Here is a 114835-nt window from a genome sequence, read left to right on the forward strand (position 1 = left end):
CGGGGCCGCGGGGGCGGCGGGTTTGTCCCCCCCGCCCCCCGCCCCCCACGGTTCGCCCCGGCCACCCCACCTGAGGGGCGCGGGGAACTGCGCGAACAACCCCCACCGGCCGGCACATGACCCACCGCCCGAACGCCCCCCGGGCCACACGCCACGCTGGCGTAAGCCAACACATCACACACCTCCCACTATGTGGGTAAGTTCCGGACATGACCAAGGCCGGAACCACCCTCACGGCGTCCGCGGCCCCGGCCGCCTCCGTGCGTCTCCCCCGGCGCCGTGGCATCGAACTCGCCCTGCTCGTGCTGGCGGTGCTGCTCTCCGTGTACGGCTACTGCGCGGTCGGGCTGGCCCGCACCGGCACCGTCCCGCCCGGCGCCGCCGGTTACGGTGCCGGCCTCGGCGTCCTCGCGCTCGTCGCCCATCTCGCCGTCCGCTTTCGCGCGCCGTACGCCGACCCGCTGCCGCTGCCGATCGGCGTGCTGCTCAACGGACTCGGCCTGGTCCTGATCTACCGGCTGGACCTGGGGACCCCTGGCGACCGGGCGGCCCCCGCCCAACTCGTCTGGTCCACCCTGGGGGTCGGCCTGTTCATCATGGTCGTGCTGATGCTGCGCGACCACCGCCTCCTCCAGCGCTACTCCTACGTCTGCGTCGCCGCCGCGCTCGTCCTGCTGCTGCTCCCGATCTTCTTCCCGGCGGTCAACGGCGCCCGGATCTGGATCCGGATCGCCGGATTCTCCATCCAGCCCAGCGAGTTCGCGAAGGTGCTGCTCGCGGTGTTCTTCGCCGCGTATCTGGCCGCCAACCGCAACGCGCTCGCCTACGCCGGCCGCCGGCTGTGGTTCATGCAGTTCCCGACGGGGCGGGTGCTCGGCCCGATCGTCACCATCTGGCTGGTGAGCGTCGGCGTCCTGATCCTCGAACGCGACCTGGGCACGTCCCTGCTCTTCTTCGGCCTCTTCGTCGTCATGCTCTACGTCGCCACCGGGCGCACCGGCTGGATCGCCGTGGGCCTGCTGCTCGCGGTGCTCGGCGCGGTCGCCGTCGGCCATCTGGAACCGCATGTGCACGGCCGGATCGAGGACTGGCTGCACCCCTTCGCCTCGATCGACGCCGGGCAGGGGCCGAACCAACTCGCCCAGTCCCTCTTCGCGTTCGCCGCCGGCGGGGTGCTGGGGACCGGGCTCGGCCTCGGCCATTCGATCCTGATCGGCTTCGCCGCCAAGTCGGACTTCATCCTGGCCACCGCAGGCGAGGAGCTCGGCCTCACCGGACTGTCCGCGATCTTCCTCCTCTACGGCCTGCTCGTCGAGCGCGGCTACCGGGCCGGCCTCGCCCTGCGCGAGCCCTTCGGCCGGCTGCTCGCGGTCGGGCTGGCCTCGATCGTCGCGCTCCAGGTCTTCGTCATCGCGGGCGGGGTGACCGGGCTGATCCCGCTGACCGGCATGGCGATGCCGTTCCTCGCCCAGGGCGGCTCCTCGGTGGTCACCAACTGGGCGATCGTGGCGCTGCTGATCCGGGTGAGCGACTCGGCCCGCCGCCACTACGACGGACGGGTGGCCCCATGAGCCGCCGCGACCGGCAGGGCACCGGCATGGCCAGGTACATCCGGCGGGCCCGCGCCTTCTGTGCCCTGCTGCTCTTCGCCCTGCTCGTCAACGCGGCCCGCGTCCAGGTGGTCCGGGCCCACGCCTACGACGACAACCCCGCCAACCGCCGTGCCACCATCGCCCGTTACGGCCTGCCGCGCGGCGACATCCTGGTCGGCGGCGAGCCGGTCACCGGCTCCCGGGACAGCAGGGAGCAGCTCCGCTACGAACGCACCTACCCGCAGGGGCCGTTGTACGCCCCGGTGACCGGCTTCGCCTCGCAGCTGTACGGCACCACGTTCCTGGAGAACGCCGAGGACGGGCTGCTCTCCGGCACCGACCCGCTGCTGTCGCCGTTCCCACTGTGGAACGACACCAGCCGCTCGCAGAACCCGGGCGGGAACGTCGTCACGACCCTGAACCGGTACGCGCAGGAGGCCGCCTACCGGGGACTGGGCGCCCGCAAGGGCGCGGTGGCCGCGATCGAACCGTCGACCGGCCGGATCCTAGCCCTGGTCTCCACCCCGTCGTACGACCCCTCCGAACTGTCCGGCAACAGCGAGGCGGTGGCCTCGGCCTGGGCGCGCCTGAACGACGACCCGGAGAAGCCGATGCTCAACCGCGCGGTACGGCAGACCTATCCGCCGGGGTCGACCTTCAAGGTCGTCACCGCCGCGGCCGCGCTGGACGCGGGCGTGGTCACCGACCTGGACGCGCCGACCGACTCCCCCGACCCCTACCGGCTGCCGGGCACCACGACCCGGCTGACCAACGAGGGGGACGGCTGCGCGGACGCCTCGCTGCGGGCGGCCTTCGAGTGGTCCTGCAACACGGTCTTCGCGAAGCTGGGCGTGGACGTGGGGGTCGCGGACATGACGGCGACGGCCCAGGCGTTCGGCTTCAACGACAGGCACCTGCGCATCCCCTTCGCCACCGCGCCGAGCACCTTCGACACGAGCGTGGACAAGGCGCAGCTGGCGCTGTCGTCGATCGGGCAGTACAACACCCGCGCCACCCCGTTGCAGATGGCGATGGTCGCGGCGGCGGTGGCCAACGGCGGCATGGCACGGCCGCCGTATCTGGTGGAACGGATCGTGCGGCGGACCGGCGAGACCGTCGCCACGGGCGGGGCCGGGCCGGTCCGGCAGGTGATGAGCCCCTCGACGGCGGTCCGGATGAAGGAGCTCATGACGGACGTGGTGCAGGAGGGCACCGGGTCCAACGCGGCGATCCGCGGCGCCACGGTCGGCGGCAAGACCGGCACCGCGCAGCACGGTATCGGCAACTCCGGGGTGCCGTACGCCTGGTTCGTGTCCTGGGCGCAGGCGGACAACGACCTGGAGCCGAAGGTCGCGGTGGCCGTGGTGGTGGAGGACGCGGCGGCCGACCGGGGCGACATCAGCGGGGGCGGGGACGCCGCGCCGATCGCCAGGGCGGTGATGCGGGCGGCACTGGGGCTCTGATGCGGGCCGGGCCGACGGGGCCGGGTAGACGCGGAGTCAACAAGTCGTGCGCGGGGGATTGACCGCCTTGCTGACAAGCGGTCTCATAAGAGCGGACGACCACATACCCCCGGGTAACGAGGTGAGGGAGCCATGACGACCCTGACGGAAGCGGAAGCGGACGCGGTCGACGGACTGCGCGACGCGCTCGGCCTGCTCAAGGACCGCGAGCAGGTGGCCGAACGACTGCTCGTCTCCTCCGCGAAGCACTCCTTCGACCCGGACGAGGAGCTGGACTGGGACGCGCCCTTCGAGGAGGGCAAGTGGTTCTGGCCGCCGGAGCTGGTGTCGCTCTACGACACCCCGATGTGGAAGCGCATGTCCGAGGAACAGCGGATCCTGCTCTCCCAGCACGAGGCCACGGCCCTCGCCTCGCTCGGCATCTGGTTCGAGCTGATCCTGATGCAGCTGCTGGTGCGGCACATCTACGACAAGGCGGCGACGAGCGCGCACGTGCGCTACGCGCTGACCGAGATCGAGGACGAGTGCCGGCATTCGAAGATGTTCGCGCGCCTGATAGCCCGCGGTGACGCGCCCTGGTACCCGGTGAGCCGGGCCCACCTGAACCTGGGCCGCCTCTTCAAGACCATCTCGACCACGCCCGGCTCCTTCACGGCCACGCTGCTCGGCGAGGAGGTCCTGGACTGGATGCAGCGGCTGACCTTCCCCGACGAGCGGGTACAGACACTGGTCCGGGGGGTCACGCGGATCCACGTGGTCGAGGAGGCCCGGCACGTCCGGTACGCCCGCGAGGAGCTGCGCCGCCAGATGATGACGGCACCTCGCTGGTCGCAGGAGTTCACCCGGGTCACCTCCGGGGAGTTCGCACGGGTGTTCTCGGTGGCCTTCGTCAACCCCGAGGTCTACACCAACGTGGGCCTGGACCGGCGGGAGGCGGTGGCCCAGGTACGGGCGAGCGGGCACCGGCGGGAGGTCATGCAGAGCGGTGCGAAGAAGCTGACGGACTTCCTGGACGACATCGGGGTGCTCCGGGGGGCGGGACGGCGGTTGTGGCGCAGTTCGGGGCTGCTGGCCTGAGTCCCGGGTGCGGGGGCGGGGCGGATGCGGGGGGTGCCGATGCGGGGGGTGCCGATGCGGGGGGTGCCGATGCGGGGGGTGCCGATGCGGGGGGTGCCGATGCGGGGAGGGCGGATGCGGGGAGGGCGGATGCGGGGGGGTGCGGATGCGGGGGGATGCGGGGGGGCGATCGCGTCCACGCGGCGGACCCGCATGTCGCACACGGTCCCGCGTCCCTAGGTCCGCGTGGGTGCGGTCGGCCGCAAGGTCCCGAAGACCTCGTCCGGCCCGTCCGTCGCCGTCTTCGGCAGCGTGGGAGCCGTGTAGTGGGCCAGGGGCCGGGCCTTCGGGTCCGGACGTACCGCGCCCAGGATGGGGTTGGCCGCGATCGGGGAGACCTTGATCCTCGCGCCGGGGCGGGGGGCCTGGACCACCTTGCCGTCGCCCAGGTAGAGGGCCACGTGGGTGGCTTCGGGGAAGTAGACGACCAGGTCGCCCGGGCGCAGCCGGTTCAGCGGGACGTGGGGCAGGTCGGCCCACTGCTGCTGGCTGGTGCGCGGGATGGGGGTGCCGGCGTGGTCCCAGGCCTGTGAGGTCAGGCCCGAGCAGTCGTACGACGCCGGGCCCTGCGCGCCCCACTGGTACGGCTTGCCCAGCTGCCGCACCGCGTAGCGCACCGCGCGGTCGCCCTCCTCGGACGGGGGCGGTGTGGTGGCGCTCAGGGCGCCGGACGTGGTGAGTTTCCGCTGCGCGTCCGCCGTGTTGGTCCGCTCCAGGTCGGCCAGGGCGGTCAGCTGGGCTGGGGTGAGGGAGGCCAGCATGCGCTCCACCTCGGACAGCCGGCCCTGGACCTCGTCGCGCTGCTTCTTCTGCGCCTCGGCGAGGGCGAGTCGGGTGTCCAGCGCCTTGCGGGCCTTGCGGGCCAGGTCGGTCTGCCGCTCCTCGTCGTCCACGAGACGCCCCACCGTGCGGGCCCGTGCGCGTGCCAACTGCCCGATGACATGGCCCTCGTCGAGCGCGTGCTGGGGGTCGCGGGCGAGGAGCAGCCGTAGGTACGGGGAGAGCCCGGTGACGCTCTGGTACTGCTGGCGTGCCAGCCGGCCCGCCTCGGCCCTGCTGGCGTGCAGGGAGAGCCGGGACTTGGCCAGCTCGTCGTCCAGCCGGTCCACTTCGGCGCGCTGCCGCCTCAGCCGTTCCTCGGTCGCGTTGTAGGTCTCGGTGGCCTGCTCGGTCCCCCGGTACAGCCCCTGAAGGTCCGTCAGCAGCTCGGCCACCGGACGCTCGGGTTCGGGCGCGGCGAGTGCGGTCTCGGGCGCGAGGACGGCCTGGGCCGCCACGGCGGCCGTACAGGCCAGGCGCAGGAACCTTCCTGACACGTCATCACCTCCGATGCGGGACGGCCTCTCCGTACCGCATCGTGATAATCAGACATGTAGGCCTGGTTCGCGCAGCGATGGTGGGCTCATCGGCGCAGCCCTTTCACCCGTCCGTGTCGTCCGGCTTGCGGGACTGCGCGGGGTCCGGTGCGGGGGCGGGCTCCGGGTCCGGCTTCGACCACGGCCACTTCGGGCCTCCGCCGCCGCCCTTGCCCGTGGGGTCGTACACGTACTTCCAGCCCTGGGTCAGACCCAGGCGCTTGCCGTGTCCGCGGGGGACGCGCCGGTAGACCAGGACGGTGGGCTTGCCACCGGCCGGATCCGGGACCGGGATGCGGTACGTCTTCGGGGGGTGGCCGGTCATGCCCAGCAGTACGGGGAGCACACGCCCGTCCATGGGGCCGCCCTCGAAGGGGGTGTCCTGACTCTTCACGGCACCAGTTTCAGCCATCCGCCGCGAGGGCGTCGACGAGGGCGGCCGTCTGCGGGTCGCGGCGCGCGGTGACGCTCAGTACGGCGACGAACTGGTCCACCAGCCAGTCGCGCAGCTCGTCGGCGGGCGGCTGCTTGTCCTCGTCGAGCCAGATCAGGGAGGCCGCCTCGACGGCGGTGATCCACATACGGACGGTCATGCGCAGCCGGGGCCCGGGGTCGGCGATGCCGAGGTGGCTGAGGATGTGCCGCGCCGCGGCCCGTCGTACGCCGTCCACGGTCGCCGTCGTCCGTGAGGTCTCCACCACGCTGCCGCCCTGGAGCAGGGCGCTGAAGCCGGCGTCGTGCTGGTCGACGAAGGCGAGGTAGCGGTCGAGGGCGCGGGAGAGGCGGGGCAGCAGCGGGCCCTCGCGGGGTTCGTCGAAGCAGTGCTCCAGCTCCTCGGCGGCCGACCTGAGCGCGGCCTCGTAGAGCTGCTGCTTGCCGCCCGGGAAGTACCGGTACACCAGCGGGCGGGAGACCCCGGCCGCCTCCGCCACGTCATCGAGGGAGACGTCCTCGGGGACGCGGTGCGCGAAGAGGGAGAGGGCCGCTTCGAGGAGCTGGCTGCGCCGCTCCTCGACGGACAGCCTGCGGTAGGCGGGGGTGGCGGCCTGCGGGGTCATGAGTGCAGCGTATGCGCTCCGCTGGGGGCGCCGCGATGGGCCGTCGGTCGGGTGCGGCGCCGTTGTGGCTGGTCGCGCCCACGCGGCGGAGCCGCATATCGGCACAGCCCCGCGCCCCGTTAGGTGGGACCAGTGCGCCTACCTAACGGGCGCGGGGAACTGCGCGACCAGCCACCGCGCACCCGCGGCCGAAACCGCCCGGATCAGGCGGCGCCGGCCACCGACGCCAGGTAGGCCTCCGTCTTCGCCGGCTCGTAGAAGAAGTTCTCGAAGTCCGAGGGGTCGTTGAAGGCGTTGGCGAAGCGGTCGGCGGCCGGCTGGAGCTGGCCTGCGGCGCCGATCAGGTTGAGGATGTGCTCCGGCGGGGGCGCCAGCATGGCGTTCGTCCACTTGGTGACGTGCTGGGCGGTGTCCCAGTAGCGGTCGAAGGTCTGCCGCATCCAGGTCTCGTCGAACTCCTTCTCGCCGTGCTCGAGGATCGAGGCGAGATAGGCGGCGGCGCACTTGGCCGCCGAGTTGGAGCCCTGGCCGGTGATCGGGTCGTTCGCGACGACGACGTCCGCGACGCCCAGCACCAGGCCACCGCCGGGGAGGCGGCCGACGGGGTTGCGGACGGTGGGTGCGTAGCGGCCGGCCAGTGTGCCACCCGCGTCGGTCAGTTCGACCTTGGTGGCCCGCGCGTACTCCCAGGGCGTGTACCGCTCCATGAGTTCCAGGGTCAGGGAGAGGTGCTCCGCCGGGTCCTTGACGCCGTTGAAGACGTCCAGCGGGCCGCCGGGTATGCCCTCCCAGAAGAGGATGTCGGCCGGTCCGGAGGTGGTCAGGGTCGGCATGACGAAGAGTTCGCCGACACCGGGGACCAGGTTGCAGCGGACCGCGTAGAAGTCCGGATGCTCGGGGCGGGGGCCGAGGCCGTGGACGTAGGCGACGGCGAGGGCGCGCTGCGGCTCGGTGTAGGGGGACCGCTCCGGGTCCCGGCCGAACATCTGGACGAGCTCGCCCTTGCCCGCCGAGACCAGCACCAGGTCGTAGGCGCGGGCGAAGTAGTCGAGGTCGCCGACCGCCGCGCCGTGGATGACCAGCTGGCCGCCGCGCTGGGCGAAGGTCTCCATCCAGCCGGCCATCTTCACCCGCTGGTCGACCGACTGCGCGTACCCGTCGAGCTTGCCCACCCAGTCGATCGCGCGGGCCGCGGGGCCCTCGCCCCAGGATCCGGGGGCGGCGACCGAGACGCCGAGTCCTTCGATCTTCGGGGCCTGGGACTCCCAGAAGTTCAGCTGGAGATCGCGCTCGTGCTGCAGTGCCGTGTGGAACATGCACTGCGTCGACATGACCCGGCCGGAGCGGATCTCGTCCGCGGTCCGGTTCGACATCAGGGTGACCTCGTAGCCGTGCGACTGGAGGCCGAGGGCGAGCTGGAGGCCGGACTGGCCGGCCCCCACGACGAGTATCTTCCGCATGCGGGTGGTGGCTCCTAACGAAGATCTACTCGGGGGTTTCGTCCAGCGCGTGGGCGACCAGGGACAACAGCGTCTCGATCACCGGGACACGACGACGGGCGTCCATGATCATTACAGGTACGCGCGGGGGGATCGTCAATGCCTCCCGCACGTCCTCGGGTTCGAAGCGCTCACTGCCGTCGAAGTGGTTGACCGCGACGACGTACGGCAGCCCGCAGCTCTCGAAGTAGTCCAGTGCCGGGAAGCAGTCCTTCAGGCGCCGGGTGTCCGCGAGGACGACGGCCCCGATCGCGCCCCGCACCAGGTCGTCCCACATGAACCAGAACCGCTGCTGGCCCGGCGTGCCGAACAGGTAGAGCACCAGGTCGTCGTCGAGGGTGATGCGGCCGAAGTCCATGGCCACGGTGGTGGTGAGCTTGTCGGGCGTGGCGGTGAGGTCGTCGGTCTCCTCGCTCGCCTCGGTCATCAGCGCCTCGGTCTGCAGGGGCGTGATCTCCGAGACGGCGGTGACCAGCGTGGTCTTGCCGACGCCGAAACCGCCCGCCACGACTATCTTCGTCGCGATGGGGGCACGGGCGCGGTCCGTCTGCCAGGACCGCACATCCTCCTCCCCGTCGAGGAGCGGGGCGACGCCGGAGGCGTCAGAGACGGCGTAGTCCACTGAGCACCCTTTCGAGCAGAGCGCGGTCCGGGCGGCCCACGCCGTGACCGGTCCCGGTTCCGTACACACGGATCTTTCCCTGGTCCGCGAGGTCGCTGAGCAGGACCCGGACCACACCGAGCGGCATCTTCAGCAGCGCGGCGATCTCGGCCACCGTGCGCATACGGCGGCACAGTTCGACGATGGCCCGCATCTCCGGCATCACCCGGGTGTTGAGGGAACCATTCGTCAGTTCCTTGCGCTCCTCGGGGGCCTCCAGCGCGGCTGTGCTGCCGACGAACGTCTCCACGAGCAGGACGTGACCGAAGCGGGTACGGCCGCCGGTGAGCGAGTAGGGGCGGACGCGGGCGGGTTTGCGGTCGCCGCGTACCGGGAGGTTCTGCCTGCGGTTCTTCGGCGCGTTGCTCACTGGCCGCTCCTCGTCGCGTCTGCCTCCAGGGATTTCCTCAGCTCGGTGCGGAGTTCGGGGGTCAGGACGTGACCGGCGCGGCCGACGAACAGCGCCATGTGATACGCCACGACGCTCATGTCGCACTCCGCGGAGCCGTGTACGCCGAGCAGCGAGCCGTCGCTGATCGACATCACGAAGAGGCTGCCCTCGTCCATCGCGACCATCGTGTGCTTGACCCCGCCGAAGTCCATCAGCCGGGCGGCGCCGATGGTCAGGCTGCCGATGCCGGAGACGATGGTGGCGAGGTCGGCGGCGGAACCGCGCGGGCCGCGCCGCTTCTCGGTGCGGGCCTCCCGGGCCTCTTCGTTGCGTCCGGGGTCCGAGGAGAGCAGGAGCAGTCCGTCCGAGGAGACCACGGCGACGGACTGGATACCGGACACCTCCTCCACGAGGTTGCTCAGCAGCCAGTGCAGATTACGGGCCTCACTGCTCAGTCCGAAGGTACTGGGCGCGGTCAACTGCTTGCCTCCTCGACTGTGCCCCCCGTGGCTTCTTCGGACACGACTGGTCCGGGTACGGCTGGTGTGGTGCTCGGCACCTGGTTCTGGCCGGTCTGCTCGGCGATCTCCACCGCGACGTCACGGCGGCCGGCGTCGGCCCCGCTGCGGAACCCGCCGAGCCTGCGGCGCAGGGCGTCGGCGTCGACGCCGCTGCCGCGCTGGCGGGGGGCTGGGGCTTGGGTGGTGATCTTGGGGGTGCGCTTGGGGAGGCCCTTGCTGGTGACCGGGTCCTCGTCGTCGGCGCTGTCGTCCCCGACGGCACCGCCCGTGCGGGCGCCGCCGAAGCCGTCGTTCCCACCGGCACCACCTGTGCGGCTTTCGTGGTCGAGTGCGGGTGGCCCCAGTGGGGCCCGCTCGCCGTCGGCGACCGCGGACCGCGGCCGCGTGTGCCCCTCGGCGTCAGCGGGGTGCGCCTGCTCCCCGGCGCCGGCGGGCGGATGCGCCTGCTCCCCGACGGCAGCGGGGTGTGCCCGCTCCCCGGAGGCAGCGGGGTGCGCCCACTCCCCGGCGGCAGCAGAGTGCGCCCACTCCCCCGGGGCAGCAGAGTGTGCCCACTCCCCGGCGGCAGCGGGGTGTGTCTGCTCCCCGGTGGTGGTGGATCGTGTCGGCTGGTCTCCCGCGGCGGAGTCCGGTCCTGCCGGGTCCGGGACCAGGAGTTCCATCGTCGTCTCGGCGAGGGTCTCTGGTGGGACCTTCGGTGCGGCCGCCGGTTCGTGGGTGGGCTGTTCGTCGGCGTCCCGTACGGCCTTCTCCGCGAGCGTCACCAGGGGGTCGCCGGACTTCGCGCGGCCGTACAGGACGTTGGAGTTGACCTCCGCGTCCGCGCCGGGCAGGGAGAAGCCGTGGGTGCCGCCGGAAGCCGTCGCGGCCGAGGGGGCCGCCGTCGTGGGGGCCGCGGCCAGCAGGGGCTGGGGCAGGACCACGACCGCCGCCACCCCGCCCTGCTTCTGCTCGCGCAGCTGCACCCGGACGCCGTGCCGGTGGGCCAGGCGGGCCACCACGTAGAGGCCGAGGCCGAGACCGCCCTCGCCCTCCTGGTCGTACGGCGACTCGGGGTCGAAGTCGGCGAGGCGGCCGTTGAGACGGACCAGGCGGTCGGCGGTCATGCCGATGCCCTCGTCCTGCACGGAGAGCATGACCTCGCCGCTCTCCAGCAGCCAGCCGGAGATCTCCACGGGCACGTCGGGCGGCGAGGACGCGGTGGCGTTCTCCATCAGCTCGGCGAGCAGGTGGCTGAGGTCGTCGGCGGCGAAGCCGGCCACGTGCGCGTGCGGAGGCAGGGCCGAGATCCGGACCCGCTCGTAGCGCTCGATCTCGCTGACCGCCGCCCGGACGACGTCCACCAGCGGGATCGGGCCGGCGTGCTGCTGGACGTGCTCGGTGCCGGCGAGGACCAGGAGGTTCTCGCTGTGCCGGCGCATGACCGTGGCGAAGTGGTCGAGTTTGAAGAGGGTCGACAGGCGGTCGGGGTCCTGTTCCCGCTCCTCCAGGGTCTCGATGACCGCCAGCTGGCGTTCCACCAGGCCGAGGGTGCGCAGCGCGAGGTTGACGAAGGTGCCGCCGATGCTGGTGCGCAGCCGCTCCAGCTGGTCGCCGGCGTCGGCCAGTTCGGCGCGCAGTTCCTCGCGGGCGTCGGCCATCTTCTGGCGCTGGCCGACCAGGTGCTTGCGGTCGGTCTCCAGGGTGGCGATGCGGTCGTAGAGCTCCGCGGCGTGCGCGTGCAGGGCGTTGACGGAGCGGACCACCTGGGCGAACTCGTCGTTACGGCCCGTGAACGTGATCGGTTCCTCGGCGCGCGGGTCCTCGGCCTCGGCGAGCCGCGCCGAGCCCCGGCGGAGCACCGAGAGGGGGCGGGTGAGGGTGCGGGCCATGGCCGTGGCGATGCCCACCGCCACCAGCATCAGGGCACCCAGCACCGCGACCCGGATCTCCAGCGCGGTGACGTCGTCGTCGCGGAGCGCCGCGAGGTCCTTGGTGCGGTGGTCGTAGAGGGCGGACTCGGCGCCCCGCATCAGGTCGACCCGGGCGGACAGCGCCGTGTCCAGCTTCTTGGTGCCGGTGGCGAGGTCGTCGTCGGAGAGGGTCGGCTGGTCGGTGAGGGCGGCCAGGTACTTGTCGGCGTCGTTGACGTCGTTGCCGGTGACCGTGGAGTCGTACGACTCGACCGCCGCCTCGGGCGCGGTGTCGCGGAAGTCGGCGAGGGCCGCGTCGGCGCGCAGCCTGGCCTGCTGGGCGGCGGCGGTGAGCGCGTCGCGCTGCTTCCTGTCCGCGTCCGAGGTCGTCCTGCTCGTGGTGGGCAGGCCGGTGAGCGGGTCGATTGTGGTCTGGGTGGAGGTGGGGATGTTCAGGGCGGCGAGCAGGAGGCCCCGGGCCGCCGCGGACTGCTGGACGGCGGAGTCCAGCTGGGCGAGCGCGTAGGCGCCGGAGCCGGCCCTGGGGGGCGTCTGCTCGGCCAGTTCCTCGGCGAGCCGGTGGAGTTCGGTGATGGTCCGGGAGTACGCCTCGTGCGCCTGCAGGGCGGTGCTCTCGCCGGTGAGCGCGGAGCGCCGGACGGCCGCGATGCCGTCGAGGTCGGTGCGCAGCCAGCCCGGGATGTCGGTGTCCGCGCGCAGGTCCTCGACCTGGCGGTCGACCCGGGCGCCGCGGTCCTGCGAGGGCGCCTTGGACCTGGGGCGGCCCGCCGCGACGTAGGAGGTGACCTCGTCACGCTCGTCGGCGAGCGAGTTGGCCAGCGCCAGTGCGTCCTGGGTGCGCCCGGCGAGGGTCACCAGGTCCTGGGAGTCGCTCAGCTGCCCGGAGGCGGTCAGCAGAGCGGGCGCGCCGGCCCCCGCGATCGCCGCGGCCACCACCGCCACGGCCACGATCAGCCGCGTGCGGACATGCTTGCGGCGGCCGGTGCCGACGGGAGCGACGGCGCCCGTTTCGGAGGCCGTCTTCTTGCCTGTGCGCCGAGGCCGCGTCTTCTGCACCGGTGCTCGCATTCCTGAACTCGTGTACCCAAGGGGCCGGGTGGCACCCCGTCATAATCCCCGGCATTTCGGTGCCAAGTGGTGCGGGTACCCGATACGTGCACCCGTTATGCAGGTCCCCGACCCTCCCAGCGCCGGTGGGCGGCGGTCTCACATCGCCTGACCCGCCACCCGAAGGAGTGAACATCGGAGGGGAGTTGGCGGGCAAGTTCCGGCGGACCGTGCGGGGGCCTTTTCCGGCTGGCCGGTTGGACGCGGACGACAGGCTTTGACAGGATTCGCCACCACGCCTTCCCGGAGTGCGCTATTCCACCCCAAAACAGGCGGCTGACCTGCGGGACCGCGTAAATTCCCGGGGGGTTGCCAGCCTTTGGCGAAGATCGTGAAGGGGTCGTGCAGACTGACCGAATGCGTACTGAAGTCGTTTCGGAACCCGGCGCCCCCGACCGCCCCAACGAGGACTTCGCCGGTGTCGGACTTCCCGCCTCGGGGCAGGGGGGTTGTGTGATCGTCCTGGACGGGGTCACCCCGCCGAAGGACGGAACCGGGTGTCTGCATTCCGTTCCCTGGTTCACCGCGCGGCTCGGCGGCGCGCTGACCGAACTGACCGTTTCAGCACGAGATCTGACGCTGCGGGAGATCCTCGAACAGGCGATCCTCCGCACAGCCGACGCACACGGTGACACCTGTGACCTTTCTCACCCGCGCACACCCCAGGCGACGGTCGTTCTGGCCCGCTGGTCCGAGGACACCGTGGAGTACCTGGTCCTGTCCGACTCCGCCCTGCTCCTGCGCTCCCCCGACGGCACCGTCATCCCGGTCCTGGACGACCGGCTCGACCGCGTCCCCCGCTCCTCCCTGACCACGGACGCGATCGCCGACGCCACGGTCCGCAACAAGGAGGGCGGCTTCTTCACGGCCGCCGCCGACCCCTCGGTCGCGGCCCGCGCGGTCACCGGGAGCGTGCCCCGGCACCGCGTCGGCGCCCTCGCGGCCCTCACCGACGGGGCGACCCGCTGGACCGAGAAGTTCCACGAGGGCGACTGGACGGCCCTCTTCGACGTCGTACGCAAGGAGGGCGCGCGGGCGCTGGTGGACCGGGTACGGGAGCTGGAGGCGGCCGACCGGGAGAACCGGGCGTTCCTGCGGCGGAGCAAGACGCACGACGACGCGACGGTGGTGCACGTCGAGTTCTGAAAGCCCGGGTGAGTTCTCGACCCCCGCCGGCGGCTACTTCTCCATGACGCCGTTCAGCTGGTGCAGCAGCCGGGCCAGTTCGGCGACCTCCTGGCGTGGCCAGTGGGCGAGCTGGCTGACGTAGCGGCCGCGGCGGGCCTCGCGGACCGTACCGACCCGGCGCCGGCCCTCGTCGGTGAGGGCGACCAGCCAGGCCCGTCCGTCGGCCGGGTCGGGCTGGCGGGCGATCAGCCCGAGTTCCTCCAGGGCCCGCAGCTGGCGGGACATGGTGGCCTTGCCGACGCCGATGTAGGCGGCCAGTTCGGTGGCGCGCTGGCCGCCGCACTCGTCGAGCCGGACCAGCAGGCCGTACGCGGCGGACTCCAGGTCGGGGTGGACCTCGCGGGCCATCTCCCCCTGGTTGGCCCGGGCGCGCCGCAGCAGCACCGTCAACTCGCGTTCCAGGGTCAGGAATTCCTGGTCCGCACCACTTGGCGTCAACCCGGTGGCGGCGGCCTGTTCGTCGCCCTGTTCGTCCTCGTGCACGTCAGCACCCCTGATCGGTTTCGCAGTCCTGAAAGTTTCCGTCAAACCCCGTCATCACCGCAGCTCGCCAAGTATTTCGCAGGCGTAGACCAACGGCAGCGTCCGGACCCCCTTCCCCGGCTTCTTCTCCGTGCGTAGCGTCTCCACCAGGCAATCGATGGCATGCCCACGCCAGCGGTTGGCGTCGCGCCGTGTGACCTCGCGTCGTGTCGCGCCTCTCGCGCCGACCGTCTCTGGCATATCTGGGACCCCCACCTCACCCACGGAGGCACGTCATGCCCGTGCACAGAGCCGCCCCCACCCTCCTCACCGGACTGCTCGCGCCGCTGCTCGCGACGGTCCCCCTGACCCCGGCCCACGCCGACACGGGCACCCCCGCCCGCGGTTCGGCGTACATGGGCATGGGCGTCCTGGCCCACGACGGCCAGAGCGGTACGCCCAAGAGCGGCGACGCCACCCAGACCGAGGGTGTCGACGTCGCCGGGTACCAGGGCAACGTCGCCTGGTCGACCCTGCTGAGCAGCGGGGTCACATGGGCGTACACCAAGGCGACCGAAGGCACGTACTACAAGAACCCCTACTTCACCCAGCAGTACAACGGCTCCTACGACGTGGGCATGATCCGCGGCGCGTACCACTTCGCGACCCCGGACACCACGAGCGGCGCCACCCAGGCCAACTACTTCGTCGACCACGGCGGCGGCTGGTCGCGGGACGGCCGGACGCTGCCCGGCGTCCTCGACATCGAGTGGAACCCTTACGGCGCCGCGTGCTACGGCAAGTCCGCGAGCGCGATGGTCAGCTGGATCGCCGACTTCCTGAACACCTACAAGGCGCGGACCGGCCGGGACGCCGTGATCTACACAGCGACCAGCTGGTGGACCGACTGCACCGGCAACTACAGCGGCTTCGCCGCGAAGAACCCGCTGTGGATCGCCCGGTACGCCTCGGACGTGGGGACGCTGCCGGCCGGCTGGTCGTACTACACGGCGTGGCAGTACACGTCGTCCGGTCCGACCGTCGGGGACCACGACAAGTTCAACGGAGCCCTTGACCGGGTGATCGCACTCGCCAACGGCTGACACCGCGCAGGGCGAAGGCCCGGGACTCCTCGCGGGGACCCGGGCCTTCTTCATCCGGCAGCGTCCGTCACGCCGCTACCGGAACCTCCGGCGCCACGCCGTTCGTGGCGGGCGCGAGCGCCAGTTCCAGGACCTGGCGGACGTCGGTGACGGCGTGGACGTCCAGCTTGTCCAGCACCTCCGCCGGGACGTCGTCCAGGTCGGCCTCGTTGCGCTTGGGGATGATGACGGTCCTCACCCCGGCGCGCTGGGCGGCGAGCAGCTTCTGCTTCACGCCGCCGATGGGCAGCACCCGGCCGGTCAGCGAGACCTCACCGGTCATCGCCACGTCCGTGCGGACCAGCCGGCCCGACAGGAGGGACGCGAGGGCCGTCGTCATGGTGACGCCGGCGCTCGGGCCGTCCTTCGGGACCGCGCCCGCCGGGAAGTGGATGTGCACGCCCCGCTCCTTCAGGTCGCCGACCGGGAGTTCCAGTTCGGCGCCGTGCGAGCGGAGGAAGGACAGGGCGATCTGCGCGCTCTCCTTCATCACGTCACCCAGCTGACCGGTGAGGGTCAGTCCCGCCGCGCCCGTCTCCGGGTCGGCCAGCGATGCCTCCACGAAGAGGACGTCGCCGCCCGCTCCGGTGACCGCGAGCCCCGTCGCCACGCCCGGGACCGCCGTACGGCGCTCGGCCGGGTCCTGGGCGGACTCGGGCACGTGGTGCGGCCGGCCGATCAGGGCGCGCAGGTCCTCGTCCCTGACCGTGAACGGCAGTTCCCGCTGCCCCAGTTCGTGCTGGGCCGCGACCTTGCGCAGCAGCCGGGCGATCGACCGCTCCAGGGTGCGGACGCCCGCCTCCCGGGTGTACTCGCCGGCGAGCTTGCGCAGCGCGCTCTCCTCCAGGACGACCTCGTCCTTGTCGATGCCCGCCCGCTCCAGCTGGCGCGGGAGCAGGTGGTCACGGGCGATGACGACCTTCTCGTCCTCGGTGTAGCCGTCCAGGCGGACCAGCTCCATACGGTCGAGCAGGGCCTCCGGGATGGCCTCCAGGACGTTGGCGGTGGCGAGGAAGACGACGTCGGACAGGTCGAGTTCGACTTCCAGGTAGTGGTCGCGGAAGGTGTGGTTCTGCGCCGGGTCGAGGACTTCGAGCAGGGCGGCCGCCGGGTCGCCCCGGAAGTCGGACCCCACCTTGTCGATCTCGTCGAGGAGGACGACCGGGTTCATCGAACCGGCCTCCTTGATGGCGCGGACGATCCGGCCGGGCAGCGCGCCCACGTACGTACGCCGGTGACCACGGATCTCGGCCTCGTCACGGACACCGCCGAGGGCGACCCGGACGAACTTCCGCCCCATGGCATGGGCGACCGACTCACCGAGCGAGGTCTTGCCGACACCGGGCGGACCGACGAGGGCGAGGACGGCACCGCCACGGCGGCCGCCGATGACCCCGAGCCCCCGGTCGCTGCGGCGCTTGCGCACCGCCAGGTACTCGGTGATCCGCTCCTTCACGTCCTCCAGGCCGGCGTGCTCGGCGTCCAGGACCGCCTTGGCGCCCTGGATGTCGTACTGGTCCTCGGTCCGCTCGTTCCACGGGAGTTCCAGCACCGTGTCCAGCCAGGTGCGGATCCACGAACCCTCGGGCGACTGGTCGCTGGACCGCTCCAGCTTGTCGACCTCCTTGAGGGCGGCCTCGCGGACCTTCTCGGGCAGGTCGGCGGCCTCCACGCGGGTGCGGTAGTCGTCGGACTCCTCAGCCGAATCCTTGGAGTTCTCGCCGTTCAGCTCGCGCAGCTCCTTGCGGACGGCTTCGAGCTGGCGGCGGAGCAGGAACTCGCGCTGCTGCTTGTCGACGCCCTCCTGGACGTCCTTGGCGATGGCCTCGGCCACGTCCTGCTCGGCGAGGTGGTCGCGCAGCTGCTGGGTGGCCAGCTTGAGCCGGGCGACCGGGTCGGCGGTCTCGAGGACCTCGATCTTCTGCTCGGTGGTCAGGAACGGCGAGTAACCGGAGTTGTCGGCGAGCGCGGAGACGTCGTCGATGGCCTGCACCCGGTCCACGACCTGCCAGGCGGCGCGCTTGCGCAGCCATGCGGTGGCGAGGGCCTTGTACTCCTTGACCAGTTCGGTGACATGACCGGGCACCGGTTCCGGGACGTTCTCCTCGATGCGGGTGCCCTCCACCCACAGGGCGGCACCGGGGCCGGTGGTGCCGGCGCCGATGCGGACGCGGTAACGGCCGCGGATCAGCGCGCCGGGGTCACCGTCGGCCAGCCGTCCGACCTGCTCCACGGTGCCGAGCACACCGGTGCCCGGGTAGGTGCCGTCGATACGCGGGACCAGCAGCACCCTGGGCTTGCCGGACTCGGTACGGGCGGCGGCCTGGGCGGCCTCCACGGCGGCACGTACATCGGGGTCCTTGAGGTCCAGCGGGACCACCATCCCGGGCAGCACGACCTCGCCGTCGAGCGGCAGCACAGGGAGGGTGAGTGATGCGGACGTCGAAGCCATGATCTCCCCTTCGGCATTGAACTTGAGCTATGCCGACTCAATGCACGTGAGCCTCGGAATGTTCCCCGGGCCCCGTTCGCTCTGAGCGATCGCGTGGTGACCTGGCCGTGACGGGCGTCCGACCGGGAGAACAGCCGACGCCTCGACGGGAAAACAGTTGATCGGCACCGGCTCATTCCCCGTCGGTCGGCCGATGACCGACACCGACACCGGCGCGGCCCCGCTGGCCGCCTACGACGCCCGGATGCGCGCCGTCCAGCCCGTCCCCGCGCCCGGGATCACCTATCAGCACGACGGCCCCCCGTACGTGGCCGGCCGCCTCGGCCACGCCGATCCACGCCTCTACGACCTGGCCGCCGACCCGTACCGGCTCACCGAGCGCCCGCACGGCGCGACCCGGGAGCACCGGGCGCAGGAGCAGGCCCTCGGTGTCGGCACGGGGGCTGCTGCCGCTCCCGGCACCAGCGTCGTACCACCGGCCAGAGTGCCGTCCCGATGCCCAGCGAGATCAGGTGGCCCCAGTTGGTCATCGGATCCTCGAAGGCGACGAGGTCCGTGAGGAGGCTGTAGCCGACCAGACCGAGCAGCGGCCAGCGCAGCCAGGGGGTGAGCAGGCCGGAGAGGGCGCCGATGCTGGCGGCCACGCCGAAGCTGATGCCGTAGTCGAGGCGGTGCAGGGAGCTGTCGGGGAGGTGGCCGACCAGGACCGCGAGGCCGACCGGGACCTCGGTGGCGAGGGTGGCCAGCACATGGCCCGCCAGGAAGACGAGGATCGTGCGGGCGCCCCCTATCCGCCGTTCCAGCGCGGTCAGGACCAGCACGAAGGCGAGGGCGTACGGGGAGAGGAGACCGCCGGCCACCCACAGCGCGCTGGCCAGCAGGACGAAGACCGGTGTGCGCAGGAGGTGGGCGACGTCGGTGCTGGAGTCCTGGTACACCGTGTGCAGCAGGCCGGGGCTCACATAGGTCGCGAAGAGCGAGGTGAGGGCCAGGATCGCCGTGTAGGCGAAGGTGACCGGGGCACCGCCGGGGGTGGGCAGCAGCCGCCAGGGACGCACCCGCAGGACAGGGCGGCCGGGGGCCTCCGGCGCACGGACCGCACCGGAGCCACGCTGCCGAGGCACACCGTCCAGCAGAACGGCGACCTCCGCCACGGGGAGCGGCCCCGCCGACGCACCCGGAAGAGGCCCCGGCAAGGCACCCGGCATGACCTCGGACGCGGGAGCCGGCAGGCGTCCCGCCGAAGCGGACGCGTGCGCCCCCGCCGACGCGGCCGGAAGAGCCCCCGGCGAAGTCGCCGGAAAGGGCTCCGGCCTGGGCGTCGACGCGGCCCCAACGGTCCGTTCCACGGTGAGGCGCTCCTTCCGTTTCACCTCACCAGCCTTCGCCGTCCCTGGAGTCGCTGTCTATGACCGAAGCCACGCGGGGAGCGATTCACAGGATTTTCCGAAGAACTGTGGGGGTCGGGAGGAACCATATGAGCCACCCGAGGCCGGCGGTGGGCGCGAAGCGCCGGGCCGCCCCTCGAACGAGTGACACCCGTGCGACCGTCCGACGCCCGTAATTCGCGTGGCCGCAAAGCCCTGTTGGGGCAGGATGGGCGCCATGGCGGACATGACCGGCGCGACCTCCCTGGACGGCAGCCCTCCCGTGGTCCTGGACCGGCGCGAGGGGCCGTACGGCGAGGTGGTCCTGCGCCGGCACGGCGGCCTGCTGCAGATCATCGCCAACGGCTGCTTCCTGATGGACACCTCCGACGGCCGCTCGGAGCGGCTGCTCGTGGACGCCGCCCGGGACGCCCTGGACGGACGGGCCGAACCGGCGGTGCTGATCGGCGGCCTCGGCGTCGGGTTCTCGCTCGCGCACGCCGCGCGGGAGCCCCGCTGGGGTCGGATCACGGTCGTGGAGCGGGAGCCCGCGGTCGTCGACTGGCACCGCGACGGACCGCTGTCCGCCCTGTCCGCGCACGCGTTCGCCGACCCGCGCACGGCGATCGTCGAAGACGATCTCGTGACGTACGTCAATGAGACTTCCGACACATTCGACGCGCTGTGCCTGGACATCGACAACGGGCCCGGCTGGACCGTCGACGAGGACAACGCGAGCCTCTACTCACCGGCCGGACTCGCCAACTGCGCAAGGGTGTTGAGGCCGGGCGGGGTACTCGCCGTATGGTCCGCCCAGCCCTCTTCCGAATTCGAGGAATCCTTGCGGAATGCCGGGTTCAAACAGGTGCGTACCGAAGAGATCCCGGTTGCCCGGGGCGTTCCCGACGTCGTTCACCTTGCCGTCCGCCCTGGATAGCGAGTGCGCCGCCTGTCCCCGTAATGTGCATCCCTGACGCGGATCATTCAAGCGTCAATCGCAGTCATGGGATCACCCCACTGGTTCCGGAAAGCACACAGGGGCGGGCGATGGAGCAGACACACACCTCCCACAACGGCACGGCGACGGCCACTCCGGGCGCCCAGCGCCGGGTTCTGGTCGTCGAGGACGACCCCACGATCGTCGACGCCATCGCGGCCCGCCTGCGCGCCGAGGGGTTTCTCGTGCAAACGGCGGGCGACGGGCCGGCCGCCGTCGACACCGCCGAGGCCTGGCAGCCCGACCTGCTGATCCTCGACATCATGCTGCCCGGCTTCGACGGTCTGGAGGTCTGCCGTCGCGTGCAGGCCCAGCGGCCGGTGCCGGTGCTGATGCTCACCGCGCGCGACGACGAGACCGACATGCTGGTCGGCCTCGGGGTCGGCGCCGACGACTACATGACCAAGCCGTTCTCCATGCGGGAGCTGGCGGCCCGGGTGCACGTCCTGCTGCGCCGGGTGGAGCGGGCGGCCGTCGCGGCCTCCACGCCCCGGTCCGGCATCCTGCGCCTCGGCGAGCTGGAGATCGACCACGCGCAGCGCCGGGTGCGGGTGCGCAGCGAGGACGTGCACCTCACGCCGACCGAGTTCGACCTGCTGGTGTGCCTGGCCAACACCCCGCGCGCGGTGCTCTCCCGTGAGCAGCTGCTCGCCGAGGTGTGGGACTGGGCGGACGCCTCTGGCACCCGGACCGTCGACAGCCACATCAAGGCGCTGCGCCGGAAGATCGGCGCCGAGCGGATCCGCACCGTGCACGGTGTGGGCTACGCGCTGGAGACACCGACGCCATGAGCGCCGGGCCGGCCGGACCGAGAGGCCCCGGGGAGGAGCCCTGGGGCGCCGTACGCCCGTTCTCGATCAAGACCAAGCTCGGCGCGCTGGTCGTCGTCTCGGTCCTCATCACCACGGGCCTGTCGATGATCGCGGTGCACACCAAGACGGAGCTGCGCTTCATCACGGTCTTCTCGATGATCGCCACACTGTTGATAACGCAGTTCGTGGCCCATTCGCTCACCGCGCCGCTGGACGACATGAACGCGGTGGCCCGGTCCATCTCGCAGGGCGACTACACCCGCCGGGTGCGCGAGAACCGCCGGGACGAGCTGGGCGACCTCGCCGAGACGATCAACGTCATGGCCGACGAGCTGGAGGCCCAGGACCGCCAGCGCAAGGAGCTGGTGGCGAACGTCTCGCACGAGCTGCGTACGCCCATCGCGGGCCTGCGGGCCGTCCTGGAGAACGTCGTCGACGGCATCGCCGAGCCGGACACCGAGACCATGCGCACGGCCCTGAAGCAGACCGAGCGCCTCGGACGGCTCGTGGAGACCCTGCTGGACCTCTCCCGCCTGGACAACGGCGTCGTACCGCTGCGGCAGCGCCGCTTCGAGGTGTGGCCGTACCTCTCGGGCGTGCTCAAGGAGGCCAACATGGTCGCCGGGGCGCGCGGCCTCGCCTCGAACTCCGGCAGTCACACCCGTACGGACGTCCATCTGCACCTGGACGTCTCCCCGCCGGAGCTGACCGCGCACGCCGACCCGGAGCGCATCCACCAGGTCGTGGCGAACCTCATCGACAACGCGGTCAAGCACAGCCCACCGCACGGCCGGGTGACCCTGAAGGCGCGGCGCGGCCTGCAGCCGGAGTCGCTGGAGCTGGAGGTCCTGGACGAGGGCCCCGGCATTCCGCGCTCGGAGTGGCACCGCGTCTTCGAGCGCTTCAACCGGGGAGCCGTGCGACGTCCGCACGGGCCCGGCAGCGACGGCGGTACGGGGTTGGGGCTGGCGATCGCCCGGTGGGCGGTCGATCTGCACGGTGGCCGGATCGGCGTGGCCGAATCCGACCGGGGCTGCAGGATTATCGTCACCCTCCCGGGGCTTTGATCCGTGCCAAGTTGACGTAAAGTTCGATCCGGAGCCTCAAGATCCACCTGCGTTCCGCACGGGCGTCCGCGCAGCCGGACACGTGTGATCAGGTGCGGCCTCCGCGCAGAGCGCGACGGGGGCCGGGGAGAGGTGATCACCGGCGTGGCGGAGCCATGCCCGGTTGAGTCCTCGCGCGGTGGAACTACGCTTGTTTCCCGCCATTTCAAGCCCCGAAACACGGTTTCCGATGTGACTTACACGACGATGAACCGGCCCGAGCTGACCTTCACGGTCTTGGAGGCGTAGCCTTGATTCCCGCTGTCCATCACCTTGTGAAGCGGAAGAGGGCGGTTGCCGCCGTGTCGCCACAGTCCCCCAGTAACTCGAGCATCTCGACCGACGCAGACCAAGCGGGCAAGAATCCCGCAGCCGCGTTCGGACCGAACGAGTGGCTCGTCGACGAGATCTATCAGCAGTACCTCCAGGACCCGAATTCGGTAGACCGTGCCTGGTGGGACTTCTTCGCCGACTACAAGCCGGGAGCGCCCGCCGCCTCGGCTCCGGCGGGTACCGCGGCCGCGGGGGCCGCGGGTACCACGACGCCCGCGCAACCGCAGGCGCAGCAGGCCGCGGCTCCGGCCGCGCCGGCGCCCGCCACGCCCGCGCCCGCCGCTCAGGCGCCCGCGGCGCCCGCCCCGGCTGCTCCTGCCCCCCCGGCCGCTCCCCAGGCCGCAGCGCCCGCGAAGCCCGCCGCAGCTCCGGCCCCGGCCGCCGCGAAGCCGGCCGCCGCTGCCGCGAAGGCGGCGCCCGCCGCCGCGGCGCCCGAGGGTCCCGAGCTGGTCACCCTGCGTGGCCCCGCCGCGGCCGTGGCGAAGAACATGAACGCCTCGCTGGAGCTGCCGACGGCCACCTCGGTCCGCGCGGTCCCGGTGAAGCTGCTGTTCGACAACCGGATCGTCATCAACAACCACCTGAAGCGCGCCCGGGGCGGGAAGATCTCCTTCACGCACCTGATCGGCTTCGCGATGGTGCAGGCCATCAAGGCCATGCCGTCGATGAACTGGCACTACGCGGAGAAGGACGGGAAGCCCACCCTCGTCAAGCCCCCGCACGTCAACTTCGGCCTGGCCATCGACCTGGTGAAGCCCAACGGCGACCGCCAGCTCGTCGTGGCCGGCATCAAGAAGGCCGAGACGCTGAACTTCTTCGAGTTCTGGCAGGCCTACGAGGACATCGTCCGCCGCGCCCGCGACGGCAAGCTGACGATGGACGACTTCTCCGGTGTCACGGTCTCCCTGACCAACCCCGGCGGCCTCGGCACGGTCCACTCGGTGCCGCGTCTGATGCCCGGCCAGTCGGTCATCATGGGCGTCGGCTCCATGGACTACCCGGCGGAGTTCCAGGGCACCTCCCAGGACACCCTGAACAAGCTCGGCATCTCGAAGGTCATGACGCTCACGTCGACCTACGACCACCGGGTCATCCAGGGCGCCGCCTCCGGCGAGTTCCTGCGCGTCGTCGCCAACTACCTCCTCGGCGAGAACGGCTTCTACGACGACATCTTCGAGGCCCTGCGGATCCCCTACGAGCCGGTCCGCTGGCTGAGGGACATCGACGCCTCGCACGACGACGACGTCACCAAGGCCGCCCGGGTCTTCGAGCTGATCCACTCCTACCGGGTCCGCGGTCACGTCATGGCCGACACCGACCCGCTGGAGTACAAGCAGCGCAAGCACCCCGACCTGGACATCGTCGAGCACGGTCTCACCCTGTGGGACCTGGAGCGCGAGTTCGCCGTCGGCGGCTTCGCCGGCAAGTCGATGATGAAGCTGCGCGACATCCTCGGCGTGCTGCGCGACTCGTACTGCCGCACCACCGGCATCGAGTTCATGCACATCCAGGACCCCAAGCAGCGCAAGTGGATCCAGGACCGCGTGGAGCGCCCGCACTCCAAGATGGAGCGCGAGGAGCAGCTGCGGATCCTGCGCCGGCTGAACGCGGCGGAGGCCTTCGAGACCTTCCTGCAGACGAAGTACGTCGGTCAGAAGCGCTTCTCCCTGGAGGGCGGCGAGTCCGTCATCCCGCTGCTCGACGCGGTGCTGGACTCGGCCGCCGAGTCCCGCCTGGACGAGATCATCATCGGCATGGCCCACCGCGGCCGGCTGAACGTGCTCGCCAACATCGTCGGCAAGTCGTACGCGCAGATCTTCCGCGAGTTCGAGGGCAACCTCGACCCGAAGTCGATGCACGGCTCCGGTGACGTCAAGTACCACCTGGGCGCCGAGGGCACCTTCACCGGCCTGGACGGCGAGCAGATCAAGGTGTCGCTGGCCGCGAACCCGTCCCACCTGGAGACGGTCGACCCGGTCATCGAGGGCATCGCCCGCGCCAAGCAGGACATCATCAACAAGGGCGGCACGGACTTCACTGTCCTGCCGGTCGCGATCCACGGTGACGCGGCCTTCGCGGGCCAGGGCGTGGTGGCCGAGACCCTGAACATGTCGCAGCTGCGGGGCTACCGCACCGGCGGCACGGTCCACATCGTCATCAACAACCAGGTCGGCTTCACGGCCGCCCCGGAGTCGTCGCGTTCGTCCATGTACGCGACGGACGTGGCCCGGATGATCGAGGCCCCGATCTTCCACGTGAACGGCGACGACCCGGAGGCCGTGGTCCGCGTGGCCCGCCTGGCCTTCGAGTTCCGTCAGGCGTTCAACAAGGACGTGGTGATCGACCTCATCTGCTACCGCCGCCGCGGGCACAACGAGTCGGACAACCCGGCCTTCACCCAGCCGTTGATGTACGACCTGATCGACAAGAAGCGCTCGGTGCGCAAGCTCTACACCGAGTCCCTGATCGGCCGCGGCGACATCACCCTGGAAGAGGCCGAGCAGGCCCTGCAGGACTACCAGGGCCAGCTGGAGAAGGTCTTCACGGAGGTCCGCGAGGCCACCGCGCAGCCGGCCGTCGCGGACGCCCAGGCGCCGCAGGACGGCTTCCCGATCGCGGTCCCGACGGCGATCTCCACGGAGGTCCTCAAGCGGATCGCCGAGTCCCAGGTCAACATCCCGGACTACTTCACCGTCCACCCGCGTCTGCTGCCGCAGCTGCAGCGCCGGGCGGCGATGATCGAGGACGGCACGATCGACTGGGGCATGGGCGAGACCCTCGCCATCGGCTCGCTGCTGATGGAGGGCACCCCGGTCCGGCTCTCCGGCCAGGACTCCCAGCGCGGCACTTTCGGCCAGCGCCACGCGGTCCTCATCGACCGCGAGACGGGCGCCGACTACACCCCGCTGCTGTACCTGTCCGAGGACCAGGCCCGCTACAACGTCTACAACTCGCTGCTCTCCGAGTACGCGGTGATGGGCTTCGAGTACGGCTACTCGCTCACCCGTCCGGACGCGCTGGTGATGTGGGAGGCCCAGTTCGGCGACTTCGCCAACGGCGCCCAGTCGGTCATCGACGAGTACATCTCAGCGGCCGAGCAGAAGTGGGGCCAGACCTCCGGCGTCACCCTGCTGCTCCCGCACGGCTACGAGGGCCAGGGCCCGGACCACTCCTCGGCCCGTATCGAGCGCTACCTCCAGCTGTGCGCGCAGAACAACATGACGGTCGCCATGCCGACCCTCCCGTCGAACTACTTCCACCTCCTGCGGTGGCAGGTGCACAACCCGCACCACAAGCCGCTGGTCGTCTTCACCCCGAAGTCGATGCTGCGCCTGAAGGCGGCGGCCTCGAAGGCGGAGGAGTTCACGAGCGGGCAGTTCCGCCCGGTCATCGGCGACGCGTCGGTCGAGGCCAACGCGGTCCGCAAGGTCGTCTTCTGCACCGGCAAGGTCTACTACGACCTGGAGGCCGAGCGGCAAAAGCGCGGTGTCACGGACACGGCGATCATCCGTGTCGAGCGCCTGTACCCGCTGCCGGGTGCGGAGCTCCAGGCGGAGGTCAACAAGTACCCGAACGCCGAGAAGTACCTGTGGGCCCAGGAGGAGCCGGCGAACCAGGGTGCCTGGCCGTTCATCGCCCTCAACCTGATCGACCACCTGGACCTGGCGGTCGGCGCGGACATCCCGGCCGGCGAACGCCTGCGCCGCATCTCCCGCCCGCACAGCTCCTCCCCGGCCGTCGGTTCCGCGAAGCGGCACCAGGCGGAGCAGGAGCAGCTGGTGCGCGAGGTGTTCGAGGCGTAAGTCTCCGGCTGCTCCGGATCCACCGGAGCAGCACGCCGAAGGGCCCGGTTCCCGTGACGGGGGGCGGGCCCTTCGGCCTTCCGCGGGGGGCTTCAGGTGGTTTGGGGTTCGAAGTCCCAGTGGGGGCGGGTGCGGGTGCGAGCCGACAGCGTGTGGGGGTGCTGGGGCCCGAGGGTCGCGGCCAGATCGGCGAGGGCCTCCTGCTCGATCCTGTCGGCCTGTTGACGGTCCCTCAAACCGCGCAGGTCGTCCGCGAGGGCGATTCGGGCGGACAGGGTCAGAGGATGCGTAGGGCCGAGGGTCTCGGTGGCCCGGGCGACCGTGCGCCTGCTGAGCGCGGCGGCGGACTCGGTGTCTCCGACCGCGTTGCGCAACGCGGAGGCGTTGATGGCGCAGCCCAGGGTGTAGGGGTGCTGCTCCTCGACCGCAGCGGTCATGTCGGCCAGCGCCTGTTCGATGAGGGCATGTGCGCCCTCCCGCTCGCCGACCGCGTTCATGACCAGGGCGTGGTTCGCTCGTACGCCGGTGATGAACGGGTGCCCCACCGGCAGTAGCTGCCCGTAACGGGCGACAAGGATCTCGCTCGCCTCTCGGGCCTGCCCCAAGTCGCCGTGCTCACGGACGTAGCAGCTCTGGCTCACGGCGGCGCCCAGCGTCTCCAGGTGAGTCTCGCCGAGCTTGCGGTCGTAACGCTCCAGGACGCGGGTGAGCAGCGAGTCGGCTCGCGCGTAGTCTCCGGAGCGGTAGTGGCAGAGGGCCAGATTGTGCTCGGCGCGCAGGGTCTGGGGGTTGTCGGGGCCCAGGACGAACCCGTGTTCCCGAACGTTCATCGTCTGAATGGTCTCGGCTTCGGCATACCGGCCCATAAGACGCAGGTCGACGGCATAGGAGACCTCGGAGAAGAGGGTGAACACGTGGCGTCGGGACAGGATGCGGCGGCGTGCTTCCAGTGTCTGCCTGTCCATCTCCAGAGCTTGCCCGTAGCGTCCGAGCTGGCGCAGTGAGAAGCCGAGGTTGTTCAGCGCGTTCAGGGTCCTCGAGTCCTCCTCTCCCAGGAGATCCCGGTAGGCCGTGTGGAGCGACCGGCTCAGTTCCAGCGCCTCCTCGTACCGGCCGAGGCCCCGCAGGTCGGCGGCGAGACCGCTGGCCATCCTGAGGTGGTCGAGGTCGTCCGGGCCGCGCTCTTCCCGCAGCCGCTGCACGGCGGCGCGCTCGATGGCCTCGGTCCGTGCGTAGTGGCCGTCGGCGCGCAGCAGGTTGGCGTAGTGGTAGGTCAGTTCCCAGATCTGCGGATGGGACTCGCCCAGCAGCGCTCTCCAGAACTCCAGGGTTCGGAGACCGAGTTCGATCCCCTCCGCGTACTCGCCGATGAACAGCAGATAGCGCAGGGAGTTGAGCACCAGGGTCTGCACCCCGTGGTTCCCACTGCGCAGCGCGTCCGCGTATCTCAGGTGCGGCACGATCTCCGCGTACGCGCTCCAGTCACGGCTGTCGCTGGGACGACCGGGGTCGGCCGCGGCCAGCGCTCCCCGCACCACATCGCCGTAGAACCGCAGTTCCTCCGTGGTCATGTCCTGGTGGACGATCCGGTGGACCATCCGGTGCAGATACAGCGCCTCACCGGTGGAGGGCGCCTCGTCGGGCGTCGGCGGGTACGACTCCAGACGCACCACGGAGTACTGTCGCAGCTGGTCGATCGTCCTGGCCCACAGCAGGGGGTCGTCGAGGAGCCCTGCCAGGTGATCGGGCAGGCCGTCACGCGGCATCTCCCGCAGCAGGTGAACGGGGATGAAGCCCGGCGCGAAGAACGTGCACAGCCGCAGGAGGTCGACGGACTCCGGAACAGTGTCACGCAGCTTGTTCAGCAGGATGGACCAGGCCGTCTGGAAAGCCAGCGGGAAGTCCGCGGACACCTTGACGACTTCCTGGTCGAGTCCGGAGTCCAGCAGGGCGATGTAGTCCGGGACGGACAGCTCGGAGTCGTCCAGCCAGCCGGCTGTCTGGTCCAGGAGCAGGGGCAGGTCCTCCAGCGCCTCGGCGAGCTGGTCGGCGTCGGCCTCCGTCAGCCGGGGCGCCCGGAGCCTGATGAACGCCACCGACTCGTCACGGTCGTACACCGGTACGTCGAGGAGCCGGCTGTGGTAATCGGCCCACTCGGGATTGCGGGACGTGATGATCACATGTCCGGGGCCGGTGGGGATCAGGTCCCAGATCTGGTCGGGGTCGTCGGCGCCGTCCAGGACGAGCAGCCAGCGGGAATACGGCTCGCCCCGGCTCAGCGCCTCCCGTACCGCGCGCAGCCGCTCGCCGTACTCCTCGCCCGTGGACAGGCCGAGTCTCGGGGCGAGTTCGGCCAGCAGGCGGCGGTAGGTGACCCGTTTCTCGGCGTTGACCCACCACACCACGTCGTACTCGGAACCGAAGCGGTACACGTACTCGGCGGCGAGCTGTGTCTTGCCCACCCCGGACATGCCGTGCAGGGTGAGGACGCCCGCGTCCGGCTCGCTGCCCTGGAGCCGGTGGTAGGCGGCGTTGAGGAGCCGTTCGCGGCCCGTGAAACGGGTGTTGCGGCGCGGCACACCGCCCCACACCTCGGGTACGGCGAAAGGGAAACGCGGACCACGCGGACCACCGGACGGCTCGGGCAGCACGTCAACCGGAAGGCGCATCCGGTCCAGGAGACGCCGCTCGGCCTCGTCGGCGCTGATGCCGGTCAGGTCGACCGGGGCCAGCACGGCGATGGCCGAGGGCACGGCGGCATTGGTGATGGAGACGGCGGCGAACCGGGACGGGTCCGGCGCCACGACCTCGTGCAGAGCCGCGTTCCACTCCTCGTGCGTACGGGTGCCCAGCCGGAAGTACCGGTCGCTGACGATGATGAGAACCCGGCCTTGGGCATGGGCCAGGTGGTCGCGCAGCAGGTCTATCGGAGGAATCTCCGCCGGCGCGTCCCAGCGGGCGTACATCACCCGCACGCCGCGCCGCTCCAGCTGGTACCCGATCCAGGCTGCCCAGGCCCGATTGAACCCGGCGAAGCTGATGGTGATCGTCTCGCGTCCGTCCGGTCCGGCCGGTTGGGTCTGTTCGTCTCGCCGACGCGGCGGGCTCGCCTCGGCCCGCGTTCCGGCACCCGGTTGTTCGTCCGATCCGCCCGCTCCGAGCAGACGCGACAGCGCGCCCCGGAAGCCGCGTCGACCGCGGTCAGCCGGCACGGTCGTGATCACCGGCTGGTCCAGGGCCGGTCCGGCCGCCGGTGGGCCGCCGGGCTCACGCTCCCGGATCTCCGAGCGCAGTTCCGCCTTGCGCACGGGTACGCCCCACTGGTTGCTGATCGTCAGCCAGAGGGACGCGGTCCCCGGCTCGCTCCCCGTCGACACGGCGAAGCGAGCCGGGCCGTATGTGCCGCCGAACCGGTGCAGGACGACAGCGGGTTCGTCGAGGGCGGCGCAGGCCAAGAGCGGGGCCCCCTCGAGGGTGACGGTGAAGGTGAACTCCTCCTCCCGCCACGGCCAGTCCGGCTCCGTGGCGTCCCCGGCCGGGAGCGGTCCGCGCAGGTCGACGGTGACGAGGTAGTCGCAGTCGGTCTCGGCCTGGCGCGGCCACGCGACGACAGGCTCGATCAGCAGCGGGGCCTCGTCGGCGTCCACGGCCTGGGTGTTCTCCCGTCCAGCGTGCCCGTTCATCCTCCGATGCTCCGTCCCTCGTCGTGGCCGGCGAGCCGCAGCGTGGTGAGCGGGTGTCCGTAGTAGTGGAACATGAAGGCGTAGAGAAGCCGAAGGACCCGCTTCTGGCCGACGGCGTCGACCTGCCCGTCATCGTTGCGTACGCTCGGGATGACGGCCAGGCCCCCGAACTCCTCGACGGCTTCGGCCCGAAAGGCCCGGAGCTTCTCGGTGAGGGGCTGCCGGGACCGGGTGGTGACCTCCCGTACCAGGCGGTGCACCATCGCCCGCGCCTCGGGATCGCCGATCGCCCCCGCCGTGACGATGCAGCCTCCCGCGCCCTTGCGCAGGAACAGTTCGGCGAATCCCCGCAACGCCTCCTCGCCCTGCGCTCCGTTGTCGACGAATCGGCCGGAGTGGCAGGCGTTCAGGCAGACCAGGGAGTGGTCCCTGCGCAGCAGGTGCATCTTCTCACCGTTGAACTCGGCCCAGGTCCGGCCCCCGAGCAGCAGTCGGGTGACGGTATGGCCGTACTCGCCGTGGCAGCCCATGTAGACGAGGGCGGTTCGGTCCCCCGAGATGTCGAGGTCCCTGAGAAACGGGGTGAGCTCGTTGTGCGGCCGTGGGACATAGGGCTTGAGGGCGCTGTGGTCGTGTTCCATGTCCCGGTGCAGATACGCCAGGACGCCGCCTTGGAACGCGCCCGTCTCGCGCGGCAGGTCGTGGTCGACGTCGTACACCGTGGTCCATCGCGCGACCGCGACGAGGGCGCCCAACAGGCCTCCCGGCAGGCCGATTTCCGGTTCGTCGGGAAGGCGGAACAGTTCCCAGGGCAGTTCGTACCCGGTGTCGTCCCAGATGATGAGGCGCAGGTCGGCTCCGTACCGCGCCCGGGCGCGGTTGACCCAGTGGGCGAGCGCCGGTTGGTTGTCCGACCAGTGCAGAACGGCGCGCAGGACCTCGGAGGGGAATTCGCCGTCCCCCCGCCTGAGGTTGCCGAGACTGATGCCCGGGGCGATCAGCCGGGTCGGTCCGGGCGCACAGGCGACCTTGAGCGGGCCGCACCAACCGTGCAGCCGGTATCCGTCCCGGCCGTCGGAGGTGTGGCTGCGCTGCACCCGCAGGACCGCGAAGCCCTCGGGGAGCCGGGCGCCGGGACTGGTCGCGGTCCGGCCGAGTCGGGCCGCCGACTCCTGGGAACGGCGCAGATGCAGTACGGGGCTCATCTCCCGGCGCGCTGCCGCCTTCAGCCCGGGCAGCGCGGCACGGCGTACGGCGCTGCCGGCCTCCGCCATCCAGCGAGGGGCGCGCGGAGGTTCACCGTTCACCAGGGCCCCCTCGTCCCTCGATCACCAAACCGGCCATGGCGTCTGCCAGTTGGCCGGGCAGGTGCCCGTAGGCGGTCCGGGCCGGGTCCACCACGGCCGTGTGCACCCGGGTGCGGTCCATGGCCGCGATCCGTCTCGCGGTCTCCACCGCGTCCACGACCCCGGCCCCGGCCACCTCGCCGCTCGGCCGACCACCATGGCTGACGGCCAGCGGAACATTGCCCCGGCCGTCGGTGACCACGACGACCCAGGCCTCGGTGAGCCCGTTCCCGTGCTGCCGGAAGGCCCGCCGCAGCACCCGCACGGCTTCCTCGATGCCATGGGCAAGTGGAGTGGCCCGGCCCGCCGGCCGGTACAGGGAGGCGAGTACGCGCGGGTCCAGGACGCTGCGGGCCGAGAAGGATTCGGCCCTCAGCTCGTCGGCGGCCCCTGCGCTGCCGACCTCGATGGTCTGTACGGCGGCCCGCTCGGTGTAGGCCCACTGCAGGAACGGGGTCAACGCGTCCTGCCAGTCCCAGTCGTCGTCCCGACAGGTGTGGTCCAGGACCAGCACCAGCATGCGCTCCGGGGCACCGGCCCGGACGTGGCTGTGCAGGTCGACCGGCGAGATGGTGAACCGTTCGGTGCGGCGCAGGCGTTGGTGCACGGCGGCTTCACGGACGGTGCGGACGTAGGCGAGGTCGCGGAGGTTCCCGGCGCGCCGGGTGCCGATCACCGTGCCGCGCGCCGATGCGGGACCCGCGGTGCGCTGCCAGGGGCTGCGCAGCGGCGCGAAGTCGCGCAGTGCTTCGGCCTCATCCTCCGGGAAGGGCGTGGCGAGTACGGCGGGAGCGCCGCCAGGGGTGCTGCCGATCGGCTCCGCGGGCTCGGTTTCCAGCAGCGGCGGGGCCGGCACGGTGACCTCCAGCTCCGGGGCGCTCTCGTCGGGGGCACCGCGGGGCGACGCGCTGCGGATCCGCCTGGGCGGCGGCAGGGGCACGGTCTGCTCGGGGTCAGGGGCGGCGATGGGCCGCGGGACGTCCGGCACGGTGAGGCCCATGAGCCGGGCCGCCGCGTCGCAGTGCGCCGCGGTCGCCGTCCGCTCGCCTCGCACCGCCGCGACGGCGCGGGCGAGTCGGGCCAGGGCCAGTTCCCTGCGCACACTCGGCCCCGGGCCGAGAAGCACGGGTATGCGGTCCAGTGCCTCGTCGGTCACCTTCACGGACAGGGCGGCGGGATCGGCCGCCGCCGCGTCCGGCAGCGGAAGCCTCAGGCCTGCCACCGACAGCCGCACGGCGAACCTGTCCAGCAGATGGGAGCTCAGCCGTCCCGCCTCGGCCGAGGGACAGGCCGCGAGCCAGCGTGCTGTCGGGCGTGCCGTGTGGCTGAGGCCGGTGTGCTCGACCACGGCGACATCGGCGCCGAGGAGTTGTACCGCGGCCCGCATGCCCGCCACGCTCAGCCGGGTCAGGTCGGGCACCACGATCAGCGCCGGCGGCCCGGAGCGGCCGTCACCCTCCACGAGGGGGCCGGGTTCCGTGCGGAAAGAGATGCCGTCGCGCTCGCGGTGGAGCCGGGTGCGGGTCCAGAGGTCCTCGTCACGGCTGGTGGCGCCCAGCATGACCGGACTCCCCCCGCCTCCGAGGATGCCGGTGAAGAGACGGGCGACCGGGTCCACCAGCCGGGGGTCCAGGTCGAAGAGGAGGACGCCGGAGAGCGCTGGGTCGGCGGCGGCGCAGGTCAGGGCGAGGGTGAGTCTCGCCGCGAGGTCTTCCGGCTCCGCGAGGATCCTGTCAGTGGCCATGGCATGCCTCAGACCGTCTCGAAGACTTCCCCGACCTGGGCCTCGTCGTCCGGCCCCCAGTCGAACACGGCACCGTGGGCGGTCTCGGGCCGCCGATGTCGCAGTGCCAGGGGCAGGACGCGGCGCAGGTGTGCGGGGCCGGCCTCGTCCGCCCCCTCCAGCGCTGCCAGGGCACGGGCCGCCAGCATCGCGACGATCTCACCCCGCTGCCCGACGGCATCGACCCGCTCGGCCGCCGCCGCACAGAGCCGCAGGACATCGTCGGACACATGGACGGACGGTGCCCGGCGACGGGCGGCCGTCAGGCGTTCACGGACGTCCGCGTCGTCCTCCTCCGCCGCGGTCAGCCAGCCGGACTCCTCTTTCGTGAGTTCCTGCTCGAAGTCGAGAACGGTCCGGAGCATGCGTTGCCGGGCGTCCGCGTCGAGCTGCCCGGCGGTGACCATCAGGCCGAAGCGGTCGAGGAGTTGGGGTCGCAGTCCGCCCTCTTCCGGGTTCATCGTGCCGACCAGACCGAACGAGAGGTGCTTCGCGGTGGCCAGCCCCTCGCGCTGCACGGACAGTACTCCGGTGGAGACGACGTCGAGGATGATGTTGACAAGGTGGTCGTCGAGGAGGTTGACCTCGTCCACGTAGAGCAGTCCCTTGCCGTCGGCCTCCTCCAGCAGGCCCGGCTGCGGACGGGCCTCGCCCCGGATGAGCGCGTCGAGGTCCCAGCCGCCCAGGACGCGGTCGTCGGTGGCGTTGATGGGCAGCGTGACCGGAAGCTCGCCGTGCGCCATCAGGGCGAACGCCCGGACGAGGGTGGACTTGGCAGTGCCGCGCGGGCCGGCGATCAGTACCCCTCCGATGCGCGGCACGATGTGGTTGAGCTGGAGAGCCAGCTTCAGCTCCGCCTGTCCCACGACCCGTGAGTACGGCAGGATGTGGACGCCGTTCGCGGCTCGGTTCACGATGCGGCTCCCGTTCCCGTGCGCCACCGGAAGGTGACCTGCAGTTGGGCCTCCGCCCCGCTCTTGACCAGGGCGGCCACTCCGGCGTCCACCTTGATGGCGAGCTGTATCTCGATCTCGTCGGGCCGGACCTCCTCACCCAGCTCCCCGAACCGCCGGACCGCCTGGGCGGCGCACCGGCGGGCTAGGTCGAGGGCGTCGGTGTAGGCGTCACGGGCGACCTGCACGACACGCTGGGCCGCCCCGTCCCGGGTGACCTCGTCACCGTAGACCGCGTCGAGACCGTCGTACGAGGCCGGGTGCAGGTCCGTTTCGACCTCGATGGGTATGGGCCCGTCCGCACCGTCCGGCTCGGGCCCGACCAGGATCACCACACGTCCCCCTGAGTGAACTCACGTGTGTTGCAGGCATGTTGAGATTCGACTCTTCCCCGGGCGCCGGAGTTTATGCGCGCCGGGGAAGCGGAGCGGGCGTCAGCTCGCCTGGGGTTCGAAGTCCCAGTACGGACGGTTGCGGGCGCGGGCGGAGATGGTGTGGACGTGCTGCTTGCCCAGAGTCGCCTCCAGGTCGGCCAGGGCTTCCTGCTCGGCCTTCTCGGCCTGCTGGCGGGAGCGCAGTCCGCGCAGGTCCGCCGCGTAGGCGACGCGGGCCGACAGGGTGAGCGGGTGGGTGCGGCCGAGGGTCTCGGTGGCGAGGGCGATCGTGATCCTGCTCAGTTCGGCGGCGGACTCCGTCTCGCCCACGAGGTTCCGCAGGGCGGAGGCGTTGATGGCGCAGCCGAGCGTGTAGGGGTGGTCCTCGCCCACGGCCTCGGACATGTCGGCGAACGCCTGCTCGATCAGGACGTGGGCGTGTTCGCGCTCGCCGACGTTGCGCAGGACCAGCGCCTGGTTGGCCCGGGCCCCGATGATGAACGGGTGCCCCTCCGGCAGCAGTTCCTCGTACCGGGCCAGGATCGACTCGCTGGTCTCGCGGGCCAGGTCGATGTCGCCGTGCTCACGGTTGAAGCAGCTGTGGCTGACGGCGGCGGCGAGGGTGAGGCGGTGCCGGTCGCCAAGTTTGCGTTCGAAACCTTCCAGCACCTTCGTGAGCAACCTCCCGGCCGTGACACGATCCCCGCTCCGCAGCGTGCAGAGTGCCAGATTGTGCTCGGCACGCAGGGTGTCCTGGTTGGTCTCGCCTGCGACGATCCGATACTCACGGACGTTCCTGGCCTGGATGGACTCGGCTTCCGCGTAGCGGCCCAGCAGCCTGAGGCCGATCGCGAACGACACTTCGGAGAAGAGCGTCCAGAGGTGACGGTTCGTCAGCACGAGGCGCCGTTGCTCCAGCGTCTGCTGGTCGATGTCCAGGGCTTCCTGGTACCGCCCCTTCAACCTCAGAGTGAAGCCCCAGTTGTTCAGCGCGTTGAGGGTTCGGGAGTCCTGCTCACCGAGTAGTTCCCGGTAGGTGGGATACAGCCGTTCGGCCAGGGCGAGCGCCTCGTCGTACTCCGCGAGGTTCCACAGGTCTGCGGCCAGTCCAGCGAGGGTGCGAAGGTAGTCGAGATCGCGTTCGCCGCGTTCCTGCCGCAGCTTCTCCGCCGCCGCACGTTCAAGGGCCTCCGTGTCCTTGAACCTTCCTGCTTCACGCAGCAAGTTGGCATAGTGGTAGGTCACGTCCCAGAGCCGCGGGTGCGACTCGCCCAGCAGTTCGCGCCAGGTATTCAGTGCTCGCCGGCCGAGTTTCCAGCCCGAGGTGTACTCACCCGCGAAGTACATGTAGCGCAGGCAGTTGAGGACCAGTGCCTGTACCTTGCGGTCCTTGCTGTTGAGGACGTCGGCGTACTTCAGGTGCGGCACGAGTTCCGCGTATGTCTCCCAGTTGCGGGTATCGCTCGGACGGCCGGGGTCGGCCTCTGCCAGTGCCCGCCGCACCACGTCGACGAACTCCCGCCGATCCTCCTCCGGCATGTCCTTGCCGACGATCTGATGGACCATCCGGTGGAGGTACACCGACTCGCCGGGGGACGGTGCCTCGTCCACGCCGACCTCGTGGGACTCCAGACGGACCACGGAGTACTGGCGCAGTTGGTTGATCGCCTTGTTCCACAGCAGCGGATCGTCCAGCAGGCCGGACAGCTGTTCTGGCAGGTCGTCGTGGGACATCTCGCGCAGCATGCGCACGGGGATGAAGCCCGGTGCGAAGAACGTGCACAGCCGCAGCAGGTCGACGGACTCCGGAACTGTGTCACGCAGCTTGTTCAGCAGTATCGACCACGCGGTCTGGAAGGCCACCGGGAAGTCGGCGGACACCCGCACGACGTCCCCGTCGACACCGTCCTCCAGCAGTGCGATGTAGTCCTCGACGGACAGGTCGGAGTCGTTCAGCCAGCCGGCGGTCTGGTCCAGCAGCAGTGGCAGGTCCTCCAGAGCACCAGCCAGCTGGTCGGCGTCCTCCTCCGTCAGCCGGGGCGCACGGCGCCTGATGAAGGCGACCGACTCGTCACGGTCGTAGACGCGTACTTCGAGCAACGTGCTGTTGTGCTCCCCCCACTCCGGATTACGGGAGGTGATGATCACGTGGCCCGGGCCCGTCGGGACCAGGTCCCAGATCTGCTCCGGCTCGTCCGCGCCGTCCAGGACCAGCAACCAGCGGGAGTACGGATTGCCCCGCCGCAGCGAGTCGCGAACCGCGCGCAGTCGCTCTCCGTATTCGTCACCCGTGGAGAGGCCGAGTCTGGCGGAGAGTTCGGCCAGCGCGCGGCGATAGGTGACCCTGCTCTCCGCGTTGACCCACCACACCACGTCGTACTCGGAACCGAATCGATAGACGTACTCGGCCGCCATCTGGGTCTTGCCCACCCCCGGCATACCGTGCAGCGTCAGTACGCCCGCGCCCGGCTCGCTGCTCTGGAGGAGGTGATACGCGTCGTTCAGCAACGGCTCCCGCCCCGTGAAACGGGTGTTGCGCCGCGGCACACCGCCCCACACCTCCGGCAGCGCGGCCGGGAAGCGGGGGCTGCGGGAGCCACCCACCGGGGGGCGGCTGTCCGTCGGCAGGTCCAGGCGGTCCAGCAGCCGCCGTTCCGCCTCGTCCTCGCCCATGTTGGTCAGGTCGACCGGGCCCAGCACGGCGATCGCCGCGGGCACCTTCGAGTTGGTGACGGACACGGCGGCGAACTTGGACGGGTCCGGCCCGACGACCTCGCGCAGAGCCGCGTTCCACTCCTCGAAGGTCCGGGGGCCCAGCTGGAAGTAACGCTCGCTCACCAGGATGAGGACACGTCCCTCGGCGAGCGAGAGACCCCGCAGAAGGTCCACCAGGGTCTCCTCCGCCGGGGAGTCCCAGCGCACGTAGGAGACCCGGACGCCACGCCGCTCCAGCCTGTCCCCGATCCACGCCGCCCAGGCCCGGTTGAACCCGGCGAAGCTGATCGTGATGGTCTGCCTCGCGACCCTCCTCTCGGTCGACCTGACCGGCGTACGAGTTTCAGACATGCGACGGCCTCCACGCGTAGTCTTAAAATCCTAGAACTTCGGTGCGGCTCTGGGGAGTCCGCCGACTTCGGAACCAACACCTCAGCTCGTCGATCTTTGCGCAGCAGGGCCTGAGAAGTCGTCATTTCAGTGCGATTCCCCAGGGGGCTGACGCTGTGTCCACAGCACGCGCACCGCCTTCACGTACGCCTGCGCGCGTGCCGCGTGCCCGCGGGGCGCGGGATGCGCGGCGAGCCGGTCATGGGCGACGGCCATCTCGTCCACGAACCGCCGGCCCACCGCCGTCAGGTCGGACGAGGCGACCAACGCGGGCAGGGCCGCCCCGACCTGGGCGTGGTAGCGCGCGTACTGCGCCCACGCGCCCCCGCGTCGCGCCGGCTCCCCGGCGAGCGCCCGGCGTTGGAAGAAGTCCGCGAGTGCCAGGTGGGAGTACGCGCCCTGGAGGAGGCCGTCGTACGGGCGTGGGTCCGGGCGCCAAGGGGCGAAGTACCGGGCCGCCGGTCCGGCACGGTGCAACTCCACCATCTCGCTCAGCGCCGCGAGCTTGGCGTGCTGCAACTCGTGGACCAGCGTCGCCGCGAAGGCCACCGGAGTCACCGGAGCGCTGCTGAGCAACGCCCCGAAAGCCTCCCGCCGGGTTCCGCTGCAACTGCCCCGGCCGCCCGCTCCCGGCGGCATCTCCAGCGGCACCAGACAGCGCAGCAGTGCCAGCGCCTCCGTGAGCCGGCCTTCGCCGCCCGTGCGGAGTACCGCGGCGGTGCCGGACCAGCCCTGCAGCCACCGCTTCCGTTCGGCGTCATCCGGACCCGCCGGGCCGCTGAGCGCGTACTGGTCGGGCTCGCGGGGTGGTACGCGGTAGGGATCGAGGTCATCCAGGGGCATGGGTGCGGCGCCGGGGACCAGGCCCGGCAACACGTACGCCGAGGTCCAGGCGGGCGCGCCGGACCATGCTCCGCCGTCGTTCTCCAGATGAACGGTTACCTGACCGAGCATCATTCGGCCCTGGTCGTACGTCACCTGGATCCGTGCATCGCCCTGCTCCCGGGTGCACAGGGCACCCAGCGAGGGAAGGACGAGGACCCCGTCCCGGGCCGTCAGCACCGTGTTGAACGGAATCCCGGCGCGGGCCGCCGCCACCGCCGCCACCGCGCTGAAATACGCCAGATCGCGGGCGAGCTCGCGTCGCTGTTCGTCGGCAGGGGAGCCGGTGCGCGGGTCGAGGCCGGTCAGGCAGCGCCGGGCCCAGGGGCCGAGCAGCGGATAGCTGAGCCTGGTCCGTGCCGGGGAGCCGGCGGCAGCGGTCCGGTCCGCCTCCGTCAGCAGCGCCCAGTCCTCCCTCAGCCTCGCCTTCGCCGTCGGCGGGCAGAGCGCCGGATCCGCTGCTTCCGCCGCGTCCAGCACCGCGCGCAGCAGGAGCAGGCGCCGGGTGTCCTGGTCCCGGACCAGCAGCGCGAGCGTGTCGGCGCCGCCCTCCGTGCGCCCGAGTTCGGCGAGGGCCGGGTCCGGGACCGCCGGAAACATCACGGGGTGCCCCCTTCACGAGAGGCCAGGGCGGGTGCCGCGTGCGCCGCGAGCCGACCGGCCACATGTCGGATGAAACGCTCCAGGTCGGCGCAGTACACCGAGGAGTTCCGGAAACCGTGCCCGGCGCGGTAGCGATGCGCGTAGTGGCCACCGCCGCACACCGACAGCAGCGGGCAGGCCCGGCAGCGGTCGGCAAGGGCCGCCGCGCCCGTCTGCCGTGCGGCGACCCCCGGATGCCGCAACGCTTCGTCGAAAGCGTGCCGGAAGATGTCCAGCCCCGTGCGCGCGGCGCCCTCGTACGCCGATTTCAGCGAGTCGACCTGTTCGATCGACCCGTCCGTCTCCACGACGAGCGCGTCGAAAGGGGCCAGTCCCAGGGACTCGGTCGCCGCCGGCAGACCCAGCAGCAGCGCGATGCACTCCTCGAAGAGCCGCACCCTCGTCTCCCGCCGCCCGGCCGACCACCAGAGGTCGAAGACGGCACACAGCCAGTCACCGTGTCGCACATCACCCCAATGCGGCGGCGGTGACGACCAGTTGCCGTGCGGGAGCAGTAAGTCGAGCGAGGGCGGGCGGAGTTCCAGCAGGCTGTCGTAGGTCTCCACCGGGTCCAGGGTGGGGTCCACGACGGTCAGGATGCCCGCGTACGACTCCGGGAAGCGGGCGGCGAGCAGGTGTGCTCCGCGTGCGGCCGCGGGCCAGGACGGGCGGCCCGCGTGATCGACGCGACGCACGTTGTGCTCGGGGCGGCCGCCGTCGAGGCTGACTCCGATCTGGATGCCGTGCCGGGACAGGACCGTCAGTCGGTCCTCCGTCAGCAGGGTGGCGTTGGTCTGGACAGTGGCCCGGACCGTGCAGCCGGCGGGTACCCGGGCGCGTACGGTGTCGGTGAAACGGGCGAGGGTGTCGGTGCCCGCCAGCAAGGGTTCCCCGCCGTGCAGGACCAGGGAGACCGTGGTCAGGGCGTGGACACGGGCATGTTCGGCGATGCGGTCGGCGGTGCGGTCCAGGACGGCGGGCGGGGCCGCGGCCGGGCGGGCGCGCCAGGTGCGGTCGGGCCCCTCGTAGAGGTAGCAGTAGGTACAGGCCAGGTTGCAGCGGCCGTGCACCTTCACGATGAACTGGCGAAAAGGGTGTCCGGTCGTAGACACTCCAGCACCCCCATGCCGTACGCCATTTCACCCGTATCAGACCGCATTCCCGGTCGGAGACCGGACGCAAACCCGATGCGATCGAAGTCGCCTTTTTCTGATTCCATTTGACCGAACGAGACCGCCTTTCACTGCGCCATGTGGCTCACAACACGCCCTTCCGGTGGCTCACATCGCGTTGTTGAAGCCCCAGAGCATCTCGCTCGGCCGCTCCGCCCGCTCGCGCAGCCCCTCCAGCACCTCGTGCAGGACCGGGTGCTGGACCGTCCTCAGCTCCTCGAGGTCCAGCTCCAGCAGCTCCGGCAATTCCGGCAACGGCTCACCGGCCGTCGGCCCGCCCGTCACCCGCGCCGTGTCGTCCCGTCCGCTCATGTCCCCGTCCCTCTCCGTCGTCCGCGCTCACTCCAACGCCGCGAGCCGCTCCGCCGTGTCGGCGGCCGTCGGCTCTACCGGGACCAGCGTGCCCTCCGGCAGCTTCGACCACTCCGTCCGGGCGGCCCGGTAGGCCTCGCGGGCGGCCCGTGGGCGAGCGGCCGCCTCGTAGGACATACCCCGCCAGTGGTGGGCCTGCGCGCCCAGCACCACCGCTTCCTGGCGGCGGCGTTCGGTGCGGGCCCCGCCCTCCGCCTCCCGGGCGGACTCGGCGGCGAGGCGGAACGCGTCCATCGCCTCGTCGAGCCGGGTCGGACGGCCCAGGCTGTGGTAGGCCTCGTACTGCGCCTGCCCCAGCTCGAGACGGCAGCGGGCGGCCAGCAGCGGGGCACCCGCGTCGTCCGCCTCGTCCGCCGCGAGCCCGAAGAGGTACTCCGCCTCCCGGAGGTCGACGCGGTCGCCGCGCAGCCGGTAGCGGAGGATCAGGGCACGGCCGAGCAACAGCAGCCGGAGACCGAGCTCCCGGTTCCCCGTGGAGGTCTCCCGGCGGCAGTCCCGCAGCACCCGGATCGCCTGCGACAGCGGCGCCCACGCGCGGTCACCGGTCTCCGAGTCCGCCCGGCGCAGCAGCGCCTCGCCCCACTCGGCGAGGACCTGGGAGTACTCGGGGTCGTCCCGCGGCATCTCCGCCGCCGCGCTCGCGAACGCGGTGGCCGCGTCCTGGAGTTCGCGCGGATCGCCGGTCTCCGCGTACCGGGCGACCCGGATCCGCCCGGCCCGCAGATGCAGGGCGGACCGCTGGCCGCGCTTCCGGGTGACCGCCAGCGCCTCGTCGACCAGGTCCTGGGCCTCGTCCAGGGGGGCGCCCGCGCACAGCAGGGCGTCCACCAGGTCGAGCCGTACCCTGACCCGGTCCGGGGCCTCGGGGGCGGCCTCCAGGGCGTCGCGCAGCGACCCGGACGCCTGTTCCGCGTAGCCGCGGGCCTGCTCGGGGTCGGTCGTCGCGGCCGACAGGCGCAGCAGGATCCGGCCGTGCGCGCGCGGCAGTTCGGGCGGCCGGTGCCGGCGGTCCGGCCAGGCGTCGGCGAACGCCTCCAGCATGCCGACCGCGCTCTGCAGGAGCGCGCTGTCGCCGCCGAGGCTCCACTGTGCCTCCAGCGCACCGACCCGCTCCAGCGTCAGCCGCAGCGCCTCCCGCTGATCGAGGTCGGGGGCGCCGCAGGCCACCGCGTACTCCCGGTCGGCACGGCGCAGCAGGTCGAGGGCGCCCGTCCGGTCGCCGTGCCGCCTGCGGTCGGTGGCGGCGGCCCGCAACACCTGGGCCAGCACCGCCCGTTCGCGCCGGGCGTGCGGGTGGGCCACGGCCCGCTCCGCCGCCTCCTCGGCCTCCCGCAGCAGCTCGGCGCCGCCCTGCACCTCCCACAGGCGCAGGGTGCAGTGCGCGTACTCCGCCCACAGCTCCGGGTCCGCGCCCACCGGCACCTCGTGCTCGGTGGCCCCGCGCAGCAGCTGCACGGCGTCGATCAGGTCCTGCACCATGCCCTCGGTGTCGAACCGGGCGAGCAGGGCGCGGGCCCGTTCGACCGCCTGGTGAGTGCGGTGTTCGCCCGGTCGTACGGCGGTGTCGCGGGCGCCGTACAGGCGGAACTGTTCGGGCAGCGGCATGAAACGCTCCAGGACGCGGGCGGCGACCTCGGCGAAGGGCTGCGGGACCAGGGTCGCGTCGCCGTTGTCACCGTTGCGCGCCGGGTAACCGGTGCCCGGCGGGGTGTACGGCCGCCCGGATCCGCCGTCGCCGAGCTGGGCCAGGGCGAGCGCGGGGAAGTTGGGGCCGCCCTTGCCGAAGCGCTGCTCGATGTACTCGGAGCAGTGCTTGAGGACGAGCAGGGCCTCGTCGCGGCCGAGCACGGAGAGCAACGCCTCCTGGACCTCGGGGGCCATCTCGTACCACTGGGTGCGGTCTGTGTTCTGGCCGACGTACTCCTCGCGGGCCCGGGTGACCAGGCCGCCGAGCAGCACCTCGGCGAGTTCGGAGGGGCCGGAGTCGGGCAGCATGGTCCGCTGGACCAGTTGCATCACCGGCAGGCAGAGCGGGGCGGCGGCCAGGTAGACGGCGAGCCGGCCGGCGCTCGGGGAGGCGGCGGACTGGAACCTGCTGACCCGCTCGATCGGCGACAGCGGACGGCCGGCGCGGACCGCCTGCGCGGGCGGCTGGTCGGCGCGGACCCAGCCCACCGCGCCCGCCACCGGCCCGGCGCCGACCCCGGACAGCAGCCTCGCCCACGCGCCCAGCGCCACCGGCTCGGGCGGCAGCACCGGCACCGGTACGGCGCCCCGTGGCCCGCCGGACGGGGTACCGGCCGGGGTGCGCACGCGCAGCGCGGTGGCGCCGCCCAGCGTCTCGCCGCGGCTCAGCTCGCCGTAGGTGACAGGCAGCCGGGTGCGGCTCCACATCCGCTGTGGCAGCGGCTGGAGCACCGCGACCGGGGCCTGCCGGGAGAGGTGGTGCAGCAGCCGGTGGGCGCGGCCGCTGTGCCACAGCGGTCCGGCGCAGTCGCTGATCAGGACGGTGATCCGGCGTCCGGTCGGGTCGCTGAGGCGGTCGGCGGTGTGCAGCGGTGCCGTGCGCACGTCCGCGCTGCGGCTGACCGCCGGCTCGCCGTCGGGGCCGGTGTGCAGATGACTGATCTGGATGTCCCGGAAGGCCCCCAACTGGCCGAAGACCTGGACCAGTTCGGTGAACATCCGGTCCCAGACCCGCATCGACGGGGAGGCCTCCAGGACCAGTTGGAGCCGGGCGTCGCCCCGGGTGATCGCGCGGTACACGGGCAGGATGAGACCGCCCGCGCGTGCGCTGTGCTCGGCGGTCCGCGTCTCGTCCAGTTCGGTGCGCAGGGGCGGTGCGGCGCTGCGGTAGGCCTGCAAGGGCCTCAAAGCGCGCTGGAGTTCGAGTGGCGCGGGCAGCGCGGGGGCGGCGGGTACCCCGACCGGCAGCCCGGTGATCCGGCCGGCGGCCCTGCTGTGCCCGGCGCCGTGCTGCTGCGGCACGGGGTACAGGGAGGTACGGCGGTCGGCTCCGCCGGCCTCGGAGGCGGCCGGTGCCGGCCGCGGCGGCCGGTTCGCGCCCCCCGTGGCCGAGGGGTCGCCCTGCGGGTCCTTCGGCGGTACGACGGTCCCCTTCGGCAGGCCGCCACCGGGCCCGGGGGCCACCTGCTCGTCCTCCGCCTCGACGGCGGGCCGCGCCCACCGGGCCAGCCACAGGGCGTCGCTCAGCCCCTCGGTGTCCGGGTCGAGCCCGACCTCCCGCAGCCTGCGGACGAGTTCGGCCATCGGATCGCCGTCGGCGAGGCCACCCGGCTCCGGGCCACCGTCGGCAGCGCCGGGGCCACCCCGCCCGGAATCCCCATCGGCAACGCCCGGGCCACCCCGCCCGGAATCCCCATCGGCAACGCCCGGGCCACCCCGCCCGGAATCCCCATCGGCAACGCCCGGGCCACCCCGCCCGCAATCCCCATCGGCAACGCCCGGGCCACCCCGCCCGCAATCCCCATCGGCAACGCCCGGACCACCCCGCCCGCAATCCCCATCGGCCCTCGCGGCCGCGTCGGGCCCGCCGGAGGGGTCCTGCGCCGGGTCGCCGGGGGACGGACCGGGCTCGCCCGGTGGCCGGTCGGGGTCGGGTGGAAGGGGGCCGTGTCGCGGCGCTGCGTCCGGCATCAGCGGCTCACCTCGGGCGGTCGAGCCGCTGGATGAGCAGGTCGGCGAGCCGGTCGCGGCTGGGCGGGGCGGCCGCGTCGGTGAGGTAGATGGCGTTCAGCAACTGGTCGGCGGCGAGGAGTTCGCTGCGCGAGCGTTCCAGGAAGCGGTTGATCAGGTCGTCGCCCGCGCGGGCCGCCTCGTCGCCGAGATGGGCGCGGACGAAGGTGGCGAGGCGGTTGTGATCGGGGCGGTCCAGTTCGAGGTGGATGCAGCGGCGCATCAGCGGGGCCGGGAAGTCCCGCTCGCCGTTGCTGGTGAGCACCACGAACGGGAAGGCCCGGCAGCGCACCCGGCCGTCCCGGACCCGGACCTTCGTGCCGTCGGCGGTGAGCACCTCTGCCTCGCCGTCCGGCAGCCGGTCGGCGATCCGCTGGAGCTCGGGTATCTCGAACTCCCCTTCCTCCAGCACGTTCAGCAGATCGTTGGGCAGGTCGATGTCGCTCTTGTCCAGCTCGTCGATCAGCAGCACGCGCGGGGTGTCGGAGGGGAGCAGGGCCGTGCCGAGCGGTCCCAGCCGGATGTAGCTGCCGATCGCCTCCACCGCACCCGGGGTGCCGCCGGCCGTGCCGTACCCTCCCTGCGCGGCGATCTGCACGTCCTGGAGCCGTGCGATGGCGTCGTAGTGGTAGAGGCCGTCCTGGAGCGCGGAGCGGCTGACGATGGACCAGCGCAGGACGTCACCCAGACCGAGCTCGTACGCCACCGAGTGCGCCAGGGTGCTCTTGCCCGCGCCGGGGCTGCCGGTGACGAGGAGCGGGCGGCGCAGGTACAGCGCCGCGTTGATCATCTCCAGCTCCTCGGCGCCGGGCCGGTGCAGCTCGGCCAGATGCCGGTTGGCGCCGAGCCTGCGGTCCCGGGAGCCGTCGCCGCCGTCGGCGCCGCCCTCGGCGGTCCGGCCGGTGAAGTCCCGCCAAGGGGGCGGCGGGGGCAGCCTGTTCATGCCGTCGTGGGGTTCGCCGGCGCCTCGGTAGATGAGCCACTCACTGGATTCGGTCATGTCCGGTCCTCGTCGTCACTCGTCCGTCCGGTCCCCACGGCAGCCATCGAACGTGCATCACGTTATCGACCTTCAGGAGGCCTCGTAAGGGCCTCACACAGGGCGCGCGAGTTCACGGCGCCTGGAGCAGGTCGCCCGTACCGGGCAGGGGTTGGTGCGGGTCGTCGTACAGGAGAGCGATGTCCTTGGCCCAGAACGCCTCCGTGAGCCCCTCGCGCACCTGTTTGCGCAGCCTGTGCACCGATTCGGGCAGCTCCCAGGCGCCGTCCACGTCGTAGACGGTCATCCTGGCGCCCCGGTGGAACTCACCGCACACGGAGTCGGTCTGGCGGCTCCAGCGGCGCCACAGCACCACCCCGTACCCCGCCCGGACGATCCGGCCGAGTGCGGTGGCGTCGTCCGGATAGCGCCGGTCGCCCTGCCGGCACAGCACCGGGACGGTCCCGGGCGCGAGGCCACGCAGCGCGGCCACGTCGGACACCGGCCGGCGCACCGCGTCGTCGCAGTCCAGTATCTCGGCCCTGGCCCGGTTCTCGGCCCGCTCACGCCTCTCGTGCACCCGGTGCCAGCGGTCCCGGCGGTCGGACTCCTCGTCGTCGTCGGGGAATCCGTCGCCAGGGAATCCGTCACCGGGGCGTTCACCGCCGTACCAGCCGTCCTCCTCCCCCGGCAGCTGGTCGCGGTCCTTGCAGCGGACCACGACCGGCCGTTCGACGCCCAACGGGTCGGCGCCGGGCCGCAGCCGCCACTCGTCCACCGGGAGGTCGAGCAGCAGATGCGGCAGGGCGGCGTGCAGCGCGACCGGCCGGCCGGGCTCGTCACAGCGGCGGAAGGCCTCGGCGAGCGGCTCGGCGACCCGGGCGGCGAGGTCGGCGAGCGGGGCACCCTGTCCGTCGTCCAGCCGGGTCGTACCGCCGTCGGCCCGCACCACCGCGACCGACCAGTCGCAGTAGCCGCGGTTCCAGGCCAGATGCTCCACTTCGAGCAGGACGGACTGGTCGTGCGCGGTGCCCGGTGGATGCTCCCGGCCCTGCTCCCCCGCCGCGCCCCCGGTCCGGTGCTCGCCGCGGTCGCGGCCGCTCCGCTCGCGCAGCCGGTCGCCGAGGTGCTGGGCGCGCCCGCGGGCCAGCTCGCTGCGGTAGTCACTGTCCAGCCGGGTCGCGGCCTGCTTGATCCACTCCCACAGGGCCTGTTCGGCGTCGAGCACGAAGGGCGTGACCGGGCGCTCGGCGGTCATGACCCGCATCGCGTACTCGGCGACGAGCCGGAGCGCGCCGTCGTTGCGCACGTTCTCGTACAGCGCGCCGAGGCCGTCCCGCCAGCCGCGCGGCGCGGGCGACAGGGTCGGCAGCCGGAAGTTCGGCAGCGAGTGGAGGATGTCGAGCAGGCCGCGGGTACTGTCCGGCGGCGGCAGGTCGGCGAGCCGGCCGAGCAGTTCAGCCCGCTCGTCCGGGCTCAGGGTGCGGCCCGGCCGGGCCCCGAGTTCGGCCTGGAGGTCGGTCCAGGTGGGGCGCCCGTCGTCGGTGGGCTGCTGGCGGTCGCGGTGGTAGCGGTCGTGGGCGTGGCAGACGGCCTGGTAGAGGTCGTGCTGGTACGGGTCGTGGTGGCGCAGCCCGTGCCGGTACAGGTCGTGCCGCCGCTCTCCCGGCGCCGTCGGCAGGGTGCGCAGCCGCTCGATCCCGATGGAGGTGCCGCCCGATCCGTGGTCCGCGCGTGACTTGAGCACGCCGACGACCTCGCCGCGCACCGGATCGATCACCGGCCCGCCGGAGACGCCGAGCGGCAGGTCGTTCTCCCCGAGGCGCATCTGGGCGCCCGACGACCAGCCGCCGATGGTGCCGTGCACGGTCAGGAAGCCGTCGTGCGGCTGCGGCCGGCCCTGGAAGGGGGCCCAGCCGGCGTAGAACACCCGGCCCTCGGTGTAGTGCGGCATCGGCCGCTCGGAGATGTAGACGCATTCGTGGTCCACCGGCTCGCGCAAACGGACGAGCGCCAGGTCCGGGGCGGGCCAGCTGCTGGGGACGGGACGGTCGACGTGCTCCGGAAGGGTCGCGGCGACCTTGCCGGGAACCGCGCAGGGCTCCTCGAAGGGACCGGGCTGATAGACCACCGTGACCTCGCCCCCCTCCCCGCCGTCGATCACATGGGCGCAGGTCAGCACCCAGTTCGGTGCGATGAAGAAACCACTGCCGAGGAACGCCCCGGTCTCCTCCGGGGCATACCCGACACCTGTGCGATGGATGCGTACGGTGGCCGCCATCACGAGTTCACGCAGCGCATGGTGGGCCGGGTCCCAGCCGCCGGATGCGCCCCCGTCGTGCCGGTCCGTCATTCCGCGCCCCCGGCCCCGGCTCCCTGGGCGCCCCCGTGCACCGGGGCGCCGCCGGATGCGCCCGCGCGAGCGACCGGGGAGCCGTCGTGACCGGCGTCCGGATCGGGCGGGCCGCCTCCGTGCCAGGTCAGGGTGACCGTGATGGCCGCCTTCGCCTCCCCGTCCGCGAGCAGCCCGACCACCTTGCCGGCCTTCGCGGTGAGCTCGATGCCGAACCCGACGCTCACCTCGTCGGGACGCACCGCCCGCAACGGCTCGGCGAGCGACCGCGCCACCCCGCCGACCAGCGAGTCCAGACTCTCCACGGCCGCTTCCACGCGGTCGGTGAAGCCGGTGTCCGTGAACGACAACTCCCCCGTCGGTACGGCCAGTTCCTCGGCCCCCGAGATCCGCGCCCATACCGGCGTACCGTCCGGCAATCGCACCAGCGCTATCCGCGTAGCGTCCTGCTCCATTCCGCTCCCCCGTTCCCCCGAGCCCCGTGTGCTCCCTACGCCGTACCGTTCGTGGTTTCCCGCCCTTCCCGCACGGGAAGACATCGCCGCTTCAATCCACGGGGAAAGAGTCCTTCCCCCCGGAGCCGGGCCCTACCCGTCGCCGACGGCACACCTTTGCCGTCGGCCTAGGCTGGTAGGCGCCCATCACCGGGCACCCACACATGTACGCAGGAGAGCAACCCATGTACTTCACCGACCGAGGCATCGAGGAACTGGAGAAGCGGCGCGGCGAGGAAGAGATCACCTTCGAGTGGCTCGCGGAACAACTCCGCACCTTCGTCGACCTGAACCCCGACTTCGAGGTCCCGGTGGAGCGCCTGGCGACGTGGCTGGCGCGACTGGACGACGAGGACGAGGAGTAGGAGCCCCTGTCGGCAAGGGGATGGGCGGCCACCACGGACACGGGCGCGCGGGACGCCTCGGGCACGCGGGGAAGGCGTTACGCCTTGTGACGCCGGGCGGGAACGGCGCCTCGGCAGGAGCGCCGCGACGCGGGAACGGCGCCCCGTAAGGGGCGCGGGGAACTGCGCGACCCGCCCCCACCGGCCCGCACCCGCACCGCGACCGCCCCCACCGGCCCGCACCCGCACCGCGACCGCCCGCACCGGCCCGCACCCGCACCGCGGCCCGCCCGCACCCGCACCGCGGCCCGCCCACCGGCCCGCAGCCAAGGCGCGCGCGGACTTGAGCCCCTGGTCGGTCAATCCCGCGGAAACACCGTCTCGTACGACAGCTCCAGCGCCCCATGCACCATCAGCACCGCCCCCACCACGGCCCACCTCACACTGCGCCGCCGTACCCCCCACGTGGCGACCGGCGCCCCCACGGCCACCTCGGCCAGGGCCAGCCGATGCGCCCTCGGCGTCCCTCCCTGCGCCTCGCCATCGCCCCCGGCGTCCTCGACATGCCTCACGTCGGCCCCGGCGCCGGCCACCTCGCGGAGACGGTCGGCCGGTTCCCCCGGCGCCAGCCCGTCCCGCAGGTGCACACCCGCGCGCGTGAGGACCCCGATCAGCCCGCGCAGGCGCGCGCGTGCGTCGGCCCCCGGATCCGGCACGGTCAGCCGGTCCAGGGACTGCACGTCGCGGACCGGGTCAAGACCCAGCCGCGCGGCGAACGCGCGCATCGCCTCGCCCTCCCCCGCAGGCGTGCCGTCGGCCAGCCAGACATAGCCGACCGGGCGGCGGAAGCCGGCGGCGAGGGTGTAGCCGGCCCGGTCGGCGTCCCACCACAGCGCCAGCACCGGCCACCCGGACCCCACGGCGAGCGCGGTGGCCCAGCCGGTCAGGACGCGGTCGACGGGTTCGCCCCCGCGCAGCCATGGCGTGCCCTCGGGGACGAGGACGCTCCACTCGCCGGCCCGGGTCAGCAGCATCCGTTCCCGCAGGAGAGGCGCGAGCGGGGCGACGGAATCGGGGTCTGCCCGGCACAGCAGCAGGGCACCGGGCGCGGGGGCGTGAGCGGACCGGGACACGGCCTGCGATTCGTCGGTCGGCATGCACACACGGTAGGCAATTCATCCATATGTCGCCCGATATGGAGCCCTGCCGGGCGGCGATGAAGTCAATCTCGCGCCCAACCGGTCACCCCAAAGAGCGCCTTGACTTCCCACAGCCACGATATATCGTGTTTATGGAAGACGCGATATGGCGCGAGCCGTGCATGAGCGTCCGCGTCCAGCCGTCATGCCCGGCCGAGGGAGGTCCGCACCATGTCCGAGTGGTCCGTCGCTGAGCCCAGGAAGCTCACCTTCGACACCCCCGTGAGCGATCTGCACGTGCGCATCGTCAACGGAACAGTCAACGTCGTGGGTACGGACGAGGGTTCCGCCCGCCTGGAAGTCTCCGAGATCGAGGGCCCGCCCCTGATCGTCACGCAGCGGGGCGGCACCCTCACGGTGGCCTACGAGGACCTGCCCTGGAAGGGCTTCCTCAAGTGGCTGGACCGCAAGGGCTGGCGGCGCAGCGCGGTCGTCTCGCTAGCCGTCCCGGCGGACACCCGCGTGGAGGTGGGCGTGGTCGGCGCCGCCGCGGTCGTCTCCGGGATCAGCGGTACGTCGGTGGTCAAGGGCGTCACCGGTGACACGACCCTGGTCGGTCTCTCCGGCGAGGTCCGCGCGGACACCGTCTCCGGGAACCTGGAGGCCCAGACGGTCACCGGTGACCTGCGGTTCAACTCCGTATCCGGCGACCTGACCGTCGTCGAGGGCTCGGGCTCCGCCGTGCGCGCCGACTCGGTCAGCGGATCGATGATCATCGACCTGGACCCGGACGGCCCGACGGACGTCCGACTGACCAGCGTCTCCGGCGAGATCGCCATCCGGCTGCCGCATCCGGCCGACGCCGAGGTCGAGGCCAACACCGCGAGCGGCACGATCTCCAACGCCTTCGACGGGCTGCGGGTGCACGGCCAGTGGGGCGCCCACAAGATCACCGGCCGCCTCGGCGCGGGCACCGGCAAGCTCCGCGCCACCACGGTCTCCGGCTCCATCGCCCTGCTACGCCGCCCGCCCAAGGAGGACGACGACGAGAAGACCGCCTGGGAGGCCGAACCGACGACCGACCCCTCGGGACCGACGGGGCCGACGGGACCGGGACCGACGGGACCGGCGGCCCCCTCCGCACCCACCGCCGGGTCCGAGTCCGGCTCCGGCTCCGCAGCCCCGGCGGACGGTACGACCGACAAGAAGGTGCTCTGACATGCCTCCCGTCTTCGCCCACGGCCGCCTCCGCCTCTACCTGCTCAAACTGCTGGACGAGGCCCCGCGCCACGGCTACGAAGTGATCCGGCTGCTCGAAGAGCGCTTCCAGGGCCTGTACGCCCCGTCGGCGGGCACCGTCTACCCCCGCCTCGCCAAGCTCGAGGCCGAGGGCCTGGTCACGCACACCACCGAGGGCGGCCGCAAGGTCTACGCCATCACGGACGCCGGACGCGCCGAACTGGCCGACCGCAGCGGCGAGTTGGCTGACTTGGAGCTGGAGATCCGCGAGTCGGTGGCCGAACTGGCCGCGGAGATAAGGGCCGACGTACGCGGCGCGGCCGGGGATCTGCGCCGCGAGGTGCGGGCTGCCGCCTCCGAGGCCCGGCACGGCAGCGGGACGGGGAACGGGGACTTCGGTGACCTCGGTGACAGGGAGTCCTGGCGGGCCGCCAAGGAGGAGATGCGGCGCGTCAAGCAGGAGTGGAAGGAGCAGGCCCGCCGCGCCAAGGACGAGAGCCGCCGGGCCCGTGACGAGGCCCAGCGGGCCCGTCGGCAGGCCCAGGAGGCCCAGGCCCGGGCCCGCGCCCAGGCCCAGGAGGAGATGCAGCGCATCGCCCACCGGGTGCAGGAGCACGTCCAGGACCACTTCGCACGCGGTGACTGGCCGACCGGGGTCCGCGAGGGCCTGGCCGAACTCGCCAAGGAGTTCGGGGAGTTCGGAAAGGACTACGGCAAGGACTTCGGGAAGGAGTTCGGCAAGGACTTCGGCTTCGGCGGCCGCAGCGAGCCGCAGCCCGGATCAGGCCCGGACCTCCGCAAGCCGACACCGCCCCAGGCACAGGAACCGCAGTATTCGGAGACCCCGGAGGACTTCCCGGCGCAGTACGTCCCGGAGTGGGCGTACGGCGACGAGACCGGCACCGGCGACCCGGCCCGCGACCTCGACCGGCTCCTGGACCGATTCCGCGACGACATCCGGGACGCGGCCCGCGACCACGGAGTCACCGCGGAGCAGCTCGGCGACACCCGCCGCCACCTGTCGACGGCGGCGGCCCGCATCGGAGCGCTGCTGCGCGGCCCGAAGTCCTGAGGAGCGGGCGAGCGAAGCGGGCCGACCACACACGGCCCGCCCGCTTCCCCTCTCCCTCAGGACCCGGTCTCTCTCCCGCCGCTGAGGAGCTGGTCAGGAGTTGGTCAGGACGATCTTCCCGAACTGGTCGCCTGACTCCAGGCGGGCGAAGCCCTCGCGGGCGCGGTCGAGCGGCAGCAGTTCGTCGATGACCGGGCGTACCCCGGTGGCGGCGCAGAAGGCGAGCAGGTCCTCCAGCTCGTCCTTGGTCCCCATGGTCGAGCCCACGACCTTCAGCTCGAGGAAGAAGATCCGGGTCAGTTCGGCGCGCGAGGGCCGGTCGCCGGAGGTGGCGCCGGAGATGACGATGGTGCCGCCGGGCCGCAGCGACTTCACCGAGTGGGACCAGGTGGCGGCGCCGACGGTCTCGATCACGGCGTCCACGCGCTGCGGCAGCCGGGCGCCCGGTTCCACCGCCTCGACGGCGCCGAGTTCCAGGGCGCGCTTCCGCTTCGCCTCGTCCCGGCTGGTGGCGAAGACCCGCAGCCCCGCGGCCTTGCCGAGCACGATCGCGGCGGTGGCGACCCCGCCGCCCGCGCCCTGCACGAGGACCGAGTCACCGGGACGGACGCCCGCGTTGGTGAAGAGCATCCGGTACGCCGTCAGCCAGGCGGTGGGCAGGCAGGCGGCCTCCGCGAAGGAGAGTTCCCTGGGCTTGGGCAGGAGGTTCCAGGTGGGTACGGCGACCTGCTCGGCGAAGGTGCCCTGGTAGCGCTCGGTGAGGATGGACCGGGGTTCGTTCGGCCCGACCCCGTGGCCGCTCTGCCCGATCACGGAGTGCAGGACGACCTCGTTGCCGTCCGCGTCGACACCGGCGGCGTCACAGCCGAGGATCATCGGCAGCCGGTCCTCCGGGAGGCCGACGCCGCGCAGGGACCAGAGGTCGTGGTGGTTGAGGGAAGCGGCCCGGACATCGACGGTACTCCAGCCGGGGCGGGCCTCGGGGGCGGGACGGTCCCCCAACTCAAGGCCGGAGAGCGGCTGGTCGCGGTCGATTCGGGCGGCGTAGACGGCGAACATAGGGCCGACGATAGGTTCCCGGGGCCAGGCGCGTAACCGGGCACCACTGTGACACATCCCCTCTTGCGCACAACGCCCCTACGGACAGCGCCCACCAGAACACGGGGCCGACACGCACAGCGCCCACCAGGAACACGGGGGCCGGCACGCACAGCACCCCCCAGGAACACGGGGGCCGACACGCACAGCACCCCCCAGGAACACGGGGGCCGACACGCACAGCACCCCCCAGGAACACGGGGCCGACACGCACAGCACCCCCAGGAACACGGGGCCGACACGCACAGCACCCCCAGGAACACGGGGCCGCGCCACTTGCCGCTAAGCCGCATGGGCGGGCTCAGCCCCCACCCACCGACACCCGACGGCCGACGGCCGACGGCTCCAGCACCCCAATAGGGGCCAGCCCAATAGGGGTCACCCCGATAGGGGCCACTCCGATCCAGAGCCACCCCCGATACAGGGGTCTGGGGGCGGCAGCCCCCAGGGCGGCGGTTACTTCCCATCCACCCACCCGATCGGGTGGGTGGATGGGCAAAGAAATGGCCCCACCCAAGCGGGCGGGGCCATCCGGGTTACCGCCGTGCGACGCCCTCGGCCCGCGCAGCCGCGGCCACCGCCGCGGTCACCGCCGGCGCGACCCGCTCGTCGAACGGCGACGGAATGACGTAGTCCGCCGCAAGATCGTCGCCGACGACCGACGCCAGCGCCTCCGCCGCCGCGATCTTCATCCCCTCGGTGATCCGGGAGGCCCGCACCTGGAGCGCGCCCGCGAAGATCCCGGGGAACGCCAGCACGTTGTTGATCTGGTTCGGGAAGTCCGACCGCCCGGTCGCCACGACCGCCGCGTACTTGTGGGCGACGTCGGGGTGCACCTCCGGGTTCGGGTTGGCCATGGCGAACACGAACGCGCCCTCGGCCATCGAGGCGACGGCCTCCTCCGGGACCGTGCCGCCGGAGACGCCGATGAAGACGTCGGCGCCGGCCAGCGCGTCCTCCAGGGTGCCCTTGAGCCCGGCCTTGTTCGTGAACCCCGCGACCTCGCGCTTGACCGCGGTGAGGTCGTCCCGGTCGGCCGAGATGATCCCCTTGCGGTCGGCCAGGGCGACGTCCCCGATGCCGGCCTCGACCAGCATCTTGGCGATCGCGACCCCGGCCGCGCCGGCGCCCGAGATCACCGCCCGCAGCTGGCCGATCTCCCGTCGGCTGAGCCGCGCCGCGTTCCGCAGCGCCGCCAGCGTCACGACGGCCGTACCGTGCTGGTCGTCGTGGAAGACCGGGATGTCGACGCGCTCCTGGAGCTTGCGCTCGATCTCGAAGCACCGCGGCGCCGAGATGTCCTCCAGGTTGACCCCACCGAAGGACGGGGCGAGCCGGACGACGGTCTCCACGATCTCGTCGACGTCGGTGCAGGCGAGGGCGATCGGGACCGCGTCCACGCCGCCGAACTGCTTGAAGAGGATCGCCTTGCCCTCCATCACGGGGAGGGAGGCCTCGGGACCGATGTCCCCGAGGCCGAGCACGGCCGTACCGTCGGTGACGACGGCCACGACGGACGACTTCCATGTGTAGTCGTTGACCAGCTCGGGCTGTTCCGCGATCGCGGTGCACACGCGCGCGACTCCGGGCGTGTACGCGAGGGAAAGGTCGTCCTTGTCACGGATCGGCACGGTGGCCTGCACGGCCATCTTGCCGCCGCGGTGCAGCGCGAACGCCGGATCGAAGGAATCGAGGGGCTCGGCCCCGCCGTCCTGGTCCGAATTGCCCGGCGTGCTGTCGCTGCGAGGATTGACGATCTCCGCTGCCACTTGTCTTACCCCTTAGGTATGCATGGTTGAGGGTCGGCCACTCCCGGTGAGGGAGTGGACGGGCACCGCGCAGGGCCCGATCACTGATACGTACGAGTGGCACGTACGAGCACCTGCGCGACGGGCGCGCCGCACACGCGCCCTGGAGCCCCGGATGAGGGGTGTAAAGAACCTTCTTACCGGACGGACAGCGCTCACGACGAGTCGAATAGGCGCAAGGTCACATCACGGATGTCGTAGGTAGCCGACAGATGAGCGGCCGAGTGACCGGCGGGCGGCCACGAAGCAGAGCCCGAGATGAACCGGCGGTGAACCGAAGATCTTCCGGCCGGAAGGTCGGATTCCCGCAGATGTGCGGGGCGGCGGGTCGAGGAAGGACCGGCCTGACGCGTCACGGGGGTCACCCGTTATCCGATTTTGACATGGTGACACGTCTGCTTGGAGCAATCCCAATGGCAGGATGCCGTAAACCCACGAGGTCGCGACACCCGAAGGTGTGTGTTTCCGTCGACCCATCGGCATATCGACATATCAGGCATCTCGGTATATCGGCTTGTTCTACCCACCGCCGGAGGAACCCACCATGACCGCAAGCTCCACCCGTCGTACCACTGTCGCGCGCTCCAGGACCGCAGCGTTCGGTGCGATCGCGGTCGCAGGCGCCCTGATCCTCACCGGCTGCGGTGACCAGACGGACAAGGGCGGCGACAGCGGCTCCTCCTCGACGTCCTCGGCCCCGCTGGCGAGCAAGCTGCCGGACGCCATCCGCAAGGCCGGCGTGATCAAGGTGGGCTCGGACATCGCCTACCCGCCGGTCGAGTACATGCAGAGCGGCAAGGCCGTCGGCGTGGACCCGGACATCGCGGACGCGCTGGGCAAGCAGCTGGGCGTGAAGTTCGAGTTCCAGAACGGCAAGTTCGACAACCTGATCGTGGGCCTGCAGGCCAACCGCTTCAACGCGATCATGTCGGCGATGAACGACACCAAGGACCGCCAGGACGGCATCGACTCCGACACCGGCAAGAAGGTCGGCAGCGGCGTCGACTTCGTCGACTACTTCACCGCCGGCACCTCGATCCTGGTCCAGAAGGGCAACCCGAAGGGCATCAAGTCCCTGGACGACCTGTGCGGCAAGGTCGTGGCTCTGCAGAAGGGCACCACGTCCGAGGGCATCGCCAAGGCGCAGAGCGAGAAGTGTACGAAGGACGGCAACAAGGCCATCAACCTTCAGACCTTCGACACCGACCCCGAGGCGCTGCTCCGTCTGAAGCAGGGCGCCTCCGTCGCCGACCTGAACGACTTCCCGGTGGCCGCCTACAACGCCAAGACGTCGGGTGGCGGGAAGGACTTCGAGGTCGTCGGCGAGCAGATCGAGGCCGGCCCGTACGGCCTCGCGGTCAGCAAGGAGAACACCCAGCTGCGCGACGCGATCCAGGCCGCCATGGCCGCCATCATCAAGAACGGCGACTACCAGAAGATCCTGGAGAAGTGGAACGTCACGCAAGGTGCGGTGACCGAGTCGAAGATCAACGGCGGCTCCTGAGCGGCCCGGCACGACTGAAGGGCCGTCACTGTGACTGACACGGTCGACAAGACTCCGGCGCCGTCCGTGCCGCCGGAGCAGATCAAGGCCATCCCGGTGCGCCACTACGGACGCTGGGTGTCCGGCGTCGTGGTCATCGCCCTGGTGGTGCTGATCGGGATCGCCTTCTCCAACGCGAAGATCAACTACAGCGTCATCCCCGACTACCTCTTCGACCAGGGCATCGTCTCCGGCGCCTGGACCACGCTCTACATCTCGGTGCTGGCCATGGTGCTCGGTGTCGTCCTCGGCGTGATCCTCGCCGTGATGCGGCTGTCGTCGAACCCGGTCACCAGCACGGTGTCCTGGTTCTACATCTGGTTCTTCCGGGGCACCCCGGTCCTGGTCCAGCTGCTGCTCTGGTACAACATCGCGCTCGTCTTCCCCATCCTGAACCTGGGGTTCTACAAGGACGAGATGAACCAGGTGATGACGCCGGTCCTCACCGCGCTGCTGGGGCTCGGCCTGAACGAGGCCGCGTACATGTCGGAGATCGTCCGCGCCGGCATCCAGTCGGTCGACGAGGGGCAGACCGAGGCCTCGCACGCGCTGGGCATGACCCAGGGCCAGACGCTGCGCCGGGTGATCCTCCCGCAGGCCATGCGGGTCATCATCCCGCCGACCGGCAACGAGTTCATCAACATGCTGAAGACCTCGTCGCTGGCCTACGCGGTCCAGCTCCCCGAGCTGATCAAGAAGGCCACGGACATCTCCAGCACCTCGCTGGCGGTCGTCGAGATGTACTTCGTCGCCTGCATCTGGTACCTGTTCCTGACCACGATCTTCAGCATCGTCCAGTACTACATCGAACGCCGTTACGCCCGCGGCTCCTCGCGCAACCTCCCGCCCACCCCGCTGCAGCGGCTGCGGAAGAATCTGGCCCAGTGGGGTTCGTTCCGTCGCCCGGAGGTGGCCCGATGAGCTCTCTCATCAAGGACAGCACCCCGCCGAGCAGCGGCGCCCCGATGGTCAAGGCCGAGGGGGTGCACAAGTCTTTCGGGCTGTCGCACATCCTCAAGGGCATCGACCTGGAGGTGCTGCCGCGCGAGGTGTTCTGCCTGATCGGCCCGTCCGGTTCCGGCAAGAGCACGTTCCTGCGGTGCATCAACCATCTGGAGAAGATCAGCGCCGGCCGGCTGTACGTCGACGGCCGTCTGGTCGGCTACCGACAGCACGGCGACAAGCTCTACGAGCTGAAGGAGAAGGAGGTCGCGGCGCAGCGACGGGACATCGGCATGGTGTTCCAGCGCTTCAACCTCTTCCCGCACATGACGGCCCTGGAGAACGTCATGGAGGCGCCGGTCCAGGTCAAGCGCGAGTCCAGGGCGGTGGCCCGGGAGCGCGCGGAGCGGCTCCTGGACCGGGTGGGCCTCGGCGACCGCAAGGGCCACTACCCGGCGCAGCTCTCCGGCGGCCAGCAGCAGCGCGTCGCGATCGCCCGCGCCCTCGCCATGCAGCCGAAGCTGATGCTCTTCGACGAGCCGACCTCGGCGCTCGACCCGGAGCTGGTCGGCGAGGTCCTGGACGTGATGCGGGACCTGGCCGAGGACGGCATGACGATGATCGTCGTCACCCACGAGATGGGCTTCGCCCGCGAGGTCGGCGACAGCCTGGTCTTCATGGACGACGGCGTGGTGGTCGAGTCCGGCCACCCGCGCGACGTCCTGACCAACCCGCAGCACGACCGCACGAAGTCGTTCCTGTCGAAGGTGCTGTAGCGAGTACGACGGTTCCCTCGCGGTACGACGCGAAGTCGCGGCGCGACGGGAAAGGGGCGGTACGAGAATGCTCGTACCGCCCCTTCGCGCTTCGGGCTCCGCCCTCTTCGGCCCTTCGGCGCTTCGGACTCGCCCCCCTTCGGCCCTTCGGCGCTTGGGCTCGCCCCTTTCCGGCGCTTCGGGCTTCGGGCTCGCCCCTTCGGCGCTTACCTGACCGCGAGCAGCAGCGTGTCCGAAGGCGAGCACCACACCGGCCGGGCCTCCCCGAACCCCTTCTCCCGCAGCACGCGCGCGTGCCAGGCCGCCGAGGGCATGTCGCCGTCCGCGTGCTCGCCGTAGATCTCGAACCGGCGGGCCGTCGGCCCGGCCAGGACCGGGTCCTGCGCGGCCAGCTGCCACCACTCGGCCCAGTCGAGCGCCCCCGACTCCTTGGCCTGATCCATGCGGAGATGCCGCTGCGCCCGTTCCGCCGCGTTGATCCGAGGCGTGCTCTCGTCGATCATGTGGTCGGCGTTCATGAAGACACCGCCGTCGCGGACGAGTCCCGCGACCTGACCGTAGAGGGCCGCGAGGGGTTCACTGTGCAGCCAGTGCAGGGCCGTGGCGGTCAGGACGGCGTCGTACGAGTCGTACGGCAGCCTCGCGGGCCACTCCGGGTCCTTGAGGTCGGCGGTGACGAACGTGGCCCGCTCGTCGCCCTCGAAGGTGCCCTCGGCGATGGCGAGGAGGGCCGGGTCGAGATCGACTCCGACGCTCACCGCCGCCGGGAAGCGGGCGAGCAGCCGGGCGGTGATGCTGCCGGTGCCGCACGCGAGGTCGAGGACCCGGGGGGCCGTGCCCACGAGCGCCTCGACCATGTCGAACATGATCCGGAACCGTTCCTCGCGGTCCGGCATGTACCACTCCTGCTGCCGGTCCCAGCTCTTCTGCCAGGCGCCCCAGTCGGCCCCGGTCGTGGTCGTCTGCGCGTCCGTCATGGCAACCCTCCGCCACACAAGTCCCGTAATACCCTGGAAGTGCGATCGGCTGTTACCCGACCGCACCACTGACCGTAGAGCACCCCCGTAAGGACTACAAGTGGAACTGGCCTATTACTCGGACTACGCCGTCCGACTCGTCAACAGCGAGGAACCGGCCCGGGGCAAGGACTCCCTGACCTCGGTCGAGGCCGTCCGCGCCCTCTTCGGGGTCAACGCGTCGGCGGCCCGCCGCACCACCGACGCCGATGTCACCCGCTTCCGCTCGGTCCGGGCCCGGCTGCGCGCGGTCTTCGAGGCGGCCGACAAGGGCGACGAGACGCTGGCCGTGGACCTGCTGAACTCCCTGCTGCTCGAGTTCCCGGTGTCGCCGCAGATCTCCGGCCACGACCACCGGGACGAGGACGGCCGCCCGCTGTGGCACATGCACCTGGCCGACCATCCGTCCAACGCCACCGCCGGCTATGCGGCGATCGCCGCGATGGGCCTGGCCTTCCACCTCACCGAGTACGGCGTCGACCGGCTCGGCCTGTGCGAGGCGGCGCCGTGCCGCAACGCCTACCTCGACACCTCCACCAACCGGTCCCGGCGCTACTGCTCGGATCGCTGCGCGACCCGGGCCAACGTGGCCGCCTACCGGGCCCGCAAACGCCTGGAGGCGGAACGGCCCGAGCGGTCGGCGAGCACCGGGCGGGCCGCCGAGAACGCCCAGCGCGCCAGCGCCAGCGGCGAACGCTGACCGGCCCTGAGCGGCCGCCAGCGGAACAGGGCGCGGCCGAGGATCAACTCCTCGGGCACGGTCCCGTAGTCCGTGCTGTCCCCGCCCGCGTACGCGTTGTCCCCGAGCACCCACCAGCCGCCCTCGCGCGGCTCCACGGCCCGCTTGACGACCAGCAGGTCCTGCTGGAAGGGGTGGCGCAGGACGACGACGTCACCAGCCCTCACCCGGGCCCCGTACCGCACCAGGAGCTGATCCCCCTGGTACAGCGTGGGCACCATCGACGGGCCGGTCACCTCGGCCAGTCCGAAGGGCGCCGCGCCCCTCCCCCGCTCGGTCTCCTGCGACAGCTCCGGCATCGCCGGCACCTCCCCGGTCCGTTCCTCCACCAGTCTCAGTCTGACCCTGGACTTTTGTCCTAAGCCCATGGGGGCACTCGCGAAAACAGGCTTCCCAGGGAGTAATGTCCCACCTGAGAAGACGATCACGAGGAAGGAATGCTCCATGCTTTCCCGCCTGTTTGCCCCCAAGGTCAAGGTCAGCGCGCACTGCGACCTGCCCTGCGGTGTGTACGACCCGGCCCAGGCCCGCATCGAGGCGGAGTCGGTGAAGGCCGTGCAGGAGAAGATGGCCGCCAACGACGACCCGCACTTCCAGGCTCGCGCCACCGTCATCAAGGAGCAGCGAGCCGAGCTTGCCAAGCACCACGTGTCGGTGCTCTGGAGCGACTACTTCAAGCCCCCGCACTTCGAGAAGTACCCCCAGCTGCACGTTCTGGTCAACGACACCCTGAAGGCCCTGTCCGCCGCCAAGGCGTCCACGGACCCGAAGACCGGCGAGAAGGCCCTGGAGCTCATCGCCGAGATCGACAAGATCTTCTGGGAGACCAAGAAGGCTTGATCTTCATCTCTGCCTTCTGACCTGCGATTGCTTCGATTGCAGCGTCTCTCTTCCCGCACCCGGTCCGCAGGCCGCCGAGCACGGCGTCCCTGACGGTCCGGGTGCGGTCTTCTTCTCCGGGCCACAGGTGCGCGTAGCTCCGCAGCGTGATGACGGCGGACGCGTGACCGAGGACCAGCTGGACCTGCTTGACGCTCGCCCCGCCGGCGATGAGGGCGGAGGCGTAGAAGTGGCGCAGGTCGTGGGTCACCATGTGGGGCGGCTCGACGGGCTTGCGACCCTCGCGGTCGGCCGCCTCGTTCTCCGCCGCTTGGAGCGTCCTGCGGGCGCAGTTCCGCTCCCTCTTCCAGTTCCAGCGGCGGTAGTTGAGAGGCTCCCCCTCCTCCACCTTGAACAGCCAATCCTTGGAGGGGCCTGCGGCATGGTGCGCGAGGAGGGCAATCGGTGACGACTTCCCCGACCGAGACAGTGCGCCGAGACTTGGCGGCCTGCCGAGCGCCGGGACGACGTGGTGGGCTGCAGCGGGTTGTCGGTGATGCACTTTCCCCCGATGAGTGACGCTGCCCCCACCGGTTCGCGTACGTGTCGAACGACGTGCGCCGGGCGCGGGATCAACGTACTGGCCCGTGACGATGCCAGATGTGACCCCGTGGTCTGGATCGCGGAAGGGTGCCCGCGATTGGCGTTGGGCGCTTCCAGATGTTGGCCAAGTGCCTTTTCCCTTGGGCAAGCGTCGCGCTCGTCGCACATGGCTCTTCGAGCAGGAGGGCCACAGCGCGGCCGTGCGCAGCCAAGACCTGGTCACCGCCCGCCTCCAAGGCGTCGAGACGTCTTGGACCAGGTGCGGAGGCACGGGGCTCAACGCCTACCATCTTTCCCCTACTGCAAGACTGGCATCTGCCTGGTCAACCACCGCTTCAAACACCGCAAGCAGGCCAAGGCACCACGGTATGCGTCCGTGAGCAGTTCCTCGACGCCTGCGCCCGCAACCGCTTGATCTCGACGTACAACTCCTGCACCCGACTCGCTCGGACGCCTCACCTCGGCGGGCACGCGGCCCCGTCCGAGCGACGGCGTCAGCCCCCACGACTGCGGGCGCACGATCGAGTACGTATTCGGAACGGCCGGGGACGGGGCCGAACGGGGCGGTAACATCCCGGCCATGCTGCATGTATTCGACATGGACGGCACCCTCCTGCCGGGGACATCCGCGACCAGGGAGATGGCCAGAGTCCTCGGCCACGCACCGGACATCGATCTCTTGGAACGGGACTTCGGCGCCGGCCGCATCGACACTCGGCAGTTTGCGCGGTCGATGTTCCGGTTGTGGGGCCCCATGGACCCGGGCCGGGTCCGCGTGGCGTTCAACGCGAGCCCGAAGATGCGGCGCATCCGTGAGGTCGTGGCAGACATCGCAGCGCGCGGACACCGGTCGGCCGTCATCACCATGTCCCCGCTATGCTTCGCCGACCACTTCCGGGAACTGGGCTTCGACGAGGTACACGGCTCGGTCTTCCCACACTCTCCGGAGGTCGACATCGATACCGGAGCGATTCTCCGGCCAGAGGACAAACCCCTGCTCACCAAGGCGATGTGCGTGAGGCATGGCATCGCGCCGGACCGAGTCGTGGCATACGGCGACTCGCTGTCCGACCGCTACCTGTTCGAGGTGGCGCCGGTATCCGTCGCAGTCAACGGCGACGCACATGTGCGGCCTCTGGCTTCGGTCGGCTACACCGGACGCGATCTGTGGGAGGCCTACGAACTGGCGCTTTCCCGGTCGGTGCTGCCGAAGCCTGCCGTGTCGCCGTCGGTAGCGACACGTTCGGCGCGGGGCGGCCGGATGTCGTCCCGCTCGACGGTGGCCCCTGCCTGAGCCAAGCCGGGCGCGAGGCCGCCACCTGTGACGAGGGCAGCCACGAACTGCGCCGCCCGGGTCGCCGCCAGATGCTGCCGTTCCAGCTTGCGCTCGTGCTTCTTCCCGTCGGCCCAGTCACTGATCGCCTTCACGACGATCCACTCCTTGCGCTGCCGATACGCAGCCGCGTAAAGGCCCGCGCCCTCCATCTCACCCCCCACCGCCTCGTGGCCGAACTGGGCGGCCACCTGATCGAGGTAGTCGGCGCTGTCGATCAGCTTCTCCCCGGACAGCAACAGGCCGAAGTGGACCGTGGACAGGTGCCAGTCGATGTCCACGGTGCGGCACCTGTCCAGCAGTCGCGGCGAAGCACTCACCCTGTCACCGCGCGGCACCAGCCGGTGCGGAGTGCCGTGCCCTCCGACGCGCTGACTCTCGTACGCCACCACCTGCCGCGAGACCAGGATGTCTCCGACCTGCTGCTCGCCCGGCTTGGCACCGAAGGCTATGCCCACCATGACCACGAGGGCGGGATCAAGGAAGCGGAACGCATCGTACGCAGTCAGTATGCTGCCGCCCGGGCCGCTGGACCCGGCCTCCGACTGGGCCAGGTAGATGTCACAGCCGTGCGCCTCACCCAGCCTGAAGTAGGTCGTGTGCTCGCCGAACAGCGGCTTCTCTCGCGGTCCGAGCACCTGGGCGAAGGTGTCGAGTACGCACTTGGTCTCCACTTGGGTGGCCGTGAGCAGCAGCAGCCGCGGCCGACCGCCCGGTTGCCTGTGTCCCGCCTGGGCGGCGTGCCCGCCCTTCGGGTCAGCGACGTTGTCCACCGGACCACCTCTTCCCTTTCCGTACTCCGGATGCCCGATTCCGCTCGGCCCGCTCCGCAGGAGAGCCGCTATCGCTTCGAGGGAGGCACGCGCGGTTGCCAGCAGCGCCTCTGCGGCGGGCACCGCGATGCTGCCGCCGTTCTCCTGGCACAGAGGCAGCGGCTGCGGGGACAGCGTGCCAACGTCGTGGCGGGCCTGTCTTATGAGGCTCGCGATCCTCGTACGTGCGGCATACTGCGAGCCGCCCCGCACGGCCGGCGGTAGTTGGCGGTGCGCCGTCTCCAGGATCGTCCGCACCGTCGCGCCGATGCGGTATTCGTCGGCGTCCCGGAGACCGCCAAGGAACGGGTCCCAGAACGTCCGGCGCGCGAGCCACGGCTGCTCCACGAGAGGCGACAGGCCCGCCACGTCCAGCAACAGGAAGAGCAGCGGCACGTCGTAGAGCGGAAAGCTCGTCGAGAGCTGCCCGTCGAAAAACGACAGCCCCTTGACACCGGTGACGATGTCACCGTCCGCGAATCCGAGGTAGTGCCGGGAGTACGCCAGCGATATCTGTCGGCGGATCGCGCCCACGTCGGGTGAAGTACCCCCGGCCCGTAATAGGAACGGGTGGAAGAAGCTGTACGTGATCGCTTCGCCCGCTCTGGCCCTCAGCGCTGCCTCGGTCACCTGTAAGGCGGTAGCGGTAGTGCTGCCGCTCTCGGCGTGCGGACGCAGCCCTGCCGCCCACGCCTCCAGGTCGCCAAGGAGTGCGCTGGTGGTGTCCTGGGGCTTGTGGAGGGTGGCCCTGATGGCGCGCAGGCCGTCCGGACCACCGACGAAGTAAAGCGGGTACCGCTGCGCGTCATGGGCGTAGAGCCGTTGCCGAGACTCGTAGAACTCCTCAACGGTGCCGCTATAACTCACCGCATCCAGGACGTCGGTCTCGCCCAGCAGCGCCATGAACCTGCGGCAGTCCGCGTCCAGCGCCGGGTTCTCCCAGATGACGGAGATACCGCAGTAGAAGGTGGCCGAGCAGGTGAGCGAAAGCAACTTCAGCAGCTGCTCCACCAGGCGCGCGGTGACCTGGAAGTCGACGGACTTTCCCAATTCACGGTCCAGGAAGTGCAGGTAGACCGGGCGCTGGTCGTCGTACATGCAACCCCCTGGACGGATTACTGTGCCGCGGACACGATGACCTCCCTGAGCCCTTTCTCGGACAGGCCGACGCTTCGTTCCACCTCCTCCTCCAAGGAGATCTCGTGTGGAGCTACTTCGGTGATTCCCTCGACCCGGGTAGAGAGGGTGAAATAGCGCACCGGTTTACCCAGCTCGAGTGCGTACCGGATCTCATGGAACACACCGTCGGAGATCTCTCCGAAGACCCAGATCTCGTCAGCGATCCGTACACAGTTGTTGTTCGCCCGGCGGATCATATTACGGTCGACGCGGTCACCGAGGAAGTAGTCGAAAATCCGGAAAGGGTTGAGCGGCACAGCCTGGTTGCGCAGGACGTACTCACAGATGACGTCCCGGCAGAAGAAATTGTGTTTCGACTGCGCCGTGTAGACAACGGGCAGGGACTGCGTAAGTGTCACGATCGTCTCCTGAAGTACTCACTTATACGCCGGGCGGCGAAGAACCCGCTGACGAGGGCAGCCGTGATGCCGCGGAAGCGTCCGGCTGTGTCCCCGACGGCCCACACCGGGCGCCCGTCGACCATCAGTCCCTGTCCCGTCCACGGGTAGTGACCGACGCCCTCCAAAGTGGGGCCCGACACCAGCGCATTGGCTAGCCGCCGGGCACCGACCCGGTCGGTGAGCCGACCGAGGCCCTCGGCGAGAAGTGCCGCTCCGCGGTCTCCAAGACGGTGCCGCAGCGTCCCGTCGGTGAACGGTCCACGCGACGCTAGGAAATCCGCCAACGGTACCCCCTGTGCCGACTGTACTCCCTCGCTCAACAGCGCTGCTCCCCGCCAAATAAATGCCGCCTCGCTTTCGTTCGACACCCGCAGGTTGAACCCCACATTGGACCTGCCGGTGGATGGGCAGTCAGCCCGCCCGGAAAGGGTCACCCACCCGTCAAAGTCGGTAGCCACCACCCGTCCGTCACGGCAGCAGCAGAAAGTGCGCCAACCATAGCGGCCGGACTTATCCTCCCACAGGAACTTCGGATCCAGAGCACGCTGGTCCCGGAGAAAGAAGTCGTCGACCGGCTGCTCTATTCGAACACCAACTTCCAGCCGTCGAAAAGTGCATTGGACACCTTTCAACCGGACATCGCAGGAAAGCGGTCCGAACCGGCCGCCAGCGAGGACGAGTGCCCTGCAGTGCACGGTTGCGCCGTCGCCATGTGTGCCCGTCGCGGTGGCGGGCCGCAGGCCGACCGCAATCGCCCCTCCGAACCCCTCGCCCACCTGGAAGGCCTTGGTGCCGGTCAGCAGGTTGTCCCGACCCACCAAATCGACGAGCCGCTCGGTCAACCGAGTCCGCTCCTCCATGGATACGTAGAAGGAGGGGTAGTGCTTCAGGCGGAATGCCGGTGGCCCAGAGCTGTCCGGGGTTCGCTTCGGGTACACCGGTACCGCTAGGCCGCAGGGCGCCAGTGCCTTGGCCATGGCGTCATAGGCCAGGCGCAGGTCATGCCCTGGGCACAGGGACCACAAGCCGGTGGCCGAAGGGTAGAACGAGAACTTTCCGTCCGAGAAGAGCCCAGCCCCGCCCACTCCTGTCGCCAGATGTGCAGGATTCGTGGCATCCCGTCCGCCCGACGGCGGCCCCTGTTCCACGACCAGGCAGTGCAGCCCGGTGTTCCTCAGTCCCGCGGCCACCGCTAGCCCCGCAGGTCCGGCTCCGATGACCAAGACATCTGTCCACGACAGTTCGCTATGCGCTGTCACATGCGTCACCCCCCGACGGCCCTTCCCCCAAAGGCCAGTGCGCAGAAGCTACTTGATGGCGCGCCGCCTGCACAGGGGCGAGGTGTCACAGCTTCTGCGGAGGGGAAGAGCAGTCACTCGACGGCACGTGGCGTACTGCAGGGAACCCATGACATCTGGTGCCGATGTGACCTTGGCGGCTCTGCTGCCGACGGAACACGAGGCCTCAAGGACGAATAACGAAGCCGGATCGCCTTCCGGGACAACCTGGTCTACGCGATGCTGGCCTCGGCGACTGGGGTCCTGGCAGCCGCCTTGCGGTCAGGCTTCGGAGCGGGCTTCCTGCCCTTGCTGCCTCCAGTGGCAGTCCTCCTGTGGACCTACCTCATCAACGACCAGAAAATCTCGGCGATGGGACAGTACATCCGGGGCACGTTGGCTCCCCGCCTAGCAGCATCCGCAGGGGGTCTGCCGCACGATCGGGTGACATCTGAACTGGCTTGCCCTGCGGGGGAGGTGGGAAGGATGTCGCTGTGCCCAAGCCCTATCCGGAAGAGTTCCGCGAGGACGTCGTGCGGGTCGCGAGGAACCGTGGCCCGGGGGTGACGGTCGAGCAGGTGTCCAAGGATTTCGGCGTCCATCCGATGACGCTGTGGAAATGGCTGCGCCGCGCGGACATCGATGACGGATCCAGGCCCGGAACGACCAGCCAGGAGAGCGCGGAACTGCGGGAAGCCCGTCGGCGGATCAAGCTGCTGGAGCAGGAGAACGAGGTCCTGCGCCGGGCCGCGGCCTATCTGTCGCAGGCACATCTGCCGGGAAAAGGATCTACCCGCTCGTGAAAGAGCTGGCCGTGGACGGGGTGCCCGTCACGGTGACGTGCCGGGTGCTCAAGCTCGCCAGACAGCCCTACTACCGCTGGCTCGGCAAGCCCGTTGCCGACGCCGTGCTGGAGGAGGCATACCGCGCGAACGCACTGTTCGACGCCCACCGCGACGACCCGGAATTCGGGTACCGGTTCCTTGCCGATGAAGCCCGTGGCGCCGGCGCCGGGATGGCGGACCGGACAGCGTGGCGGATCTGCCGGGACAACCGCTGGTGGAGCGTGTTCGGCAAGAAGCGCGGCAGGAGCAAGAAGGCCGGCCCGCCGGTGCACGACGATCTCGCGTCACACAGGCGACGGGGATCTACGGCGCAACGGCCGGGGCCCGGGCCGCGAGTTCGCCGAGCGGCTCGCCGGTCAGGCGGCACACCCGCCACTCGTCCAGGAAATCCGCCCCGATCGACTTGTAGAAGTCGATCGCCGGCTGGTTCCAGTCAAGCACCCACCACTCGAACCGCTCGTAGCCGCTGCGCAGGCAGAGCGCGGCGAGGGCGGCGAGCAGGGCCCGGCCATGGCCGCCGCCCCGGGCGTGCGGCCGTACGTAGAGGTCCTCCAGGTGCATGCCCCGGGTGCCGGTCCAGGTCGAGAAGCGCGGGAACCACAGGGCGAAGCCCACGACCCCGCCCGTGGTGTCGTCCTCCGCGATCAGCGCGTAGGCGGCCGGGTGCGCGCCGAACAACGCCTCGCGCAGTTGCTCCTCGGTGGCCCGGGCCTGCTCGACTGCCCGTTCGTAGGCGGCGAGTTCGCTGATCATCAGGCGGATCTCGGCGATGTCGTTCTCGGTGGCAGCACGGATCATACGGAAGATCCTCGGACACCGCGCCGAGTCGTGTCCAACCCGTTCCGAAAGCAAAGAGGCCGGCCGGAGTTCCGGCCGGCTCTACCGTTGTCGGTGCTAGTGATGGCCCCCGTCGTCCTCGCCGGCCTCCAGGAGGCCCGCCGCCGCACCCACGATCCGCGGGTCCGGGCTGCCGACGACCTCCTCGTCCTTGTTGGCGTAGTCGAAACGGGCCAGGACGCTGCGCATGGCCTCGACCCGGGCGCGCTTCTTGTCGTTGCTCTTGACCACCGTCCAGGGGGCGTACTCGGTGTCCGTCTCCCGGAACATCGCGACCTTCGCGGCCGTGTAGTCGTCCCAGCGGTCCAGTGAGGCCAGGTCCATCGGGCTGAGCTTCCACTGCCGTACCGGGTCGACCTGGCGGATGGTGAAGCGGGTCCGCTGCTCGCTCTGCGAGACCGAGAACCAGAACTTCACCAGGTCCACCCCGTCGTCCACCAGCATCCGCTCGAACAGCGGCGCCTGGCGCATGAAGCGCCGGTACTCGTCGTCCGAGCAGAAGCCCATGACCCGCTCGACGCCGGCCCGGTTGTACCAGGACCGGTCGAAGAGGACGATCTCACCGGCCGTCGGGAGGTGTTGGACGTAGCGCTGGAAGTACCACTGGCCGCTCTCGCGTTCGGTGGGCTTCTCCAGTGCCACCACCCGCGCGCCACGGGGGTTCAGGTGCTCCGTGAAGCGCTTGATGGTGCCGCCCTTGCCGGCCGCGTCCCGGCCCTCGAAGACGATGACTATCCGGCGTCCGGTCTCCTTGATCCAGGTCTGCAGCTTCAGCAGTTCGATCTGCTGGAGCCGCTTGTGCCACTCGTACTCCTTGCGCTCCATGCGCTGCGGGTACGGGTAGTTCTCCCGCCAGGTGTCGATCGGGGAACCGTCCGGGCGGATGAGTACGGGGTCGTCCGGGTCGCTGTAGTCGACCTTCAGGTCGGCCAGGTCGGACAGCAGGTCCGGCGTCGTCATCCAGTCCTCCTCAGCGGCTCAGTGGGTCAGGGGATCAGTGGAACTGCGGGACGATCAGATAGATCCCGTACGCCACCACGGCCACGCAGGCGAGGAAGCACAGCCCTGCCTGGGCGGCGCCCACGGTGCTGGTGCCGCCCTGCTCCTTGGCACCCTCGTAACGGGCGAGCCCGAGGACACCGAGGGCGAAGACGACCACCACTGCGACTGTAACGCCGATGCTCACCGCGGTGACCTGCCCGAGTGCGGTCCAGTCGATGCTCATGGGAACTCCCTCACTCAGGCGGCGGTGCCGACGTTGGACGGGGCTGCGCTGCGAAGGGCGACCTTGTGGCCGTCGTTGACGTTCTTCGCGTCGATCGGGTTGCGACGCGACAGCAGGACGATGCCCGCCGCGAGCGCGGCGCCGACCAGCGCGACCACGACCGTGCCGAAGTTGCCGCCGTGCTTGACCGCGGCCGCGGAGACGCCGCCGACCAGCGCGGCACAGGGCAGGGTGACCAGCCAGGCGGCCACCATGCGGCCGGCGATGCCCCAGCGGACCTCCGCGAGTTTCCGGCCGAGGCCCGCGCCGAGGATGGAACCGGAGGCGACCTGCGTCGTGGACAGGGCGAAGCCCATGTGGGCCGAGGTCAGGATGACGGCCGTGGAGGCGGTCTCCGCCGCGAAGCCCTGCGGGGACTGGATCTCGGTCAGACCCTTGCCCATGGTGCGGATGATCCGCCAGCCGCCGATGTAGGTGCCGAGGGCGATGGCGAGACCGGCGGTGAAGATGACCCAGACCGGCGGGCCGGCGTCGCCCGGGAGCGCGTCGACGGAGATCAGGGTCAGGGTGATGATGCCCATGGTCTTCTGGGCGTCGTTGGTGCCGTGCGCGAGCGAGACCAGCGAGGCCGAGCCGATCTGCCCGAGCCGGAAGCCCTTGGTCACCGAGCCCTCGCGGCCGCGGACGGTGAGCTTGTAGGCGCAGTACGTCGCGATCAGCGCGGCGACGCCCGCCACCACCGGCGAGGCGAACGCCGGGATGATGATCTTCTCGAGGACCTTGTCGAAGTTGACCGCCCCCGAGCCGGCACCGACCCACACCGCGCCGATCAGCCCACCGAACAGGGCGTGGGAGGAGCTGGAGGGCAGCCCGACCAGCCAGGTCAGCAGATTCCAGAGGATCGCACCCACGAGCCCCGCGAAGATCATCGCTGGAGTCACCTTGGCGTCGTTGACAATGCCGCCGGAGATCGTCTTGGCGACCTCTGTCGAGAGGAAGGCTCCGACCAGGTTCAGCACGCCACTGATCAGAACGGCTGTCTTCGGTCTGAGCGCACCTGTGGCGATGGACGTGGCCATCGCGTTCGCCGTGTCATGGAACCCATTGGTGAAGTCGAAAGCAAGTGCAGTGACGATCACGACCGCCACGAGGAACGTGATGTGGTCCATTCCTCTATGCAAACAAGCGCTGACCAATTGCGCGAGAACCGGAGGCGAACGAAGGTTCAAGAACAGACCCGGTCCGTGTGCGTGATGTGCATGCCATGCTGAGGCCATGACCCTGGAGGACCTGAGGCGGCTGCGCCGGGCGCGCGACCGCATGGACCGCGAGTACGCCGAGCCGCTCGACATGACCGAGCTCGCGCGGACGGCCCTCATGTCCCCGGGTCACTTCCAGCGCAGCTTCCGCAAGGCCTTCGGGGAGACGCCGTACAGCTACCTCATGACCCGGCGGGTCGAACGGGCCAAGGCGCTGCTGCGACGCGGCGACCTCACCGTGACGGAGGTGTGCATGGCCGTCGGCTGTACCTCGCTGGGCTCCTTCAGCTCGCGGTTCACCGAGCTGGTCGGGGAGACGCCGAGCGCGTACCGGGCGCGGGACCACGAGGAGAGCACGGTGATCCCGTCCTGTGTGGCCCGTACGTTCACCCGGCCCCGTCGCCGTCCGTACTGACCAGGTCGCTTTCCGCTGTCCCGGCCCTACACTGGCCGTCAAGGTCAACACCGTTGCCCGACAAGGCCTGTGCACGCTTCGGGGGGATCCGTGGCAACTGCGATCATCTCTGTCCTGAGCCCCGTCCCGGTCGCGGACGCCGAGTCCCTGACCGACTGGCTGAGCGGCGAGCCGGCGCTCGCCGGCAAGGTCCGGCTCACCGGGGGCGTCCCGGCCGAGGGCCGGCTGGGCGTCCCGCTCGACACGGTGTCCGTGCTGCTGGGCGCGGGCGGCCCGCTCACCGTGCTCGCCTCCTGTCTGCGTGCCTGGCTCACCCAGCCGCGCCGCAGCGACGTGAAACTGATCGTCAGGCACGAGCACGGGCCGGCCGTCGAGATCGACGCCAAGCGGGTCAGCCGCGAGGACGTCGAACAGATCCTGCGGCAAGCCCTCGAGGAGCGGCCGGAACAGGGCGGGTGACATGCGCCTCCCCGACCCCCACCGCTCCCGGGTCGTCCTGATCGGCGCGAGCCGCTACTCCGACCCGGCACTGCCCGACCTGCCGGCCGTCGAGCGGACCGTCACCGACCTCGCCGGGCTGCTCACGGAGCCCTCGTACCGGCTCGTCCCCGAGAGTCACTGCACGGTCCTGCTCGACGACGGCGACCTGCGCACGGTCGGTGACCGGCTGCGCTCCGCCGTCGCCGAGGCCGAGGACCTCCTGCTGGTCTACTACGCCGGTCACGGCCTGGTCGCCGGGCGCCGCCACGCCCTGTACCTGGCGCTGCCGGACAGCCGCTGGGAGGCGCCCGAGTTCAACTCCCTGGAGTACGACAAGCTGCGCGACGCCGTCCTGGACTCGCCCGCCGAGACCAAGGTGGTCGTCCTCGACTGCTGCTTCTCCGGCCGGGCCGTCGGCGACTCGCTCAGCGGCGACACGGGGCGGATCGACCGGCTGGAGGTGGCCGGTACCTACGTCCTGACCTCCGCCCAGCGCGACCAGGTCGCCCTCGCCCTTCCCGACGAGGAACACACCGCCTTCTCCGGCCGGTTGATACGGCTGCTGCGCGAAGGGGTGGTCGGCGGGCCCGAGTTGCTCACGGTCGACGACCTCTACCGCCGCCTGAGCGCCATCATGGCCGCCGAGGGCCTGCCCACCCCGCGCAACCGGGGCGCCGGCACGGCCAGTTCGATCGCCCTGGGCATCAACCGCGCGTTCGGCGCCACCGCCGGACCCGAGCTGCGCCGCCGCCACACGGCCGCGGTGGAGCAGGGCCGGGCCGGGGACTGGACGAGAGCCGCCGCGCTGCTCGGGGAGATCGTCGACGAGCAGACCCGGATCCTGGGCGCCGAGCACGAGGACACCTTGCGCGGCCGCCAGTCCCACGCGCACAGCCTCGGCGGCGCCGGCAGCCCCGTGGAGGCGGCCGGGCTGCTGCGCCGGCTCCTCGCCGATCAGCTGCGGCTGCTCGGCCCCGACCACGAGGACAGCCTGCGCACCCGGCAGTTCCTCGCCGTCAACCTCGGCGAGGCGGGGCACCGGGAGGAGGCGGTCGGGATGCTCCGGGTGCTGCTCGCGGACCGGGGGCGGGTGCTCGGCACGGAACATCCGCACACGCTGCGGACCCGGCATCTGCTGGCCCGCAACCTGGCGTTCGCGGGCGGCCGGGAGGAGGCCCTGGCGCTGCTGCGGGAGGTGGTGGCGGTACGGGAGCGGCTGCTGGGCGCGGAACACCCGCACACCCGAAGGGCCCGGGCGGACCTGGCGGGGGTGAGCGATGTACGAGAGGTTCAGTGACCGGGCGCGGGAGGTCGTCGACCTCGCCCGCGAGGAGGCACGGGCGCTCAAGCACTGGTACGTCGAGTCCGGGCACGTCCTGCTCGCGCTGCTCGCCGCGGACGAGACCGAGGTCGTAGGGCTGCTCGGCACACCCGCCGAAGGGCTGCGCGCGGCGCTGACCGCCGCCCTGGGCAGGGGCACGGCCGAGCCGCGGGACCACCTGCCGCTGACCGGTGAGGCCGCCGCCGTGTTCGAGCGGGCGCCCCGGGAGGCCGACCGGCTCGGTCACCGGCTCGTGCAGCCCGTTCACATCCTGCTCGCGCTGCAGGCCACCGCGCACACCCTGCCGGCGGACATCCTCGCGTACCCCCAGCTCGCCCCCGAGTGGATCCGCGCGTTCCTCACCGCCCCGGAGGCCGACTCCCTGCCGGGCTCCCTCACCGGGGATCCGGCCGCCCACTCCCTGCCGGGCGCCGTCACCCGGGACCCGGCCGCCCACTCCCTGCTGGAGTCCCTCACCCGGGATCCGGCCGCCGACGCCATGCCCGTCATCGGCCGCGCCACCGAGATCGACCGGGTCCTGCGCACCCTCACCCGGCGCGACCGCCGAGTCCCGCTCCTCACCGGCCCGCCCGGCGTGGGCAAGGAGGCCGTGGCCGTGGGGGTCGCCCGGGCCGTCGGCGAGGGCCGGGTACCGGACGCCCTTCTCGGCCGCCGGGTCCGCGCCCTCGACCTGAGTGCCGTCCTGACCGACCCCCACCACCGCGCCCGCGGCACCGCTCTGATCGCCGACCTCCTCCACGAGGTCAGGGAGAGCACCGGCGTGATCCTCTACCTGAACGGCGCCCTCACCCCGCTGCACCTGCCCGAGGGCACCACCACCCCCCTCGGGCTGCTCCGCCCGCTCCTGGAAGCCCCGGATGTCCTGGCCTTCGGCGACTGCGGCCCCCGGGACTACGACCGCCGGGACCCCGACCCCGGCCTCGACCGCCTCGTCCAGCCCGTCCCGCTCGAAGAGCCGCCCGCCGCCGACGTACGCGAGATCCTCCGCGCCGGGCGGGCGGCCCTTGCGGAGCACCACGCGGTGACCCTCACCGACGAGGCCCTGGCGGCGGCCGCCGCCCTCGCCCACGACCACGTGCCCGACCGGGCGCTGCCCGGCTCGGCGTTCGACCTCCTGGACGAGGCGGCGGCCCTGGCCCGGGCCCACGCCGCCCGTGCGGACACACCCCCGGACGGCCCGCTGACCGTCACGGCCGCCCATGTCACCCAGGCCCTCGCCGCCACCTCGGGCATCCGCACCCCGGCCCCCACCGCTCAGGCCGGCCCGCCCCCCGGCCACGACCCCTACGTCTGGGCCATGAGCTGAGGCCAGGAGCCGATCCGGCACGGCCGGCCGTTTCCTCCTAGCCTGACCCCATGGACGTAAAACTCGCGCAGTGTTTCATCGCCGTCGACGACCATGACAAGGCCCTGGCCTTCTACCGGGACGTCCTCGGCCTGGAGGTCCACAACGACGTGGCGTTCGAGGGGATGCGCTGGGTGACCGTCGGGTCGCCCCAGCAGCCGGGCGTGGAGATCGTGCTGGAGCCGCCCGGCGCCAACCCGGACGCCTCCCCCGCCGACCGGCAGGCCATGGCCGAACTGCTCGCCAAGGGCATGCTGCGCGGGGTGATCTTCTCCACCACCGACTGCGACGCGCTCTACGAGCGGGTGCGGGAACACGGTGGTGACGTGATCCAGGAGCCGATGGACCAGCACTGGGGCGTACGGGACTGCGCGTTCCGGGACCCGGCGGGCAACCTGCTGCGCTTCACCGAACGCCGCGACAAGTAGCCCCTCTACGATCCCGTCCATGACCATCCGCTGGACGTACGCCTTCGCCGACCGCCCCGCCGCGCACCTCGCCGCCGCCCAGGCTTTCTGGACGGCCGTCACCGGCACCTTCCTCTCCGCACCCCGCGGCGAGAACGACGAGTTCGTGACGCTGCTGCCGGCCAGCGGCGTCGACGCCTGCGTGAAGCTCCAGGGCGTCGACTCGGGCCCCGGCGGAGCCCACCTGGACCTCTGCGTGGAGGACGTACCGGGCCTGGTGAAGCGGGCCCGGGAACTCGGCGCCGAACAGGTCGCCGAGCACGAGGGCTGGGCCGTACTGCGCTCCCCCGGAGGGCAGTTGTGGTGCGCGGTGTCCTGGCAGGGGGAGTCGGTGCGGCCGCCGGTCGTCGCGGGCAGCCGGCTCGACCAGGTCAGCCTCGACATCCCGGCGTCCGCGTACGGGACGGAGACCGCGTTCTGGGCGGAGCTGACCGGGTGGGAGCTGCTGACCGGTTCGCTGCCGGAGTTCCGGGTGCTCAGGCCACCGGCCGGGCTGCCCGTGCGGATCCTGCTCCAGCGGCTGGCCGACGAGCGGCCCGCCGGGGCCCACCTCGACCTGGCCTGCGCGGACATCGCGGCGACCCGGGCCCGGCACGAGGAGCTCGGCGCGGTCCATGTGGCCGACGGCCGGCACTGGACGGTCCTGCGCGACCCGGCGGGCGGCGTCTACTGCCTGACCGGCCGGGACCCGGAGACCGGCGGACTTCCCGGCCGCTAGCCCCAGGGCTCCACATCCACCACGGCCGCGACCGGGATCGGCCCGTACACGTGCGGGAACTCCTCGCCGCCCGGCTCGGCCGCCTCCCACTTCACCGGTACGCCGACCCGGGCCGGGTCCACGACCAGCACCACCAGCTCGTCCGGTCCGTCGTAGGTGCCGTACAAGAAGGCGGCTATGCGCGGGAGTTGGTCGCGGGTGGAGCAGTGGATGAAGCCCTCCTCCTGGAGGGTGCGGCCGCGGGTGGACAGCTCGTAGGAGCCCCGCGCGCGGGCCTCCTCCCACAGGGAGCGCTCGGTGATGTGCAGAATGTTCGGGAGTCCGGTCATGCGAGCACGCTACGGCGTCAGCGAGTAGGGCTCGCGTCGTCCGATTCGGGCGGCGTGGGCGGGGGCGGGGGCACCGGCCGCTCTTCCGTGCGGTTCCCGGCGCAGTCGGGGTTACGGCAGGGACCGGTCCCCCAGACGGGAACCCACGCCCCCAGCGTCTTGTGCCGACGCACCACTGTCTCGACGGCCTGCCCACACTCCGGACAAACCCGGTCCTGGCTGCCCATATCACCAGCCTAGGCCGAAACGGAGATCTCCGGGATCCGAAGGAACCCGGAGAGCCCGGCAGAGCTGGCCGAGCCCGGCAAAAGGCGGCGCCCCGCACAGTGTGGAGGGCGGCGGGCCCGCGCACTGTGGAGAACGGCGGCCGCACGCCGTGGCAATCGGCGGGCCCCGCACACCGTGGGGATGTGCGGGACCCGTCGGGCCGGAGCCCCCGGGGGCCGTGCGGGGTCAGGAGCCGCGCGGTTCCGGGGGCTCCGGGGTCTTCACCTGCTGCGCCGGGTCACGAACTCGGCGAGCGCGAGCAGACCGCCGGCCGACTCGGGGTCGGGTACGGCACGGGCGAGTTCCTGCATCACCCGGGCCATCCGGTCGGCCGCCTCGGCCTGCGCCCAGTCACGGCCGCCCGCCCGCTCCACGGCCAGCGCCATACGCGCGATCTCGTCGGCGTCGGCCCGCTCCCGCGGCCCGGCGTACAGTTCGGCGAGTTCGTCCGCGGCCGGGGTGCCCGAGGTGAGGGCCGCGACGACCGGCAGGGACTTCTTGCGGGCGGCCAGGTCCGCGCCGGCCGGCTTGCCGGTGCGTCGTGGATCACCCCATATCCCGATGACGTCGTCGATCAGCTGGAAGGCGAGCCCGGCCTGCCGGCCGAAGCCGTCGAGCGCCGCCACCTCCTCCGCTGCCGCCCCCGCGTACAGCGCGCCCAGGGCGCAGGCGGAACCGAGCAGCGCCCCGGTCTTGGCCTCGGCCATGACGAGCACCTCGTCGAGGCCGACCTCGCCGGGGGCCCGGGCCTCCATGGCCGTGTCCGCGTGCTGGCCGGCGCACAGTTCGAGGACGCACTGGGTGAGCCGGACGGCGGCCGGCCCGGACGCCGGGTGCGGGTCCTCGGCGAGCAGCCGCAGAGCCAGCGCCTGGAGGGCGTCCCCGGCGAGGATCGCGTCGGCGTCACCGAACACGGTCCACGCCGTGGGCCGGTGCCGACGGGAGGTGTCCCGGTCCATGACGTCGTCGTGCAGCAGTGTGAAGTTGTGCACCAGTTCCACGGCGGCCGCGGCCCGTACGGCGGCCGCCCGGGCTGCCGGTCCGCCGAGCGCGTCGGCGGCGGCGAGGACCAGGGCGGGCCGGAGGGCCTTCCCCGCGTCGCCGGCCGCCGGGGTGCCGTCCGCCTGCTCCCACCCGAAGTGGTAGCGCGCGATCCGCCGCATCGAACCGGGCAACGAGTCGACGGCCGTGCGCAGTTCGGGGTCGACCGAGGCCCGGGCCCGGTCCAGTATGGCCGCCGCCTCGGCCCCGTCGAGGGACTCTGGACTTTCCGGCGGCGGAGTTTCCGGCGGCGCCCCCGTGGCACGCTGCTGCCGCTCCGTCACGAACTCGGCCATGGCCTCCCCCTCGCGGAGTGCGCGTACGGTGGCGTCTCCGCCCCGGCTCGGCACGTACCCCGAGGGTGTACCCGCCCCGGAGGGCGGGAACACGGCCGCCAAGTGCGGAAACGTCACCTCCAGCGGCCGATCTCGACGTTCTCCAGCACGCCGAGCGCGTCGGGGACCAGGACGGCCGCCGAGTAGTAGGCCGTGACCAGGTAGTTGATGATGGCCTGCTCGTTGATGCCCATGAAGCGCACCGAGAGGCTCGGCTCGATCTCGTCGGGGATCCCGGACTGGCGCAGCCCGATGACGCCCTGGTCCGCCTCGCCCGTACGCATGGCGATGATCGACGTGGTCCGGGCCTCGGAGACCGGGATCTTGTTGCACGGGTAGATCGGGACCCCGCGCCAGGTCGGGATGCGGTTGCCGCCGACCTCGACGGACTCGGGGACCAGTCCGCGCTTGTTGAGCTCACGGCCGAAGGCGGCGATTGCGCGCGGGTGGGCGAGGAAGAGCTTGGTGCCGCGGCGGCGGCTGAGCAGCTCGTCCATGTCGTCCGGGCTGGGCACGCCGTCGTGCGGCTGCAGCCGCTGGTCGTACTGGCAGTTGCTGAGCAGGCCGAACTCCGCGTTGTTGATCAGCTCGTGCTCCTGGCGCTCCTTCAACGCCTCGACGGTGAGCCGGAGCTGATGCTCGGTCTGGTTCATCGGCTGGTTGTAGAGGTCGGCCACCCGGGTGTGGATGCGCAGCACGGTCTGGGCGATGCTCAGCTCGTACTCGCGCGGCCGGGCCTCGTAGTCGACGAAGGTGTGCGGGATCTCGGGCTCGCCGCTGTGGCCGGCCGCGAGGGCGACCTCCTTCTCGCCGAACTTGTTGGTGCGCTGCTCGGGGATCGCGCGCAGCCGCTGAAGGTGCTCGCGCAGCGAGTCGGCGCGCTCGGCGACCTGCTCGAAGTCCTGCCGGGACAGGGTCAGCACGGTGCAGGCCGTGTCCGCGCGGGCGGTGTACTCCCAGATGGCGTCCGGGTCGATCAGGCCCTGCTCGCCGAAGTGCGCGCCGTCGGCGAGGACGCCGAGCACCGCGTCGTCCCCGTAGGGACCGGTGCCGACCTTCTCGACACGGCCGTGGGCCAGCAGATAGACCTCCTCCGCCTGGTTGCCGAACGAGGCGATGACCTCGCCCGCGGCGAAGTCGCGCTGCCGGCAGCGCTGGGCCAGCTCCCCCAGCACCTCCTGGTCCTCGTACGACCGCAGGATGGGCAGCTCGCCCAGCTCCGCGGGGATGACCTCGACCCGGTCGCCGGTCTTCAGGAACGTGATACGGCCGTCGCCGACCGTGTAGGTGAGCCGCCGGTTCACTCGGTACGTGCCGCCCTGGACATCGACCCAGGGCAGCGTCCGCAGCAGCCAGCGGGAGCTGATCTCCTGCATCTGGGGCGCGGACTTGGTCGTGGTGGCCAGGTTCCGCGCGGCCGCCGTGTCCAGAGACTGCTGCGGCTTGCCCTGATCCGTGCGGACCTCTTCGCCTACCGACATAAGGAAATGCCCTCCCATACCTGCGCGGACGCCGATCTGCCCGCACATCGGTCTCATCGGCCACCCTGTCATCACGGAGCGTGCCGGGACCATTACCCGAAAGAGCGGGAATAGATCATCGAACAAGTGGGCATGCCGGGCGAATAACCGCTCACCTAACCCTCGATATGACGACTTGTCCGGATCAACTCGCACAGGACCCGAACATCTTCGGGGGAGCTGGTCCGGGACCCGTGCCTTCGGTAGAAGTTCCGGTACAAGCCAGTACAAAAGCGAAGGAGGCGGTCATGGCCCCACCCATGTCCGCGGGCGCTTTCCTCGACGCGTTGCGGAGCGAGGGCGTCACGGTCGTCGAGGTCGGCGACTGGAGAGAACACAACCGGAACCACAAGGGGCCCTGGGGCCCCGTCCACGGCGTGATGATCCACCACTCGGTGACCGACGGCACCGAGGACACGGTCCGGATCTGCTACGACGGCCGCCCCGGCCTCCCCGGCCCGCTGTGCCACGGAGTCATCACCAAGGACGGCACGGTCCATCTCGTCGGCCACGGCCGTGCCAACCATGCGGGGCTGGGCGACGACGACGTCCTGCGCGCCGTGATCGCCGAGAAGGCCCTGCCCCCGGTCAACGAGGCGAACACGGACGGCAACCGGCACTTCTACGGCTTCGAGTGCGAGAACCTGGGCGACGGCGCGGATCCCTGGCCCGAGGCCCAGCTGGAGGCGATCGAGAAGGTGGCCGCGGCGGTGTGCCGGCGGCACGGCTGGTCCGAGCGGTCGGTGATCGGCCACGCGGAGTGGCAGCCGGGGAAGGTGGACCCCCGCGGCTTCACCATGGGCTGGTTGCGCGAGCGCGTCCGGGACCGCCTGAAGTGAGCCCCGGTGCGCACTGCGGGCGACAATGACGGCGTGACCAGCGCCGACATACTTTCGCCCCGGCTCCCGTCTCCCCTCGAGGAGGTGGCCGACGACCGGTTCGCCCGCCAGGGCGTCCGGCTCCTCCTCAAGCGGGACGACCTGATCCACCCGGAGCTGATCGGCAACAAGTGGCGCAAGCTGGTCCCGAACGTCGAGGCGGCGGCCGGCCGGCCGCTGCTCACCTTCGGCGGGGCGTACTCCAACCATCTGCGGGCGACGGCCGCGGCCGGGCGCCTGCTCGGTTTTCCGACGGTGGGCGTGGTGCGGGGCGAGGAACTGGCCGCCCGGCCGCTGAACCCCTCGCTGGCGCGGTGCGCGGCCGACGGCATGCGTCTGCACTTCGTCGACAGGTCGACGTACCGGCGCAAGACCGAGCCGGAGGTGCTGGCCGGTCTGGCGCGGGCGGTGGGGGCCGAGGACGCGTATGTCGTGCCGGAGGGCGGCAGCAACGCGGCGGCGGTGCGCGGGTGCCGGGCCCTCGGCGAGGAGCTGCGCGGACGGGCCGACCTGGTGGCGATCGCGTGCGGAACCGGGGGCACGCTGGCCGGGCTCGCCGCCGGGCTGGGCGCGGGACAGCGGGCGCTGGGGGTGCCGGTGCTGCGGGGCGGGTTCCTGGCGGCGGAGACGGAGCGGCTCCAGACAGTGGCGTTCGGGGGGCGCCGGGGGGACTGGTCGCTCGACGAGCGGTTCCACTTCGGTGGATACGCGCGGACGACGCCCGGACTCGACGACTTCGCGCGGGACTTCGAGGACCGGCACGGGGTGGGGGTGGAGCGGTTGTATGTCGCCAAATTGCTGTACGGGCTTGTCGAGCTGGCGACGGAGGGCGCGTTGCGGCGCGGGACGCGGGTGGCGGCGGTCATCACCGCCTGACCAGCGCTTCTTCTGCCCCTCAGGCCGCCTCCCGGTACGCCGCCGCCTCCTCCAGGTCGAGACGGCGCAGCAGGGTGCGGAGCATCTCGTCGTCGATGTAGCGGTGGTCACGGAGCCGGACGAAGACCTCGCGTTCGGCGCTGATCATGTCGCGGGACAGCCGGCGGTAGGTGTCGTCGACTGTCTCGCCGGTGACGGGGTTGGTCTGGCCGAGGCGCTCCCAGACGGCGTTGCGGCGGCGTTCCAGGACCGCGCGCAGGCGGTCGGCGAGCGGCGGCGGCAGCTCGTTGCTCTCGTCGGCGAGGAGTTCGTCGAGGCGGTTCTCGGCCGCACGGGACGCCTGCGCCTGGGCGTTGGCCTCGGCGAGGGTCTCGGCCTGCACGTCCCGGGGCGGGAACTTCATCAGGCGGATCAGCGGGGCCAGGCTGAGGCCCTGCACCACCAGGGTGCCGATGACGGTCGTGAAGGTCAGGAACAGGATCAGGTTGCGCTGCGGGAAGGGGCTGCCGTCGTGCACGGTGAGCGGGATCGAGAAGGCGATGGCCAGCGAGACGACCCCCCGCATGGCGGCCCAGGACTCGACGATGGGCGTTCTCCAGGTGGGGTTCTCCTCCCGCTCGCGGATCCGCCGGATGAGCATGCGCGGCAGGAAGGTCGCCGGGTAGATCCACACGAAACGGGCCGCGACCACGACGAGGAAGAGGGCGACCGCGTACCAGGCGGCGTCTATGCCCTTGTACGCGCCGAGGCCCTTCAGGACGACCGGCAGTTGCAGTCCGATCAGTGCGAAGACCGCCGACTCCAGCAGGAACGCGACCATCCGCCACACCGCGTCCTCCTGGAGACGGGTGGCGAAGTCGACCTCCCAGGCGCGGTGGCCGAGATAGAGGGCGACCACCACGACCGCCAGCACACCTGAGGCGTGGAACTGCTCGGCGACGCCGTAGGCGACGAACGGGATCAGCAGCGACAGCGTGTTCTGGAGCAGGGGCTCCCGGAGATGGGTGCGCAGCCAGTGGATCGGCACCATCAGCGCCACCCCGACCAGCACGCCGCCGATCGCGGCCACCAGGAACTCGCCGACCCCGTGGATCCAGGAGGCGCCCTCGCCGAGGGCGGCCGCGACGGCCACCCGGTAGGCGGTGATCGCGGTGGCGTCGTTCAGCAGGGACTCGCCCTGCAGGATCGTGGTGAGCCGGGACGGCAGCCCCACCCGGCGGGCGATCGCGGCGGCCGCGACGGCGTCCGTGGGCGCCAGCACCGCTCCCAGCGCCAGCGCCGCGGGCAGTGGCAGCCCGGGCACGATCGCATAGGCGGCCCAGCCGACGACGAAGGTCGCGAAGAGCACGTACCCCACCGACAGCAGCGCCACGGGCCGTACGTTGGCCCGCAGATCGAGATACGAGCTCTCGGTGCCCTCCTTGTACAGCAGCGGTGGCAGCACCAGCGGCAGCACGACCTCCGGGTCGAGCGTGTAGTCGGGAACCCCGGGAATGTACGACACCGTCAGTGCGACGGCGACCAGCAGCAGGGGCGCCGGCACCGGGGTGCGCCGCGCCGCACCGGCGATCGCCGCGCTTCCGGCCACCAGCAACAGCAGTGGCAACACGTCCATGATCCTCGCCCGCCCTCATTTTCCGCGCGGCCACCCGCACAGCCGTCGTAATCTGGCAATCATGAAACAGTGCACGCACGCCGGCGCGCTGCCGCACCCGGAACCCGAGCCACTGAACGAGACCTGCCCGGAGTGTCTCTCCCGGGGCTGGCACCCCGTCCAGCTGCGGCTCTGTCTGACCTGTGGCCATGTCGCCTGCTGCGACTCGTCACCGGGAAGACACGCGACGGGGCACCACGAGACGTCCGGTCACCCCGTGATGCGGACCTTCGAGCCGGGCGAGGACTGGCGCTGGTGCTTCGTCGACCACGTCCTCGTGTGACACTGCAGTACGGCTGCTGAAGGCGGCCGTGGCGACGGTTCGACGGTTCGACGCCGGGGTACGTCAACCCGGCGCGCGCTCTTCCCAATTGGGCAAGCCGGACCCCTAGACACGGAGCGTATCCACAGGTTTACTGTGAGTGACGCCAGGGGGTTGGGGTCCCGGGACAGAAAAGTTCGGAGCGCGGTAGCGTCACCGCTGAACAACGTAGTGCGTTACCCCGGGGGGCGACCCTCGGCCCCGAAAAGCTTGTACCACCATGGAGGTGAGGGTGTCCCAGATCGCAGGCGAACCCGCGACCCAGGACTTCGTGGAAGTCCGGCTGCCGGCCGCGGGTGCCTACCTGTCGGTGCTGCGGACGGCCACGGCCGGTCTCGCCGCCCGCTTGGACTTCACCCTGGACGAGATCGAGGACCTGCGCATCGCGGTGGACGAGGCCTGCGCGATCCTGCTCCAGCAGGCCGTTCCCGGCTCGGTGCTCAGCTGTGTCTTCCGCCTCGTCGACGACTCGCTGGAGGTCACGGTCTCCGCCCCGACCACGGACGGCCACGCCCCTTCGCGCGACACCTTCGCCTGGACCGTGCTCTCGGCCCTGGCCGGCAAGGTCTCGTCGGCCGTCGACGAGGACAAGACCGTGACGATCAGCCTCTACAAACAGCGCGGCGCGGGACCCGGGCCGGCGTGAGGAACGGGGACGGGCCGGTGCGGGACGAAGAGCGCGGCACACGGGAGCTGCCGGCCGGGGGCGAAGACCCCGAGGCCGGCTCCCGCCGCATGGCTGACGGCATCGACGGCATCCCGGAACAGGCCAGGCCGCACCCGGAGGAACCCTCCGCGCGGATCGGGCCGGACGGTGCCGCGCAGAGCGCGCCTCCGGAAGGGCGGAACGGGGTCGCGACCCCGGACCGGGCCGGGGCGAATGCTCGTGGAAGGGCGACGGGCGGGACGATGAGCGAGCACGAGCGATACGCCGAGGACGAGGCGCTGGCCGCGGAGGTTGTCCAGGCGACCCCGCACGGGCCTCAGGACCGCAGCGGGGCGCGCGCCATGTTCATCGAGCTGCGCAAGCTGAAGGACGGCAGTCCCGAGTACGCGGAGCTGCGCAACAAGCTGGTCCGGATGCATCTCCCGCTCGTGGAGCACCTCGCGCGCCGGTTCCGCAACCGCGGCGAGCCGCTGGACGACCTCACCCAGGTCGCCACCATCGGCCTGATCAAGTCGGTCGACCGGTTCGACCCGGAGCGGGGCGTGGAGTTCTCCACGTACGCGACCCCGACCGTGGTCGGCGAGATCAAGCGCCACTTCCGCGACAAGGGCTGGGCGGTCCGCGTCCCGCGCCGTCTCCAGGAGCTGCGTCTCGCGCTCACCACCGCCACGGCCGAGCTGTCCCAGCAGCACGGCCGCTCCCCCACGGTCCACGAGCTCGCCGAGAAGCTCGCGATCTCGGAGGAGGAGGTCCTGGAGGGCCTGGAGTCGGCCAACGCGTACTCCACGCTGTCCCTGGACGTCCCCGACACCGACGACGAGTCCCCGGCGGTCGCCGACACGCTCGGCGCGGAGGACGAGGCGCTGGAGGGCGTCGAGTACCGTGAGTCCCTCAAGCCGCTCCTGGAAGACCTCCCGCCCCGAGAGAAGCGGATCCTTCTCCTCCGCTTCTTCGGCAACATGACCCAGTCCCAGATCGCCCAGGAGGTCGGCATCAGCCAGATGCACGTCTCCCGGCTGCTGGCCCGGACGCTGGCCCAGCTCCGCGAGAAGCTGCTGGTGGAGGAGTAGGTCCCCGCACCGCCCCGCGGATCAGCTACTACGCCCGGGCCCCTTGATTCCCAGGGCCTGGGTGGTAGCGGAGTTCACCAGCAGAACCAGCGAAGCCACCGCCACCACGGCCAACGCGATCCCCGCCGGAATGGCCGCGCTGTCGGCCTGCAGCAGGCTGTAGGCCACCGGCAGCGCCATGATCTGCGTGATCACCGCAGGCCCCCGGCTCCAGCTCCTGCGCAGCAGCAGCCCCCGCGCCGCCAGCAACGGCAGCAGCGCCAGCACGATCACGGTGATGCCCCCGGTGACCGCCTGCCCCCGGTCGTCCGGAGACCCGGTGAGCCCGAGGACGAGCATCCACACCCCGCCGACCGCCAGCGCGAGCCCTTCCAGTCCGCTCAGTGCGGCCGCATACATCAGCCGCCGCGGACGGGACCCGTCGGTTACGTCGGCCTTCTCGGCCGTAGGCGCATTGCTCACGCCAGAAGGGTAGCCCTCGCCCGAAAACACCGGCCCCGACCCGCAGGGCCACGTGTTCAGACTCACGCCCCTTCTCTTACCGGATCCCTAACACGGCCTGGGCCCGGTACTTTCGAGTAGGTACGCTGCAATCCATGCGTGCACTTCTCGTGGTCAATCCGGCGGCAACCACCACAAGCGCACGTAGGCGCGATGTCCTGATCCACGCGCTGGCGAGCGAGGTCGAACTGGAGGCCGTCACCACCGAGTACCGCGGCCACGCCCGTGACCTGGGCCAACAGGCGGCGGAGAGCGAGGACATCGACCTCGTGGTGGCCCTCGGCGGCGACGGAACGGTCAACGAGGTGGTCAACGGTCTCCTCCACGCCGGCCCCGACCCGGACCGGCTGCCCGGTCTCGCGGTGGTCCCCGGCGGCTCCACCAATGTCTTCGCGCGCGCCCTCGGCCTGCCCAACGACCCGGTCGAGGCCACCGGTGCCCTGCTCGCCGCGCTGCGCGAGAAACAGGAGCGGGTCGTCGGCCTCGGGCTGACCGCCGGCACCCCCGGCACCGCGGACGAGGCGGTCCCGGCCCGTTGGTTCACCTTCAACGCCGGGCTCGGCTTCGACGCCGGCGTGGTCGGCCGGGTCGAGCAGCAGCGCGAACTCGGCAAGAAGTCGACGCACGCGCTGTACGTACGACAGGTCGTCCGCCAGTTCTTCGGCGAGCAGCACCGTCGGCACGGCACGATCACCCTTGAGCGGCCGGGCGCCGACCCGGTCGGCGATCTGGTCGTGGCGATAGTCTCGAACACCTCGCCCTGGACGTATCTCGGCAATCGCCCGATGTACACGTCACCTAAGGCCTCGTTCGATAAAGGCATCGACGTACTCGGTCTCAGCCGCCTGTCCACCGCCGCGGTTGCCCGGTATGGCACGCAGTTGCTCACTTCGTCCCCCGAGCGCGGACCCCATGGCAAGCACGCCCTGTCCCTGCACGATCTGGACCAGTTCACCTTGCATTCGAAGGTCCCCCTCCCCCTTCAGATGGACGGCGACCACCTAGGACTGCGTACGAGCGTGACGTTCACAGGCGTACGCCGCGCACTGCGTGTGATTGTGTGAGCGGAACGGGCTAAACTCCTTTCACTCGAACGTTTAGGCCAGGATCCACCCCATGGAAGTACGGCTGTGACCCAGTCGACACCGAGGAATCAAAAAAAACTTTCCGGAAGGGGTTGTATCCGTCGCTGAGGTTTGCGAGGCTCTACGTGGCGATCGGGACGGCCCGCAAGACCGGCCTCCACTGATCACCGGAATCCCACTTCAACTCACAGGACCCCTGCCAGGGAACCTGGCGGTCGGCCCTTCACTTGTTGAGGGATTCGTGAAAGCGTTCACATTCACAAGCAACGTGCATGTAATACCAAGGAGAGGTAGCAGCCATGGACTGGCGTCACAACGCCGTTTGCCGCGAGGAAGACCCCGAGCTCTTCTTCCCCATCGGCAACACCGGTCCTGCGCTGCTGCAGATCGAGGAAGCCAAGGCCGTCTGCCGTCGCTGCCCTGTTATGGACCAGTGCCTGCAGTGGGCGCTTGAGTCCGGTCAGGACTCCGGCGTCTGGGGTGGTCTCAGCGAGGATGAGCGTCGCGCGATGAAGCGCCGTGCCGCCCGCAACCGAGCCCGTCAGGCCACCGCCTGACAGTCTCACCCCTGGTGACAGCCTGAGCTTGGCGGCGCGTACAGCGAGTACGCATCTCCCGCCCCCGAGCCGCAGCGCGCAGTACCCCCAACGAGCGAACAGCCTCGGACCCACCAGGTCCGGGGCTCTTTGCTGTGCCCGGTGACCGAAGTACCACCAGCCGAACTACTTCTGCGGCTGCACCGGAACGTCGAGGATCACCCGGGTCCCCCGCTCCGGCGCCGGAACCATGTCGAACGTACCGCCCAACTCGCCCTCCACCAGCGTCCGTACGATCTGCAGACCGAGGTTGCCGGAGCGGTGCGGGTCGAAGCCCTCGGGCAGGCCGACGCCGTCGTCCTGGACGGTGACCAGGAGCCGGGCCTCCTTGGTGGTGCCGCCACGGACCGCCGAGACCTCGACGGTGCCGGTGTCGCCCTCGCGGAAGCCGTGTTCGAGGGCGTTCTGCAGGATCTCGGTGAGCACCATCGACAGCGGGGTCGCCACCTCGGCGTCGAGTATTCCGAACCGTCCGGTGCGCCGGCCGGTGACCTTGCCCGGCGAGATCTCGGCGACCATCGCGAGCACCCGGTCCGCGATCTCGTCGAACTCCACGCGCTCGTCCAGGTTCTGGGACAGCGTCTCATGCACGATCGCGATCGAGCCGACCCGTCGGACGGCCTCCTCCAGGGCCTCCCGGCCGCGCTCGGACTCGATCCGGCGGGCCTGCAGGCGCAACAGCGCGGCTACCGTCTGGAGGTTGTTCTTCACCCGGTGGTGGATCTCCCGGATGGTCGCGTCCTTGGTGATCAACTCGCGCTCACGGCGCCGGAGTTCGGTGACGTCCCGGAGCAGCACCAGGGAACCGATGCGGGTGCCCTTGGGCTTGAGCGGGATCGCCCGGAACTGGATCGCGCCGTCGTTGGACTCGATCTCGAACTCGCGCGGCGCCCAGCCGCTGGCGACCTTGGCGAGCGCCTCGTCCACCGGCCCCCGGGTCGGGGCGAGTTCGGCCGTGGTCTGACCCAGGTGATGGCCGAGCAGGTCGGCGGCGAGGCCGAGGCGATGGTAGGCGGAGAGGGCGTTCGGGGAGGCGTACTGGACGATGCCGTCCGCGTCCAGCCGGATCAGGCCGTCGCCGACGCGCGGCGAGGCATCCATGTCGACCTGCTGGTTGGGGAAGGGAAACGATCCGGCAGCAATCATCTGCGCCAGATCGGAGGCGCTCTGGAGGTAGGTCAGCTCAAGGCGGCTCGGGGTGCGCACGGTCAGCAGATTGGTGTTGCGGGCGATGACCCCGAGGACCCGGCCCTCGCGCCGGACCGGGATGGACTCGACCCGTACGGGGACCTCCTCGCGCCACTCGGGGTCACCCTCGCGGACGATCCGGCCCTCGTCCAGGGCGATGTCCAGCATGGGGCGGCGGCCCCGCGGGACGAGGTGACCGATCATGTCGTCCTGGTAGGAGGTGGGACCGGTGTTGGGGCGCATCTGCGCCACCGAGACATAACGGGTGCCGTCCGCGGTGGGGACCCACAGGACCAGGTCGGCGAAGGAGAGGTCGGAGAGCAGCTGCCACTCCGAGACCAGCAGATGGAGCCACTCGAGATCGGAGTCGTCGAGGGCGGTGTGCTGGCGGACCAGTTCGTTCATGGAGGGCACATCTGCGAGCGTACCCGCGGGTCTGTTCATGGCCTAAAAGCGGCTGAGAACACCCGCGGGCCGCGGCGCCTGAGAGGGACCCTCAACCCTCCCGGCACCGCAGCCCGGAGCAGCAACGGCCGTGGGGTGTGCGGTCCCGGTCGGCCGAAGGGTGAGGAGCCGGGGCAGTCAGGGCAGAGAGCTCCGGTTCCTCGGTCCGCCTTCCTGTGCGGGGAAGGCGGAAGAGTGTGACTGTGTCGTACGGTCCCGCCGTACTCCTTCAGTCCTCGTACGCAATTGTGGACTAGACCACGGTGTGTGTCCATGCGTTGGAGGCTGTTCACAGTCGATGCGATCGCAGCGTAGCCCGCCGGAGGTGCTTGTGGGGTCGGATGGGCCACGGCAATTTCCGACACACCGGTAGACGGGTGGGAATTTTCCTTGATTCACCCGTTCTGACGCATTCACGTAACCTCGCACTTGTCCCCTTTTCCTGCACCCGCTCCCAGGGTGACAGGGGCTGGTTCTGTTAGATTGGTCCCATCGGATTGGTCTAAACCACATAGACAGAACGGCAGGCCCAGCGTGGAAGTTGTCATCGTTCCGGACGCCGCCGCGGGTGGCGAGCTGATCGCCGAGGCCATGGCCCAGCTGCTCCGCCGCAAGCCGGACGCGCTGCTCGGGGTGGCCACGGGCTCGACCCCGCTGCCCATCTACCAGGCGCTCACGGCCAAGGTGCGGTCCGGTGCCGTGGACACCTCACAGGCGCGCATAGCCCAGCTCGACGAGTACGTGGGACTGCCGGCCGAGCATCCGGAGTCGTACCGGTCGGTGCTGCGGCGCGAGGTGCTGGAGCCGCTCGGGATCGGGATGGACGCGTTCCTCGGCCCCGACGGCTCGGCCGAGGACGTGCAGGCCGCCTGCGAGGCGTACGACGGGGCACTGGCGCGGGCAGGCGGCGTGGATCTGCAGGTGCTCGGGATCGGCACGGACGGGCACATCGGGTTCAACGAACCGTGCTCGTCGCTGGCCTCGCGGACACGGATCAAGACGCTCACCGAGCAGACCCGTGTCGACAACGCGCGGTTCTTCGACGGGGACATCTCGCAGGTACCGCACCATGTGATCACCCAGGGGATCGGGACGATCCTGGAGGCGCGGCATCTGGTGCTGCTCGCGACGGGTGAGGGGAAGGCCGACGCGGTCGCGGCGACCGTGGAAGGGCCGGTCGCCGCGGTGTGTCCCGCGTCGGCGCTGCAGTTGCATCCGCATGCGACGGTGGTGGTGGACGAGGGGGCCGCGTCCAAGCTGAAGCTCGCGGACTATTTCCGGTACACCTTTGTCAACAAGCCGGCTTGGCAGGGGATTTAGCGGATCAGCCGGGTGCGGCGCGCTGCCGAATGGCCGCCCCCGGCGGGCTGGTCGCGCAGTTCCCCGCGCCCCTAAAGGGGCGCTATCACCTCCGCTGCTGCCGTGCCGCACACCCGTGCCGCGCCGTGGGTCGCGATGTGCAGGGCGCCTCTGGCCGGTGCCTGGGGCACGCCCATTTCGACCACGATGGTGTCCGGGCGGGACTTGAGGAGTACGTCCAGGGCCGTGGTCATCCAGGGGTGGCGGTGTTCGTCCCGGAGCACTGCCACGATCCTGCGGTCGCCCGCCGCCGACAGGGCCTCCTGGCCCGCGTGGTCGCCCGTGAAGCCGGCCGCTTCCGTGCCGGGCAGGCGGCGGGACAGTTCCGCTGTCACACCCCAGGGGGTCTCCGTGCCCACCGCGATGTTGGACGCCGAGGTGAACACGGCCACGAAGGGGGCCGCGGTCAGGGGCGGGTAGGGGTCGACGCGCGTCACATCGAGTGCGCGGCGGGCCGCGACCAGGCCGATGTCCGTGGCCGTGCGGTCCGGGTGCGCCCGTTCCGTCGTCGCCGTCCAGCGGGCCAGTGACCGTACCCGGTCCGCCGCCTCCGCCAGGCGCTCCTCGGGGAGTTCGCCGGAGCACACCGCCGCGACCAGCGCGTCACGCAGGCGCCGTACCGTGTCCTCGTCCGAGAGACCGCCACCCACGCAGATCGCGTCGGCTCCGGCGGCGATGGCCAGGACGGTGCCGTGTTCGATGCCGTAGGTCGCGGAGATGGCCTGCATCTCCATGCCGTCCGTGACGATCAGGCCGTCGTAGCCGAGTTCGCCGCGGAGCAGATCGGTGAGGATGGTGCGGGACAACGTGCCCGGTCGGTCCGGGTCCAGGGCCGGGACCAGGATGTGCGCGCTCATCACGGCGCGGGTGCCGGCGGCGATGGCGGCACGGAACGGGGCCAGTTCACGGGCGTGCAGGACGTCGGCGGTCGCGTCGATGCGGGGCAGCGCCAGGTGGGAGTCGACGGCGGTGTCGCCGTGGCCCGGGAAGTGCTTGGTGCAGGCCGCCACCCCGGCCGCCTGGAGGCCGGTGACGTAGGCCGCCGTGTGACGGGCGACCAGGTCCGGGTCGGCGCCGAAGGAGCGGACGCCGATGACCGGGTTGGCCGGGTTGGAGTTGACGTCCGCGGACGGGGCCCAGTTGAAGTTCACCCCGCAGGCCGCGAGGCGGCGCCCCAGTTCGAGGGCGACCTCCCTGGTCAGCTCGACGTCGTCGACGGCGCCGAGGGCGTTGTTGCCGGGGAAGGAGGAGCCGGTGTGCACCTCGAGGCGGGTGACGTCACCGCTCTCCTCGTCGATCGCCACCAGGACGTCGTCCCGTTCGGCGCGCAACTGGGCGGTGAGGGCGGTGAGTTGTTCGGGTGAGGCGACGTTGCGGCCGAACAGGCCCACGGAGGCGAGGCCTTCGCCGAGCCGGCGCAGCAGCCAGTCGGGGGCGGTGGTGCCGGTGAAGCCCGGCTGGAGGACGGTCAGCGCGTCGCGGGACAGGCCGTCCTTCGGATCGGACGCGGTGGTGCCGCCGGCGAGTGTCGTCATCGGGTGGGGTTATCCCTTCACGGCGCCCGCGGTCAGGCCCGCGGCCATCTTGCGCTGGACGAGGAGGAACAGGACGACGATCGGCACGGCCATCATCGTGGAGCCGGCCATCATCGGGGCGTATTCGGTGCCGTGCTTGGTGGTGAAGTTGGCGAGCCAGACGGTCGCGGTCTGGTGCTCCTGGCTGAGCAGCATCAGGGCGTAGATGTATTCGTTCCAGGCCTGGATGAAGGCGTAGACCGAGGTGGCGACCAGGCCCGGGGCCAGCAGCGGGAAGACCACCCGGATGAAGGCACCGGTGCGGGAGCAGCCGTCGACCATCGCGGCCTCCTCCAGCTCCTTCGGGATGTTGACGATGAAGCCGCGCATGGTCCACACCGTGAACGGGAGGATGAAGGTCAGATAGGTGATGATCAGGCCGGTGAGCTTGTCGTACTGCCCCAGGTCGTTGAGGAGCAGGAAGACCGGGATGATCATCGCGACCAGCGGCACCATCTGGACCGCGAGGATGCCGACGATCACGATCCTGCGGCCGCGGAAGGCGAACCGCGAGATGGCCAGGGCGGCCAGCAGGCCGATGACCATGCCGATCACGACGACGGCCAGGGAGACGATCAGGCTGCGGCCCACCGAACCCCAGAAGTCGCCGATGTCCAGGGCGCGGCGGAAGTTGGACAGGGTCAGACCCGTGGGCAGCAGGCTCGGGTCCGGGTCGATGGCGTCCTTGGCCGGCTTGAACGCCGTGTTCAGCATCCAGTAGACGGGGAAGCCGACGACGACGAAGACCAGGAGACCGAGGAGGTTCCAGCCCAGACGGGGTCCCCTGCGGGCGGCTGCGGTGCTCATTCGACCTCTCCGATCTTCAGCATCTGGCGCATGTACACGGCGACGACACCGAGCAGGAGGAGCACGGTGAGCAGGGCGATCGCGGAGCCCTGTCCGTAGTCGTTGACCACGAAGGCACGGTCGTAGGAGTAGGTGGTGAGCAGTTGGAACTCGGGCTCGGGGTGCCCGCCGCGCATCACGAAGACCTGGGGGAAGACGCCCATGTCCCAGATCACCGAGAGGGTCGTGAGCATCACGATGATCGGCTTGAGGATGGGGAGCGTGACATAACGGAAGACGCCCCAGGCGCCCGCGCCGTCGAGCCGGGCGGCCTCCTCCAGCTCCGCCGGTACCTGGGTCAGACCGGCACTCAGCGTGATGACCACGAAGGGCACCGCTCCCCAGACCACCAGGAGCATGATCACCGCGAGTCCCTCGGGGCCGCTGGCGAACCAGTTGTGGCCGATCAGCTCCACCCCGGGGATCTTGCTGAGCAGGGCGTTGAGGATGCCGTAGTCGGAGTCGAAGAGCCACTTGAAGAGCGTGGTGGCGACGATGACCGGCATGCCCCAGCTGGCCACCAGCACGATGTTGACCAGGGTCTTCACCCAGCCGGAGACCCGCTGCAACAGCAGGGCGACGAGCATGCCGACGACCATGGTGAAGACCACGCAGCCGACCGCGAAGACGATCGTGCGCAGCACGACCTGCCAGAACTCGGTGTCGCCCAGGACGTCGGAGAAGTTCCCGAACCCGACCCACTCGGCGGACTTGAACCCCCACAGCTGGGACTGCCCGAACTCCTGGAAGGAGAGGGTGACCAGCCGGTAGAAGGGATAGCCGAGCACCAGCCCGAGAATGGCGAAACAGGGCGCGAGCAGCAGCCAGGGGACGGCGGGACCGCCCGAGCGCCGGTTCGCAGGTGGTCTGTGCCGGGAGTCCGGTGGAGGTGCCGGCACCTTGGCGGGTGTGGTCGTGTCAACGGCACTCATCGCGCTCCTAAGCAATTCAAGAAACGTCAGGGTGACGCGCCGAAAGGGGCGCGGGGAACTGCGCGACCAGCCCCCCACGGACCCGCAGCCGACCCACAACGGGGCGCGGCACCTTCTGAACCCACCCACCGGCCGGACCTGACCCCCCGTCGACCAGGCCCGGCCGCAGTCCGACTACTTGGTGTTGATGACCTTGTCGATCGCGGCGTCCGCGGTCTTCGCCGCCGCCTCGACCGTCTGCTTGCCGGTGCCGATGTTCTGCAGCATGGTCTGCAGCACCTGCGCCTTCTCGACCTGACCCCAGCCCGGTGCCATCGGGACGAACCAGTTGGACTCGGCCGCGGTGGCCGGCACCGCGGTCGCCGGGTCGTTCTTCAGCGTCGCGAGGTCGGTCTTGTTGTTGGGCAGGTTGCCCTTGGCCATCAGGCCCTTCTGGCCGGAGGGACCGGTGAACGCGTTGATCCACTCGGCGGCCACGCCCTGCGCCTTGGACTTCACCGGGATGGCGAGGTCGGAGCCGCCCAGGAAGACCGGCATGTTCTTGCCGGACGGGCCGGGCATCACGAAGTTGACGAGGTTGTCCTTCAGCTTGCCGCCGGTCTTGTCGTTCTTCGGGTCGGCCGCGGTGGCGCCTTCCCACGCGGCGCCGAAGATCATGGCCGACTTGCCCTGGCCGTAGACGATGTACCGGTCGGACTCGTCCTTGGTCTTGTCACCGTGCATGTACTTGTCGATGACGTTCTTGAACTCGGTGAGGCCCTTGATGGACTCGGGCGAGGAGAGGTTGCCCTTCCACTGGCCGCCGGACTCCGCCGCGATGGAGCCGCCCGCGTCGTAGACGAAGGACATGGCCGCGTACCAGTCGCGGGTGGGCTGGTACCAGGCGCTGAACTTGTCGCCTTCCTTCTTCTGGATCTTGTCCAGGTCGGCGGTCAGCTCGGTGTAGGTCTTCGGCGTGGTCTTGATGCCGGCCGAGGCGGCGACGTCCTTGCGCCAGTTGGCGACGCGGCCACCGGCGTAGTACGGCACGCCGTAGGTCTTGCCGTCGTAGCTCACCGAGGCCTTGAGGCCGTCGAGCCACTGGTCGGCGTTGGTGAACTGGGAGGTCTCCACGGGGGCGAAGGCGCCCTTGACCATGTAGCCGAGCATCTCGGTGTTGCCCATCTCGACCACGTCGGGGGCCTTGTCCGTGGCGAGGACGGCGTCCAGCTTGGTGTTCTTGTCCGGCCAGCCGTAGTACTCGTGCTTGATCTTGATGCCGGGGTGCTTCTTCTGCACGGCCGCGTCGGCGGCCTTCACCAGGTCGGGCCAGTTGTTCTGGGCGTCCACGGTGAGCCAGACGGTCAGCTCCTTGGCGTCCGTCCCCTGCGCCTTGTTGTCGTCCTTGTCATTGCCACACGCCGCGATGGAGACGACCATGCCCGCGATACCAATCGCGGCTATCAGCTTGCGCTTCACGCCACCCTCCTCAGGGATGCCACAAACCCCCCTGCCTCCCCGCGCGAGCGTTGGGCCGGGACCTGGACCAATGGTGTAGACCAGTGCGGGAAGCTTGGCCCAGACCAGCAGGCCTGTCAAGGGTGGTCGAATGGCCTCCGACCAGCCGTTATGCGACCTATATATGCAGGAACCTTTAAGTAAGAAGCCCTCGAAAACCCGCGGCGCGGACGAGACAATTCCGGTAGACCACTCAGGTGGTGGACTAGACCAAAAGAGCCCCGCGGCGGTATACAGAGGGGATCACGCAGCGTGCCGGGGATATCCCGGTACGCTGCCGTGCCACGAAGTGGCCGGATCAGGAGCCGGGAAGGCGGAGCATGAGCACCGACGTCAGCAGTGCGGAGAACGAGAGCGGGACAGCCGTCCGTACCGCGCGTGTGCCCAAGTACTACCGCCTGAAGAAACACCTCCTCGAAATGACGGAGACACAGGCGCCCGGCACCCCGGTCCCGCCCGAGCGCACGCTGGCCGCCGAGTTCGACACCTCCCGCACCACCGTCCGCCAGGCCCTCCAGGAACTGGTCGTCGAGGGCCGGCTGGAACGCATCCAGGGCAAGGGCACCTTCGTCGCGAAGCCGAAGGTCTCCCAGGCACTCCAGCTGACCTCGTACACCGAGGACATGCGCGCCCAGGGCCTGGAGCCGACCTCGCAGCTGCTGGACATCGGCTACATCACCGCCGACGACCGGCTCGCCGGCCTGCTCGACATCACCGCGGGCGGGCGGGTGCTGCGCATCGAGCGGCTGCGCATGGCCAACGGCGAGCCCATGGCCATAGAGACCACCCACCTGAGCGCCAAGCGCTTCCCGGCCCTGCGCCGCTCCCTGGTCAAGTACACGTCCCTCTACACCGCCCTCGCCGAGGTGTACGACGTCCATCTCGCCGAGGCCGAGGAGACCATCGAGACCTCGCTGGCCACCCCGCGCGAGGCCGGCCTGCTCGGCACCGACGTGGGCCTGCCGATGCTGATGCTCTCCCGGCACTCCCTGGATCGCGAGGGCCAGCCGGTGGAGTGGGTGCGCTCGGTGTACCGCGGCGACCGCTACAAGTTCGTGGCCCGGCTCAAGCGGCCCCAGGACTGACGCCGACCGCCCTTCACAGAATCGACATACCGATAGCCGGACGGCTACTTCCGCTCCGGTGACGCCGTGACCTAGATTGCCTGCGCATTACACAGGCGAACGGTAAGGGGACGGAGCCGCGGTATGTCGGATGTACCTGAAGTGAGGCAGCCGGTGGTGACACCGATACGCGTGGTCATCGCCGTCTGCCTCGTCGCGCCCTTCGTGGCGATGCTGTGGGTGGGTTCCTACGCCAAGACGGACCCGACGTTCATCGGGATCCCGTTCTTCTACTGGTACCAGATGCTGTGGGTGCTGATATCCACCGTGCTCACGATGACCGCGTACCAGCTGTGGCAGCGTGACCAGCGCGCCCGCAAGGCCGACCACACGAGCGGGGGTGCGCAGCGGTGAAGGACGGTGTGAACGGCGTCGCGCTCGGCGTCTTCATCTTCTTCTTCCTGGCCGTCACGGTCATGGGTTTCCTGGCCGCGCGCTGGCGCAAGGCCGAGAACGAGCACTCCCTCGACGAATGGGGCCTGGGCGGCCGGTCGTTCGGCACCTGGGTCACCTGGTTCCTGCTCGGCGGCGACCTCTACACGGCGTACACCTTCGTCGCCGTACCGGCGGCGATCTACGCGGCGGGCGCGGCCGGCTTCTTCGCGGTGCCGTACACGATCCTCGTCTATCCGCTGATCTTCACGTTCCTGCCCCGCCTGTGGTCGGTCTCCCACAAGCACGGCTATGTGACGACCTCGGACTTCGTGCGCGGACGCTTCGGCTCCAAGGGCCTCTCGCTCGCCGTCGCCCTGACCGGCATCCTGGCGACGATGCCCTACATCGCGCTCCAGCTCGTCGGCATCCAGGCCGTCCTCGACGTCATGGGCGTCGGCGGCGGCGACGGCACCAACTGGTTCGTGAAGGACCTCCCGCTGCTCATCGCCTTCGGCGTGCTGGCGGCGTACACCTACTCCTCCGGTCTTCGCGCGCCCGCGCTCATCGCGTTCGTGAAGGACGGCCTGATCTACCTCGTCATCGCGGTGGCGATCATCTACATCCCGATCAAGCTGGGCGGCTTCGACGACATCTTCGCCAAGGCCGGCCACGCGTTCGCCCAGGTCAACCCGGCCACCGGCAAACCACGCGGGGCGCTCGCACCGCCCGAGGCCGGCCAGTGGACCTACGCCACCCTGGCCCTGGGCTCCGCGCTCGCGCTGTTCATGTACCCGCACTCGATCACCGCGACGCTCTCCTCCCGCAGTCGTGACGTGATCCGCCGCAACACCACGATCCTGCCGCTGTACTCCCTGATGCTGGGCCTGCTCGCGCTGCTCGGCTTCATGGCCATCGCGGCCGGCGTCAAGGTCACCAACGGTCAGCTGGCGATCCCCCAGCTGTTCGAGAACATGTTCCCGGACTGGTTCGCGGGCGTGGCCTTCGCGGCGATCGGCATCGGCGCCCTGGTCCCGGCGGCCATCATGTCCATCGCGGCCGCGAACCTCTTCACCCGCAACATCTACCGGGACTTCATCAAGCCGGACGCCACACCGAAGCAGGAGGCCCAGGTCTCCAAGCTCGTGTCGCTGCTGGTGAAGGTCGGCGCGCTGGTCTTCGTCCTCACCATGGACAAGACGGTCGCCATCAACTTCCAGCTGCTGGGCGGCATCTGGATCCTGCAGACCTTCCCGGCCCTGGTCGGCGGCCTGTTCACCCGCTGGTTCCACCGCTGGGCCCTGCTGGCGGGCTGGGCGGTCGGCATGGTCTACGGCACGCTCGCGGCGTACGGCGTGGCCTCCCCCGCCCAGAAGCACTTCGGCGGCTCGGCCAAGGAGATCCCGGGCATCGGCGAGATCGGCTACATCGGCCTGACGGCGTTCGTGATGAACGTGGTGGTGACGGTGGTCCTGACGTTCGCCCTCAAGGCGCTCAAGGCCCCGGAGGGCCTCGACGAGACCAGGCCGCAGGACTACACGGCGGACGCGGGCGACCCGGGCGTGGAGGTCGAGCTTCCGCCGGCCGTCGCGGGATCCGCGCACTGACGAGACCCGGCCCGGCACACGCGTGGCTCTCTAGTCGCGCGTGCGCCGGGCCATGGCGTCCCAGAAACGGTCCAGTTCACGGACGCGCATGCTGACCCAGGCCGGTGTCTTGCGGTGCACCAGCCTGGGGAAGCACCGCCTTACGGGCCCTGGCAGCAGCACCTGCTGCTGACGGCAGAAGGGCTCACGGACCTCGCCCCGGGGCACCGTGCCCCGGGGCGGGTACGGACACAGCTGGAACTTGCAGTCGGGCAGACAGGTGGTGCCCGGTGCGGGCGGTGCGGAGTTGCCGGACCGCAGACCGGGCCGGAGCGGCTCGCGGCTCGTGCGGATGCACGGGGGGAGCGGCATCCCCGAGCGCTCGGCGCGGGCCATGCGCTCCTCGACCTCGTCCGGGTACCCGTCCCGCTCGACCAGGTTCACCATGAGCAGCACGTCGGCGACGAGGCGCTGGGCGCGTCCGTCGAGGGTGCTCCACCCGGCCGAGGGCGGTATCCACAGGTTGTGCTTGCGGTAGCCCCCGTTCTGTTCTGTGCGCGAGCCCACGTTGTCGGTGACGGTCTTCTCGTCGATCCACAGGAAGCGCTCGGGCTGCCCGGTCTCCAGTGCCATGGCCACCAGATCGCCGGCCTCGGCGACGAACGGATGCAGCGTCCGCCGCGGCGCGTCACCGTTCGTGCCGGGTGGGCCCGGCGGGCCGTTCACCGTGCCCGCCATGGACAGCCAGCGCTGCACCGTCTGCACCGCGCTGGACCCGCCGATCGGCCGGGGCGGCCCGGGCGGCCTGTCGGAGTCGTTTCCCTGCCACACCGCGCCGTCCGCCTCCCGTTCGCGGTGGCCGGCGCTGTCCGGGAGCTCCCACAGGCACAGCGCCTGAAGCAGCAACAGCTGCGTGCGCCAGCATCGGGACCGCTGCAGCACCGTCTCCGCCTGCCGGATCAGCTCGGCTCGGCTGCCCGGATACGAATAAGGGTGGCGCTTGCGCCGGTTGGCCGCGAACTTGAACCCCTGGGCCAGCGCGGCCTCCAGCGCGAGCGGCAGGTCGGGCGCGCCGCGGGTGTACTCCGGATCGAGGTGGCGCATCCACTTGTTGAGACGTTCACGGGCCTCGTCACGGTGGGCGTCGTCGACGGAGCCCAGCAGCATGGGAATCGTCCAGGCCCGCATCACGAACTCCCTGGACAGCTCGATGCAGTCCTTCCGGTACCGCTGCTTGCTGTCCTTCCGGCGCTGCTGCAGCCTGTCGACCTCCGCGGCCGACCTGTCCCAGGAGGACGCGCGGCCCCTCATCGCGTTCCGCATCCGCGCGGTCCAGTCGTGGTCCTGCTTCCTCCTGCGGGCCCGCAGATCGCTGACCGTCTCGTGGTATTCCCTGATGGGGTCGGTGCTCAGACTGTACTTCTCCCGGATGATCGCGAATGCCGGGTTTCCGCCACTGCCGAACTCCTGGACGACGGCTAGGCGCACGGCGTACGAGGACTCCGCCTTGCCGATCTGGAAGAAGTGGTAATAGAGGAGCATCGTGTCGGTCTTCTCGGAGGCCGCACGCAGGGCCATGCCGAGCTGCTTGGCCAGCCTGCACTTGGCGTCCTCGACGGTGCGCCGGTCACCCTTGATGTCGGGCCAGCGGTCGCGCACCTTCTTGACGATGTCGCTCAGCAGGCGCGGCCTGGCCTCGGCACTGTCGACCTCCAGGGCCGCCGCGTACAGGTCGAGGGCCTTGGGATCGTCCGTGCGGCGGTTCGCGGCCGTGAAGAGCCGGTCGGCCATGGGCCGCCCGTACAGGGGAGTCTGCCGCCGCAGCTCGTCCTGGTACTTCCTCAGCTCGGCTCCGACACTGCCTCCCTTGGCCGACAGCTCCGCCGCCCGGCGACGGGAGAGCAGCACCAGCGCGATGAGCAGCTCGCGGCTGGGGCCCGGCGGCCGCAGCGCCAGTTCGATCAACTCGCCGGCGTCGTGCTCACCGAGGTGACTCAGCATGCGGAAGCCGAAGTAGGCCTGGAAGGTGCTGTGCGGGAAGCGGACCCTCTTCTCGAAGCCCTCCACCAGCCGCAGCTTGCTCGCGTTGGCCGCGAAACGGGCGAGCGCGATCTGGCACTGGCCCATGTTGCCCTCTCGCAGACGCTTGCTCTCCCTGGGGCTCAGACGGTCGCAGAGCGTGTTCCAGATCTGCTCCCGGTGCCACTCGGAGAAGGTGTTCCCGCGCTTGCCGTACCGGTCGAAACGGCGTGCCATGGCCCACAGATGGTCCGCGCGGGCCGATGTCCGCCGCGCCGGACCGGGGTGGACGTCTTCGCCCAGCAGTTCGGTGAAGCCGACCTCCAGCCTGTCCTGGAGCAGTCCGATACATGCGAGCGCGGACACCACCTCGACGGTGTCGTCGCGTTCCTGGGGGCTCAGCTCGACGTCTTCGCGCAGCCGGCCCTCGCGCACGGAACGGTCCCACGTCTCCAGCAGCCACAGCCGCAGGGTGCTGCGGTCCCAGCTCCGGGTGTCCAGCCGATGGGCACGGTTGTGCACACGGTCGCGTTCCAGGCCGCCGTGGTGGTGCAGTTCACGGGCGATCTGGAGGTAGATGGGCGATTCGGTGACCTCCGCGGTCTCCACGATCCAGTCGATGCGGCGCTCGTCGGTCTCCGGGACCCGGGCCTCGACGAAGCGCAACGCCTCCTCCTCGCTCAGCGGTTCGAGCTCCACTATCGCGGCGGGTGTGCTCTCCAGCGGGCTGTGCGGGCGGGACGCGATGACGAGCGGCAGCTTCTCCTCGTGGGCACGCTCGATGGCCTTGCGGATGATGTTGTCCCGGTCCTCCTGGAATCTCTCGTCGAGCACCGCCTCTTCGAGGCCGTCCGCGATGACCACCACCTTGTCGTCGGCGAGCAGTTGCTGCCAGACCCGGTCGTTCTTGCCGCGCGCCAGAATGCCCCGGGGCGCCTCCTCGGCGAACCGCTCCCTGGCCATGCGCTCGAAGTTCAGGTCGCCGCCGGTGGCGTCCCGCAACCGGATCGGGACGGGAACGGCATGCTGCTCGGCCAGCAGTTCGGTGAGCCGCACCAGAACGGCGGTCTTCCCGGTGCCGATACCGCCGACGAGCAGATAGGGCCTGCGGGTCTCGCGCTGCCGCAGCCGCTGGGCGATGACCCGGGCCAGCTCCTCGCGGCCCACGACCTCGGAGATGTCCGGCCCCGCGGTGCGCACCAGTCTGCGCGGCTCGTTGCGCGCCTTGGCGAGGTACCGCCCCTTGGTCCAGTGGTACCAGAAGAACAGGAACACCGCCGCGGCGACCGAGGCGGCAAGGAGCGGACCGACGAATCGCACGACGGCGTCGAACCCGTCCTCGGACCTGTGCCGCCACTGCTCGAAGGCGGTCGTACGGTGGGTGAACAGGATCCAGAACCCCTCACCGACCCAGGCGAGGAGCAGCACCAGGAAGGTCAGCCAGACAACCCGGTTCAGATTGGTGTACGACCACCACCGACGCCAGTTCTTGGAGCGGGTGGTGTTGCGGCGGGCCTCCAGCCAGATGGTCAGACGGTGCCAGTGCCCCAGAAGGAACCGCCGGAGCCGACGCCACGCCCGCCTCGCGTCCAGCGTCGCCATCGGCGCACTGCGTGGCCGGACCTTGCCCGGCGGGTGACGGACGATTCTCGACATGGCGCCTCTCCTTCCGAGCCTTCCGAGACCAGCTCTCGGCACGGAGGACCCGCGGGCACCTAACTCCATGGAAGCACTACCGTCGCACCACGCAACTCGGCTGCCCCACCGCCGGACAGGGCCGGAACACCCCCTGGAAAACCGGGAGCACGTGGTCGGAGCCCTCCGGCAGACTCGGCACCATGGACATCAAGATCCGGCCCGCGGACGCGGCCGAATACGGACCCCTCGGTGAGATCACCGCCAAGGCCTACCTCCAGGACGGCCTCCTCGACTACGGCGAGGGCGACGAGTACCTGCCCGTGCTGAAGGACGTGGCGAGCCGGGCGGCCGCCGCCGAGGTGCTCGTGGCCGTGGACGGCGAGCGGCTCCTCGGCGGAGTCACCTTCGTCGCCGGCCCCGGCCCGATCGCCGACATCGCGCGCCCCGGCGAAGCCGAGATCAGGGCGCTCGCGGTCGCCCACGAGGCCCGCGGACGAGGTGCAGGGGAGGCCCTCGTACGGGCCTGCATCGACCGCGCGCGGGCCACGGAGGGCTGCACGGCCGTCGTCCTGTCGAGCCAGCGGAGCATGCACACCGCCCACCGGATCTACGAACGTCTGGGCTTCGTCCGCACACCCGAGCGGGACTGGAATCCCGTGCCGCACCTGGACGACGTCACTCTCCTCACCTACGAGCTGACACTCCGACACCACGGCGACACACCATGCGACACAACATGTGGGGGTGACACCGCGACCCGGCACTAGATGTATGCTCATGCTCGCTGTCGCCGCAGGGGAATCCGGTGCGAATCCGGAACTGTCCCGCAACGGTGTACTTGCGCATATCTGTGCACAAGTGTCAGTCCGAGGACCTGCCGACAGCACACCCGGCCGTCCGGCCCGGGTGTTCTGACGTCCGGGCCTCGTGGAGTGGGCCGGGGACGCGACACGCGTGCGTGCGCTCGTGTGCTGCATCCTGCCCTCCGCCAGGCCCCGTGCCGAGCGAGGGAGAGCCCCACATGACCATCGCGCCAGCCGAACCGGCTTCAGCGACCATCTCTGTGGACGAGGACGGTCCCGGCACCGCGTTGCTGCGGACCCTGACCGGGCTGACCGCCGACCTCCCCGACGCCGACCCCGGCCGGGTCGCCGCCGCAGCGCTGCGCGGCCGTTCCGCGCGGGCCGACGAGTCGGAGTTGCGCGAGCTGGCCACCGAGGCGGCCGCCGGTCTCATCTCCGAGGACCCCGCCTACTCCCGGCTCGCCGCCCGGCTGCTGACGGTCTCGATCCGCGCCGAGGCCGCCTCGCAGGGCGTGACGTCCTTCACCGAGTCCGTCGCCGTCGGCCACCGCGAGGGCCTCATCGCCGACCGCACCGCCGAGTTCGCGCGCCTGCACGCGGTCCGCCTGGACGCCCTGGTCGACCCGGACGCCGACGACCGCTTCGGCTACTTCGGCCTGCGCACGCTGCACAGCCGTTACCTGCTCCGGCACCCGATCACCCGCAAGGTCATCGAGACCCCCCAGCACTTCATGCTCCGCGTCGCCGCGGGCCTGGCAGAGGACGACACCTCCCGCGCCCTGGACGAAGTCGCCGCGCTCTACCGGCTCATGAGCCGGCTCGACTACCTCCCCTCCTCCCCCACCCTCTTCAACTCCGGTACCCGGCACCCCCAGATGTCGTCCTGCTACCTCCTCGACTCCCCGAAGGACGAGCTGGACTCCATCTACGACCGCTACCACCAGGTGGCCCGGCTCTCGAAGCACGCCGGCGGCATCGGTCTGTCGTACTCCCGGATCCGCGCCCGCGGTTCGCTGATCCGCGGCACCAACGGGCACTCCAACGGCATCGTGCCGTTCCTCAAGACCCTGGACGCCTCAGTGGCCGCGGTGAACCAGGGCGGCCGGCGCAAGGGCGCGGCCGCGGTCTACCTGGAGACCTGGCACTCCGACATCGAGGAGTTCCTGGAGCTGCGCGACAACACCGGTGAGGACGCCCGGCGTACGCACAACCTGAACCTCGCGCACTGGGTCCCGGACGAGTTCATGCGCCGGGTGAACGCCGACGAGCAGTGGTCCCTGTTCTCCCCCGCCGACGTGCCGGAGCTGGTAGACCTGTGGGGCGACGAGTTCGACGCGGCCTACCGCAAGGCCGAGGCCGAGGGGCTCGCGCGCAAGTCCATCCCGGCCCGTGACCTGTACGGCCGGATGATGCGCACCCTCGCGCAGACCGGCAACGGCTGGATGACCTTCAAGGACGCGGCGAACCGGACCGCGAACCAGACGGCCACCCCCGGCCATGTCGTCCACTCCTCCAACCTCTGCACGGAGATCCTGGAGGTCACGGACGACGGCGAGACGGCGGTCTGCAACCTGGGCTCCGTGAATCTCGGCGCGTTCGTCGACACGGCCACCGGTGACATCGACTGGGAGCGGCTGGACGAGACCGTCCGCACCGCGGTCACCTTCCTCGACCGGGTCGTCGACATCAACTTCTACCCGACCGAGCAGGCGGGCCGCTCCAACGCCAAGTGGCGTCCCGTCGGCCTCGGTGCCATGGGTCTGCAGGACGTCTTCTTCAAGCTGCGGCTGCCCTTCGACTCCGCCGAGGCCAAGGCGCTCTCCACCCGGATCGCCGAGCGGATCATGCTCGCCGCCTACGAGGCCTCCGCCGACCTCGCCGAGCGCGGCGGCCCGCTGCCGGCCTGGGAGAAGACCCGTACGGCACAGGGTGTGCTGCACCCCGACCACTACGGCGTCGAGTTCACCTGGCCGGAGCGCTGGGCGGCGCTGCGCGCGCGGATCGCGACGACCGGCCTGCGCAACAGCCTGCTGCTGGCCATCGCGCCCACCGCCACCATCGCGTCGATCGCCGGAGTGTACGAGTGCATCGAGCCGCAGGTCTCGAACCTGTTCAAGCGCGAGACGCTGTCCGGTGAGTTCCTCCAGGTCAACTCCTACCTGGTGCAGGAGCTGAAGGACCTGGGCGTGTGGGACGCCCGCACCCGGGAGGCGCTGCGCGAGGCCAACGGCTCGGTGCAGGACTTCGCGTGGATCCCGGCGGACGTACGGGCGCTGTACCGCACGGCGTGGGAGATCCCGCAGCGCGGTCTGATCGACATGGCCGCCGCCCGCACCCCGTACCTGGACCAGGCCCAGTCCCTGAACCTGTTCCTGGAGACGCCGACCATCGGCAAGCTCTCCTCGATGTACGCGTACGCCTGGAAGTCGGGCCTGAAGACGACGTACTACCTGCGCTCGCGCCCGGCGACCCGGATCGCCCGCGCCGCGCAGGCCCAAGCCACCGTTCCCGCCCAGCAGACGGCTCCCGAAGACGCGGTCGCCTGCTCCCTGGAAAACCCCGAGTCCTGCGAGGCCTGCCAGTAATGACCAGCAACACCAAGGCTGCGACATCCAAGAACCTGCTCGACCCGGGCTTCGAGCTGACTCTCCGCCCGATGCGCTACCCGGACTTCTACGAGCGCTACCGGGACGCCATCAAGAACACCTGGACCGTCGAGGAGGTGGACCTGCACTCGGACGTCGCCGACCTCGCCAAGCTCAGCCCCTCCGAGCAGCACCTGATCGGCCGGCTCGTCGCCTTCTTCGCGACCGGTGACTCGATCGTGGCGAACAACCTGGTGCTGACGCTGTACAAGCACATCAACTCTCCCGAGGCGCGGCTGTATTTGAGCCGTCAGCTGTTCGAGGAGGCCGTGCACGTCCAGTTCTACCTGACCCTCCTGGACACCTACCTCCCCGACCCGGAGGACCGCACGGCCGCGTTCGCCGCGGTGGAGAACATCCCCTCCATCCGGGAGAAGGCCGAGTTCTGCTTCAAGTGGATGGACTCGGTGGAGAACCTGGACCGCCTGGAGTCCAAGGCCGACCGCCGCCGTTTCCTGCTCAACCTGATCTGCTTCGCCGCGTGCATCGAGGGCCTGTTCTTCTACGGCGCCTTCGCGTACGTCTACTGGTTCCGCAGCCGGGGTCTGCTGCACGGTCTCGCCACGGGCACCAACTGGGTGTTCCGTGACGAGACGATGCACATGAGCTTCGCGTTCGACGTGGTCGACACGGTCCGCAAGGAGGAGCCGGAGCTCTTCGACGACGAGCTTCGGCAGCAGGTCACCGACATGCTGCGGGAGGCCGTCGAGGCGGAGCTGCAGTTCGCCCGTGACCTGTGCGGTGACGGCCTGCCCGGCATGAACACCGACTCGATGCGCCAGTACCTGGAGTGCGTCGCCGACCAGCGGCTCGACCGCCTCGGCTTCGCCCCGGTGTACGGCTCGGAGAACCCGTTCTCCTTCATGGAGCTGCAGGGCGTTCAGGAGCTGACGAACTTCTTCGAGCGGCGTCCGTCCGCGTACCAGGTCGCGGTGGAGGGCACCGTGGACCTGGACGAAGACTTCTGAGTCTCCTGCTCCCCGTGGGCCTCATGGGCCTCCCTGATCTGCCGGTCGATGCGCCTGTCGCGCACGATGCCGAGCACGGACGGGAGGGCCATGAGGACCAGGATGCCGAGGACCAGGACCATTCCGACGAGACCTTCGATCTGGTTTCCGTTCATGGACACCACTCTCGCGCCGGATGCTCCTTACCGTGAGTGGCAGCACTGCCACACACCCTCGAATTACTGCCAGGGGTGAGGCACACTGGCAGCATGCTGAAGAACGTGGCGGCAGTGCTTCTGGACGGCGTGCACCCCTTCGAACTGGGGGTGGTGTGCGAGGTCTTCGGCCTCGACCGCTCCGACGAGGGGCTGCCGGTGTACGACTTCGCGGTGGTCTCGGCGGAGGGGCCGTCGCTCGGCACCCATGTGCCGGGCCTGACGGTCTCCACGCCGTACGGCCTGGACCGGCTGGACGAGGCCGATCTGATCGCGGTGCCGGCCTCCGACGCCAACGTCGACCGGGACTACCCGCCCGAGCTGCTCGACGCACTGCGCCGGGCGGTGGACCGGGGCGCCCGGGTGCTGAGCGTGTGTTCCGGCGTCTTCGTCCTTGGCGCGGCCGGGCTGCTGGACGGGCGGCGGTGCGCCGTGCACTGGCGGCATGCCCGGCTGCTGGCCCGCCGTTTCCCGCGCACCCGGGTGGAGCCGGACGTGCTGTACGTCGACGAGGACCCGGTGCTCACCTCGGCGGGCACCGCGGCCGGTATCGACGCCTGTCTGCACATCGTCCGCAAGGAGCAGGGGCCGGAGGTCGCCAAGAAGATCGCCCGGCGGATGGTGGTGCCCCCGCACCGGGACGGCGGCCAGGCCCAGTACATCGAGCGCCCGCTGCCGGAGGGCCCGTGCGACACGGTCGGCGAGGTGCTGGCCTGGATGGCGGAGCATCTCGACCAGGAGGTCACCGTCGAGCAGCTGGCCGCCCGCGCCCTGATGGCCCCGCGCACCTTCGCCCGCCGCTTCCAGCAGGAGACCGGCACCACGCCGTACCGCTGGATCCTCCGGCAACGGGTGCTGCTGGCCCAGGAGTTGCTGGAGGGGTCCGACGAGACGATGGACGCGGTCGCGGGCCGCACCGGCTTCGGGACGGCGGCCGCGCTGCGGCACCAGTTCGTGAAGGAGCTGGGCACCACGCCGAACGCCTACCGGCGCGCGTTCCGGGGCCCGCAGGCCGCCTGAGCGCACGCCGGTATCAGGAGTCACTCGCCGAGCGGTCGGTCACCAGGGCACGGGCGTGAGCAGCAGCCGGTGCGGCCGGAGCGTGATGCCCACCCGGGTGGCGTCGTTGGACCCGGGAACCTGTTCGAAGCGGTACCTGGCGCACAACGCCGCTGTGATCAGGCTGAGTTGGGCCATGGAGAAGTGGTCGCTGGGGCACTTGCGGTTGCCGACGCTGAAGGGGCTCATGGCGTACTTCGGCACCTCCTGGGCGCGCTCCGGAAGCCAGCGGTCCGGGTCGAAGTCGAGGTGCGCGTCGTACGACTCGGCGTCGCGCTGGATGGCGTAGGGGCTGTAGACGATGTCGGCCCCCGCCGGAATGCGATAGCCGCCGAGCTCGGTGTCGGTCTTGGCGCGCCGCGTCAATATCCATACGGCGGGCCGCAAACGCATCGCCTCGACGACGACATTGTTGGTGTGCGTGAGCCGCCGAACGTGCTCGAATCCAACCGGTCGGCCTCCTGTCACGGATTCGACCTCGGTCCGTACCCTCTCGGCATATTCCGGGTGTTCGGCGAGGACCTGGAGCAGCCACATGATCGTGGACGCGACAGTTTCGCTGCCGGGGGTGAGTATCGCGACGACCTGGTCGTGGATCTCCTGTTCCCCGATGGCCTCGCCATTCTCGTCCTTCGCCGACAGCAATGCTGTCAGCAAATCGTCCGGCTTTTGACCAGATGCCCGACGCTCGGCGACGATCTCGTCGACGAGGAGATGCAAATCGGCCAGCGCCCGGTTGAATTGGCGGTTGGCCGGCAGTGGCAGCCGGTACAGCGGGCCCAGTGGTACGACCATCCGCCGGTACATACCGCGGAAGACGCTCGCGAGGTCGACGCTCAGCCGCTCGGCGCGCTCGTCCATGTACTCGCCGCGCAGCAGGCAGCGGGCGGCGATGCGGACGGCGACGCGGAAGGACTCCGAGGTGCAGTCGACGGTGTCGCCGGGCTGCCAGCGCTCGGTCAGCGCGTGCGCCTCCTCCTCCATGACCGGCCCGTAGTCGGGGATCGCGGAGAGGTTGAACGCGGGCTGGATGGTGCGGCGCTGGCGGCGGTGGCGGGGACCGTTGGCGGTGGCCACGCCCTCCTTGCCGAGCAGTCCTTCCAGGGACTCCCAGAGCGGGCCGGCGATGATGAAGTCGGGGTTCAGGGCGAGGGCGCCGGTGAGCGCCGGGGTGGTGACGGCGTACACCTCCTTGGGGCCGAGGCGCAGGCGCACCATGTCGCCGTCGGCGCGCAGCCGGGACATGAAGGCCAGTGGGTCGCGGACCAGCTGCCAGCCGTGGCCGAGTATCGGCACACCACCCCCGGCCAGGGGCGGTTCGCGCAGTTCACCGCGTTCGGAAGCCTCCGTGGTCGCGGGCTTCACGGACTCGACGGTCATTTCTCACCTGCCGCTTCGTTGTTGACGTACGGGGGCGTGGACCGGTCGTCCCAGCTGTCGACCGTGTAACGGCCGGATTCGTGGTGGAACCAGTAGACGGAACTGAACCAGTTCCGCATATTGGCGACACAGGCCAGGACCGCGGCACCGAGTTCCTTTCCGTACACGGTGCCGTCGTCGAGCTGTTCGGCGAATCGATGAGCGGTCCGCTCGGCGGTCAGGAATTCACTGACGCATTCCTCGACGCGTCGCCTGACTTCTTCGACCGCCCGTTCCAGACTCATTCCCTCGTGGGTGACGAGACTGATTCCGAGATTGTGCACCTCATTGCCCGCTATTTCCTTGGGCAGCGAGCAGAGGTCGTTGTACCAGGCGGCGAATTCCTGGCTGAGCAGCGCCGGACGGCGGTATGCCGGATTCCTTCGCACGACGTCCGGGAGTTCGGTACCGGCGCTCGGTTCGAGCAGGTCCGTCCATATCCAGTGGGCGAAGGTGAGGCGTCGCAGGGCGAGGTATTCCTCGACCCCCGGAACATATCCCGAGGTGCGGTTGCGGTACTCACGGTCGTACGCCTCGATCACCTCGTGGAAGTGCCGGGCGAACCGCTGGTTCCAGGTCCCCGGCAGGAACGAGTACAACCGCGCGATACCGTCCGCGAACCCCGCGACCAAGGTGTCCGGGTGGTGCAGATGATGCAGCGGGGCATCGAGGGCCGCGTGTAAACGGAACCTCAGCCGCCGCCAGTCGGCCGACCGTCCGTGCACCACGTCACGGTCGTGCCGGTCGTCCCAGACGAAGAACCACGCGCTGTAGTCGCATATCGCCTGGATCACCTCGTCGGACGCGCCCAGGTAGTAACCGGCCATGAGGTCGGTGTAGCAAAGACCGTCGGCATATTCCTGCACCTTGTCCGCCGGCATCAGCCGTTTTTCCAGCAGCCAGAGGCGGGTCTTCTCCTGGAGCCGTGGCCAATACGGATGCAGTTGCCGAGGAAACTCGGCCTCGATGACAGGCAGGGCGAGTTGTGGTGGAACCGCGATCGCCGTCGGCGTCGATGTGGTGCTGCGTGAGAAAGCGTGCACGAACAAACCCCTCTCAGCCGCCAGGTGCGCACACCCCTCCCGCTGTGCCGGGCGTGCGCCGTTGCGTATCCCCGCACTTCCATTCAGCACCACAACTGACCGATCTGGGAACGGATTTGCTCCATTCACTACCCCGCTATGCCGAGAATCTCCCCTTGTGTGACTGGTCCGGGTTCGCTAGGGGCGCACAAAGGATCGAATGCACGACGGACAGGTGAGCGAGTCTGACCGAACATGACGAACGCCTGGCCGGGACAGTCCCGACCAGGCGTCACAACAGCCCTTGTCCGTCTCAGTCGTTGGCGACCACGGGGTAGCGGGGCTCGTTCTCGGCCATCTGCCGCAGGGCGTCCTTGCGCTCACGCTTGGAGAGCCGGTCGATGTACAGGTACCCGTACAGGTGGTCGGTCTCGTGCTGCAAACACCGAGCGAAGTAGCCGGTGCCGCGCACCTTGATCGGGTTGCCCTGCTCGTCCTGCCCGGTGACCTCGGCGTAGTCGGGCCGGGCGAGCGGGGCGTAGGCGGTGGGCACCGACAGGCAGCCCTCGTTGCTGTCGTCCAGCCGCCGCTGGTCCGCCGGCAGGTCGACCAGCTTCGGGTTGCACACCACACCGACGTGCCGGGCGCCCTCGTCGTCCTGGCAGTCGTAGACGAAGACCTTCAGATCGACGCCGATCTGGTTGGCGGCGAGGCCGACGCCCTCGGCGGTCCGCTGGCTGGCGAACATGTCGGCGACCAGCTGCGCCAGCTCGTCCCCGAACTCGGTGACGTCCTTGCACTCCTTGTGCAGCACCGGGTTCCCGACGACGGTGATGGGCCGCGAGGTCCCCCGCGCACGCCAGGCGTTCTCGCGCTCCTCGGTCCCCTCGGTGTCGACGACGAACCCCTCGTCATCCACGGGGAGCACGCCCACGTGCTGCTGATCGGTGTCCTGCTGCGCCATGACCGACGTAAGCCTTCCTAGGTAAAACAAGGTGATGTTGCTGATACAGGGTACGGGGAGTGGCCTGTCTTTTAGGGGCGCGGGGAACTGCGCGAGCAACCACACACGGCCCGCAGCGATCCACCGGCCTCAGCAGACCTCTTCCAGATCCCGCCAATCCCGGGAGTCAGGGCTGTCCGCGACCCAGCCGTCCAGCAACCCCCTCACCAGCGCGGCCGGCGCAGCCACCCCGCACTCACGCTCCGGCACCCACAGCTGCCCGTCCGTCCGATGCCCCAGCGGCCCCGGATGCCCCGGCTCACTGTGGTCGTGCGGATCCAGGTGCACCCCGTCGCCCTCGTCCGACGGCATCCGCGACTCGGAGCACATCCGGCACAGCAACCGCACCGACGAGGACCAGTCCTCCGCCGCGAACCCGGCGTCCCCGGCCAGCTGCTCCAGCGCGTCCCGGTCGGCCTCCGTCGCCGCCTCCAGCAGCACCACCCAGGTCGGCACCGGCGACGGCGCCCACAGCTCGATCTCGTCGAAGACGGGGTACGCGTGCCCGGTCGCCGTGGTCCGCTCGCCGTGCGGCACGCCGTCGTGCAGCACGACCTCGCCCCAGCGCCGCCCGGACGACGGCAGCGGAATGGACTGCACCTCGATCCGGGCGGGGTCCAGCCGCCGCCCCCACACCACCTCGGCCTCCCCCTCCGGGGACAGCCGTACGGCGGCGCTGCCCAGGTCCATCCCGGCCGGCTCACCGGACACGGTGGCGCCGCCGGGCACCCGCAGCCCGTACGCCTGCCAGGCCCGCCGGGCCAGCGGCCAGTCCTGCAGCGCGGTCGCGGCGATGCCCACGTTCCACCAGTCGGGCGCCCCGGTCTCCCGGTCGAGGAGGGCCACCGCCCGCAGGCCGGCCGCCCGCGCCTGCTCCCAGTCGTGCCGGAACTTGTGCAGCAGGGCGAGGTTGAACCAGGACTCGGACAGCCAGGGTTCCAGGTCGGCGGCGCGTGTCAGCAGTTCGCCGGCGTCCTCGTACCGGCCGTCGCCGATCAGCGTGAACGCGCGGTCGGTGGCCTGCCGCCAGGAGGCGGAGGGCCGGTGCCGTCCCTTTCCGAAGATCCTCACGATTCCCGCCTGCCAGTTCCATTTCCGCACAGTGGGCTGGCTTGTGCCCCCGGACACGCTCTCCCTCGCATCCAACCACGTACGACGGGAGGGCCGCTCATTACCCATGGGTTACCCAGCCGCGCGCAAGGTCAGACAGTCTCTGGAGAGTACGCGCGCCAGGCACTCCACGACCTCGGGAGCGTAGTCCCCAGCGGTGGCCAGCCGTAACTCCTCCAGAGCGGTCAAGGGTCCGCCGGGCCCGGAATCCCGGGCCTTCTCCTCGTACGCGTTGACGACCCGCACGATCCGGGCGGCGAGCGGCTGCTCCCGGTAGGGATCGGCCTGCCGCTCCACGACCACGGCGACCGCGGCGTCCACCCCGGTCTGCCGTACGACGGCACCGCCGAGCAGGGCGATCCGCCGCTGCTCCGCCGCCGGCAGCCCGGCGGTGGCCCCGGCGGGCACCGGGTCGACGAGACTGAGCTGGCCGATGTCGTGCATCAGCGCCGCGTACTCCAGCACGGTGAGCTCCGCTTGGGACAGCCCCAGGTCACGCCCGACGGCCTGGCTCAGCGTGGCGACCCGGCGGGCGTGCCCGGCCGGGGTGTACCCCGCTATCTCGGTGGCACGGGCGAGGGAGGCGATGGTCTGCCGGTAGGTGGCCCGGACGGCCGTGTACCGGCGCAGGGACAGCTGGGTGAGGAGGAGGGGCAGACAGAAGACGGGCAGCGCCCAGAGCCCCACGACGGCGACGGCCAGCGCCATCACCGCGCCGGTGGCGCAGACGGCGGACCCGATGCCGAGCAGCCCCCGCAGCTCGTCCCGCAGCAGCGGCCCGAACGGCCATCCGGTGCGGGAGTGCGCCTGCGCGGCGGCGAGCACGGCGTCGCACAGCGCGGTGAGCACCAGCAGCGCGACCAGCAGCAGCGCGTACGCCGGTCCGCCCCACTGCGCCGACACGCCTCTGCTGTAGAGGGGTTGGAAGCAGACGGCGGCGAAGCCGACGGTGAGCACCCGGCGGGCGAGGTGGTCCAGGGTGGGCCGGCGCCCGCCGGCTATGTGGGGCACGCTGCCGAGCAGCGAGGCCGCGCAGACGACGGTGACGACCTGAAAGGCCCCGTCGTGGGTGGCGGCCCCGCCGTCGGCACCGAGCAGGGCGTAGGCGAGCCCCCCGGCAGCGGCGAGCGGAGCGGCCTCCCGGGCCTCGGCACCGCTCCGCCGGCTGAGCTCTCCGACGGCGACGAGCCCTCCGAAGGCGAGCGCGATCCTCCGGTCCGCGAGCCCTTCCCAGAGCGTGCCGCCGAGACATCCGAGGCCGAGAACCAGCGCGGCGCCCCGGATGCCCCACAGAGCGGCGGGAGGACGGCACCGAAAGCCCGCAGACCCACCGCCAGAGCCAAGACCGACCCCCCGAAACCCAACCGCCCCCTCAGAACCACGCCCACCACCCCCGACCACCAAACCCACCGAGCCACTCCCCACACCACCGACTCCCGACAGCGAACCCGCCGAGCCACCCCCCACACCAGCAGCCCCCGAAGACGAACCCACTGGACCACACCCCACACCACTGCCCCCCAACGACGAACCCAACGGACCACACCCCCCGCCACCGGCCCCGCACGACGACCCCGTCGAGTCACGCTTCGCCTCCGTAGATCTCGGAGACGGAGCGGCGGGGTCGGGGGGCGTCCGTCCCGGGGTGAGTGACGGGTCGTCGGACGTCATGGGGTGCCCCGGCCTACGCTCTGGGCCTCGCTGCTCGGCCGACTGGAAACGGGTGGGTCGGTTGGGAAGTCGTCGGCGGTTACCGCGGGGTGCCAGCCCTGTTTGGCCAACGCTCGGACCAGGGCGTCGACGGCGCCCGCGTCGAACTGCCGGCCGGCGCAGCGTCGTAACTCCTCCACCGCCGCCCCGACCGGCCGGGCCCGGCTGTAGGAGCGCGTCGAGGTCATCGCGTCGAACGCGTCGGCGACGGCCACCACGCGGGCGGACTCGGGGATCTGGCCGCCGGCCAGACCGTAGGGGTAGCCGCTGCCGTCGATGCGCTCGTGGTGGTGGAGGATCGCCGCCCGGGCCTCGCCCAGGAAGGAGATCCCGCGCACCATCTCATGGCCGTACTCGGGATGGAGTTCGATGATCCGCCGTTCCTCCGGGGTGAGCGGCCCGTCCTTGCGGAGCAGCCGGGTCGGGACGCCCAGTTTCCCCACGTCGTGCAGGATCCCGGCGAAGCGGAGCACCTCGACCCGCTCGTCGTCCATGCCCAGTTCGCGCGCGATCATCACGGAGGCCTGTCCGACTCGTTCGGAGTGCCCGCGGGTGTAGCCGTCCTTGATGTCGACGGCCTGCACGAGCGCGCGGATGGTGGCCTGGTGGGCGGCCCGTTCCCGGTGGTACTGGGCGAACACCCACCAGGACACGCACATCGGCAGCAGGACGAGCAGCGCGGCGACCGGGCCGAAGGGGCTGCGCCACAGCACCGCCATCATCAGCCCGGCGAGCCCGTGCACCCCGATCGGCCCGAGGGAGCGGGAGAGCAGGCCGCGCCAGGCCCGTCGTACGGGCACGCGCTCCGCGAGGGCCAGGATCCCGCCGTCCAGCAGGGCGAGCACCCCGCAGAACGCCAGAACCGCCGCGGCACACGGCAGCAACGCGTACGGGAAGTCGCAGTCCACGACGGCGTCCCGGCCGCCCAGGGCCCAGTGGACCCGCCCCGCGCCCCATACGGCGAGCGCCAGTTCGGCGGCCCGCCAGATCCGCCGTAGTCCCTGCGGCCGCTGGTCGACGGGTGAGAGCAGCGCACCCGGCAGCGGCACGAGCGCCGCGGCGGGCGGGGGCAGCAGGAACGCACCGGCGAGCAGCACCGGGTAGAAGATGCCGCCGAGCCGCCGTCGCAGGACGTGCTCGCATCCCGCGTACAGCGCGGCCAGCAGGGCCACCGCCCACCAGGGCGTGCGCAGGGCCGGAAGCGGCAGCAGACAGCACAGGGCACCGAAGGCGACACAGGTCACGTACGCGCGTGCCCGTGCCGGAACCGCCTCCATCTCGCCCCTCCCCCGACCATGGCCGTCCAGGGTCCGGAGCCTAGGCGGCAACCGGAGGGTCTGGAGGTTATGACCGGAGGATTAGCACATTCGGGTGACGGGCCACCGGGGGCGGCACCGCCCGGCGAGGAGCGCTCAGCTCTCCTGCGGAGCGGCCTGTGCGGCCTGTGTGGTCCGCGTGGGCGTGGCCGTCACGTCGTGCTCCGGGACGGCCTGGCCGGAGCGGATCAGGTCCAGCCGCCCCATCACCTTGGCCCGCAGGTCACTCGGTACGTCGTCGTGGCCGCAGCACCGCTTGACCAGCTTCTTGACGGCCTGCTCCAGCCCGTACTTCTCCAGGCAGGGCGAGCACTCGTCGAAGTGCTGCCTGAACTTGACGCGATCGACGTCCGGCATCTCACTGTCGAGGAACTCGTACAGATGATCGAGTACCTCACTGCAGTCCGTCTCGTGCGGCTCTCCGCAGCTCATGAGCCCGAGCCTTTCGCTTCGTTCGACTCTCCGGCGCCGGCCGGGACGAGCCCGCGCTCACGCGCGTAGTCCTCCAGCATGCCGCGCAGTTGACGGCGGCCCCGGTGCAGCCGGGACATCACCGTACCGATGGGTGTCCCCATGATGTCCGCGATCTCCTTGTACGCAAAGCCCTCTACGTCGGCGAGG

At 70.7% G+C, this 114835-nt stretch carries 98 protein-coding genes, 2 pseudogenes and 1 riboswitch (1 of these 101 cut by a window edge); of the genes and pseudogenes, 40 read left to right on the forward strand and 60 right to left on the reverse strand.

Annotation, left to right across the window (positions count from 1 at the left end; genetic code table 11):
- The first annotated feature begins 209 nt into the window (after positions 1-209).
- From AB0N16_RS28690 to AB0N16_RS28700, 3 genes are all read left to right on the forward strand, one after another.
- Positions 210-1571 (forward strand): FtsW/RodA/SpoVE family cell cycle protein, encoded by a 1362-nt coding sequence (locus AB0N16_RS28690; RefSeq protein WP_365801596.1) that lies wholly within the window; start codon positions 210-212, stop codon positions 1569-1571.
- A gap of 26 nt (positions 1572-1597) precedes the next feature.
- Entirely contained in the window at positions 1598-3055 is a 1458-nt protein-coding gene (locus AB0N16_RS28695; protein ID WP_365801988.1) for a penicillin-binding transpeptidase domain-containing protein, read from the forward strand.
- Between the two features lie 132 nt (positions 3056-3187).
- Positions 3188-4132: a diiron oxygenase gene (locus tag AB0N16_RS28700; protein WP_365801598.1), complete on the forward strand. Its 945-nt coding sequence runs from the start codon at positions 3188-3190 to the stop codon at positions 4130-4132.
- Between the two features lie 215 nt (positions 4133-4347).
- On the opposite strand, the gene AB0N16_RS28705 is transcribed toward AB0N16_RS28700, so the two are convergent.
- The 8 genes from AB0N16_RS28705 to AB0N16_RS28740 form a co-directional block, all read right to left on the reverse strand.
- The gene (locus AB0N16_RS28705) at positions 4348-5487 is read right to left on the reverse strand and encodes an NlpC/P60 family protein (protein WP_365801600.1); all 1140 of its coding nucleotides are present in this window, start codon (positions 5485-5487) and stop codon (positions 4348-4350) included.
- Between the two features lie 103 nt (positions 5488-5590).
- The gene (locus AB0N16_RS28710) at positions 5591-5920 is read right to left on the reverse strand and encodes a hypothetical protein (protein WP_365801602.1); all 330 of its coding nucleotides are present in this window, start codon (positions 5918-5920) and stop codon (positions 5591-5593) included.
- Between the two features lie 10 nt (positions 5921-5930).
- On the reverse strand, positions 5931-6584 hold the full coding sequence (locus AB0N16_RS28715; protein ID WP_365801604.1) for a TetR/AcrR family transcriptional regulator: 654 nt from the start codon (positions 6582-6584) through the stop codon (positions 5931-5933).
- A 203-nt stretch (positions 6585-6787) separates the two neighbouring features.
- Positions 6788-8044 (reverse strand): styrene monooxygenase/indole monooxygenase family protein, encoded by a 1257-nt coding sequence (locus AB0N16_RS28720; RefSeq protein WP_365801606.1) that lies wholly within the window; start codon positions 8042-8044, stop codon positions 6788-6790.
- A 25-nt stretch (positions 8045-8069) separates the two neighbouring features.
- The gene (locus tag AB0N16_RS28725) at positions 8070-8705 is read right to left on the reverse strand and encodes an ATP/GTP-binding protein (protein ID WP_365801608.1); all 636 of its coding nucleotides are present in this window, start codon (positions 8703-8705) and stop codon (positions 8070-8072) included.
- Positions 8686-9114 carry a DUF742 domain-containing protein gene (locus AB0N16_RS28730; protein ID WP_365801610.1) on the reverse strand — a complete coding sequence of 143 codons (429 nt, stop codon included), beginning with the start codon at positions 9112-9114 and terminating at the stop codon, positions 8686-8688. The genes AB0N16_RS28725 and AB0N16_RS28730 overlap by 20 nt, the downstream gene beginning before the upstream one ends.
- Positions 9111-9614: a roadblock/LC7 domain-containing protein gene (locus AB0N16_RS28735; RefSeq protein WP_365801611.1), complete on the reverse strand. Its 504-nt coding sequence runs from the start codon at positions 9612-9614 to the stop codon at positions 9111-9113. Before AB0N16_RS28735 ends, AB0N16_RS28730 begins: the two co-directional genes overlap by 4 nt.
- Positions 9611-12625 (reverse strand): nitrate- and nitrite sensing domain-containing protein, encoded by a 3015-nt coding sequence (locus AB0N16_RS28740; RefSeq protein ID WP_365801613.1) that lies wholly within the window; start codon positions 12623-12625, stop codon positions 9611-9613. Before AB0N16_RS28740 ends, AB0N16_RS28735 begins: the two co-directional genes overlap by 4 nt.
- Positions 12626-13033: 408 nt before the next feature.
- Between AB0N16_RS28740 and AB0N16_RS28745 the strand changes: the two genes are divergently transcribed.
- Positions 13034-13822 carry a protein phosphatase 2C domain-containing protein gene (locus AB0N16_RS28745; protein WP_365801614.1) on the forward strand — a complete coding sequence of 263 codons (789 nt, stop codon included), beginning with the start codon at positions 13034-13036 and terminating at the stop codon, positions 13820-13822.
- Between the two features lie 33 nt (positions 13823-13855).
- Here the strand turns inward: AB0N16_RS28745 and AB0N16_RS28750 are convergent, their stop codons facing one another.
- The gene (locus AB0N16_RS28750) at positions 13856-14347 is read right to left on the reverse strand and encodes a MarR family transcriptional regulator (RefSeq protein ID WP_365801616.1); all 492 of its coding nucleotides are present in this window, start codon (positions 14345-14347) and stop codon (positions 13856-13858) included.
- A 275-nt stretch (positions 14348-14622) separates the two neighbouring features.
- Here AB0N16_RS28750 and AB0N16_RS28755 point away from each other — a divergent pair, with 275 nt between their 5' ends.
- Positions 14623-15429 (forward strand): lysozyme, encoded by an 807-nt coding sequence (locus AB0N16_RS28755; RefSeq protein ID WP_365801617.1) that lies wholly within the window; start codon positions 14623-14625, stop codon positions 15427-15429.
- A gap of 67 nt (positions 15430-15496) precedes the next feature.
- On the opposite strand, the gene lon is transcribed toward AB0N16_RS28755, so the two are convergent.
- The 3 genes from lon to AB0N16_RS28770 form a co-directional block, all read right to left on the reverse strand.
- Complete coding sequence (gene lon, locus AB0N16_RS28760) at positions 15497-17920, reverse strand: endopeptidase La (protein WP_365801618.1); 2424 nt, start codon at positions 17918-17920, stop codon at positions 15497-15499.
- Between the two features lie 172 nt (positions 17921-18092).
- Entirely contained in the window at positions 18093-18308 is a 216-nt protein-coding gene (locus AB0N16_RS28765) for a hypothetical protein (protein ID WP_365801619.1), read from the reverse strand.
- Positions 18292-19128 (reverse strand): rhomboid-like protein, encoded by an 837-nt coding sequence (locus tag AB0N16_RS28770; protein WP_365801621.1) that lies wholly within the window; start codon positions 19126-19128, stop codon positions 18292-18294. The genes AB0N16_RS28765 and AB0N16_RS28770 overlap by 17 nt, the downstream gene beginning before the upstream one ends.
- A gap of 397 nt (positions 19129-19525) precedes the next feature.
- Here AB0N16_RS28770 and AB0N16_RS28775 point away from each other — a divergent pair, with 397 nt between their 5' ends.
- The 4 genes from AB0N16_RS28775 to AB0N16_RS28790 all read left to right on the forward strand — a co-directional run bounded on the left by AB0N16_RS28775 (position 19526) and on the right by AB0N16_RS28790 (position 26338).
- A complete protein-coding gene (locus AB0N16_RS28775; RefSeq protein ID WP_365801623.1) occupies positions 19526-20224 on the forward strand; it encodes a spermidine synthase in 699 nt (232 codons plus the stop codon).
- 110 nt (positions 20225-20334) lie between these two features.
- On the forward strand, positions 20335-21075 hold the full coding sequence (locus tag AB0N16_RS28780) for a response regulator transcription factor (RefSeq protein WP_351747300.1): 741 nt from the start codon (positions 20335-20337) through the stop codon (positions 21073-21075).
- Positions 21072-22163, forward strand: coding sequence for a HAMP domain-containing sensor histidine kinase (locus AB0N16_RS28785; protein WP_351747302.1), 1092 nt, complete (start codon positions 21072-21074; stop codon positions 22161-22163). The genes AB0N16_RS28780 and AB0N16_RS28785 overlap by 4 nt, the downstream gene beginning before the upstream one ends.
- 341 nt (positions 22164-22504) lie before the next feature.
- The gene (locus AB0N16_RS28790) at positions 22505-26338 is read left to right on the forward strand and encodes a multifunctional oxoglutarate decarboxylase/oxoglutarate dehydrogenase thiamine pyrophosphate-binding subunit/dihydrolipoyllysine-residue succinyltransferase subunit (RefSeq protein ID WP_365801626.1); all 3834 of its coding nucleotides are present in this window, start codon (positions 22505-22507) and stop codon (positions 26336-26338) included.
- Between the two features lie 92 nt (positions 26339-26430).
- On the opposite strand, the gene fxsT (AB0N16_RS28795) is transcribed toward AB0N16_RS28790, so the two are convergent.
- The 13 genes from fxsT (AB0N16_RS28795) to AB0N16_RS28855 form a co-directional block, all read right to left on the reverse strand.
- A complete protein-coding gene (fxsT, locus tag AB0N16_RS28795) occupies positions 26431-30021 on the reverse strand; it encodes an FxSxx-COOH system tetratricopeptide repeat protein (RefSeq protein ID WP_365801628.1) in 3591 nt (1196 codons plus the stop codon).
- Complete coding sequence (locus AB0N16_RS28800) at positions 30018-31328, reverse strand: CHAT domain-containing protein (protein WP_365801630.1); 1311 nt, start codon at positions 31326-31328, stop codon at positions 30018-30020. The genes fxsT (AB0N16_RS28795) and AB0N16_RS28800 overlap by 4 nt, the downstream gene beginning before the upstream one ends.
- Positions 31318-33111, reverse strand: coding sequence for a magnesium chelatase (locus AB0N16_RS28805; protein WP_365801632.1), 1794 nt, complete (start codon positions 33109-33111; stop codon positions 31318-31320). The genes AB0N16_RS28800 and AB0N16_RS28805 overlap by 11 nt, the downstream gene beginning before the upstream one ends.
- Positions 33112-33119: 8 nt before the next feature.
- Complete coding sequence (locus tag AB0N16_RS28810) at positions 33120-34064, reverse strand: AAA family ATPase (RefSeq protein ID WP_365801634.1); 945 nt, start codon at positions 34062-34064, stop codon at positions 33120-33122.
- Positions 34061-34438 carry a CU044_2847 family protein gene (locus AB0N16_RS28815; protein WP_351747314.1) on the reverse strand — a complete coding sequence of 126 codons (378 nt, stop codon included), beginning with the start codon at positions 34436-34438 and terminating at the stop codon, positions 34061-34063. The genes AB0N16_RS28810 and AB0N16_RS28815 overlap by 4 nt, the downstream gene beginning before the upstream one ends.
- A 99-nt stretch (positions 34439-34537) precedes the next feature.
- Positions 34538-37543, reverse strand: a complete 3006-nt coding sequence (gene fxsT / locus AB0N16_RS28820) for an FxSxx-COOH system tetratricopeptide repeat protein (protein ID WP_365801636.1) — start codon at positions 37541-37543, stop codon at positions 34538-34540.
- Positions 37544-37669: 126 nt separating this feature from the next.
- Positions 37670-39064 (reverse strand): HEXXH motif-containing putative peptide modification protein, encoded by a 1395-nt coding sequence (locus tag AB0N16_RS28825; RefSeq protein WP_365801990.1) that lies wholly within the window; start codon positions 39062-39064, stop codon positions 37670-37672.
- The gene (locus AB0N16_RS28830) at positions 39064-40218 is read right to left on the reverse strand and encodes an FxsB family cyclophane-forming radical SAM/SPASM peptide maturase (protein WP_365801638.1); all 1155 of its coding nucleotides are present in this window, start codon (positions 40216-40218) and stop codon (positions 39064-39066) included. The genes AB0N16_RS28825 and AB0N16_RS28830 overlap by 1 nt, the downstream gene beginning before the upstream one ends.
- A gap of 168 nt (positions 40219-40386) precedes the next feature.
- A complete protein-coding gene (gene fxsA / locus AB0N16_RS28835; RefSeq protein ID WP_365801640.1) occupies positions 40387-40590 on the reverse strand; it encodes an FxSxx-COOH cyclophane-containing RiPP peptide in 204 nt (67 codons plus the stop codon).
- Between the two features lie 27 nt (positions 40591-40617).
- On the reverse strand, positions 40618-43920 hold the full coding sequence (locus tag AB0N16_RS28840; protein WP_365801642.1) for an SAV_2336 N-terminal domain-related protein: 3303 nt from the start codon (positions 43918-43920) through the stop codon (positions 40618-40620).
- 394 nt (positions 43921-44314) lie between these two features.
- Positions 44315-45346 (reverse strand): MoxR family ATPase, encoded by a 1032-nt coding sequence (locus tag AB0N16_RS28845; RefSeq protein ID WP_365801644.1) that lies wholly within the window; start codon positions 45344-45346, stop codon positions 44315-44317.
- Positions 45347-45458: 112 nt separating this feature from the next.
- On the reverse strand, positions 45459-47678 hold the full coding sequence (locus tag AB0N16_RS28850) for a trypsin-like peptidase domain-containing protein (RefSeq protein WP_365801646.1): 2220 nt from the start codon (positions 47676-47678) through the stop codon (positions 45459-45461).
- Positions 47675-48133 (reverse strand): CU044_2847 family protein, encoded by a 459-nt coding sequence (locus tag AB0N16_RS28855; protein WP_365801648.1) that lies wholly within the window; start codon positions 48131-48133, stop codon positions 47675-47677. Before AB0N16_RS28855 ends, AB0N16_RS28850 begins: the two co-directional genes overlap by 4 nt.
- 224 nt (positions 48134-48357) lie before the next feature.
- On the opposite strand from AB0N16_RS28855, the gene AB0N16_RS28860 reads away from it, so the two are divergent.
- The gene (locus tag AB0N16_RS28860; protein WP_152776632.1) at positions 48358-48537 is read left to right on the forward strand and encodes a DUF6104 family protein; all 180 of its coding nucleotides are present in this window, start codon (positions 48358-48360) and stop codon (positions 48535-48537) included.
- A gap of 338 nt (positions 48538-48875) precedes the next feature.
- On the opposite strand, the gene AB0N16_RS28865 is transcribed toward AB0N16_RS28860, so the two are convergent.
- The gene (locus AB0N16_RS28865) at positions 48876-49673 is read right to left on the reverse strand and encodes a hypothetical protein (RefSeq protein WP_365801650.1); all 798 of its coding nucleotides are present in this window, start codon (positions 49671-49673) and stop codon (positions 48876-48878) included.
- A 213-nt stretch (positions 49674-49886) separates the two neighbouring features.
- On the opposite strand from AB0N16_RS28865, the gene AB0N16_RS28870 reads away from it, so the two are divergent.
- Positions 49887-50873, forward strand: coding sequence for a DUF4097 family beta strand repeat-containing protein (locus tag AB0N16_RS28870; RefSeq protein ID WP_365801652.1), 987 nt, complete (start codon positions 49887-49889; stop codon positions 50871-50873).
- Position 50874: 1 nt separating this feature from the next.
- The gene (locus tag AB0N16_RS28875) at positions 50875-51966 is read left to right on the forward strand and encodes a PadR family transcriptional regulator (protein ID WP_365801654.1); all 1092 of its coding nucleotides are present in this window, start codon (positions 50875-50877) and stop codon (positions 51964-51966) included.
- 93 nt (positions 51967-52059) lie between these two features.
- Here AB0N16_RS28875 and AB0N16_RS28880 read toward each other — a convergent pair whose 3' ends face one another.
- Both AB0N16_RS28880 and AB0N16_RS28885 read right to left on the reverse strand, forming a co-directional pair.
- Positions 52060-53025 carry a zinc-binding dehydrogenase gene (locus tag AB0N16_RS28880; RefSeq protein ID WP_365801656.1) on the reverse strand — a complete coding sequence of 322 codons (966 nt, stop codon included), beginning with the start codon at positions 53023-53025 and terminating at the stop codon, positions 52060-52062.
- Between the two features lie 575 nt (positions 53026-53600).
- The gene (locus tag AB0N16_RS28885) at positions 53601-54833 is read right to left on the reverse strand and encodes an NADP-dependent malic enzyme (protein WP_365801658.1); all 1233 of its coding nucleotides are present in this window, start codon (positions 54831-54833) and stop codon (positions 53601-53603) included.
- A gap of 583 nt (positions 54834-55416) precedes the next feature.
- Here AB0N16_RS28885 and AB0N16_RS28890 point away from each other — a divergent pair.
- The 3 genes from AB0N16_RS28890 to AB0N16_RS28900 are packed head-to-tail and all read left to right on the forward strand — an operon-like array spanning position 55417 to position 58133.
- Positions 55417-56376: an ABC transporter substrate-binding protein gene (locus AB0N16_RS28890; protein ID WP_365801660.1), complete on the forward strand. Its 960-nt coding sequence runs from the start codon at positions 55417-55419 to the stop codon at positions 56374-56376.
- A gap of 30 nt (positions 56377-56406) precedes the next feature.
- Complete coding sequence (locus AB0N16_RS28895) at positions 56407-57336, forward strand: amino acid ABC transporter permease (protein ID WP_365801662.1); 930 nt, start codon at positions 56407-56409, stop codon at positions 57334-57336.
- Positions 57333-58133, forward strand: coding sequence for an amino acid ABC transporter ATP-binding protein (locus tag AB0N16_RS28900; RefSeq protein WP_365801664.1), 801 nt, complete (start codon positions 57333-57335; stop codon positions 58131-58133). Before AB0N16_RS28895 ends, AB0N16_RS28900 begins: the two co-directional genes overlap by 4 nt.
- A gap of 206 nt (positions 58134-58339) precedes the next feature.
- Here AB0N16_RS28900 and AB0N16_RS28905 read toward each other — a convergent pair whose 3' ends face one another.
- Positions 58340-59110 carry a class I SAM-dependent methyltransferase gene (locus AB0N16_RS28905; protein WP_365801666.1) on the reverse strand — a complete coding sequence of 257 codons (771 nt, stop codon included), beginning with the start codon at positions 59108-59110 and terminating at the stop codon, positions 58340-58342.
- 100 nt (positions 59111-59210) lie between these two features.
- On the opposite strand from AB0N16_RS28905, the gene AB0N16_RS28910 reads away from it, so the two are divergent.
- On the forward strand, positions 59211-59849 hold the full coding sequence (locus AB0N16_RS28910) for a CGNR zinc finger domain-containing protein (protein WP_365801668.1): 639 nt from the start codon (positions 59211-59213) through the stop codon (positions 59847-59849).
- On the opposite strand, the gene sodX is transcribed toward AB0N16_RS28910, so the two are convergent.
- On the reverse strand, positions 59744-60187 hold the full coding sequence (gene sodX, locus AB0N16_RS28915) for a nickel-type superoxide dismutase maturation protease (protein ID WP_365801992.1): 444 nt from the start codon (positions 60185-60187) through the stop codon (positions 59744-59746). The two genes, AB0N16_RS28910 and sodX, sit on opposite strands and share 106 nt — an antisense overlap.
- A gap of 145 nt (positions 60188-60332) precedes the next feature.
- Here sodX and sodN point away from each other — a divergent pair, with 145 nt between their 5' ends.
- Complete coding sequence (gene sodN, locus AB0N16_RS28920) at positions 60333-60728, forward strand: superoxide dismutase, Ni (protein ID WP_055634112.1); 396 nt, start codon at positions 60333-60335, stop codon at positions 60726-60728.
- Here sodN and AB0N16_RS28925 read toward each other — a convergent pair.
- Positions 60682-61213, reverse strand: a pseudogene (locus tag AB0N16_RS28925) (tyrosine-type recombinase/integrase); the annotation flags it as partial. The gene sodN and the pseudogene AB0N16_RS28925 overlap by 47 nt on opposite strands.
- A gap of 677 nt (positions 61214-61890) precedes the next feature.
- Here AB0N16_RS28925 and AB0N16_RS28930 point away from each other — a divergent pair.
- Entirely contained in the window at positions 61891-62604 is a 714-nt protein-coding gene (locus tag AB0N16_RS28930; protein ID WP_365801670.1) for an HAD-IB family phosphatase, read from the forward strand.
- On the opposite strand, the gene AB0N16_RS28935 is transcribed toward AB0N16_RS28930, so the two are convergent.
- From AB0N16_RS28935 to AB0N16_RS28950, 4 genes and pseudogenes are all read right to left on the reverse strand, one after another.
- Complete coding sequence (locus AB0N16_RS28935; RefSeq protein WP_365801672.1) at positions 62487-64553, reverse strand: 5'-methylthioadenosine/S-adenosylhomocysteine nucleosidase; 2067 nt, start codon at positions 64551-64553, stop codon at positions 62487-62489. The genes AB0N16_RS28930 and AB0N16_RS28935 overlap by 118 nt on opposite strands.
- Positions 64554-64570: 17 nt before the next feature.
- On the reverse strand, positions 64571-64993 hold the full coding sequence (locus AB0N16_RS28940) for a hypothetical protein (protein ID WP_365801674.1): 423 nt from the start codon (positions 64991-64993) through the stop codon (positions 64571-64573).
- Complete coding sequence (locus AB0N16_RS28945) at positions 64990-65877, reverse strand: hypothetical protein (protein ID WP_365802014.1); 888 nt, start codon at positions 65875-65877, stop codon at positions 64990-64992. Before AB0N16_RS28945 ends, AB0N16_RS28940 begins: the two co-directional genes overlap by 4 nt.
- A 276-nt stretch (positions 65878-66153) precedes the next feature.
- Positions 66154-66303, reverse strand: a pseudogene (locus AB0N16_RS28950) (FAD-binding protein); the annotation flags it as partial.
- Between the two features lie 503 nt (positions 66304-66806).
- Here AB0N16_RS28950 and AB0N16_RS28955 point away from each other — a divergent pair.
- Positions 66807-67115 carry a transposase gene (locus AB0N16_RS28955; protein ID WP_365801676.1) on the forward strand — a complete coding sequence of 103 codons (309 nt, stop codon included), beginning with the start codon at positions 66807-66809 and terminating at the stop codon, positions 67113-67115.
- 345 nt (positions 67116-67460) lie between these two features.
- Here AB0N16_RS28955 and AB0N16_RS28960 read toward each other — a convergent pair whose 3' ends face one another.
- The 4 genes from AB0N16_RS28960 to AB0N16_RS28975 all read right to left on the reverse strand — a co-directional run bounded on the left by AB0N16_RS28960 (position 67461) and on the right by AB0N16_RS28975 (position 70388).
- Positions 67461-67955 carry a GNAT family N-acetyltransferase gene (locus AB0N16_RS28960; RefSeq protein ID WP_365801678.1) on the reverse strand — a complete coding sequence of 165 codons (495 nt, stop codon included), beginning with the start codon at positions 67953-67955 and terminating at the stop codon, positions 67461-67463.
- A 96-nt stretch (positions 67956-68051) separates the two neighbouring features.
- The gene (gene ppk2 / locus AB0N16_RS28965; protein ID WP_365801680.1) at positions 68052-68954 is read right to left on the reverse strand and encodes a polyphosphate kinase 2; all 903 of its coding nucleotides are present in this window, start codon (positions 68952-68954) and stop codon (positions 68052-68054) included.
- 34 nt (positions 68955-68988) lie between these two features.
- Complete coding sequence (locus tag AB0N16_RS28970) at positions 68989-69219, reverse strand: hypothetical protein (protein WP_365801682.1); 231 nt, start codon at positions 69217-69219, stop codon at positions 68989-68991.
- A 14-nt stretch (positions 69220-69233) separates the two neighbouring features.
- Positions 69234-70388 (reverse strand): inorganic phosphate transporter, encoded by a 1155-nt coding sequence (locus AB0N16_RS28975; RefSeq protein ID WP_365801684.1) that lies wholly within the window; start codon positions 70386-70388, stop codon positions 69234-69236.
- A gap of 106 nt (positions 70389-70494) precedes the next feature.
- Here AB0N16_RS28975 and AB0N16_RS28980 point away from each other — a divergent pair, with 106 nt between their 5' ends.
- The 6 genes from AB0N16_RS28980 to AB0N16_RS29005 all read left to right on the forward strand — a co-directional run bounded on the left by AB0N16_RS28980 (position 70495) and on the right by AB0N16_RS29005 (position 75245).
- Positions 70495-70893: a helix-turn-helix transcriptional regulator gene (locus AB0N16_RS28980; protein WP_362725594.1), complete on the forward strand. Its 399-nt coding sequence runs from the start codon at positions 70495-70497 to the stop codon at positions 70891-70893.
- Between the two features lie 90 nt (positions 70894-70983).
- Positions 70984-71352: a hypothetical protein gene (locus tag AB0N16_RS28985; RefSeq protein ID WP_365801686.1), complete on the forward strand. Its 369-nt coding sequence runs from the start codon at positions 70984-70986 to the stop codon at positions 71350-71352.
- A 1-nt stretch (position 71353) separates the two neighbouring features.
- Positions 71354-72670: a tetratricopeptide repeat protein gene (locus AB0N16_RS28990; RefSeq protein ID WP_365801688.1), complete on the forward strand. Its 1317-nt coding sequence runs from the start codon at positions 71354-71356 to the stop codon at positions 72668-72670.
- Positions 72651-74021, forward strand: coding sequence for a Clp protease N-terminal domain-containing protein (locus tag AB0N16_RS28995; protein ID WP_365801690.1), 1371 nt, complete (start codon positions 72651-72653; stop codon positions 74019-74021). Before AB0N16_RS28990 ends, AB0N16_RS28995 begins: the two co-directional genes overlap by 20 nt.
- 50 nt (positions 74022-74071) lie before the next feature.
- Positions 74072-74488: a VOC family protein gene (locus AB0N16_RS29000; protein WP_365801692.1), complete on the forward strand. Its 417-nt coding sequence runs from the start codon at positions 74072-74074 to the stop codon at positions 74486-74488.
- Between the two features lie 19 nt (positions 74489-74507).
- Entirely contained in the window at positions 74508-75245 is a 738-nt protein-coding gene (locus AB0N16_RS29005; RefSeq protein ID WP_365801694.1) for a VOC family protein, read from the forward strand.
- Here AB0N16_RS29005 and AB0N16_RS29010 read toward each other — a convergent pair.
- The 4 genes from AB0N16_RS29010 to AB0N16_RS29025 all read right to left on the reverse strand — a co-directional run bounded on the left by AB0N16_RS29010 (position 75242) and on the right by AB0N16_RS29025 (position 78698).
- Entirely contained in the window at positions 75242-75574 is a 333-nt protein-coding gene (locus AB0N16_RS29010) for a DUF952 domain-containing protein (protein ID WP_365801698.1), read from the reverse strand. The two genes, AB0N16_RS29005 and AB0N16_RS29010, sit on opposite strands and share 4 nt — an antisense overlap.
- 17 nt (positions 75575-75591) lie before the next feature.
- Complete coding sequence (locus tag AB0N16_RS29015) at positions 75592-75801, reverse strand: hypothetical protein (RefSeq protein ID WP_365801700.1); 210 nt, start codon at positions 75799-75801, stop codon at positions 75592-75594.
- Between the two features lie 261 nt (positions 75802-76062).
- A complete protein-coding gene (locus AB0N16_RS29020; protein WP_365801702.1) occupies positions 76063-77178 on the reverse strand; it encodes a family 2 encapsulin nanocompartment cargo protein polyprenyl transferase in 1116 nt (371 codons plus the stop codon).
- Between the two features lie 113 nt (positions 77179-77291).
- Positions 77292-78698 (reverse strand): family 2B encapsulin nanocompartment shell protein, encoded by a 1407-nt coding sequence (locus AB0N16_RS29025; RefSeq protein ID WP_365801704.1) that lies wholly within the window; start codon positions 78696-78698, stop codon positions 77292-77294.
- A 287-nt stretch (positions 78699-78985) separates the two neighbouring features.
- On the opposite strand from AB0N16_RS29025, the gene AB0N16_RS29030 reads away from it, so the two are divergent.
- Positions 78986-79576 (forward strand): N-acetylmuramoyl-L-alanine amidase, encoded by a 591-nt coding sequence (locus tag AB0N16_RS29030; protein ID WP_365801706.1) that lies wholly within the window; start codon positions 78986-78988, stop codon positions 79574-79576.
- A gap of 33 nt (positions 79577-79609) precedes the next feature.
- Positions 79610-80491, forward strand: coding sequence for a pyridoxal-phosphate dependent enzyme (locus AB0N16_RS29035; protein ID WP_365801708.1), 882 nt, complete (start codon positions 79610-79612; stop codon positions 80489-80491).
- A 19-nt stretch (positions 80492-80510) separates the two neighbouring features.
- Here the strand turns inward: AB0N16_RS29035 and AB0N16_RS29040 are convergent, their stop codons facing one another.
- Positions 80511-82106: a Na+/H+ antiporter gene (locus AB0N16_RS29040; protein WP_365801710.1), complete on the reverse strand. Its 1596-nt coding sequence runs from the start codon at positions 82104-82106 to the stop codon at positions 80511-80513.
- Between the two features lie 61 nt (positions 82107-82167).
- Between AB0N16_RS29040 and AB0N16_RS29045 the strand changes: the two genes are divergently transcribed.
- From AB0N16_RS29045 to AB0N16_RS29055, 3 genes are all read left to right on the forward strand, one after another.
- On the forward strand, positions 82168-82428 hold the full coding sequence (locus AB0N16_RS29045; RefSeq protein WP_365801712.1) for a UBP-type zinc finger domain-containing protein: 261 nt from the start codon (positions 82168-82170) through the stop codon (positions 82426-82428).
- 271 nt (positions 82429-82699) lie between these two features.
- Positions 82700-83113: an anti-sigma regulatory factor gene (locus AB0N16_RS29050; protein WP_020130755.1), complete on the forward strand. Its 414-nt coding sequence runs from the start codon at positions 82700-82702 to the stop codon at positions 83111-83113.
- Between the two features lie 17 nt (positions 83114-83130).
- Positions 83131-84204, forward strand: a complete 1074-nt coding sequence (locus AB0N16_RS29055; protein ID WP_365801715.1) for an RNA polymerase sigma factor SigF — start codon at positions 83131-83133, stop codon at positions 84202-84204.
- A gap of 21 nt (positions 84205-84225) precedes the next feature.
- Here the strand turns inward: AB0N16_RS29055 and AB0N16_RS29060 are convergent, their stop codons facing one another.
- A complete protein-coding gene (locus tag AB0N16_RS29060) occupies positions 84226-84603 on the reverse strand; it encodes a hypothetical protein (RefSeq protein WP_365801994.1) in 378 nt (125 codons plus the stop codon).
- A gap of 197 nt (positions 84604-84800) precedes the next feature.
- On the opposite strand from AB0N16_RS29060, the gene AB0N16_RS29065 reads away from it, so the two are divergent.
- Both AB0N16_RS29065 and AB0N16_RS29070 read left to right on the forward strand, forming a co-directional pair.
- On the forward strand, positions 84801-85769 hold the full coding sequence (locus AB0N16_RS29065) for a diacylglycerol kinase family protein (protein ID WP_365801717.1): 969 nt from the start codon (positions 84801-84803) through the stop codon (positions 85767-85769).
- Positions 85770-86089: 320 nt separating this feature from the next.
- Entirely contained in the window at positions 86090-86347 is a 258-nt protein-coding gene (locus AB0N16_RS29070) for a WhiB family transcriptional regulator (RefSeq protein ID WP_010353616.1), read from the forward strand.
- Positions 86348-86512: 165 nt separating this feature from the next.
- Here AB0N16_RS29070 and AB0N16_RS29075 read toward each other — a convergent pair whose 3' ends face one another.
- Positions 86513-87979, reverse strand: coding sequence for a PAS domain-containing sensor histidine kinase (locus AB0N16_RS29075; protein ID WP_365801996.1), 1467 nt, complete (start codon positions 87977-87979; stop codon positions 86513-86515).
- A gap of 573 nt (positions 87980-88552) precedes the next feature.
- On the opposite strand from AB0N16_RS29075, the gene nagB reads away from it, so the two are divergent.
- Positions 88553-89338 (forward strand): glucosamine-6-phosphate deaminase, encoded by a 786-nt coding sequence (gene nagB / locus AB0N16_RS29080; RefSeq protein WP_365801719.1) that lies wholly within the window; start codon positions 88553-88555, stop codon positions 89336-89338.
- A gap of 71 nt (positions 89339-89409) precedes the next feature.
- Here nagB and AB0N16_RS29085 read toward each other — a convergent pair whose 3' ends face one another.
- From AB0N16_RS29085 to AB0N16_RS29100, 4 genes are all read right to left on the reverse strand, one after another.
- On the reverse strand, positions 89410-90912 hold the full coding sequence (locus tag AB0N16_RS29085; RefSeq protein WP_365801721.1) for a glycoside hydrolase family 3 protein: 1503 nt from the start codon (positions 90910-90912) through the stop codon (positions 89410-89412).
- Between the two features lie 9 nt (positions 90913-90921).
- Positions 90922-91758 carry a carbohydrate ABC transporter permease gene (locus tag AB0N16_RS29090; RefSeq protein WP_365801723.1) on the reverse strand — a complete coding sequence of 279 codons (837 nt, stop codon included), beginning with the start codon at positions 91756-91758 and terminating at the stop codon, positions 90922-90924.
- Positions 91755-92729: a sugar ABC transporter permease gene (locus AB0N16_RS29095; RefSeq protein WP_365801725.1), complete on the reverse strand. Its 975-nt coding sequence runs from the start codon at positions 92727-92729 to the stop codon at positions 91755-91757. The genes AB0N16_RS29090 and AB0N16_RS29095 overlap by 4 nt, the downstream gene beginning before the upstream one ends.
- Before the next feature lie 174 nt (positions 92730-92903).
- Positions 92904-94187 carry an extracellular solute-binding protein gene (locus tag AB0N16_RS29100; RefSeq protein WP_365801727.1) on the reverse strand — a complete coding sequence of 428 codons (1284 nt, stop codon included), beginning with the start codon at positions 94185-94187 and terminating at the stop codon, positions 92904-92906.
- A 359-nt stretch (positions 94188-94546) separates the two neighbouring features.
- Here AB0N16_RS29100 and AB0N16_RS29105 point away from each other — a divergent pair, with 359 nt between their 5' ends.
- The 3 genes from AB0N16_RS29105 (at position 94547) to mctP (ending at position 97329) form a co-directional block, all read left to right on the forward strand.
- Entirely contained in the window at positions 94547-95311 is a 765-nt protein-coding gene (locus AB0N16_RS29105) for a GntR family transcriptional regulator (RefSeq protein ID WP_089098851.1), read from the forward strand.
- Positions 95312-95434: 123 nt separating this feature from the next.
- Positions 95435-95704: a DUF3311 domain-containing protein gene (locus AB0N16_RS29110; protein WP_365801729.1), complete on the forward strand. Its 270-nt coding sequence runs from the start codon at positions 95435-95437 to the stop codon at positions 95702-95704.
- The gene (mctP, locus tag AB0N16_RS29115; RefSeq protein WP_365801731.1) at positions 95701-97329 is read left to right on the forward strand and encodes a monocarboxylate uptake permease MctP; all 1629 of its coding nucleotides are present in this window, start codon (positions 95701-95703) and stop codon (positions 97327-97329) included. Before AB0N16_RS29110 ends, mctP begins: the two co-directional genes overlap by 4 nt.
- A gap of 30 nt (positions 97330-97359) precedes the next feature.
- On the opposite strand, the gene AB0N16_RS29120 is transcribed toward mctP, so the two are convergent.
- Positions 97360-100983 (reverse strand): ATP-binding protein, encoded by a 3624-nt coding sequence (locus AB0N16_RS29120; RefSeq protein WP_365801733.1) that lies wholly within the window; start codon positions 100981-100983, stop codon positions 97360-97362.
- A gap of 182 nt (positions 100984-101165) precedes the next feature.
- Here AB0N16_RS29120 and AB0N16_RS29125 point away from each other — a divergent pair, with 182 nt between their 5' ends.
- The 3 genes from AB0N16_RS29125 (at position 101166) to AB0N16_RS29135 (ending at position 105381) form a co-directional block, all read left to right on the forward strand.
- Positions 101166-101732 (forward strand): GNAT family N-acetyltransferase, encoded by a 567-nt coding sequence (locus AB0N16_RS29125; RefSeq protein WP_365801735.1) that lies wholly within the window; start codon positions 101166-101168, stop codon positions 101730-101732.
- A 29-nt stretch (positions 101733-101761) separates the two neighbouring features.
- Positions 101762-101840: riboswitch (cobalamin riboswitch) on the forward strand.
- Positions 101841-101986: 146 nt separating this feature from the next.
- Entirely contained in the window at positions 101987-104353 is a 2367-nt protein-coding gene (locus AB0N16_RS29130) for a ribonucleoside-diphosphate reductase subunit alpha (RefSeq protein WP_365801737.1), read from the forward strand.
- Positions 104353-105381 (forward strand): ribonucleotide-diphosphate reductase subunit beta, encoded by a 1029-nt coding sequence (locus AB0N16_RS29135; protein ID WP_365801739.1) that lies wholly within the window; start codon positions 104353-104355, stop codon positions 105379-105381. Before AB0N16_RS29130 ends, AB0N16_RS29135 begins: the two co-directional genes overlap by 1 nt.
- Here the strand turns inward: AB0N16_RS29135 and AB0N16_RS29140 are convergent.
- The gene (locus tag AB0N16_RS29140) at positions 105294-105536 is read right to left on the reverse strand and encodes a hypothetical protein (protein ID WP_365801741.1); all 243 of its coding nucleotides are present in this window, start codon (positions 105534-105536) and stop codon (positions 105294-105296) included. The two genes, AB0N16_RS29135 and AB0N16_RS29140, sit on opposite strands and share 88 nt — an antisense overlap.
- 93 nt (positions 105537-105629) lie before the next feature.
- On the opposite strand from AB0N16_RS29140, the gene AB0N16_RS29145 reads away from it, so the two are divergent.
- Complete coding sequence (locus AB0N16_RS29145) at positions 105630-106595, forward strand: helix-turn-helix domain-containing protein (protein WP_365801743.1); 966 nt, start codon at positions 105630-105632, stop codon at positions 106593-106595.
- A 39-nt stretch (positions 106596-106634) separates the two neighbouring features.
- Here the strand turns inward: AB0N16_RS29145 and AB0N16_RS29150 are convergent, their stop codons facing one another.
- The 8 genes from AB0N16_RS29150 to sigR form a co-directional block, all read right to left on the reverse strand.
- The gene (locus AB0N16_RS29150) at positions 106635-108014 is read right to left on the reverse strand and encodes a cytochrome P450 (protein WP_365801745.1); all 1380 of its coding nucleotides are present in this window, start codon (positions 108012-108014) and stop codon (positions 106635-106637) included.
- Positions 108011-109096 (reverse strand): epi-isozizaene synthase, encoded by a 1086-nt coding sequence (gene cyc1, locus AB0N16_RS29155; protein ID WP_365801998.1) that lies wholly within the window; start codon positions 109094-109096, stop codon positions 108011-108013. The genes AB0N16_RS29150 and cyc1 overlap by 4 nt, the downstream gene beginning before the upstream one ends.
- A gap of 292 nt (positions 109097-109388) precedes the next feature.
- Positions 109389-110039, reverse strand: a complete 651-nt coding sequence (gene def / locus AB0N16_RS29160; protein ID WP_365801747.1) for a peptide deformylase — start codon at positions 110037-110039, stop codon at positions 109389-109391.
- 129 nt (positions 110040-110168) lie between these two features.
- Positions 110169-111149: a hypothetical protein gene (locus AB0N16_RS29165; protein ID WP_362569632.1), complete on the reverse strand. Its 981-nt coding sequence runs from the start codon at positions 111147-111149 to the stop codon at positions 110169-110171.
- Between the two features lie 111 nt (positions 111150-111260).
- Positions 111261-112472, reverse strand: coding sequence for an HD domain-containing protein (locus AB0N16_RS29170; protein ID WP_365802000.1), 1212 nt, complete (start codon positions 112470-112472; stop codon positions 111261-111263).
- A gap of 383 nt (positions 112473-112855) precedes the next feature.
- Positions 112856-114175 (reverse strand): HD-GYP domain-containing protein, encoded by a 1320-nt coding sequence (locus AB0N16_RS29175; protein WP_365801749.1) that lies wholly within the window; start codon positions 114173-114175, stop codon positions 112856-112858.
- Positions 114176-114310: 135 nt separating this feature from the next.
- Complete coding sequence (rsrA, locus tag AB0N16_RS29180; protein WP_365801751.1) at positions 114311-114646, reverse strand: mycothiol system anti-sigma-R factor; 336 nt, start codon at positions 114644-114646, stop codon at positions 114311-114313.
- On the reverse strand, positions 114643-114835 hold the 3' end of the coding sequence (sigR, locus tag AB0N16_RS29185) for an RNA polymerase sigma factor SigR (RefSeq protein ID WP_362313136.1). 491 nt of this gene lie beyond the right edge of the window; the window shows 193 of its 684 coding nt (coding positions 492-684); the start codon falls outside the window, past its right edge; the stop codon is at positions 114643-114645. Before sigR ends, rsrA begins: the two co-directional genes overlap by 4 nt.

Origin of the sequence: Streptomyces sp. NPDC051105 (genome assembly GCF_040682795.1) — a bacterium.
Taxonomy (GTDB): Bacteria; Actinomycetota; Actinomycetes; order Streptomycetales; family Streptomycetaceae; genus Streptomyces.

What these genes read in the sequence shown, in the direction of transcription:
- AB0N16_RS28690 (WP_365801596.1), top strand. Translation starts at nt 210, where the DNA reads ATGACCAAGGCCGGAACCACCCTCACGGCGTCCGCGGCCCCGGCCGCC.
- AB0N16_RS28695 (WP_365801988.1), top strand. Translation starts at nt 1,598, where the DNA reads ATGGCCAGGTACATCCGGCGGGCCCGCGCCTTCTGTGCCCTGCTGCTC.
- AB0N16_RS28700 (WP_365801598.1), top strand. Translation starts at nt 3,188, where the DNA reads ATGACGACCCTGACGGAAGCGGAAGCGGACGCGGTCGACGGACTGCGC.
- AB0N16_RS28715 (WP_365801604.1), bottom strand. Translation starts at nt 6,584, where the DNA reads ATGACCCCGCAGGCCGCCACCCCCGCCTACCGCAGGCTGTCCGTCGAG.
- AB0N16_RS28720 (WP_365801606.1), bottom strand. Translation starts at nt 8,044, where the DNA reads ATGCGGAAGATACTCGTCGTGGGGGCCGGCCAGTCCGGCCTCCAGCTC.
- AB0N16_RS28745 (WP_365801614.1), top strand. Translation starts at nt 13,034, where the DNA reads ATGCGTACTGAAGTCGTTTCGGAACCCGGCGCCCCCGACCGCCCCAAC.
- AB0N16_RS28755 (WP_365801617.1), top strand. Translation starts at nt 14,623, where the DNA reads ATGCCCGTGCACAGAGCCGCCCCCACCCTCCTCACCGGACTGCTCGCG.
- lon (WP_365801618.1), bottom strand. Translation starts at nt 17,920, where the DNA reads ATGGCTTCGACGTCCGCATCACTCACCCTCCCTGTGCTGCCGCTCGAC.
- AB0N16_RS28770 (WP_365801621.1), bottom strand. Translation starts at nt 19,128, where the DNA reads ATGCCGGGTGCCTTGCCGGGGCCTCTTCCGGGTGCGTCGGCGGGGCCG.
- AB0N16_RS28775 (WP_365801623.1), top strand. Translation starts at nt 19,526, where the DNA reads ATGGCGGACATGACCGGCGCGACCTCCCTGGACGGCAGCCCTCCCGTG.
- AB0N16_RS28780 (WP_351747300.1), top strand. Translation starts at nt 20,335, where the DNA reads ATGGAGCAGACACACACCTCCCACAACGGCACGGCGACGGCCACTCCG.
- AB0N16_RS28785 (WP_351747302.1), top strand. Translation starts at nt 21,072, where the DNA reads ATGAGCGCCGGGCCGGCCGGACCGAGAGGCCCCGGGGAGGAGCCCTGG.
- fxsT (WP_365801628.1), bottom strand. Translation starts at nt 30,021, where the DNA reads ATGAACGGGCACGCTGGACGGGAGAACACCCAGGCCGTGGACGCCGAC.
- AB0N16_RS28805 (WP_365801632.1), bottom strand. Translation starts at nt 33,111, where the DNA reads ATGGCCACTGACAGGATCCTCGCGGAGCCGGAAGACCTCGCGGCGAGA.
- fxsT (WP_365801636.1), bottom strand. Translation starts at nt 37,543, where the DNA reads ATGTCTGAAACTCGTACGCCGGTCAGGTCGACCGAGAGGAGGGTCGCG.
- AB0N16_RS28825 (WP_365801990.1), bottom strand. Translation starts at nt 39,064, where the DNA reads ATGTTTCCGGCGGTCCCGGACCCGGCCCTCGCCGAACTCGGGCGCACG.
- fxsA (WP_365801640.1), bottom strand. Translation starts at nt 40,590, where the DNA reads ATGAGCGGACGGGACGACACGGCGCGGGTGACGGGCGGGCCGACGGCC.
- AB0N16_RS28840 (WP_365801642.1), bottom strand. Translation starts at nt 43,920, where the DNA reads ATGGCCGAACTCGTCCGCAGGCTGCGGGAGGTCGGGCTCGACCCGGAC.
- AB0N16_RS28845 (WP_365801644.1), bottom strand. Translation starts at nt 45,346, where the DNA reads ATGACCGAATCCAGTGAGTGGCTCATCTACCGAGGCGCCGGCGAACCC.
- AB0N16_RS28850 (WP_365801646.1), bottom strand. Translation starts at nt 47,678, where the DNA reads ATGACGGACCGGCACGACGGGGGCGCATCCGGCGGCTGGGACCCGGCC.
- AB0N16_RS28855 (WP_365801648.1), bottom strand. Translation starts at nt 48,133, where the DNA reads ATGGAGCAGGACGCTACGCGGATAGCGCTGGTGCGATTGCCGGACGGT.
- AB0N16_RS28860 (WP_152776632.1), top strand. Translation starts at nt 48,358, where the DNA reads ATGTACTTCACCGACCGAGGCATCGAGGAACTGGAGAAGCGGCGCGGC.
- AB0N16_RS28865 (WP_365801650.1), bottom strand. Translation starts at nt 49,673, where the DNA reads ATGCCGACCGACGAATCGCAGGCCGTGTCCCGGTCCGCTCACGCCCCC.
- AB0N16_RS28870 (WP_365801652.1), top strand. Translation starts at nt 49,887, where the DNA reads ATGTCCGAGTGGTCCGTCGCTGAGCCCAGGAAGCTCACCTTCGACACC.
- AB0N16_RS28875 (WP_365801654.1), top strand. Translation starts at nt 50,875, where the DNA reads ATGCCTCCCGTCTTCGCCCACGGCCGCCTCCGCCTCTACCTGCTCAAA.
- AB0N16_RS28880 (WP_365801656.1), bottom strand. Translation starts at nt 53,025, where the DNA reads ATGTTCGCCGTCTACGCCGCCCGAATCGACCGCGACCAGCCGCTCTCC.
- AB0N16_RS28890 (WP_365801660.1), top strand. Translation starts at nt 55,417, where the DNA reads ATGACCGCAAGCTCCACCCGTCGTACCACTGTCGCGCGCTCCAGGACC.
- AB0N16_RS28900 (WP_365801664.1), top strand. Translation starts at nt 57,333, where the DNA reads ATGAGCTCTCTCATCAAGGACAGCACCCCGCCGAGCAGCGGCGCCCCG.
- AB0N16_RS28905 (WP_365801666.1), bottom strand. Translation starts at nt 59,110, where the DNA reads ATGACGGACGCGCAGACGACCACGACCGGGGCCGACTGGGGCGCCTGG.
- sodX (WP_365801992.1), bottom strand. Translation starts at nt 60,187, where the DNA reads ATGCCGGAGCTGTCGCAGGAGACCGAGCGGGGGAGGGGCGCGGCGCCC.
- sodN (WP_055634112.1), top strand. Translation starts at nt 60,333, where the DNA reads ATGCTTTCCCGCCTGTTTGCCCCCAAGGTCAAGGTCAGCGCGCACTGC.
- AB0N16_RS28930 (WP_365801670.1), top strand. Translation starts at nt 61,891, where the DNA reads ATGCTGCATGTATTCGACATGGACGGCACCCTCCTGCCGGGGACATCC.
- AB0N16_RS28935 (WP_365801672.1), bottom strand. Translation starts at nt 64,553, where the DNA reads ATGTACGACGACCAGCGCCCGGTCTACCTGCACTTCCTGGACCGTGAA.
- AB0N16_RS28960 (WP_365801678.1), bottom strand. Translation starts at nt 67,955, where the DNA reads ATGATCCGTGCTGCCACCGAGAACGACATCGCCGAGATCCGCCTGATG.
- ppk2 (WP_365801680.1), bottom strand. Translation starts at nt 68,954, where the DNA reads ATGACGACGCCGGACCTGCTGTCCGACCTGGCCGACCTGAAGGTCGAC.
- AB0N16_RS28970 (WP_365801682.1), bottom strand. Translation starts at nt 69,219, where the DNA reads ATGAGCATCGACTGGACCGCACTCGGGCAGGTCACCGCGGTGAGCATC.
- AB0N16_RS28975 (WP_365801684.1), bottom strand. Translation starts at nt 70,388, where the DNA reads ATGGACCACATCACGTTCCTCGTGGCGGTCGTGATCGTCACTGCACTT.
- AB0N16_RS28980 (WP_362725594.1), top strand. Translation starts at nt 70,495, where the DNA reads ATGACCCTGGAGGACCTGAGGCGGCTGCGCCGGGCGCGCGACCGCATG.
- AB0N16_RS28990 (WP_365801688.1), top strand. Translation starts at nt 71,354, where the DNA reads ATGCGCCTCCCCGACCCCCACCGCTCCCGGGTCGTCCTGATCGGCGCG.
- AB0N16_RS28995 (WP_365801690.1), top strand. Translation starts at nt 72,651, where the DNA reads ATGTACGAGAGGTTCAGTGACCGGGCGCGGGAGGTCGTCGACCTCGCC.
- AB0N16_RS29000 (WP_365801692.1), top strand. Translation starts at nt 74,072, where the DNA reads ATGGACGTAAAACTCGCGCAGTGTTTCATCGCCGTCGACGACCATGAC.
- AB0N16_RS29005 (WP_365801694.1), top strand. Translation starts at nt 74,508, where the DNA reads ATGACCATCCGCTGGACGTACGCCTTCGCCGACCGCCCCGCCGCGCAC.
- AB0N16_RS29010 (WP_365801698.1), bottom strand. Translation starts at nt 75,574, where the DNA reads ATGACCGGACTCCCGAACATTCTGCACATCACCGAGCGCTCCCTGTGG.
- AB0N16_RS29015 (WP_365801700.1), bottom strand. Translation starts at nt 75,801, where the DNA reads ATGGGCAGCCAGGACCGGGTTTGTCCGGAGTGTGGGCAGGCCGTCGAG.
- AB0N16_RS29020 (WP_365801702.1), bottom strand. Translation starts at nt 77,178, where the DNA reads ATGGCCGAGTTCGTGACGGAGCGGCAGCAGCGTGCCACGGGGGCGCCG.
- AB0N16_RS29025 (WP_365801704.1), bottom strand. Translation starts at nt 78,698, where the DNA reads ATGTCGGTAGGCGAAGAGGTCCGCACGGATCAGGGCAAGCCGCAGCAG.
- AB0N16_RS29030 (WP_365801706.1), top strand. Translation starts at nt 78,986, where the DNA reads ATGGCCCCACCCATGTCCGCGGGCGCTTTCCTCGACGCGTTGCGGAGC.
- AB0N16_RS29040 (WP_365801710.1), bottom strand. Translation starts at nt 82,106, where the DNA reads ATGGACGTGTTGCCACTGCTGTTGCTGGTGGCCGGAAGCGCGGCGATC.
- AB0N16_RS29045 (WP_365801712.1), top strand. Translation starts at nt 82,168, where the DNA reads ATGAAACAGTGCACGCACGCCGGCGCGCTGCCGCACCCGGAACCCGAG.
- AB0N16_RS29060 (WP_365801994.1), bottom strand. Translation starts at nt 84,603, where the DNA reads ATGTATGCGGCCGCACTGAGCGGACTGGAAGGGCTCGCGCTGGCGGTC.
- AB0N16_RS29065 (WP_365801717.1), top strand. Translation starts at nt 84,801, where the DNA reads ATGCGTGCACTTCTCGTGGTCAATCCGGCGGCAACCACCACAAGCGCA.
- AB0N16_RS29070 (WP_010353616.1), top strand. Translation starts at nt 86,090, where the DNA reads ATGGACTGGCGTCACAACGCCGTTTGCCGCGAGGAAGACCCCGAGCTC.
- AB0N16_RS29075 (WP_365801996.1), bottom strand. Translation starts at nt 87,979, where the DNA reads ATGAACGAACTGGTCCGCCAGCACACCGCCCTCGACGACTCCGATCTC.
- AB0N16_RS29085 (WP_365801721.1), bottom strand. Translation starts at nt 90,912, where the DNA reads ATGACGACACTCGCCGGCGGCACCACCGCGTCCGATCCGAAGGACGGC.
- AB0N16_RS29090 (WP_365801723.1), bottom strand. Translation starts at nt 91,758, where the DNA reads ATGAGCACCGCAGCCGCCCGCAGGGGACCCCGTCTGGGCTGGAACCTC.
- AB0N16_RS29095 (WP_365801725.1), bottom strand. Translation starts at nt 92,729, where the DNA reads ATGAGTGCCGTTGACACGACCACACCCGCCAAGGTGCCGGCACCTCCA.
- AB0N16_RS29105 (WP_089098851.1), top strand. Translation starts at nt 94,547, where the DNA reads ATGAGCACCGACGTCAGCAGTGCGGAGAACGAGAGCGGGACAGCCGTC.
- AB0N16_RS29110 (WP_365801729.1), top strand. Translation starts at nt 95,435, where the DNA reads ATGTCGGATGTACCTGAAGTGAGGCAGCCGGTGGTGACACCGATACGC.
- AB0N16_RS29120 (WP_365801733.1), bottom strand. Translation starts at nt 100,983, where the DNA reads ATGTCGAGAATCGTCCGTCACCCGCCGGGCAAGGTCCGGCCACGCAGT.
- AB0N16_RS29125 (WP_365801735.1), top strand. Translation starts at nt 101,166, where the DNA reads ATGGACATCAAGATCCGGCCCGCGGACGCGGCCGAATACGGACCCCTC.
- AB0N16_RS29130 (WP_365801737.1), top strand. Translation starts at nt 101,987, where the DNA reads ATGACCATCGCGCCAGCCGAACCGGCTTCAGCGACCATCTCTGTGGAC.
- AB0N16_RS29135 (WP_365801739.1), top strand. Translation starts at nt 104,353, where the DNA reads ATGACCAGCAACACCAAGGCTGCGACATCCAAGAACCTGCTCGACCCG.
- AB0N16_RS29140 (WP_365801741.1), bottom strand. Translation starts at nt 105,536, where the DNA reads ATGAACGGAAACCAGATCGAAGGTCTCGTCGGAATGGTCCTGGTCCTC.
- AB0N16_RS29145 (WP_365801743.1), top strand. Translation starts at nt 105,630, where the DNA reads ATGCTGAAGAACGTGGCGGCAGTGCTTCTGGACGGCGTGCACCCCTTC.
- AB0N16_RS29150 (WP_365801745.1), bottom strand. Translation starts at nt 108,014, where the DNA reads ATGACCGTCGAGTCCGTGAAGCCCGCGACCACGGAGGCTTCCGAACGC.
- def (WP_365801747.1), bottom strand. Translation starts at nt 110,039, where the DNA reads ATGGCGCAGCAGGACACCGATCAGCAGCACGTGGGCGTGCTCCCCGTG.
- AB0N16_RS29175 (WP_365801749.1), bottom strand. Translation starts at nt 114,175, where the DNA reads ATGGAGGCGGTTCCGGCACGGGCACGCGCGTACGTGACCTGTGTCGCC.
- rsrA (WP_365801751.1), bottom strand. Translation starts at nt 114,646, where the DNA reads ATGAGCTGCGGAGAGCCGCACGAGACGGACTGCAGTGAGGTACTCGAT.